Below are 115,343 nucleotides of genomic sequence, written 5' to 3' on the forward strand. Positions count from 1 at the left end.
ACTTATGGAAATAGGTGGTCTTTAAATGTTTTTATAACTAAATTAGTATATACTGTATTACTAACAGTTTCGTACTACATAAAAATTAAGTTCTCTTATAGAAAAACTGATTTTATATTATCTTAAAATATAATAAAACGTTCAAATCATATTTTGGGTATGTATCTTAATTGTGAATGATGTGTAATTTTTTTTGAAGTATAAATATCCAATAAATAAAATAGGTAGTAGGTGCAGAAGTATTAATACTATATTATTCAATTCTTGTTATGAGTACATTAGTGATTGGTAATATTATATTTTTATTATCAACTTTAGTTATTGGAATTAATTTGCATAGAAAATATGTAGGATTAGAAAAAATATACTTTATTGTATATTTTTTTTGTTTAGTTGGATTTACGGTCTCTTTAAACTATTATGTTAATAAAATTAAAAAACTTAATTCTTAATACCCTTATGGTTAAAGCTATCTATAAAATGAAAATATAACTAAATAATAGTTTGTTATGATTTGTGGATTTGGTTTTTTATCCGAATTTTCTGATTCAAATATTTCAACTTTATGAATATAGTAGGTGAAATATTTGTGTGATAGTATTTGAGATAGAAAAAAGCCAACTTTAAAAAGGATGTGAATTGAATGTGTAAACGACTGTAAAGGGTTATATTAAGGCAACGTTTAGCTGTTATTAGTGTAAGGTAAAGATATATTTTGTAACAGTTGATATAAAAATGAAGGAATAGGTACGCTTTCGTTTGTCTGACTATTTTAAATATACGAAAAATAATAACGGTTTGAGTTTTGACGAAGTTAAATTCTAGGTGAGATGTCAATAATGATTAATTAGGTTTAATAAAGAGGTACCTTATACGCAAAAGCGTTTATATTAGTAACCTAAGGAGCTTGCTTTTATGAAAACTACTGATTCAAAAGGCCTATTAGGAAATAGGGTTTATTTACAAGTTTTCTCTGCCTATTCATTGCTTATGCTTGGTGTTTTTATTGATATGTTAGCGATTATGACTATAGTTGGGTTTGAATGGGAAGTAGATCCTACTATGATTGGATTGATTCCTGTTGCATATGCACTTCCTGGAATTATTTTTGGCTCATGGGCAGGTGTTATTGCGGATCGTTTTAGAAAAATTCCAATTATGATGTTCTGTAATCTAATGGTTGGTCTAATAACAATTGCTCTTTTATTTGTACAAGATATCCACTGGCTCTTAGTGGCATTAATGATTCGTTCCATTTTTATTGTTTTCTATTATCCTGCACAGCAAACACTAACAAGACAGATTGTATCCCCGGACTTGCTTACTAAAGCAGTAAGTTTCAACGGAATAGTAGAGCAGGGTACAAAGATAGTAGGCCCACTTATAGGGGGCATGTTGCTGAGCTGGTTTCAACCAGAGTTCTGCCTCATTATAAGAGCTATAAGTTGTTTATTAGCTACCTTAGTTCTGATACCCACAATAAAATTTAAAGAAACTATATCGAAAGAATTTGTTGAAAAGCAAAAACAAAGTACTTGGACCGCTTGGGTACAAGGGTGGGGTTATGTGTTATCTAATCGGATAATATTATCAACCATGATTTTCGTTACAATAGCCATGGCAGTATTACAATTAGTAGACTCACAATTCCCAACTTTATTTAAGAGCTTATTCCCACATGATAAAAGTAAAATGGGATATATCATTTCTATTATTGGTCTTGGCGGAATACTTGGTGCATTACTAACTCAGAAATTAAAACAATTTCAATATGGCTGGGTAGTATGTGGAGGTATGGTTTTAATGGGAATTGGTTTTGGGGGGATTGGTTTGATAACGCCCGGTACGGTCTTCGTTTTAGCTTATTTAATTAGTTTTATCGCTGGTATCGGAAGTGGGCTGATGCTTGTATCTAATCAAGTCATTTTACAAATAGAATCCGATCAAGATCAAGTAGGAAGAGTATTTGGTATACAAAGCAGTTTAACAAACGCAGTTCTAATTATTTCTCCTGCTATGAGTGGTCCATTAGTGCATTTGTTTGGAGTAACTCAACTCTATGTTTATGGAGGGATTGGGCTTGTTATTATTGGAGTAATTGGAGTTTCACTGCAGAAATATTTATGGGCTAAACATAAACACGAACCTATAAGAGCAAATAATTTTTGAAGGGAAGATTTTTATGACCAATGAGGAATGCTATCCATTAAGCCATCCGCAGCGAAGAATATGGTATACAGAAGTCGTTCATTCTGATAAAGGAATATGTAATTTAAGATTTTTATTTAAACTTCATCGAAAAATGAATTATTCAAAATTAAACCAAGTTGTGAATCGCGTTATCAGTGAAAATGACGGTCTGTGCATTAGGTTAAAAGAAAATGGGCATCAGGAACCGAAACAATATTTTACTAAACATGAAGAACAAGAATTTGAGTTTTTTGATTTCAGTAATGTGGAGAATACAAATTTGCTTGAGGAATGGATTGAGCAGAAAACAAAAGAAACGTTTACATTATTTAATTCAAATTTATACTATTTCGCTTTAATAAAATTAAACGATAATGAATGTGCAGTCTTTGGAAATGTTCATCATATTATTATGGATGGTTTATCAATTCAAATATTTACTGAGCAGATTGCAAAATATTATTATGACATGCATAACGAGAATGAGGAAGGCGAAATTAAAAATTCATATGTTCAATTTCTGACCAACGAACAAACATACTTGAATAGTAGTCGCTTTCAAAAAGATCAAAAGTTTTGGTTAGAGGAATTTAAAACACTGCCATCTGTGACTGGATTGAAGCCTTATAATACGTACCAAGTTAGTACCAAAGCATCACGTGAGACGTTTATATTAACGGAACATTTGAAGAGAAAGATAGAAAAATTTTCTGAAGATTACAAAATTAGTTTATATACTCTTTTTGTTGCTGCTTTCTCGTTGTCCATGTATCGGTGGACCTCATCGCTTGATATTGGTTTAGGAATGGCTTACGGCAATCGTATGACTAAAATGGAACGAAAATTGATTGGAATGATGGTGAGTACAGTTCCTTTAAGGATGGATATTGATCCAGAAGAAGAAGTACTTTCATTTATTAGTAGGGTGTCCAGAAAACAAAGTAAATCATTGAGACACCAGAAATATCCATTTGATTTGTTATTAAAGCAGATTAATAAAGAGAATAACAGTAATGTGAGACTTTTCGGAACTACGATTGATTATAGGGATCGTGATGAAAGTGGTGACTCACTATGGATTCCAAACCGTGAAGAAGTACAAGATTTTGCAGTGCATATTGAAAATCTAATTGATATAGACTCTTTACATGTACATATTGATTATCGTGAGGAGCTATTTTCTAAGGAAGAGATAGAACGATTTTTTAACGTTATGCTAGTGATACTAGAAAATACTTTTGAAAACCCAAAGCAGAAGGTGGCTGAAATAGAAATCATTTCTGAGGAAGATAAAAGAAAAAGTTTAGTTGAGTTCAACAATCCTAAACTGGATGTCCCACCTCAAGTAACTATTCATGAAATGTTCGAACGGCAAGCGATGATTTATCCAAATGCTATTGCAGTTACGTATGAAAAAGAAAAAATTACTTATAAGGAGCTTAATGAACGTGCAAACCAGTTAGCTCATTATCTGCAGAAAAAGGGAGTAGGACCTGATACTTTAGTTGGACTGTGCGTTGAACGTTCCCTCGAAATGATTGTAGGTATTTTAGGGATTTTGAAGGCTGGTGGGGCTTATGTTCCACTTGATCCAACATATCCAGAGCAGCGACTTCAATATATTTTAGAAGATGCTAGCATTCAGTTATTCGTAACGCAAGAAAGTTTAAAAGAATTGAACTGGTTACCAGAAAATGTTGAGTCGATTTGCCTGGATCGTGATCAAGATGAGATTGGGAAAGAAAGTAAGACTTTGCCGGTTTCTAGTGTCGGTCCCCAAAATCTGGCATATGTAATCTATACTTCGGGATCAACGGGAAATCCAAAAGGCGTTATGATAGAGCATCACAATGTTATACGGTTATTTAAATCGACGGATTGTTTGTATCAGTTTAATGAAAAAGATACTTGGACGCTTTTTCATTCGTATGCATTTGATTTCTCAGTATGGGAAATTTGGGGAGCGTTATTATATGGTGGGAAGTTAGTTGTTGTTCCGTACTGGATTAGTCGATCACCTAAGGATTTTTATCAATTATTGGTGGAGGAAGAAGTCACAGTTCTAAATCAGACACCTTCCGCATTCCGCCAATTAATACGAGTGTGTGAACAAGAAGATAAGAATAAAAATTTGCAGCTGCGTTACGTGATATTTGGCGGAGAAGCGTTAGAACCTATTGGCTTGTTACCGTGGTTTCAAAGGTATGGGGAGAAAAAACCACAGTTAATTAATATGTATGGAATTACAGAAACTACAGTTCATGTTACATATTATCCAATTACTCAAGATGATGTGCAGCATGCTTCAAGAAGTAATATTGGAAAGCGGATTCCCGATTTAGAAGTGTATATACTAGACGCTTATCAACAACCTGTTCCTATAGGTGTTGATGGTGAACTTTATATTGGTGGAGCAGGATTGGCACGTGGATATTTAAATAGACCTGAATTAACAGCAGAACGTTTTATATCTCATCCATTTAGTAGTAATCCGAAAGAAAGATTATACCGGACAGGAGACTTAGCTAGGTATTTGCCAGATGGGAATCTAGATTATCGTGGAAGAATTGATCATCAGGTTAAAATACGTGGTTTCAGAATTGAGATTGGGGAAATTGAGTCTACTTTAAATACATATGCATCTGTAACAGAGGCAGTTGTAATTGTAAGAGAAGATCAGCCGGGCGATAAAAGATTAGTAGCATATGTTGTAGGAGATGGAAATGTAGATGCGTGGAGAGAGTATCTTAAAGCGAAACTACCAAGTTATATGGTTCCTTCGGGATTTGTGGCGATGGAAGCTATTCCACTTACAGCTAACGGTAAAGTTGATCGTGAGGCCTTACCTATGCCAGAGGAAAAGCAGATTAATAGTGAATGTGTTGGCCCTCGGAATAGTAACGAACAGATACTGACTACCATTTGGAAGCGAGTATTAGGTGTTAAAAAGGTGGGAATCTATGATAATTTCTTTGAAATTGGTGGCGACTCGATTCTCAGTATTCAAATCATATCTCAAGCAAGTCAAGTGGGGTTAAAACTTACTCCAAAGCAAATGTTTGAATGCCCAACTATCGCTGAGCTGGCACAAGTGGCTATAGAAACGCAGGGAGTACAAGCGGAGCAGGGAATTGTGATAGGTGATGTGGCTCTTACTCCAATTCAGTGCTGGTTCTTCGAGCAAGAACATCCACATACAGAGCATTGGAATCAATCAATGCTTTTAAGAGTAAAAGAAAGATTGAATGTGAAATTACTAGAGGGAGCGATATTAAATTTACTGAAACATCATGATGCTTTACGTTTCCGGTACGAACAGTTACCCAACGGAACGTGGAGGCAGAGAAATGAAGGGACTGATGAGCTGTCAGTACTCCATGTTGTAAAACGTAATCAAGTTAATGAAAAAGAGTGGAATAAAATAATACAAGAAGAGATGAACATTAATCAAGCTAGTTTCAATTTAGTTACTGGTCCGTTAATGAGAGTAGTGTACTTTGAAGATAACTTGAATGGAAATGATCGAATATTCTGGGTGATTCATCATTTAGTAGTAGATGGAGTGTCATGGAGGATTCTATTGGAAGATTTACAGGTGGTATATAACCAGATGAAACAAGGTCAAGAAGTTCGCTTACCTGCGAAAAGTACATCTTTTAAAGAGTGGTCTGAACGACTCCAGACATACAGTGATTCGGGTATTTCAAAAGAAGTACAAAATTATTGGAATGAACAAGTAGAAAAAGAAACGATGAAAATTCCAATGGACTATCCAATACAAGAAACAACAGAAGAATCGATTGATCAAGTGACGAGGACTCTAGGAATAGAAGAAACACAAACATTGTTATACGAAGTTCTAGTCACTCATAAGACAAGGATTGATGAGGTACTATTAACGGCATTAGGACAAGCTATCGTTGATTGTATAAATCAGCAAACCGTTTCTATTCATCTAGAAGGACACGGAAGAGAAGAGATGATTGAAGGTATTGATTTATCAAGGACAGTGGGCTGGTTCACGAGTATTTATCCCGTTCATCTCAATTTTCAAGGAACTCAGACACCTATTGAAGGGTTAAAGGCTGTCAAAGAACAATTACGTCGAATTCCAAATCGCGGAGTTGACTATGGTATTTTACGTTACTTGAATAAAGGATTACTTCCGTTTTATCAGCAAAAGCCTTCAATAAGCTTTAACTATTTGGGCCAATTTGATCAGGTGTTTTCAAGGGACTCTTTGTTTATGCAAGAGACAGGATTTACATTTTTAGATCATGCTCCAGATTCCAAACCGTCTCATCTAATTGATGTTATCGGAATGGTGAAAGATGAAAAGTTACATTTTATTTGGATGTATAGTAGGGAACAGTTTTCTAAATTAAAAATTCAAGTGATAGCAGATGGTATGTTAAGGCATCTCCGTCAACTTATAAATAAACCAACAACAGAGTCTGCTTTTACGGTATCAGATTTTGCTGATGCAGAGGATCTTACGGAAGAAAGCTTAAGCAAAGTATTACTTAAATTAACAAAAAAGAGGGTGTAAAAATGGGAGACGTTATTGATATATATGGTTTATCACCTTTGCAAAAAGGAATACTGTTTCATACTTTATACGATCAAGATGATGAACATTCTTTTTCCTATATTGTACAAGTAGGTTTCTTGCTCGGGGGGCAATTGGATGTTGCTACTTTTGAAAAAGCTTGGGAATATGTTATTCAACGACATGAGGTTCTGCGCTCAGTATTTGTTTGGGAAGAAGTAGAAAAACCTCTACAAGCAGTTTACGAACGTCTTCCTTTTACTATTCATCAAGAGGATTGGAGTACCTATTCGCATGAGGAGAAGGAGAAGAAATTACAACAGTTTTTGACTGCAGATCGTAGGAAAGGATTTTTATTGGATGAAGCACCATTGATGAGAGTCACTGCGATTAAAGAAGCAAAAGAGGAAACGAGAATTATCTGGACACATCATCATATTTTGCTAGATGGATGGAGTGTGTCATTGGTCTTTAGTGAAGTGATGGAAGTTTATCTCAAGATGATAAAGGGAGAATTGTTGAATCTTCCTAAATCTCTTCCTTATAAAAAATATATTCAATGGATAAATAAACAAGATCAAAGTCAAGCAGAGGAATTTTGGAAAGAAGAATTAAAAGGGTTCTATGCACCCACTCCATTAGCAATGGAAAGAAAGGATCAAGGACAAGAGAAGGGTTATGGAGAGTTTGCTTATCAAGTATCTGAGGAACTTACTGAGAGTTTACAAAAGTGGGTACGAAATAGTCGATTAACGTTGAATACGTTAGTACAAGGTGCATGGGCTTATTTGCTGAGTAGGTATAGCGGTGACAGTGACGTCGTATTTGGCGTAACTAGCGCTGGACGTCCTACTGATTTAATAGGAGCAGAGAATATGGTGGGGCTATTTATTAACACATTACCTACCAGAATTCGATTAACGGATAATGCATCAGTAGTAGATTGGCTTCGTAAAATACAAATGAAAGAAATGGAACGAAGACAGTATGAGTATAATTCGTTGATAGATATTCAAGGCTGGAGTGAGGTTCCGCGAAATTGCTCCTTATTTCATACCTTGTATGTGTTTGAAAATTATCCAATTCAAGGTGAGAGAAATGATGATTTAAGATTACTAGATGTTACAAGCACGGAACAAACAAATTATCCTTTAACACTCATTGTAATGCCCGGTAAGAAAATTACTTTAAAGTTGATGTATGATCGAAGCTATTTTAATGAAGAAACAATAAATCTGATTCAGAATCACTTATTGCAAATATTAATTCAGATGACGAAGAGCCTAGATTCAAAACTATTTGAAATTACTCATTTAACAGAAGAAGAACAGATACAGTTACTAGAGGAATGGAATCATACTCAATTTAATTATTCGGCTGAAGGCATGATTCATACGATGTTTGAGGAGCAAGTTAAAAAAACACCGGAAGCAATCGCGGCTAGTTACGAAAATGAACAAATTACCTATAAAGAGTTGGAGAAGCGTGCAAATCAGCTAGCTCATTATCTACAAAAGCATGGTGTAGGCCCAGAGTCTCTAGTTGGGGTATATATGGAACGTTCATTACAAATGATGATAGCGTTATTAGGTATTCTAAAATCAGGAGCAGCGTATGTTCCACTTGACCCTACTTATCCAGAGAGTCGACTTCGATATATATTAGAGGATGCTGGAATCGAAGTACTAGTGACGGAAGAAAATTCTAAAAATTTGTTTGTATCTGAAAAAACAGAAACGATTTGTATGAATAAAGATTATACTGCAATTGAAAAAGAAGAATCAACCCCATGCATAAGTGGTGTAACAGGAGAAAATTTAGCGTATGTTATGTATACTTCAGGATCTACAGGGAATCCAAAGGGAGTAATGATTGAGCATCATTCAGTAATTAATTATCTAGAATGGATGCAACATAAATATCCGCTTTCTGAAAAAGATGTGGTCTTGCAGAAAACGCCATTCTCATTTGATGTCTCTGTTTGGGAATTGTTTTGGGGCATTCATGTTGGTGCAAGTGTATCTTTCCTACCTCCAGGTGGAGAAAAAGATCCTTCTATTATAGCTGAAGTGATTAAACAACATCAGGTTACTATAGTTCAATTTGTACCTTCGATGTTATCTGTTTTCTTAGATTACTTCAATCATATTGAATTGAACATGAATTGTTCGTCCGTACGCCATGTATTTTCTGGTGGAGAAGAACTAAGTTCAGGGTTAGTTAGACGTTTTCAACAGAAATGGGATTATAGTGGACAAGTGAAATTAACCAACTTTTATGGGCCAACTGAAGCCACTATTTATGTCAATGCATTTGATATTCAGCCTAATCAAGAATTTGTTTCTATTGGGCGGCCAATACAGAACACGCAATTATATGTATTAGACCAAAATCAACGCTTGCAATCAATAGGAATTGAGGGTGAGTTATATATTGGTGGTGCTGGTTTAGCACGTGGATACTTAAATCGTCCGAATCTTACTGCTGAAAAATTCGTTTCGCACCCATTTCGATTGGGGGAACGACTATATCGAACAGGAGATTCAGTAAGATATCTAACTGATGGAAATATAGAATTTATAGGTAGAATGGATCATCAAGTCAAAATGCGTGGTTTTAGGATTGAATTAGGTGAAATTGAAGCCACTTTAGAAAAATGTTCGTTTATTAAAGAGGCTGTCGTATTAGTTAGAGAAGATCGTCCAGATGATCAACGATTGGTTGCATATGTAATAAGCGATGGAAATACCCAAGAGTGGAGAGAGTATTTACAAAACCAATTACCGAATCATATGATTCCAGCGCACTTTATAGAGTTAGAACATTTCCCGCTTACTCCAAATGGGAAAATTGACCGAAAGGCCTTGCCAGCACCTGATGAGCAAGCTATTGAAGATTTAAATGTGCTACCCCGGACGCCATCGGAAGAGCTTATTGCCTCGGTTTGGAGTCAAGTGTTAGGAACAGAAAATATTGGTATTCAGGATTCCTTCTTTGAACGTGGTGGGCACTCACTACTTGCTACTCAAATCGTCTCTAGATTGCAAGAACTGTTCCAAATTAAAATTCCATTACGTGAACTTTTCAAGCACGATACAGTGGAAGCATTGGCGAAACGAGTGAATCAGTTACGAAAAGAAGATAAAAAACGAGAGGTTGCTCCTCTTGTACCTATGAAACGAGAAGGAGTTATCCCACTTTCCTATGCGCAGAAACGTCTATGGTTTATTGATCAATTAATGCCAAATAGTGCTATGTACAATATTCATGCAGCGTGTCGCTTAACAGGTAAATGGTCAATTGAAGCATTGGAGGTCGGATGGAATCAATTGTTGGAGCGTCATGAATCATTAAGGACGACAATTCTAGAACAAGAGGGTGAACCTTTTCAACAGGTTCAATCTCATGTGTTCAGACATATTCCTCAAACGAATCTAACAGATCTTTCTTTGGAAGATAGGGAAAGAGAAATGAAACGCCTTATTCAAAACGAGGCGGAGGAACCATTTCATTTTGGACAAGGTCCTCTTATTCGAACACGAATATTGAAAGTGGACAGGGAAGAATGGGTTCTCATTTGTACGATGCATCATATTATTTCAGATGGATGGTCAATGGGAATCTTACTTGAAGAATGGATGGCTTTTTATGAAGGAGCACTAACCGGAAAACCAGTGGAATTGAAGGAGTTATCTATCCAATATGCAGATTTTGTCATGTGGCAGAAGGAATGGCAAAAAGAGGAGAATTTGAATCAGCACCTTCAATATTGGAAGGAAGAATTATCTGGGGAACTACCGGTTTTACAATTACCGATGGATCGTCCTCGACCTGCAGTTCAAACCCATTGTGGTGCAAGTCAGTCCTTAATAGTGGCGAATTCCCTACAGGAAAAGCTCAAAGATTTAAGTTTGCAAGAAGGATGCACTTTATTTATGACATTGATGGCAGCGTATCAAAGCTTCCTTTCTCGTTATACAGGACAGGACGACATTATAGTTGGAAGCCCAATCGCTAATCGAAATGTGAAAGAGATTGAGGGATTAATAGGATTCTTTGCAAACACGTTGGTTTATCGAGCTGATTTCAGTGGAAATCCGACGTTCCAAGAATTATTGTCGCAGGTAAGAAAAAAAGCGCTAAAAGCATACGAGTATCAGGACATCCCATTTGAGAAAGTGGTAGAATTCGTAAAACCTGAACGGAATACAAGTCATTCACCAATATTCCAAACTATGTTTACTTTACAGAATACGAAACAAGAATTTCTTCAGCTATCTGAAAGACAAATGGAACTCATGGAAAGCCATGCTTCTGTTGCCAAATTTGATTTGAGTTTATTTGCTTCTGAGACGGAAGAAGGATTATCACTAACCTTTGAATATAATACTGATTTGTTTAATGATACAACCATTGAACGTATGGCAAGTCATTTTAAACATTGGTTAAATCAAATTGTCTCTCATCCAAAATGTGTATTATCAGAACTGAATATGTTATCGAAAGTAGAATATAAGCAACTACTAGAGGGATGGAATAAATCGCGTTTTATAGATATGGAAGAAAGTACGATTCATACAATGTTTGAAGAACAGGTGAAAAAAACACCAGAAGCAATTGCAGTAGTGTGCGAAGATGAAGAACTAACATATCGAGAGTTGGACGAACGCTCGAATCAGTTGGCACATTATTTACAAAAAAATGGTGTAACATGCGAATCATTAGTTGGGATTTGCGTTACACGTTCATCTGAGATGATTGTCGGTCTCTTAGGAATTATGAAGGCGGGAGGAGCATATGTCCCAATTGATCCAGCGTATCCGGAAAGTCGACTGCAGTACATTTTAGAAGATGCTCAAATAAAGGTACTGGTGACACAGGAAAAGTTACAACAAAAAATGGTTATACCTAAATTCGTCAACGTGATTTGTATTGATCGTAATCGAGCAGAAATAGAACAAGAAGTAACTACAGTATGTACGAGTGAAGTGACGGGCGATAACTTAGCCTATATTATCTATACTTCAGGTTCCACTGGAAATCCAAAGGGAGTAATGATTGAGCACAGGAATACAGTAACAATGATTCATTGGGCGCATCACACGTATTCTCGAAAGGAATTAGCGGGAGTGTTAGCTTCAACTTCGCTATCTTTTGATTTATCTGTTTTTGAAGTGTTTGTTCCCTTAACGATGGGTGGTAAGGTGATTGTCACTGAAAATGCTCTACATCTAGAGAAGTTGTCTTCCAAAGGTGTAACTTTGGTTAATACTGTGCCATCGGCAGCAAAGGAACTGGTTCGAGCAAAAACAATCCCTTCTTCGGTAAAGGTGATGAATTTGGCTGGAGAACCATTGCCATATTCGCTAGTTCAAGATTTATACGAGAGAGATACGATTGAAAAGGTGTACAACCTATATGGACCGTCCGAAGATACTACGTATTCCACGTATATGGAATTAGAAAAGGGTGTCATGCATAGAGTTCCACCAATTGGTAAACCAATATTCAATACAGAAGTATATGTACTGAGTGCCGAACAAAAAATGGTTCCAATTGGTGTAGTTGGTGAGCTATACATTGGTGGATCAGGGTTAGCGCGTGGATATTTAAACCGCCCTGACTTAACGCAAGATCGTTTTATACCGCATCCGTTTAAAGAAGGAGAGCGAGTATACCGGACTGGAGATCTAGTAAGGTATTTACCAGATGGAAATTTGGAGTATGTTGGACGAATCGATCATCAAGTAAAAATTCGTGGGTTCCGAATTGAACTAGGAGAAATTGAAGCGTCATTACAAAGGCATACATTAGTTAACGAAGCTATTGTGATGGTGCGGGAAGATTATCCTGGCGATCTGCGTTTGATCGCCTATGTTGTAGGAGACGGGGATGCTCAAAAGTGGCGTGATTATCTCAAGGATCAACTACCAAATTATATGATTCCAGCCTATTTTGTTGGATTAAATGCATTTCCACTCACTCCTAATGGGAAAATTGATAGGAAGGCCTTACCAGCGCCAGAGAGACAGGAGATAGCAAGTGGTTATATTGCTCCTCGTACGTCTACGGAAAAAACAATCGTTTCGATATGGCATGAAGTTTTAGGCATGGAAAACATCGGAATTCAAGATTCGTTTTTTGAAATTGGTGGCCATTCACTACTCGCTACGCAAGCTGTTTCCAATCTTAAAGAGGCTTTTGAAATCGAGATACCATTGCATGATTTATTTATGTTTCATACGGTGCAGCAATTGGCAGAACAGATTGATCAATTGCTCTATAACAAAAATCAAGAAATGCAGAATGTAAGTCTTCAAGACTATATTCAAAAAGAAGCAGCAGTCAGTAATGATGAAGAATTACTAGAACTGCTTAAGCAATTAGAAGAGCTATCAGAGGAAGAAGCACATGGGATATTCGAGAGTAATTTGATTGAGGAAGGGGTAAAAAAATGAGAAGTGATTTACTTGCAAAGCTGAGTTCACTTTCTCCTGAGAAGAGAGCATGGCTTCAGAAGCAAATGCAAAAAAAGGAGAATAAAGAAGCACTCCCGTTGTCTTATGCGCAACAACGTTTGTGGTTTATGGACAGATTTAACCCAAACAGTTCTTTATATAATATTCCAACAGTATGGCATCTAAAAGGAAATTGGATACCTGAAGCATTAGAGAAGGGATTCAATCGACTCATTGAACGTCATGAATCATTACGAACTGTTTTTAAAGAAGTAGGAGAAGAGCCTGTGCAACAAATTCTCGAATTTCTTCCTAGAGCATTACCTGTAAGGGATTACTCTCAACTTCCTCTAAAAGTAAAAGAAAAAGAGGTAGATAGTTTAATTGCGAGAGAAGCGCAAGAACCATTTGATTTAATGAATGGTCCTTTAATTCGTAATCAGCTTGTTCAATTAGAGAAGGATGAATGGTTATTACTGTGTACGATGCATCATATTATTTCTGATGCTTGGTCCATTGGTATATTCATGAATGAATTACTTGCTTTCTATGAAGAAGAAATGGGTGGAAATCCTGCTAAATTAAGTTCATTATCCATTCAATATGCAGACTTTGCGAAGTGGCAAAAGGAGTGGTTGCAAGGTGATGTGCTAAATCGTCAGCTTACGTATTGGCAGGAAGAATTGTCTGGTGAGCTTCCTATCTTACAACTGCCAGTGGATCGACCTCGGCCGGTTAAGCAGACCTACTCTGGGGCTACGCATCATGTGATTTTTCCTTATAAATTGCTCAGTCAATTGAAGGATATAAGTCGACAAGAAGGATCTACTTTATTTATGACTTTAATGGCCGCATACCAGAGCTTTCTTGCTCGTTATACGGGACAAAAAGATATTCTAGTTGGTAGCCCGATTGCAAATCGGAACCATAAGGGAGTAGAAGGATTAATTGGTTTCTTTGTTAATACGTTGGTTTATCGATCAGATTTGAGTGGCACCCCTACTTTTCGGGAGATTTTGAACCAAACAAAGAAAAAGGCGTTAAAAGCATACGAATATCAAGATATCCCATTTGAAAAAGTGGTAGAAGCTGTGCAACCTGAACGAAGCATGAGTCATTCCCCTATATTTCAGACCATGTTTACGCTACAGAATATAAAACAAGAACGACTAGATTTTCCTGATAGAAGTATTGAAATGGTAGAAAGTAATATGTCTATTGCTAAATTTGATTTGAGCTTAACTGCCTATGAAGTGGAAGAAGGTCTATTCGTCTCATTTGAATACAACACGGATTTATTTGATAGTAGAACCATTGCGCGTATGGCAGTACATTTTGAGAACTGGCTAAATGAAATCACGTATCATCCAGATGAATCATATACAAAGCTGTCAATGTTATCGGATACTGAGCAAAAACAACTCCTAGAAGAATGGAATGATACCGACGTAGTTTATGGTCATGATCGTATGATTCATGAGCTATTTGAGCAACAAGTTGCACGGACACCTGATGCAGTGGCGGTAGTTTATGAGGGTGGAAAGCTAACGTATCAAGAACTGAATGAAAAATCGAATCAATTGGCACATTTTCTACAAAAACGAGGTATCGGACCTGAATCATTGGTTGGTATATGTATTGAACGTTCTCCTGATATGATTATTGGTCTCTTTGGGATTTTGAAGGCAGGTGGGGCTTATGTCCCACTGGACCCAAGTTATCCCGAAAACCGCCTAAGATATATTTTGGAGAATTCACAAATTCAAGTGCTGTTAACAAAAGAAACACTACAGGACTGGTTACCTAAAGATATTCAAGCAATTTGTTTAGACCGGGATCAAGTGATGATTTCTAAAGAGAGTAATTTAGCTCCGGTAAGTGGAGTAACAGCAAATAACTTAGCCTATATCATATACACTTCGGGTTCGACAGGAAATCCAAAGGGGGTAATGATTGAACATCATTCCGTTATCAATCGCCTACAGTGGATGCAGAAAAAATATCCATTGTCGGAGGAGGATACAATCCTACAAAAGACACCGTTTTCGTTCGATGTTTCTGTCTGGGAATTATTTTGGTGGTCATTTGTAGGAGCACGTGTTTGTTTACTTCCACCAGGAGGAGAGAAAGATCCTGCGGTGATTGAGGAGTATATTGAACGATACCGTGTATCCACCATGCACTTTGTTCCGTCGATGTTAACTACTTTCTTAGATTATATGGAACTATATAATTCGAAAAGGGATGTCTCGTCTTTAATTCAAGTTTTTACTAGTGGAGAAGCGTTAAACACTGAGCAGGTTCGCCGGTTTAAGGGGATCTTTTACAATGCTCAGCAAACAAAGTTAATTAACTTGTATGGTCCTACTGAAGCAACTGTGGATGTGACTTATTACGATTGTGATTTAGAAAAAGAACCAATGCTTATTCCGATTGGTCGTCCGATTAATAATACAGAGTTGTATGTGTTAGATCAATATCAACAAGTGGTCCCGATTGGTGTGGCAGGGGAACTTTACCTTGGAGGAGTAGGATTAGCACGTGGCTACTTCAATCGACCGGATTTAACTACTGAACGTTTTATTCCGCATCCCTTTAAGGACGGGGAACGATTATATCGAACGGGTGACTTGGTGAGATATATGAATGATCGTAACTTAGAATATATTGGAAGAATAGATAACCAAGTTAAAATTAGAGGATTCCGAATTGAATTGGGAGAAATTGAAGCAGCTTTACATGATCACTCATCTGTAAAAGAGGCAGTCGTGTTGGTGAAGGAAGATCGACCAGGAGATAAGCAGTTAATAGCTTATGTAGTGGGTGAAGGCGATACTGGGGAGTGGCGTGAATATCTCAAGAAGCAACTGCCACATTATATGGTTCCGGCATACTTTTTCAAAATTGAAGGTATGCCACTCACTCCAAATGGTAAGGTGAATCGGAAAGCCTTACTGGAATTAGAAGAACAGTTCATAAGTGAAGATATTACTTCATCACGAACACCAGTGGAGGAGCTTATCGTTTCCGTTTGGAGCCAAGTGTTAGGAATAAAAAATATTAATGTTCAGGATTCCTTTTTTGAAATCGGTGGTCATTCACTACTAGCTACTCAAGTAGTTTCACGTTTACAGGGAATTTTTCAAATCGAATTACCAGTACGTGAACTATTTGAATATACAACGGTGGAGTCACTGGCAAAGCGACTAGATCAGTTACGTAAAGGAGATAAAAAACGAGAGATTCCGCCGCTAATACCAATGAAACGAGGAGAAGCTATCCCACTATCTTATGCCCAACAACGCTTATGGTTCATTGATCAATTTACACCTAATAGTGCCCTTTACAATATGCCAATGGTATGCCGCCTTACAGGGAATTGGCTACTTGAAGCATTGGAAACGGGATGGAATCAACTAATAGAACGTCATGAATCACTGCGGACGGTCTTTCACGAAGTGAACGGTCAACCCGTACAGCAAATTGAACCGTATGCTTTTCAATCAATTCCGAAAACGGATTTAACTATGCTTTCTTCTGAAGATCAAGAAGAAGAAGTTAAACGTTTAATTCAACAAGAAACAGAAGTGCCATTTGATTTAACAGAAGGTCCATTAATCAGGACAAGTGTTTTGCATGTGGGAGAGGAAGAATGGATACTCCTTTGTACTCTACATCATATCATTTCAGATGGATGGTCAATGGGAATCCTACTTGAAGAATGGATGGCATTTTATGAGAAAGCAATGGATGGAAAGGTAGCGGAACTTGAACCATTACCGGTTCAATATGCTGACTTTGCTCAGTGGCAAAAAGGATGGCTAAAGGAGGAGGTGCTTGATCAACAACTCCAATATTGGAGGGAAGAATTGTCTGGGGAGCTTCCTGTACTCCAACTTCCTATGGATCGCCCGCGTCCCGCAATACAAACTCATCACGGGTCGACATACACTCTGGTTCTGCCAGGCACGCTACATGATAAATTGAATGAACTTAGTCGAAAAGAAGGGGCTACACTCTTCATGACGCTTTTAGCTGCATATCAAAGTTTTCTATCTCGTTATACGGGACAAGAAGATATCCTGGTCGGAAGCCCAATTGCGAATCGGAATTATAGAGAAATTGAAGGACTAATTGGTTTCTTCGTTAACACGCTGGTTTATCGAGCTAATTTAAGTGGTAGACCGACATTTCAAGATGTACTATATCAGGTTCGTCAAAAGGCATTGAAGGCGTATGAATATCAAGATATACCATTTGAAAAAATTGTAGAAGTTGTGCAACCGGAACGAAGTACAAGTCATTCGCCAATCTTCCAGACTATGTTCATCTTGCAAAATATGAAACAAGAGTTTCCGATGTTATCTAGTAGAAGTATTGAAATGATAGAAAGCCATAGTCCAATTGCAAAGTTTGATTTAAGTGTAATGGCAACTGAGACGGAAGAGGGATTACTTTTTACTTTTGAGTACAATAAGGATTTATTCAATGCTACTACTATTGAACGGATGGCAGGACACTTTGAGAAATGGCTACATGAAGTTTCTCATCGCCCACAAAATCCGTTGCATGACCTGAGCATGCTATCAGAACCCGAACGTACTTTGTTATTAGAAACATGGAATGACACTGTAATGGAAATGTCTCATCAGGGTCTTATTTGCGACAGATTTGAGGAGCAAGTAGCAAGGCGTCCGGATGCGATTGCGGTAGTTGATCAAACAAAACAGTGGACTTATGGTGAACTGGATACACAAGCAAATCAGTTGGCAAATGTTTTACGGCGAAAGGGAGTAGCCCCAGAGTCAGTGGTAGGAGTTTATCTTCCGAGGTCAGCTGAGCTAATGGCAAGTTTACTAGGCATTTTAAAAGCTGGTGGAGCTTATGTTGTTTTAGATCCGTTATATCCAAAATCAAGGTTAGAATACATGATTGAAGATGCAGGAATTCAATTTGTAGTGACGGCGGAAGGACAAGAAGGACATTTCGCACACATCGAAATGGTGAGGTTAGAAGAACTAACAGTGGAAAGCGTAATCGCACCTACACGTCAAATAAATCCAGAGAACTTAGCCTATATTGTTTATACCTCTGGTTCTACAGGAAAACCGAAGGGGGTCATGGTTGAAAATCGCTCATTAATGAATATGGTTTCTTGGCATCAAGAAGTTTATCATATTTCAGCAGAGGATCGTGCGACTCAGATTGCAGGGGTTGCTTTTGATTCGGCTGTCCAGGAGATTTGGCCGTATCTAACTGCTGGCGCAGCACTCTACTTGTCAACAGAGGAACTGAGAATTAATCCAGAAGCGCTAAGGGACTGGCTCATCGATTCACAAATAACAGTTAGTTTTGCACCTACGCCTATTCTGGAAAGACTATTGAAATTATCTTGGCCAGATAAAACGGAGCTTCGTTTTATCATTACTGGTGGGGATCAATTAACGCAGTATCCATCTAACGATATTCCTTTTGCGGTAATTAATCAGTATGGTCCATCGGAAAATACCGTTGTTACCACAGATTGTTACGTACCCGTAGGAGTGACAACAGGTACGCCATCGATTGGTCGACCGATTGCGAATACAGAAGTTTATGTGTTAGATTCTCATCTTCAGCTAGTACCAATTGGTGTAATTGGAGATCTCTATATTGGAGGGAAGAGCCTTGCACGTGGATATGCTAATCGTCCGGATCTTACAAAGGAAAAATTTATTCCACATCCTTTCAAGTCAGGAGAACGTCTCTATTATACAGGAGACAAAGCAAGTTATCTTTCTGATGGTAATCTCCAGTTCCATGGACGTATAGATGACCAAGTGAAAATTCGTGGTTTCCGGATTGAATTGGGAGAAATAGAAGCTGTTTTGCAGGCGCATTCTTCTGTGAAAGAAGCTGTTGTATTGGCGCGAGAGGATAATCAAGGTGATAAGAGATTAGTAGCTTATGTAGTTGGTGAAGGAAGTGTCCATGAATGGCGAGAACATCTACAAACACATTTACCTAATTACATGGTTCCAACAAACTTTATTGAGATGGAATTTTTACCACTTACACCGAATGGAAAGCTTGATTTGAAGGCATTGCCTATACTTAGTGAACAATCCGCTGAAAATACTGTATACCCAAGAACTCCGCTGGAAGAACTTATTGCTTCAGTGTGGAGTCAAGTGCTAGGAATAAGAGACATTGATGTTCAGGATTCTTTCTTTGAGCTCGGTGGTCACTCTCTACTTGCTACACAAGTGGTCTCACGCTTACAGGAAGTCTTTCAAATCAAATTGCCAGTACGTGAACTGTTCGAATATTCAACGGTCGAGGCATTATCGAAACGAATAGATCAGTTACGTAAGGGGAGCGAAAAACGAGAAATTCCACCATTGATGCCGATGGAACGAGGGGGAAATATTCCACTGTCTTATGCCCAACAGCGCTTATGGTTTATTGATCAATTTGCACCTAATAGTGCACTTTATAATATGCCAATGGCATGCCGTCTTACAGGGAATTGGTTACCTGAGGCATTGGAGTTGGGATGGAATCAGTTGATAGAGCGTCATGAATCTTTGCGGACTGTATTTTATGAAGAGGATGGCCATCCTATGCAGCGGATTCAACCGTACGTTTTCCATCCGCTTCTGCAAATGGACTTAACTAAGCTTTCATTAGAGGAGCGAGAAAGAAAGTTGGAGCAATGGATTCAAACTGAAGTCGAATCTCCATTTGATTTAGAAAAAGGGCCATTGTTCCGTGGGAAACTCATAAGAATTTCAGAAGAAGAATGGGTTCTTCTATGTAATATGCATCATATTATCTCAGATGGATGGTCGATGGAAATCTTGCTTCAAGAATGGATGGCATTTTATGAGAATGCGATTGGTGAAAAACAAGCAGAGCTGGAACCACTACCAGTTCAATATGCCGATTTTGCTCAGTGGCAAAGAGAATGGTTGAAAGATGAAGTACTATATCAACAACTTGCGTATTGGAAGGAAGAATTATCCGGTGAGTTACCAGTCTTAATGTTGCCAATGGATCGTCCGCGTCCGCCAGTGCAAACCCACCATGGATTAACTCATAATGTTTTGTTATCGCGCTCATTACTGGATAAATTAAACGAACTAAGTCGTCAAGAAGGGGCCACACTTTTCATGACCTTATTGGCATCGTATCAAAGTTTCCTTGCTCGTTATACGGGACAAACGGATATTATTGTTGGCAGCCCAATTGCAAATCGAAATTATCGAGAAATTGAAGGGCTGATTGGTTTCTTTGTCAATACATTGGTTTATCGAGCTGATTTAAGTAATGCACCGGCATTTCAAGAGTTGTTGTCTCAAGTGAGGATAAAAGCATTGAAGGCGTATGAGTATCAAGATGTTCCGTTTGAGAAAATTGTAGAGGTTATCCAACCTGAACGAAATACAAGCCATTCTCCGATTTTCCAAACCATGTTTACTTTGCAAAATACGGGACAGAAGCTACCAGAACTACATGGAAGAAATATAGAAGTAATAGAAAGTAATGCTCCTATCGCTAAGTTTGATTTAAGTTTAACTGCTGCAGAAGTGGAAGAGGGTTTATTACTTACTTTTGTTTATAGAACTGATTTATTTGACAGCTTAACTATTGAATCCATGGCTGAACATTTTGGGAACTGGTTGAATGTAATCGTGGAGAATCCTGATAAATCATTAGCTAAGTTGCCTATATTGTCAGGATTACAGCAAAAACAGTTGGAGGAGTGGAATAATGATGCTGTAGCATATCCACAGGAAAGTACGATTCATCAGCTGTTTAAAGAGCAAGTAAATCGTACACCTGATGCGGTAGCAGTGGTAGATGAAAAACAGAAGCTAACGTATCGAGAGTTGAATGAAAAAGCTAATCAATTGGCCCACTATCTTCAGCAATGCGGGATTGGGAATGAATCATTGGTTGGACTTTGCTTTGAGCGTTCAGTTGAGATGATTGTTAGTATTATGGGGATTTGGAAGGCTGGAGCAGCCTATGTTCCATTAGACCCATCATATCCAGAAAGTCGCCTACGATATATTTTGGAGGACACTGGAATTCAAGTATTAGTTACGAATGAGTCATTGGAAGACTGGATACCTAAAGAAATCAAGATAGTTTGTCTAGATAGGGATCAAGCAATGATTTCACAAGAAAGCATTCTTTCACCAAAATGTGAAGTAACAGGAGAAAACTTAGCGTATGTTATCTATACTTCAGGATCAACGGGGAATCCAAAGGGTGTCTTGATACAGCATCATTCTGTACTAAACTTGTCGCATGGTTTACAAAAAGAGGTTTTCGAACATGAGATACCATCTAACATGCATGTCGGTTTAAATGCGTCAATTGCCTTTGATGCATCTATCCAGCAATTACAAATGCTGCTTTATGGTTCAAGTTTGTATATTATTCCGAATGAAGTACGAAGTGATCCGGAGAAGTTTGTAGCTTATATTAGGGAGAACAAGTTAGAAATCTTTGATGTAACACCTTCATTGCTTCAATTACTTATAGATGCCGGATTGTTAGAAACGTGCGATGGCGTTCATGTTCCAAGTAAGGTACTGGTTGGTGGTGAAGCAATTATGCCGTCATTATGGGAACAGCTAGTAGAGACTGATAAAATACAGTTTTATAATGTATATGGTCCTACAGAATGTACGGTTGATGCAACATGCTATCATATCAAAAAAGATAGTAAGAGAGTAACAATTGGGCGTCCATTGCCTAACGTCCAAACTTATGTATTAGATAGTAATAGGTTGCCAGTTCCAGTTGGTGTGATGGGGGAACTTTATATCGGAGGAGTAGGTCTAGCAAAGGGGTACTTGAATCGTCCAGAGTTAACATCCGAACGATTTATTTCTCATCCATTCAAAGAAGGCGAGAGGTTATATAGAACAGGCGATCTTGTGAGATATCTTCCTGATGGTAATATAGACTACTTAGGAAGAATGGATAATCAAGTGAAGATTAGAGGATTTCGAATCGAACTTGGGGAGATTGAGTCGACTTTACAAGAGCATGACTTGGTAAAAGAGGTAGTTGTAATAGTTAGGGAAAATCAGTCGGGAGATAAGAGGTTAGTAGCTTATGTAGTGGGCGAAGGTAGTGTAGAAGAATGGCGAGAGTATCTTAAAACAAAACTGCCAATCCATATGATACCTTCCTACTTTGTCGAAATGAAAGAATTACCGCTAACCATAAATGGAAAGGTTGATCGGAAATCGTTACCTATACCAGATTATCAAGGAATACAAGAAGGCTACGTGGCCCCAAGAAATGAACGTGAACATAAGCTTTCTATCATTTGGGAACGTGTGCTAGGTTCAAAACGTATTGGTATTTATGATAACTTTTTTGAAATTGGTGGAGATTCAATTCTTAGCATTCAGATTGTCTCTCGCGCAAAGCAAGCTGGTTTACAGTTGACACCAAAACAACTATTTGAACACCAAACGATTGCTGAGTTAGCGCAAGTAGTCAAAGAAGAACAAGGTGTACAAGCTGAACAAGGAATTATAACTGGAGAGACGATACTTACACCTATTCAGCAAAGGTTTTTTGCACAAAATCATCCTAATCCACATCATTGGAATCAATCCATGTTCTTTAGAACGAAAGAAAAATTGGACATAGGATCACTGGAAAAGGCAGCGCGTAACCTTCTACTTCATCATGATGCCCTGCGTTTAAGATATGAACGTTTACCTAATGGGACTTGGGAACAGTGGAATGAAGGAATTGAAGAACAATTGATGCTGACTGTCATTTCATTAGACGAAGTGCCGGAAGCGGATTGGCATGAAGTTATTCAAAAAGAGATTAATGTTGCACAAGAAAGATTGAATTTACATGATGGTCCTTTAATGAGAATGGTGTATTTTGATGAAGGTGAGGAGACTGGTCGATTATTTTGGACAATTCATCACTTAGCCGTGGATGGTGTTTCTTGGCGAATTTTATTGGAAGATTTGCAAACAGCATATACGCAAGCGGTCCAAGGGCAAAAAATTCAATTACCTATGAAGAGTACATCTTTTAAAGAATGGTCGGAGAAATTACAACATTACGCTCAAACTGGAATATCAAAAGAAGTGCTACATTACTGGGAGCAGCAGGTTGAACAAGACGTAGTTATACTGCCAGTAGATGGTACTATAAGTAATCCAGTAAGCGCAGTAACTGAGGAAATTACTGTGGTGTTAAATGAGAATGAGACCCGTATGTTATTGCAAGAGACTTTAAGCACTCACCGTGTCCAAATCAATGAAGTATTATTAGCAGCATTGGTACAAGCTACAGCAGCATGTACGGGGCAGCCGATATTAAGCGTAGATTTAGAGGGACATGGTCGAGAAGAGATTATTGAAGATGTTGATTTATCGAGAACTGTGGGATGGTTTACAAGTATTTACCCAGTTCATTTAAATATTACTAGTGCTAATACGCCAATTGAAGCATTAAAAGCAGTTAAAGAACAAGTTCGCAAAATTCCTAATAAGGGTGTTGATTATGGGGTGTTGCGTTACATGAACGCAACAATGTGTGAGCCATTAAGCTCCCAATATACACCGTCTATTAGTTTTAACTATCTTGGACAATTTGACCAAATGTTTTCTAGCGATGCAATGTTTATTCCGGAGAACGAATTTAAGCGTTTAGATCATGCTGCCGGTTCCAAGCGATCGCATGTAATTGATGTAATTGGGGTCGTAACGGATGGAAAACTTCAGTTCACTTGGGTATACAATGTTGGACAATTTGCCAAATCAACGATTCAAAGTATTGCACAGAATATGCTATATCAACTGAGTAGATTGATTCAATCTTCAGATAGAGAATCTGCACTGACCATTTCGGATTTTGCAATGGCTAATCTTAGCCAAGAAGGTTTGACAAATGTACTAAATAAAATGCATCGTGGAAAGAAAAATCAGATTACTGATTTATATCCACTATCACCTTTGCAAGAAGGTATGATTTTCCACACATTGCATGACCAAGGGGATGAACATGTTGCACCGTATATAGTGCAATTGAGTTTTATGATTCGAGGAAAAATGAATATTCCTACATTTGAGCAGGCGTGGAAATCTGTAATTCAGCGGCATGAAATTTTTCGTACAGCATTTGTATGGGACGAAATTGAAGAACCTGTACAAGTGGTGTATGAAAATATCCCATTTAAAGTGAATAAAGAAGACTGGCGTACAATGACAAGTGAAGAGATAGAGGAAAAAAGAAAAGTCTTTTTGGCATTAGATCGAAAACAAGCCTTCCAATTTGATGAAGCACCATTGATGCGGGTAACAGTCATTCAAGAAGGTGAGGAAGAATATCGGATTGTTTGGACCCATCACCATATTTTACTGGATGGATGGAGTTTACCATTGGTATTTAATGAATTACTTACAGTCTATCAGAAGAGAATGAATGGAGAAGCTGTGAAGTTACCTAAGTCCTCACCATATAAGAAATATATCCAATGGTTAAGAGAGCAAGATAAGGAGCAGGCGGAACAATTCTGGAGAGAGAAGCTAAAAGGTTTTACTGCGCCAACTTTGCTGGGCTTAGAAAGTAAAGAGGAAGAAAAAGGTTACACAGAGAAGGTTACGTATTTATCAGAAGAGCAGACTCAAGCGTTACAAGGATGGGCGAAACGCAATAAACTTACTTTGAGTACAGTAATTCAAGGTGCATGGGCATATCTCATGAGCCGATATAGTGGAGAAAATGACATTGTTTTTGGTGTAACAAGCTCAGGGCGTTCTACGGAGATTATTGATGTTGAAAACATCGTAGGTCCTTTCATTACAACGTCACCGACGCGAATTCAATTGATGGATGATATAAAATTAATAGATTGGTTGCAGAAGATACAAGAGGAAGAGATAGAAAGAAGACAATATGAGTATGCTTCTTTGACAGAGATTCAGGGGTGGAGTGAAGTTCCTAGAGGAATACCGCTGTTCAATAGTTTATATGTGTTTGAAAATTATCCAGTGAAAGAGGAGTCTTCAGAAAATCTGGAAATTGGTGAATTGGAAGGGTTAGAACAAACCCACTACCCATTAGGGTTAGCTGTAGTTCCAGGAATCCAGTTATCGTTAAAGTTAATGTATGACCGTAGTAAGTTTAATAGAGTAACCATTGAACGAATGCTGGGTCATTTACACAAAGTGTTAATGCAAATGCTCAAAAACATTGATCAAAATCTATCGGAGCTAGTATATATTACGGAAGCTGAACAAAGAAAGCTATTGGAAGAATGGAATAATAATACTATATCCTATCCACGTGAGAATGCAATTCATCAACTATTCGAAGAGCAAGTAAATCGTACGCCTGACGCGGTGGCAGTGGTAGATGAAAAACAGCAACTAACGTATCGAGAGCTGAATGAAAGAGCTAATCAATTAGCCCATCATTTACAGAAATGTGGAATTGGGACAGAGTCATTAGTTGGCCTCTGCTTTGATCGATCAGTTGAGATGATTGTTGGTCTCATGGGAATTTGGAAGGCTGGAGCAGCCTATGTTCCATTGGATCCATCGAATCCAGAAAGCCGCCTGCAATATATTTTACAAGACACGGGAATTAAAGTGTTAGTTACAAATGAGGTATTACTAGGATGGATACCTAAAGACATCAAGACAGTTTGCCTAGATAGGGACCAAGCAATGCTTTCTCAAGAAAGCAAACTTTCACCAATATGTGAGGTAACAGGGGAAAACTTAGCGTATGTTATCTATACTTCTGGTTCGACAGGGAATCCAAAGGGGGCTTTAGTACAGCACCATTCTGTAATAAACCTATCCTATGGTTTACAAAAAGAAGTTTTCTCACATGACATACCTAGTAATATGCGCGTCGGTTTGAATGCGTCAATTGCCTTTGATGTATCTATTCAGCAATTACAAATGTTGCTTTATGGTTCAAGTATATATATTATCCCAAGTGAAGTTCGCACTAATCCGGAACAATTTGTGTCCTATATTAGGGAGAATAAATTGGAAATGTTTGATATGACACCTTCATTACTTCAATTACTTATAGATGGAGGATTGCTAGAAATAAGTGCTGATGTTCATGTACCAAGTAAGATATTAGTCGGTGGTGAAGCAATCATGCCGTCATTATGGGAACAGCTAGTAGAGACCGAAAAAATTGATTTTTATAACGTATACGGTCCTACAGAATGTACGGTTGATGCAACGTGTTATCATATCAAAAAAGATAGTAAGAGAGTAACAATTGGACGTCCGTTGCCGAACGTTCAAACTTATGTATTGGATAAAAATTTGTTACCTGTTCCAGTTGGTGTAACAGGTGAGCTATATATTGGGGGTGCAGGTATAGCGAGAGGATACTTGAATCGCCCAGAATTAACAGCAGAGCGATTTATCCGTCATCCATTTAATGAAGAAGAACGTTTATATCGTACGGGAGATTTGGTTCGTTATTTACCTGATGGTAATTTAGATTACTTGAGAAGAATTGATAATCAAGTGAAAATTAGGGGCTTTCGTATTGAACTTGAAGAGATTGAAGCGAGTATAGAGAGGCATCCATTGGTAAAAGAAGCAGTAGTTTTGGTAACAGAGGATAAATTAGGAGAGCAGAGATTGGTTGCTTATGTAGTTGGAGATGGTAGTATGCATGAGTGGCGTGAATATCTCAAGACACAAGTACCAAATTATATGGTTCCCGCTTACTTTATTAAGGTAGACGAGATTCCTCTTACAACAAATGGCAAAGTTGATCGAAAGGCATTGAACAATTTAACTATTCATAGAGAAAATAACTTCTCTACACCAATCATTCCAAGGGATGAAATTGAATATCAGTTGATTGAAATCTGGCAGGATGTGTTACAGATAGAAGATGTCTATGTAAATGATGATTTCTTTAATAGAGGAGGACACTCTCTCCTTGTAATTAAATTAGTTTCAAAAATTAAGGAGAAGTTTGGAAAAGAGATTAAGGTGTCTACATTGATTAAGAATCCAACAGTGGAAGGAATCGCATGCCTTATTCGTGATAAGCATGATATGACGAAATCAGTAGTAGCGCTAGTTCCACTACAAGAATCAGAGAAAAGACCTTTCTTCTGCGTTCATCCGTTTATGGGGAATGTATTCTGTTACATTCAACTAGCAAGATTGCTTAAGAACCATTGTTCATTTTATGGTTTACAGAATCCTCTTATAGAAAAGAAAGAAATTGACGAGTTAACTTTGCCGGAAGTAATTCAACTTTACATCGAAGAAATAAAAAGTGTTCAGCCAGAAGGTCCATATCGTCTTGGAGGATGGTCTTTAGGCGGTGCAATTGCTTATAAAACCGCAACTGTACTAAAGAATCAAGGTGAGGAAGTTGAGTTGTTGATACTAATGGATACTAAAGTACCTTCAGAGCAGGACTATAAAACAACGGAGGATATGCTCTCATATATATATGAGCATTTCATTCCTAGAGATTTTACTGAGCAGGGGGAAGGCCTCTTCCATGAAGAAGATATGCTTGTAGAGCGATTAATTATGGAGGGAGTACTCCCGCCTGATGCAGATCTTATGAATTTGAAGCAAGTTATCAATGCTCATAGGAAATGCCTGAACTTAATGGCAGAGCATGATTTAATACCATACTCTGGAGAAGTTCTCTACTTTAGTGCTGAGGAAGGAAAAGAGTTGTTTACAGATTGGGGACCTTTATTAAAAGGTAGAGTAAATAGGTATTCAGTCCCTGGATCACATGAGGAAATAGTAGATTCACCTGCAGTTGAAAAAATAGCTATGTATCTACTAAATGAATTTGAAGGAATAAAAGAGAAGTCCATTTTATTAACGGAAAAGTAGAGAGTATAAAAGATGCAAAGCAATGAACGCAAAGGGGAGACCAATACCTGCATATCAAGTGTAGGGAATAATGAATATATTAAGAGCATTACTTTTTAAGGGGATAATGTAAAAAGTAATTGGTAGAGACATAGAAATCTTTGTAATAGAAGCGAATGCCTGATGATATTACTGAGGGAAGGTGCATATTTTCATTGATATGTAAATATGCACCTTTTCTATTGTATATGCAATTTAATAAAGTTAATTTGAGTTTCTGTAACGTTCATATATGAAGCCATTCTTTAAAAAAGGACGTGATTTATCATACAAATTCACGCTGTGAAAATACCAAAGAATATTGAAAGTCATTTGTTTAAGAAACTTAGTAACTTGGTTTCAAATGGGAAGAAAGAGCGAATGAAGCGATTATTAAATTCATGCGACATTAATAGGACCCTGATAGGGGATTTACTAATCCGATCTCTAATCTGCCAAAAGTATAAAATTAATAATGAAGAAATTAGATTTATATATAATGAGTATGGAAAACCTTTTGTTGAAAACTTTTCTGACTTTCATTTTAATGTGTCTCATTCAGGAGAATGGGTGGTTTGTACTACTGCTAATTTTAATGTGGGTATTGATATAGAAAAAGTTTCAGAAATAGAGGCTTTTAAATTAGCAAAAGAATTTTTTTCAGCGGAAGAATTTTATGATATATCTAATATGAATTCTGATGAACAAATTAATTATTTTTATGATTTATGGACATTAAAAGAAAGCTATATAAAAACGATTGGAAAAGGGCTTTATACCCCATTAAATTCATTCTCTATAAAAAAAGAATCACGAACTTCAATTTCATACAAGCATATACCTAAAAACTTTTACTTTAAACAATATAACATTGATCCAAATTATAAGTTATCTGCTTGTGCAACAAGAGATGAATTTCCGCAAGAGATAATAATTAAAGACATTTATACAATTTGCCAAACTATATACAAATTTGAAAGTAAGGAGAAAATCAATGCAGAAGACTAAACTTTTTTGCTTTCCACATGCTGGGGGATCTGCGTTTAACTACGCAAAATGGAAAAATTACTTTAATCCATATATTGAAGTAGTCCCGATAGAATTAGCTGGCAGAGGATATAGAATTGAAGAAAGCTTGTACCAAGGTATGGAAGAGGCCGTAAATGATGCCTACACTAGTATAGTTAAGCAAATAGATGCTTCGCCGTACATTCTATTCGGGCATAGCATGGGGAGTTTGATTGCCTATGAAGTAGCCAGGAAAATACAGGATTCTAATAACGAATTACCTGAATTTCTTGTTTTGTCCGGTAGAAACCATCCAAATAGTAAAATAAAAAATATCCGATATAATCTTCCTAATGAACAATTTAAAAGAGAAGTTATTGCAATGGGAGGTACACCATCTGGGGTACTTCAATCAGAAGAATTAATGGAGATTTTTCTCCCTATTTTAAGAGCAGATTTTAAGATTGTCGAGACATACATTCATGATAATAATATACAACCATGTGATATTGATTTTCTTATATTTAATGGGAAAAATGATGAATTTACTACATATGATCAAGTAATAAAATGGAAGCAATATACAAGTAAAACGTGTACTTTTCATTCTTTTGAAGGTAGTCATTTCTTTCTAAATGAAAATATTGAAGAAATAGCAAAGAGTATTATAGGAAAGTTAAATTCTAAAAGATTATCAACTAGTTTTTAGAGGTTTTCTTTCATCATCAGACAGTCGTTGGATAACTGGTGAGTTAATTGATGCAATTTGTGGATCTTGCTTATAATGCTAATTGTAAGTATTATGTACTTTAAAACCAAAACTTTCTCAATTTAATGTTGAGAAAGTTTTGGTTTTTATTATTCTAGTAGTAATCACTTTTCAAAGTTATAGAAATTTAAAAATAAAGTATTGTATACTCTAAGAAAATAATCCGTATATATATGGATTATTTTTCCTTTAATTTACAAAAAATAAATTTCGAAATTGAAAAAAACTCTCAGATTCCTTTGTAATAAACTTTTTTAGTTGTATTAATGACATAGGTATCAAAAGATAATCAACCCGATACGAACGATGTATGGGCCCTTAAAAGAGTTTTGGTGTTATTTGCAATTTTAATTTCATAATACTTAAGCCGATATAATAAAATGTTTTATGTCTAAATTGATATAAAGTAATAATTATTAAGTGATATTTCTTTTTTATAGAATAAGTAAAAACTGATATTGTAGTAATTACTGTTTTGAGGTCAATTTACTGTGCACCTTAATTATTGAAGTTTTTTTGTTGATTAACAACTATTGTATTTGGAAATTAATAATAAGTTTATCCCGCTATTTGCCGGGCAGTAAGACCTCCACCTCAAAATTCAGCGGAAGCAAAGAAGTTAGGTGGGGGGCGGGCTGCCCGTAAAAGCCCGATTGGTGAGAGCTAATAATCAGTGGGGGATGAACAAAACCCCCACTGATTAAAGTTTCACTTTATGTGATGCGGTAATAAAACTATCTAGTTTGCTATTCTTAGTATTTGTAAAGTCTATATATTTTTCCTCTTTTGTGGAAAGTAAAACTATTGTTACGACCAGTAATATAGTGTCATGTTTTTGAATATTCCATTCGTTTTTTATTTTTAGTTGATGAAAAGACCTTTCTCTCAATTAAATATTTAATTGAGTACTTGAATTTCCTCCACCTTGTACTTTTCAAAGCATAGTGCTTCAAAAATAGCCGCATCGCTTTCATCTGTTTCCAATTTCACAACTTCTTTATTATTTTTTTCTAAAATTTGGAGCAAAATAGTTTTTCAGTTTCACATTTAAATTAGCAGTATTTATTTTTTGAATTCAATTTGTATAAATGATTGAATTGGAACTTTGATTGTTGTTTCTTGCGGTGGTACAGTATCTCCTGTTACTTTCGCTGCATTTTAAATCTTTTTCCAGCTTTGTCCTCGCATTGACTACCACTGTATTTTGAAGTACTTCACTGTTTTCTCAAGTTCAATAATTATATTTTGTAGAATTAAGAAAAGAACTTAGTGTATTTCCTTTACTTATCTACTCTGATATTTAGATGCTAACTACAATTAAATAATATATGATTTTTATAAAAAAGATATAGTAATATTTTGTTGTGAATTGTACTAATTTGATATTTTATAGTATTATTTGTCGTGAATTATATATAACAAAATATATTTTATGGATCTATAAAGGAGAATGTAATGAATACTTCTATCGATATACAACACTTGTGTGATCTTGCACATAAAGCATTTAATGCCCCTGTACATATTTTATCTGCAGACAGAAAAATTTTATATCATTCTACATCTGATAATGTTTGTAGTCCTTTTTATTCTTCAAAAGAAGAACATCTTAGTGATATTTATCAAGAAAACGATCCCTGTAACTTGCCACTTTTTCGAAGCAACAACTATCTTGAAAATTTTGTTCTAATTCATATAGAAAATCATGATGATATTAAAGGGACTATTATAATCGGTCCTACTATACATTCAAAAGATTCAGATGATATGATCATAAAATTTCAGAAAGAATTTAAATCAAATGATAACATTCAAGAAAGACTTGCCTATTATCAGTGTTTATCTGAGATTAAAAAAACTACATTAATTGATATGGGAATTTTATTACATTACATGATTTTCAATGAAAAATTAGATGTAGATATTGTCTTGGAAAAAAATAAAGTACTAGAGGAAACTCCTAATAAAAATGTGAAACCTGATTTATATATTTTAAAACGTCGACAAAACAAACCTAAAACGCACAATATGGCATTAGTAAATGATTTCTTTTCGACTATCAAAGAAGGAAATAAAAAAAAGTTAATACAGTATATGTATGCGGTTTCGCAAGAAGATGTTGAACTTATGCTAGTAGAGGATCCGCTCAGGAATCAAAAAAACCTTGGAATTATTGCGATTACCTTAGCCACTCGATATGCAATAGAAGGAAATCTGCCACCAGATATTGCTTTTGCCCATAGTATTTTATATATACAAACCCTAGAACAATTAGATAATGTAGAATCTGTAAAGCGATTATCAGGGGACGCTTTACGTACCTTTGCAGATCGTGTGAAAGAATACAATGCAAAAAAGTATTCTTACGCGGTTACTACATGTATAAAACATATTAATAAAAATGTTTACGATGGAATATCTCTGAATGAACTTGCTAATCATTTAGATATTACGCCTACTTATCTGTCTAAACTATTTAAAAAAGAAATGGGAATTACTTTAAGCGAATATATTCAAAGGGAACGAGTGGAAGAAGCAAAAAAATTATTAACACTCACTACTTATTCGTTATCAGATATCTGTGCGTGGCTTAACTTTAATGACCAAAGTTATTTTATAAGAGTTTTCAAAAAAATCACTAGCATGACTCCCAGGCAGTACCGTGAAAAATATACAGTAATATAAGCTTGTTATCTGCTGTCTCCAATGTAAAGACTTAAACATGGGTATAAGTATCCCAAAAAATGAAAATTCACTAACCATTATTTTGCTAAAGTAAACAAAAAGATAGAAGGCTGCAAAGTGCTCCAAGGAAACTTTGTAGCTTTTTTGTCATTTAAAACCTACGTTTATAACGAAGATAAGTTTATAGACTAATATCTTCATATTATATATTTTTTTATAATGATATTAGGATGTTTTTTGTAAAAAGATCAACAATATAACATATATTACTAAATATATCTACATTTTATGCAATTATACATAACTAAATAAAGGTAAAAAAGTATAAAAAGACCTATTATATTATTCTATAAGTATTTTTTCTAAAATAAAATTTTTTGGTTGAGCGAAAATAGTTATTTTTAACCGTATACACATTAATTTGTAATCATTACAATTACAGAAATGAAATTTATGAATAACTATATTTATATAATTTTTTCCGGGTCATATTTTTATTTAACAGTAAATTATCGAGCTTAATCGACAAAATTTTTCTATTTACGCATTAAAAATTTAATGTTTTAATGAACAACATAACTGGTATGACCAGATAGAAAGGAGAAGGTTACGCTAATAGGAATTATAGTGAAGTTGTAAGTAACATTATGTCGTTAATAATATTCTAAATAGTAAATTTATTCACAAGAGGTCAAGAATCAAATTTGTAATAAACGTGTTCTAAGTTTCTGCATAACAAAAGTGAAGTTATTCCGCAATAAAAGTATAAGCGATGTACAGTATAATTTTACCTTTTGTAGTCTAGTAAGGAGTTTGCTGATAAAACTAAGAGTAATATTATTAAATTTAAATTAAACAATGTTATGGCAAGATTAACTGTAAGCATTGGTTTATTGATTCTCGCGGTTCTGTAAGTTAAACCGCAATTCTAGGGAAGAATTACACATTTACTATTCATAGGGTGCTTGATTCAAATATAGTTAATAAATTTTTGTTATTTATATTTGAAAAAATAGAGTATCGAAGTGAGAGGTAAGTAAAATCCTTACATTCTATTAGAAGTAAAAAATAACGATATTATCCTATCTGAAAGATTTCTCCTTCTTAATCAGTTTACAACGAGAGAGGTCATACAAGTTATATGAATTAAGTTATAAAAACAATGGTAAAGGAGTGTACGGAATGAAAACTAAAATAATTACAGGATTATTAGTCACATCCATTGTAACTGGAGGAAATATTCCTATCAATACTCTCGCAACACCAATCGTTCAAGCGGAAACTCAACAGGAAGGCATGGATATTTCCTCTTCATTACGAAAATTAGGTGCGCAATCTAAATTAATCCAAACGTATATTGATCAATCTTTAATGAGTCCTAATGTACAGTTAGAGGAAGTCACAGCTTTAAATACAAATCAATTCCTAATCAAACAAGATATGAAGGAATGGTCATCGGAACTCTATCCACAGTTAATTCTATTAAATTCAAAAAGTAAAGGATTTGTAACAAAATTTAATAGCTATTACCCGACATTAAAATTGTTTGTAGACAATAAAGAAGATAGAGAAGGGTTTTCGGATAGACTTGAAGTACTTCAAGAAATGGCTATGACGAATCAAGAAAATACGCAACGGCAAATCAATGAATTAACAGATCTTAAATTACAGCTTGATAAAAAATTAAAAGATTTTGATACCAATGTGGCAACTGCTCAAGGCATACTAAGTACAGATGGAACAGGAAAAATAGACCAGTTAAAAAATGAAATATTAAATACCAAAAAAGCAATTCAAAATGATTTACAGCAAATTGCCTTAATACCAGGGGCTTTAAATGAACAGGGATTTGCTATATTCAAAGAAGTTTATAGTCTTTCAAAAGAAATTATTGAACCAGCTGCTCAAGCAGGGGTGGCAGCGTATAACAAAGGAAAAGAAATTAACAACTCTATTCTAGAAGCAGAGAAAAAAGCAGTGCAAGAAGCAACAGAGCAAGGTAAAACTGCTCTAGAGATTGAATCAGCAAAAAAAGCAGCTCGTGAAGCAATTGAGAAAAGCAAACAAGGTGAAATAGCAGCCGCAGCCGCAGCAAAAACACAAGAGTATGACCTGATGAAGGTCATTGATACCGAAAAGATTAAGAAAACATTTGGCGTTTTTGCTGAAGTAAATAAATTAACAGCAGAACAGCGAGCATATTTAGATGATTTAGAGAAACAAAATCAAAAAATATATGATTTAACAACGAAACTATCAATAGCTGATTTACAAAAATCAATGCTTCTTCTTACACAAAATGATTTGCATACGTTTGCAAATCAAGTAGATGTAGAACTTGATCTACTAAAGCGCTATAAAGAAGATTTAAATCTAATAAAAAATAGCATTACAAAATTATCTACTAATGTTGATACAACTAGCGAGCAGTCTCAAAAAGATACATTAAGACAATTAAAAAATGTAATAAGTTACCTTGAAGAACAAGTATATAAATTTTAATATTGCGTTTTTTCGGAATTCATAAAGATTATAAGCATTTAGCGAAAGAAGGAGAATAGTCATGAAAAAATTTCCATTCAAAGTACTAACTTTAGCTACATTAGCAACTGTTATAACTGCTACTACCGGTAACACTATTCATGCATTTGCACAAGAAACGACCGCTCAAGAACAAAAAGTAGGCAATTATGCATTAGGCCCCGAAGGACTGAAGAAAGCATTAGCTGAAACAGGGTCTCATATTCTAGTAATGGATTTATACGCAAAAACAATGATTAAGCAACCAAATGTAAATTTATCTAATATTGATTTAGGCTCAGAGGGGGGAGAGTTGCTCAAAAATATTCACCTTAATCAAGAGCTATCACGAATCAATGCGAATTACTGGTTAGATACAGCGAAGCCACAGATTCAAAAAACTGCTCGTAATATTGTAAATTACGATGAACAATTTCAAAATTATTACGACACATTAGTAGAAACTGTACAAAAGAAAGATAAGGCAGGTCTAAAAGAGGGTATAAATGATTTAATTACTACAATCAATACAAATTCAAAAGAAGTTACAGATGTGATTAAGATGCTACAAGACTTCAAAGGGAAACTATATCAAAATTCTACAGATTTTAAAAATAATGTTGGTGGTCCAGATGGGAGAGGTGGATTAACTGCAATATTAGCAGGTCAACAGGCAACGATCCCACAACTTCAAGCTGAAATTGAGCAACTTCGTTCTACTCAGAAAAAACATTTTGATGATGTATTAGCATGGTCAATTGGTGGTGGATTGGGAGCAGCTATTTTAGTTATTGCAGCTATTGGAGGAGCGGTAGTTATTGTTGTAACTGGCGGTACAGCAACACCGGCTGTTGTTGGTGGACTCTCGGCTCTTGGCGCAGCTGGTATCGGTCTAGGAACTGCGGCTGGTGTCACAGCATCTAAGCATATGGACTCCTATAATGAAATTTCTAATAAAATCGGAGAATTAAGTATGAAAGCAGATCGTGCTAATCAAGCAGTTCTTTCGCTTACTAACGCGAAAGAAACATTGGCATATTTATATCAGACTGTAGATCAAGCGATATTGTCTCTAACAAATATTCAAAAGCAATGGAATACAATGGGCGCAAATTATACAGATTTACTGGATAATATCGATTCTATGCAAGACCACAAATTCTCTTTAATACCAGATGATTTAAAAGCCGCTAAAGAAAGTTGGAATGATATTCATAAAGATGCAGAATTCATTTCAAAAGATATTGCTTTTAAACAGGAGTAGAACTGAAATTTAAAACCTAAATTGGAGGAAAATGAAATGATAAAAAAAATCCCTTATAAATTACTAGCTGTATCGACGCTATTAACTATTACAACCGCTAATGTAGTTTCACCAGTAACAACTTTTGCAAGTGAAATTGAACAAACGAACAATGGAGATACGGCTCTTTCTGCAAATGAAGCAAGAATGAAAGAGACCTTGCAAAAGGCTGGATTATTTGCAAAATCTATGAATGCCTATTCTTATATGTTAATTAAGAATCCTGATGTGAATTTTGAGGGAATTACCATTAATGGATATGTAGATTTACCTGGTAGAATCGTACAAGATCAAAAGAATGCAAGGGCACATGCTGTTACTTGGGATACGAAAGTAAAAAAACAGCTTTTAGATACATTGAATGGTATTGTTGAATACGATACAACATTTGACAATTATTATGAAACAATGATTGAGGCGATTAATACAGGGGATGGAGAAACTTTAAAAGAAGGGATTACAGATTTGCGAGGTGAAATTCAACAAAATCAAAAGTATGCACAACAACTAATAGAAGAATTAACTAAATTAAGAGACTCTATTGGACATGATGTTAGAGCTTTTGGAAGTAATAAAGAGCTCTTGCAGTCAATTTTAAAAAATCAAGGTGCAGATGTTGATGCCGATCAAAAGCGTCTAGAAGAAGTATTAGGATCAGTAAACTATTATAAACAATTAGAATCTGATGGGTTTAATGTAATGAAGGGTGCTATTTTGGGTCTACCAATAATTGGCGGTATTATAGTGGGAGTAGCAAGGGATAATTTAGGTAAGTTAGAGCCTTTATTAGCAGAATTACGTCAGACCGTGGATTATAAAGTAACCTTAAATCGTGTAGTTGGAGTTGCTTACAGTAATATTAATGAAATGCACAAGGCGCTTGATGATGCTATTAACGCTCTTACTTATATGTCCACGCAGTGGCATGATTTAGATTCTCAATATTCGGGCGTTCTAGGGCATATTGAGAATGCAGCTCAAAAAGCCGATCAAAATAAATTTAAATTCTTAAAACCTAATTTAAATGCAGCGAAAGACAGTTGGAAAACATTACGAACAGATGCTGTTACATTAAAAGAAGGAATAAAGGAATTAAAAGTGGAAACTGTTACTCCACAAAAATAGGGAAATATTAATTCTGTTGTAAAGTGAACTAAAACATAGAAAGTCTATGATTACACTGTTAAACAGAAAAGTAATAATTAATAAATCCTTATATACCAGAAAGGCGGAGTCTCATTAAAGACTTCGCCTTTCAATTATATATAAGTATGATTCGAATAAAAAATAACCTTGTAGTTTAATTGCTTTTTTAAAATTTGCAACAGAATCGGTTAATTTGAAGCAGATTATATACATTTTCTTTAATACTTAATGATTTGAAGGCTGCTAAAGAAAGTTCAAACGATACTGATAAAAGATGTAGAACTCATTTTGAAAGACATCGCTTTTTAATAAGATTAGAACTTGAAACCATACCTTATATAGGAGGAATACGAAATGATGAAAAAAATCCCTAATAAACTACTCGCTGTATCAGCGTTTTTAACTATAACAACTACTTATGCAGTCATACCACTAGAAACTTTTGCGATTGAAATTGAACAAACGAACAATGAAAATATATCTCTTTCAGCAAATGAAGAACAGATGAAAAAAGCTTTGCAAGATGCTGGTTTATTTGCAAAAGCTATGAATGAATATTCTTATTTGCTAATTAATAATCCAGATGTGAATTTTGAAGGAATAACTATTAATGGAAATGCAGATTTACCTAGTAAAATTGTACAAGATCAAAAGAATGCAAGAGCACATGCTGTTACATGGAATGCACAAGTAAAAAAACAGCTTTTTGATACATTGACAGGCATTATAGAATACGATACAAAATTTGAAAATTATTATGAAACATTAGTAGAGGCGATTAATAATGGAAATGGAGATACTTTAAAAAAAGGGATTACAGATTTACAGGGGGGAATTCAACAAAATCAAAAGTCTGCAAAAGCATTAATAGAAGAATTAATTCAATTAAAAAATGCTATTGGAGAAGATGTTAGAACATTTGGAAGTCATAAAGAGACATTGCAATCGATTTTAAAAAACCAAGGTGCTGATGTGGAGGCTGACCAAAAGCGTCTAGAGGACCTTTTAGGACAAGTAAAATATCAGAAAGACATAGAATCTAAGGGATTAGACATGGTGAAAATCCCCTTTATTCCAACCTTGATTGCTGGTGGCATCATGATAGGTGATGCAAGAGGTAAGTTAGGTTGGCTAGAACCTGAATTAGCAAAATTGCGTCAGACTGTAGATTATAAAATAACATTGAATCGTGTAGTTGGAGTTGCATTTCATAATATTAGTGATATGCATAGTATGCTTGATAGTGTTATCACTGCTCTTACTTATATGTCTACGCAATGGGAGGATTTAGATTCTCAATATTCGGGTGTACTGGGACATATTGATAAAGCTGATCAAAAAGCTGATCAAAATAAATATAAATTCTTAACCCCTAGCTTGAATGCAGCGAAAAACAGTTGGGAAACATTAAAAACAGATGTTGTCACTTTGCAAGAAGGGATAAAAATTGCAGAGAAAAAAGAACAGGATTTTTTGAATCAGCTTCGTCCATCAAACGTTTTCTACTTTTATAAAAAAATTCATAACGCATACACTTTTGAAATAAAGACTGGAACAAATGCGCCAAATGCGTCTTATAAAGTTATGAATTTAACTAAAAACACTGTTCATAATATGTGGAATGGAGGGGCTAATACTAACATGTGGGCTGATTGGCTTTCATTCAATCCAAATGATGAATTTGCGGTAGTAGCAGTAGTGGATGGTAAAGAATATGTTGTGTATAAAGACAAAGTACAAAATATAATGAACTGAATCTGAAAAGTAACGAAGTAATTAAAGCTGGACAATAAACTAGACACCAAGTTAATTGAAAAATCTCCTTATATCCTAGAATATTTTGCTCAAGAAAAAGAATTTGTTCAGCGAAAAAGTAAATATTGAACCAAGGAGTTAGTTGTATTATGTGTATGGTTTTACCGAAAGGTTTCAAGTACATTACTCATACAATTATGTAGTTATCCTGAAGCATCTACAGGTGTTCTTATCGACCTTGAAGAACTACTTAGCTTCCTAAGTGGAGTGACTTTATGCAAAATTAAGTGAACGTTTTTGTACATAGATTAGTTGACATTTATATAGATTTTTTTCATTTTCAAAGATAGTTTTGTTTTTTATATTATTTTTCAAAAATTACTGTTGAAGTTTCTATATTCATGACTCAGCATATAATCATTGTTTGATGAAATGACATACCACGTCCCTTAGAGTTTCATACGTATTACGATAACTTAAAGAAAAAAGATAATAGTAGTCAACGGTTACTATTATCTTTTTTGAACTATTTTTCATTAAAATATCTCATCTGCTGTGCTCCTTATTTACTTTTCCAGATTTTATCCTAGTTTAAAATTTATGCATTTGAACTGTTTATACAATTTGTAGGATTTTTAGCTTTTTTGTCGAATACACTTAATGCAAGGAGGGACATTACATGATTATTAAAGATTATTTCATCAACCTTTCTATTTTTTCTTTATTAGTTAGCGCAGCAATATTTATTCAAGTGTTTACAATTAATTCTAGTCGATATTTCGAAAAGCTCTATGGAGGGATTATTGCAGTTACGTTAATGTTCTTTTCTTTTCCATACATGGGATTTTCCTACGATCTTCGAATTGTTCCTCTTATTCTATCTTTTATTTACTTTGGCCGTATTGCTGGTTGGATTACGTTAATTAGCATAATTTTAATGCGTATCTTTTACATTGGAGGGTATTGGGAACCTCCTGTGATTGCTTATTTATGTATGGGAATTCTATTTTCTAATTTTAAAACTTATTTTAAAAAACTACATCCTTTTAAAAGTGCATCTTTATATTTTTCTGTTTTTATTGGAATAAAGTGGTTAGTTGGCGTATTATTTAATATTACATTACTTTACACAGGAGGCTTATTATATATAGCGTTAGGACTTTTAATTGGGCTATTTCTTATGGAAGCCTACCAGAGATTGTATTATTTAACACGGGACTTATCTAAAATGAATCGAGAATTAAAAAAATCGAAGCAAGAACTTACAGATACCGTACATGAGCTTCAAGGAGGAATTTTTAAATTTAAAAAAGTGGGTAAGCACTTTATACACACTTTATGTGATGGACAGTTTTATTATCAAAACGGATTTTATTCTGAACAGGTGGTAGGAAAAAGCTTACGTACTATTGATGCTTCTATTGTTCCTCCACATTTAGTTCCACAATTGATGAAGTACTATCTTAAGGCATGGGAAGGAAAAGAAATTATATTTGAATTACCTTGGCCAAATGATAAAACTATTATTCTTATTGCGCTTAGGCCGATTAAAAGAAATGGACAAGTTATTGAAGTTGTTGGTTCTACAGTTGATATAACCGAAAGGAAAAAGGTAGAATCAGAATTAAGCGCTACCAAAGAATTATTAGAATCATTTATAAAGCACAATCTAGATGCTATTACCATTTCTGATCGAGAAGGGCATATTTTACAAGCCAATAAAGCTTATGAAAAGATATTTGGGTGGTCATCACAAGAAATCATAGGTAAGAGATTACCTTGTGTACCAGATTTTTTAATGGAAGAATCGCTCGAAAATATTCAGAAAATTCTAACAGGAGAATCGGTGGTTACTAGATTAGAAACTGTTAGACAACGGAGTGATGGGAGTCTTCTTGATATCAGTCTGACAGTTTCTCCTATACTAGATGTAAGAGGAAATGTGATAGCTTTATCAGCAATATGTAGAGACATCTCTGAAAGAAAACAAGCAGAAAGAGAACGGCATCGATTACACCAGCAATTAAGAGATAGTGAAATGAAGTACCGTGCACTAATCGAACAAGCAACTGATGCGGTATATGTAGTAGAGCTGAATGAAGATAATGCTCCAAGTCGATTTATTGAGGTAAACCCTGTTGGGTGTAGAAGATTTGGATATAGTAGAGAAGAGTTGCTCTCATTATCATTTTCAAATATAGTACCACAAGATTCTCAAATAATCGTAAGGTTATTAGAAAAAATTAAAAAAGGACAAACTTTCTTCACTTTGCAAGATGAATATGTTTTTCCAACAGGAAAAGTAATAACAACTGAGTTTAGTGTTCGTGTTTTTAACTTAAATGGTAAAAAAGTTTTTCTAAGTATTTCTCGTGATATCACTGAACGGCTAAAAACAGAAGAATTATTACGAAAATCTGAAAAACTTGCTGTTGTAGGACAATTAGCGACTGTAATGGCTCATGAGATTAATAATCCATTAACTGCAATGAAAGGGTTCATGCAATTACTAAAATCAACGGAAAATGAGAATAATCAGGGTTATATTAATATAGTATCATCAGAGATTGAGCGTATAGAGAGCATAACAACTGAATTTATGGCGGTAGCCAAACCACAGGTAGTAAAAATGCAACCTAATAACATTAGTGTGCTAATGGATCAAGTTTTAATGCTACTACAACCTCAAGCAATGATGCATAATATAAAATTTAGAATCGATCTTAACCCTGGTATTCCATTGATTTCATGTGAAGGAAATCAATTAAAACAAGTATTTGTTAATATATTAAAAAATGCAATTGAATCTATGCCGATGGGAGGGGAAATTCTGATTCAAATAAATATACTTGATTATAATCAAGTAAGCATTCGTTTTATCGATCAAGGGTGTGGGATTCCAAAAGAACGTATACCATACCTCGGAGAACCTTTTTATAGTATTAAAGAAGAGGGGATTGGCTTAGGATTAATGATCTGTTATAAAATCATTGAAACACATCAGGGAAAGATATTTATTAAGAGTGAAATGAATAAGGGGACTACAGTTGAAGTCACTCTCCCTATTTGTACACTTCAAAATTAAGATATTCTCTTACTGAAATTTTTTAAGAAACCATACAGAATGTAATGCCAATGTTACTTAATGAAATAATAAAGAGAAGAACACTGGTAAATGTACCCTATAGAATAGACACTTGAAAAAGCCTGTTATAAAAACATCCTTTCTTTAGAACCAAAAGAAAGGATGTATTTAATATTGTAATTTTTCTTGGAGACATTTCAAATTTTTACTTGTAATACATTTTTCAACTAATTTTGGTTAAGTTAGTTAAAAAGGCATTATTTTTAATGAGCATATTGACATATAAATATCCCTCATTTTTAAAATAGAAATTTCTAAAAACTATATATAGGTTCTTTTTGAAAGGAAGGGTATTATCAATTGAAACCACATCAAAAAGTACCTGTTCACTCTATAAAATCTTTGCAGGAATTAATGCAATTACTAAAAAAATCTAAAGATTTTATAACGTTGGAAATTGCTTCTAATAATTCCGCTATAGTCATTTCATATTTTAGAACATTAATTGATGTAAATATATTTCATGAAGAGGTTTTGACTTATATAAAAGAGAAGAGCTTCGATTCGTTACAAGATATTCAGTCTGTATTACCCTTTGAGAATTCAAAAATAACAAATCAAATGGAAGATATTCAGGATAGTATTTTAAATGGCTATATACTTATTCAGTTCGATACAGATAAATTAAATTGTTTGTTAGTAAATGTGTCAAAGAAAAAAGAGATATTACAAAAGCTGAAATTGAATACAATATTGTGGGTCCGCAAATCGCATTTGTCCAAGATTTAGATGTAAATTTAAATTTAGTACGTAGAAAGCTTTCAACAACTTATTTACAAATGAAGGAATTGAAAGTAGGATCTCTCTCTAACACAACTGTTGCGATTGTATACGTAACGCGAATTTCATGAATCATTATTTGTAGTCGAACTGGTCCTTAGGGCAATTTAGAGTAGACTTGAAACAGCATAGATTCTCTTAAACTGAATATCTTATTGTAGAGGCAATCTTTATTACATGGGGGAGTCTGCATGGGATACTTAATACCTGTTGAATCTGATGTAAGAATTTTTGTAGAAGATATAAATCCGAAAGGTAAGAAAACAATACTTTTTATACATGGTTGGCCATTAAACCATAAGCAATTCGAATATCAGTACAATGTACTTCCAGCAATGGGATATCGATGTATAGGCATTGATTGGAGGGGGTACGGCAATTCAGACAAACCATACAGTGGATACAATTTTGATAGATTGGCAGATGATATAGCAGTAGTAATTAAAGCGTTACAGCTTAAAGATGTCACACTAGCAGGACACTCCACAGGTGGTGCAATTTCAATTCGTTATATGGCTCGTTATCAAGGATTTGGAGTATCCAAATTAGTCCTAATTGGTGCTGCATCTCCAACTAGTGTGGAAAAAGGGATTGCGAATAAGTTCATTACAGACACACTGAACGATCGCCCTAATATGTTGCAGGGTGTAACAGATCAATTTTTCTTTCAGAAAATCACTGGACCATTTTTCGAATGGTTTCTACAGTTAGGATTGGAAGCGGCTAGTTGGTCGACAGCTGCGATTATGAGAACATTGAGAGATGACAATGTGTATAGCGATCTTGGTAAAATAAATGTACAGACGCTAATTATTCACGGTATTCACGATAAAATTGTTCCATTTACTAAGGGAGAAGAGACGCAAAAATTATTGGGAAATGCACAACTTGTACCTTTTCAATTCAGTGGTCACGGCACATTCTGGGAAGAGCGGGAAAAGTTTAACCAGGTTTTAATCCAATTTATTGGATAAAAAAATACACTATGTAATATGTACGTAGGCTAAATAGTAAGTAATAAAAGGAACGCACTTGATTAAAAACTTTATTCTAAGAGTTCCTTTTATTTTCAGCTATTCACTTCATCCAAAGTTGTATGAGAAGGCGATAAGCCTTACCGATACACAATTACTAAAGGTATAAAGGAACAATAAAGGATAAGTATGGCATATTGTTCTGCTTTATCCACGAATGGCTCTAGTTTTGAACCAAATAGCGAGGCGTTAAGATGATGGAATTGATTATATTATTTTGATATATTGAAGAACAGACACGTAAAGAATTAGCAGGTACAATGGCGTACGAAAAAATTGAGTATGAACTATCCAAAAAGTATCAGCGGTTTACTAATGATTATGAACAGTATAGATTACAAAACCCCTGTATTAAGGGGATTTTGTTTTTTTACATGACGAAATGCTTAAAAACATAGTATAAAATAAACATGTTTGATTTTCATTCATGTTTATTTTTTATAAACATCCATTACTTTAAACGTTTGACAAACGAGCATTAAGTCTGGAGTAAAAGTAAGTCCATACCGACTTAATTCCCAAGTGAAAAATTTAACGTGCTCACTATACCAATAATCATAGCTTAAATCGCCTTCACCCTCAGATCTTGCAAAATTACTTGTTACTTCAGTCATTTTTAGTAAATCGATCTTTGTATATTTTATAATTGCTAATGGATTATTGTCTCCATCCAATACAATATCGTACTGACCAACTTTTTGAATTTCTTCCCCTTCAAGCTCATAAACACAATGTGCAGCGCATGTTCCTGTTTTGATTCCTTTAACTACTAAACTTCCTAATTCATCTCCCATTTCTTTGGAACCATCTCCAAACATCCATGCATCTGGAACACTCATGTTTAACTCATTTTCTTTAGCGTACATATACCAATATTCTTCTATCTTATTAACTGACATCTGTCACTCATCTCCTTAATATTTAAATATTTTGAATTTAACACACGACATATTATCTGTCAATATTTTAGAAGAACTTGCAATACAACTACATCGATAAATTTTTTTGTAAAATAAAACTCTTCATAATCATATTTCACATTCTGTAAACTCATGCAAATAAAGAAAACTTGTACTGTTATTATGCTGAATTTGTAATGGGAAAGTAAAATGATTGAAAAGTACACGTTATAAATGGATTTATTTACTAATAATATTTTCTTTGTTTCGTAGCATATTAAACGTACAGGAGGTGATATGTGATGGCAAACAATCGTAACAACTCTTTAGTAGTTGCAGGTGCAGAAAGCGCACTGGATCAAATGAAATATGAAATTGCACAAGAATTCGGCGTACAATTAGGTGCGGATTCAACTGCAAGAGCGAACGGCTCTGTAGGTGGAGAAATCACAAAACGTCTCGTTGCTATGGCAGAACAGCAACTTGGTGGATATAACAAATAATGCTAGGTATAAAGTCGAAAAAGGAGAGATTATTTCTCTCCTTTTTTGTTTTGTATTCGATTATAAATAGTATATTTGTTATCTTTCTTGTCTCTCATTATTTGTTTCTTCCAGCCACTTAGAAACGGATTCTTGCATACGAGATTCTAATGATTGTATTATTTTATTTGATATAGCAAGTGCTTGATCCGCATACTTATTCGGGAACATGTTGCGCAAAGTAGGTTCATTTTCAGCACCATCTCCTGGTTCACGGTAATCTTCAATGATGTAATCATCCCCATTTTTTGTGACTGTCACACGGACTGGAAGTAAATGTCCTGCTTGAGGAACTGTCTGTGTTTCGCGGTTATATCCTTGCATGAGGGAATGGAGGTAGACATACATTTTTTCATCCTTCATCTCAGTTCCATAGATTACATGCGTCTCAAATTGTTTTTCTGTATGATTTAATTTGTCTTGATTCCAGGCAATGATACTTTCTGAAATAAGGGAATCTAGTTTGCTGTTAAGCGGAATATCCGTTACATCCTTTGCCTCATTTTGGACAGAATCACACCCTGTTGCAATGAAAACGAGTATGACAATACTTACGGTAATTATTATCTTTCTCAAAACCTTATTTTCATATGTTAATGCAAAACGTCTGCTCATCAATTCACTCCATTTCTCTTCGTGCTAATCATCCACTGACATAAACATTTTATATAACAATAGTTAAATCGTCTTCAAACTAGAAACTTATTCTATCCAAGGAAATATATTGCATTATATAATACATACTATACCATTCTTACACATAACGGGAGAGACTCTATGAGAAAAGTTATAATGTATTGTGGGATCTTTATTATGATTCTTTTAAGCGGTTGTATCCGATTCGGACAAGACACTACAGATACTATTTATCTCATTCCAGAAGCATACGAAGGAGACCTATTGGTACTATATAATGTTCCAGGAGCTGAGTTATTGCCAGAAGAAGATGGATTTCGTGTCGTCACTTTTTCTGCAGACGGGACCGCAGTTACATCTACAGCCGATATGAAATATGGGGAAGTCAATGACACGTATTACACGGTTAACAAGGAAGGTAAGCGCACCAAACTTGATGAAAGCTGTATACGCGTTGGTTCAAATGGAAGCACTACTGAAAACATTGGTAAAGAAAATGAGCATACATTCTCATACGCGAAATTGGAAGTTACAACTAGTGCTTGCTCACAAAGCTTTTCATCATACGGGAGAGAAGTATCTGAAAATCAAGAACATCCTGTAGAGAAGAAATTGAGGGAATTATTGGTGCTCGTAAAAGAGCAGTATATGAAAGTGAAATACTAAATTTTCAAAAGGATGAATGGATGATGTTAGGGATAGGGTTGATTGTAGTAGGCGTTTTACTTGTCAGCGTTGTATCTTACCGAGAAATAAAGAAAGCAGGGGGCGTAACCTGGATTGAAATTCTAGTATATCCCTTTTTATTATTAATAGGCGCGTTACTCGAACATTTTGATTTGCCAGAGTTTTTAATATTTTTAGGTTTGGTATGTATTGTTTTTGGTAGCTGTATGGTCATGGGCATCAATATTCTATAACATTAAGAGCAAAGCATCTAGTTCAGATGCTTTTTTATTTTATTTTGTAATTTTTATTTTTAATGTCTATCACACTAGTTACCCAGACATACAGGGTTCCAAGTGCTGGTAAAAAACTTAGCAAGTTGAATGTATTCTCTATAATATAGAATGAAATAAAAATGGAGGAAAAATAAATAGACAATGGAAGAAAAATGTATACGTCACGTTTTAAAGATTTTAAACTTTGCACTTTATTCACCTCAGATTTTCTGGCATTATGTTTTAAATAAGAACCCGTAAATTTGCAGATTCTCCTGGTGATGATTTTAAAATATGTAACTTAGTTTTAATCATAGAATGTATTGAATCACTATAAAAATCAAATATTAATTTTCTAAAGAATCCTATACAAACCTTATTGCGTTAGAAATACAGACCTAATTATAACCGTTGTAAATGGATCCAATTAGATTTCGGCCATCCCAGTATCCGCATCATAACTAGTAACACATCCTGTCATCCCTTTTAAAATACCAACATGGATTGTTGCATCCGCATTAACTGTTACAATTTTCATCACATTCAGCTCCGTTTCGATAATATGCTTTGACTTCCCGCGTGATCATTTATTCGTTAGATAACAAAAACGCACCGTAACCCAGTGCGTTTCAGACAAATATACCTATATGTTTTACTTTGTAATTTGGAAGGAGCCACCATAATAATATGAATTGTCTACTTTTAGTACTGCCACATATGTACCTGGTGTGTAAACCGTTGTAATTGGTGTTTTGAACCTAGAATAGTAGTGGTGTCCAGCCTCACCTGCAGAAATGGTTTTGTAGCGTTGCAATTTACCTTCTCCGTTCAATCGATAAATCTTTACAACACCTACATCTTTTCCGCCTATATATACCGTCGTATCAAACGTATCACCTTGTTTTAACGTACCAGGGGCTAATTCTTGTAGATAGTCCACGTTGTGATGCAATAAGAAATACGTCTGCCATGGCCAATCATCCACAACAGCTGAAGCTTGCTTAATCGTATTTACTTCAGCGCGCGCTTTATCAGGTAGCGTACTGTCTAAAACGATAAAACCCGAAAAGGTTAAGGCACCGATTAAAGCAAATGAACATAATTTTTTCATATTAAATTCCTCCCGTTTATCTGACATTGTCATAGTCCAATTACAGGTATTAGGTTGTCATCCATTAATTGGATTATTATTCTAAAATCAATATATCATTTTCTTTTAATTTAATCAAATTAGAATTTTCTAACAAGTTATGAGGATAGATAAAATTCCATCTTTCTCCGTTTTTTCTATCATACAAAAGAAAGAACAGAGGCGATAAAGAAATTTTATTCCGCTCTCTTTTCAAATTAACAACATTTCCCGTTTGTACGGTACGAGACTATATTAAACATAAAATAGACACGAAAGGGGATTGGAATTAGCGAATATTTACATGGAATCTAGGAGATGCAAGCTCAACATTTCATAACGGATCGATGGTTCCATTTCAACAGACTCCGAATCCGATAGTAATTTTGTTCTGTTTATTCATGAGGTAACGGAAGAGAATTTAGAAAAACTTGCTACAATTGCTCATCAGTATATAGAGGAGACCATCCATTGTTACAATTACGGCATTGTAGAAGAAATAGGTTAAAAGAATAAAACATACTGTTCCAAATTAATATTCCGTGTGTTTTTTGAACATATATCCTTTGTTTTATGTATATATTGAATATATAAATATATTGTGTTATGATATGAATTAGAAACTCGCGTGTTTCAAATACAACATTTTTATCTTCTTGATGACCTCTTATCTTTCCGTAAGAGGTCTTTTTTATCCCTTCGTATTGCATAGCCGTTAAAATACTATGAAAAAATACTTGAGACTACTACACTGTGATATTCTCTAGTATTTTTTCTTTATCCATATTATCTATTGTTGAGTAAATGATTAATTATTAATTTTTGTATAATCTTTATAAAATAATAAAGGGGTATATATGGATAGGTATGTCCTTTTTATGTAATGATAATGCGAATTGAAGCGTAATACTGAAACGGTAAACGAGAAGAATCAGGGCCGAAACAGATAGTAAGGAAAGTAAAACAGTAACAGCAGACAATACTTATAATGAAAACGTTCATAATGGACTGTCTATGGATGGAGAAAAAATACGAAAAGATAAAAGGGGCAAATGAATATGAACAGAGCCTTTAAAGGTACCGTATTAGCAGGGATAAGTGTGGGTTTCTTGCTAGCTGGTTGTACAATAGAAACATATGTCCTAACGCAGTCCAGAATATAAGCATGTAGATAAAGTATTCTAAGCTGATAAAATGGTAGAAGACAAGAAGACTATAGCGATGAAGAAATTGAAAGAGAACTAAGAGGTTTAGCATCCTGACTTTCTAAATAACATGAGTGTTTTTATAGAATGAATCCTTAGGAGGGCTATTGTGGAACCTTTAATCAATGGTATTTTATACTTTGTATTTTTTTGGGAGCACTGTTTCTTATACTGGGTACTGCATTGGTTTTATTTATCGTAGCTGCATTACCAATAACCTGGAAGGAGAATCTATCATTTCTAATGATTAGTTTAGGTATAAATATACTTGTCATTCCATTGTCTTTTTTTATTGGCGGGATGGCAACAGATTCCCCTGATAGTACGATGCACGATTTCTGGAAAGTATTTTTCTTTATTCAGGTAATTCCGTTCCCTCTAGTACTGCTATCTTTAGTTTGGTGGCTTATTCGTCGAAAAAAAGCAAACGTTCATGTGTAGCGTTTTTAATGCAAATAAGCTGTCCGTTTGGGCAACTTATTATATTTATTACTAAGCGTGATTATTTCCAAAATGAATGCAATACCACTATACAGTTAAATTGAAGGTGAACCATATTGAAATCTTATCAAACTTTAGCCCACTTGTATGCATTAGGACTAGGCTGCGGACTTTGGAATAGAGAGGAGGTTATTTCATGGTGCGATAGGTTGATTGAAGCAAATGATCACCCGCCATATGAAATTATGGAGATATCTTTAATGTCTAAAGCAAAGCTGATATATATAGAATCGGCTTTACTGTCATATAGCCGCATAGTTGATGAAAAATACTCGGTAAATATCCTTCTTTCTGTCTTAAATGAAAAGTTAGTAGCTCAGAAATGTAATGTGAAACAAGCTCTTACTTGCTCCACTCGTTTACTAGTAAACAGAGGCGTATATTGGGAAGAGGAATATTTTGATTTATACAGCCTTGATGATAGCTATGATATACCGCAGGAAGGGATTCATTTTAATAAGGAAGATGTGATTTCTGCTTATATCGATACATTAGGTGTTTTTCGCGTCCATTTTAACGAGTTTGAAGATCTATATTTGCAAGTCATGAAACAGAAGTGGCAAGGGTAGAAGGCAGGAAAAAGAATCATTGAATCGTAAGAGTTACTTCCTGTATTTATCACCAAATTTATCTAGCCAAGACAAATCTGTCTTCATGTTGATGAATTTTTGTCTCTTAATAACTTAATGCTATCATCTTTAATTTTTCCGACAGCAAGCAAAACTAGCATTTTTAATGCATAATCAGACGCTTGTAAAGGAGCATCACTATTTAAATTTTTACCAGAGAGTAATGTATTTAATTAGTAGAAAAAGGAAGGGACCTATTTGGCTCCTTCCTTTTTCTCATACATACATAACGCTTTGTTGACAACTTATGAAATAATAGCATTCATCGCTATTAAAATATAGCACTAAAAGCGATTTAATGGATATGCAATTATACATATCCGTTTAATTGCATGAATGGGAACAAAATGATTTAACTCTTCCAGTATGGAAACAAATAGATTCAGGTATATTTAGGGTAAGAAGACCTGATCATTGATTGCTGGTTAAACCATATTTCTACGTATCTGAAACAAATTATTTCACTGGATTGTATGTTATAGATGGTGAGGGATTTATGAAATGTAGATTGTTTCTTGGTTTTTTGCTCGTGATTTTACTTTGAGGATACATCGGAAAAGAAGTTACGTTATATACGATTCAAAAAGGGGTATTAGTCAGTGCATCCAAAGACACGCTCCGTTTCCTGTTCCCTATCCTACTAAATTACCATTCCAAGCAAATTCCTTCTCTTTCAAACAATTCATTCATTGAATAAAGATAATTCGGCCATACGTATCGGAGGACATGAAGCTTTCTTAATACCATTTGGAATATATTTCAATATACTTCCGATACTATAACAGATCGAAAATTTCTTTATTGGAGGTATATAATGGCATATCCATTTCGTAACTTAGTATTTGAAGGTGGCGGGGTAAAGGGAAGCGCTTATATAGGTGCCATCCGTGCACTAAATGAAGAAGGGATTTTATCAGAAATACAACGATTTGGGGGGACGTCAGCTGGAGCGATTACTGCATTACTTTTAGGTCTTTCCATTCCATTCGCAGATCTTGTAAAAATCCACAAAGACATGAATTTCAAAGCATTTAAAGATGATGATTTTTCGATTGTACAAGATAACATTCGTTTATTTTTTGATGGTTTTGGTATCTATAAAGGGGATTTCTTCACTGAGTGGGTAGGGAAAATCGTTGAAAAGTGGACAGGGAGTAAGGACACAACTTTTCAGCAGTTGTATGACAAAACAGGAAAAGACGTGTTTTTCCAAGGAACGAACGTTTCTACACACCAGCTTCGTACGTTTTCTCGCGAAACGACACCTGATGTTCCGTTAGTAGTTGCTGTGCGAATTTCGATGTCCATCCCATTCTTTTTTAAATCTGTGGAATGGGATAAAGATTATTATGTAGACGGAGGTGTACTCGATAACTACCCAATTCGTTTATTTGATCGGAAAAGTTTTGTGAATAAGGAAGAACACTTCACGACCACAGATACGATTGACGAGGTTAATAAACTGATAAGCAATATGGAGGATCATTCTACACTAAGAAGCTTACACACGAAATACAATGCATCTTTCTTTGATCCTACAGATGAAATTGTCTACAACAAAGAAACACTAGGTTTCCGTTTAGAATCTCAGGCCGAGGTTGCCATGTTAAAACATATCGCAACTTCAACAGAACATCATATTGGCCATTCTCTTATTCATTTTGCATGGAATTTGTCTCAAACCATGATCAAAGGTCATGAGAGTGGAAAAACAACCAAAGAAGATGCTGCCCGCACTGTATTTATCAATACATTCTTTACGCCGTCATTTAATTTCGATATCACAGAAGAAGAAAAGAAAACACTCATGAATTCAGGCTATACTTCTACTAAAGACTATCTACATCAGTTTAATACGTCGGAAGTAAAAATGTTTAATCGACCATAAAGCCGAGTAATGCACTTGGCTTTTTTTAATCGTCCTGTAATTTTTTTTAGTAGCTAATAAAAATTCAAATAGACTATGCATAGAACAAGAGAGAGGAGATAACAGAAAGTAATAAATATAAGTTTTGATGACCTCTTATTTTGTAAAACTAGGGTGTAGAAAGGGTGAAACAGGTGGAGGAAAAACGAATTATGATTTATAAAATTTTTCGGCTAACACAGTACAAAAGAGAACCCTAAAACCGTGGATGGGAATGTATCAAAAAATGAATAGAGTAAAAAGGCGGATTTCTTGTGAAAGTAGGGATTTACTTTTTCTTTCTACTGATAATAAAGCGTTATGTAGACTGGAAATGTATAAGGTATTCATTGCTATTCCTCCAAAATGCTGATGTTACATCATATTAAAATAACCTCTAATTTAAGTATTGAAATTCTCTAAATCTCGATGTATTATATTCTTGTATTTTCTCACTTTGCAAATCCGAGAAAACATCATCACTTCTGAAAGAACCCGAACTCCAGCGGGTTCTTTGGATTTACTTGAACTTATTTTTGAATCATTGTATTATATTTTCGAGTTTTACTTATATAAATCATTATCAGGAGAATCTGCAAATTTGCAGGTTCTTTTTTTATTTTATTGAAAGTAAAATTTTAGCCAGTCGTTTATTTTCATATTGTTGGTTTTTATACGTGTTTGGTAAAAATCAATGAGTTGCAAAAAAATACTATGCTGAAATCTAGTTCGGTATAGCAATGTGCATATAAAAGATCCCACTTTGCTATATCCCCTAAAAAGAGTCATAAAAATCTATATTTTTTTAATTCAGTTGCATACTACAAAACTTCTTTTAAAAGAAATGTATGTACATACACATTATATTTTGTTCCATAACTCTCTAACTTTTGTTCACGATAGTCTGTTAAGTACAGGATTATTGGCGGGTGGTGCAATAGGTGCAGAAGATGTGAAAACAAATGAAAAAGTACAAGTTGCTGTTGCAGGTAAAGAGGGAAATATAACGTATAAAGAAATTGATAAAGCAGAATCTCCATTGTTATTTGGAATGTATCCTTTATGTTAAGATCCTAATAAGAAGTTAGTTTTTTTTGATAATTAATATTTATAAAAAATGTATAATTAATATACTAAAACGTTTTTAAATTTTATTAATGTATTCCTTTTCATATGAATGAATTATTTATTGCAACAGGTTTCCCGTTCAAAATAAGATGTTCAAACAAAAGACAATATAAGTATCTTTATAATGATTTTTCAATATAATCAATGTGTTTATGAAAGGAACTCTGTGTTATTTTTGCTTTTTTACTAACTAATACAGCTTCAAACAAAGGACACAATTGCTACATACTAAGTGTAATTTATTACCCATTCAAAATTCTGTCTATTCAATCTTTCTAAAAATAAAAAAAGATTAAACTTATAAATATACAAGTTATAATGAGGGCGTCGAGACACAATTTATTACCTCTAGAGAAAATATCAAACCTCGTTTTGGATTAAAAATTCTAAAGAACTTGCCAGTAATTTTTTAAAATTGGACATACTGATATGATTACTATACGGAGGATAGCGGATTAGAAGGGAAGTTTATTCAACTCAATAAAGAAAGCGTTATCAAACAAAACTTGTTTTGAATCGATCATTCTAATAACTTAGATTCAACTACAGCTAAAAATAATAAATTATGGGGGTGCTTATATGAACATGAATGTAGCATCTATTAAAGAAAAAAAGATTGTTAAATACAAAAGTTGTTTTGATGTGATTGGGCCCATAATGATAGGCCCTTCAAGTTCACATACTGCAGGTGCTTTGGCTATTGGAACAGTTGCTAATAAATTATTTCAAGGTCTTCCCAAAAAAGTTGTGGTAAAGTATTATGAATCATTTGCTGAAACCCATAAAGGTCACGGAACTGATTTTGCAATTATTGCTGGTATATTAGGCTTAGCTGCTGATGACAGCAAAGTGCCAGATGCTATTAAAATAGCAGAGTCTAAGGGAATTGACATTACCTTTATTGAACAATTGGGTAATAGTCCTGCTGGTCATCCAAATACGGCAGATGTATATGCAGAGGATGAAAGTCGAAGTATTAGAGTAATGGGTATTTCGGTCGGTGGTGGGTTGATTGAAGTCAAAAATGTTGAAATTGATGGATTTAGCTTAAATCTGCAGGGGCCATTGCCAGTTGTTATTGCGATTTCAGAAAGAGCTGACTTTGAATTTGTTTTACGCAGGATCTTTAAACAATATGATGTGGAAATTAACAACTTTCATAGTTTGGAAGATAAAACAAAATATTTATATGCATTCGCTTTGGATTCGATATTGCCAGGTAATGCTCAGAAGGAATTAGGAGATTTAAGCAATATAGCTAATCTTATTATTCTTTAGTCACATTAAGGAGTGAAAAATATGTATATGGCTATAAAAGAAATTGTGGATGCAGCTAATAAAAGCCAAAAGCAAATTTATGAATTAGCAATCGAACAGGAAATCAAACAAACTAAAACTTCTTATGAAGAAGTATGGAGTAAAATGGAACGAAATTTAGCGACTATGCAACATGCAATAAATAAAAGTATCGAGGGCGACGGTGTATTTTCTCCAACAGGTTTGACCGGAGGGGATGCTGTAAAAATTAAAAACTATCGAGAAAATAGGAAAACTCTTTCTGGAGATTTAATGGTGTTAGGGATTCAAAGTGCTATCGGTGTTAATGAAGTAAATGCTGCATTAGGAGCTATTTGTGCAACTCCAACAGCAGGTGCGAGTGGGACGATTCCGGGAGTCCTATTTAGTATTAAAGATACGTTGCAGTTAAGTCATGAAGATATGATTCATTTTCTATTCACTTCAGCGTTATTTGGAACGATAGTCGCAAACAACGCTTGTATTTCAGGAGCGTATGGAGGATGTCAAGCTGAAGTAGGAAGTGCCTCAGCGATGGCGGCTGCAGCTGCGGTAGAAGCTGCGGGTGGAACGCCACAGCAATCTTCTGAAGCTTTTTCGATTGCATTACAAAATTTACTCGGTTTAGTTTGTGATCCGGTCGCTGGTTTGGTAGAAATTCCTTGTGTAAAGAGAAACGCCATTGGAACGGCAAATGCTTTAGCAGCAGCGGACATCGCATTAGCCGGCGTAAACAATCTCATCAATGCTGACGAAGTGATTGAAGCCATGTATAGAGTTGGAAGACAGATGCCTCGCGAATTAAGAGAGACAGGTTTAGGTGGTATTGCAGCTACACCTACAGGAATTGCCATTAAAAATAAAATCTTTGGGGAGAAACAATCAAATCAATAAGTTATCGAATATATTGTGAAAATTTTAACAATCTTTACTCTATTGTTCGCCTAAGGATGTCTGTATATTGGGGGAGTTATCAATAAAATATACTACTATATAATTAAAATATTTTATAAGTGGTAACAAACCCTTCAGGTTGATGCTTCGCTAATTTTTTGATTTTTATTAACCTAGAAGGGGGATATTCGTTGTGGGGCACTATATAAGCTATTCATTTTTCAAGAACGGTCTATATTCCTATATCTTAAAAAGAGAATTAAGAATAGGACACAAGGAGGAATTATTATATGGATGGGAATACTGCAAAAAACATAGAATTTCAAGCTGATAACACGGCAGTAAAAAATGAGAAATATCTAGACCCTAAAAAGTGGCATAAACAGGATACTACCTGGGCATTGAGCCTTTTTGGAACAGCAATTGGAGCAGGAGTACTCTTTTTACCGATTAATGCAGGTTCAGGTGGTTTATTATCTTTACTACTAATTACATTACTTGCATATCCTGTTATGTATTATTCACATAGGGCGCTTGCTAAAATGATTTACGCTTCGAACTCTGCCGATGAGGGGATTACAGGTACAATAAGAGAGTATTTTGGAAATAAGGCAAGTATCATTTTTAATATTGTATATTTTGTCTCCATTTATACGATCGTGCTGATGTACTCGGTCGCACTTACAAATACCGCTAGTAGCTTTATCGTGCATCAATTGCACATGTCGGAGCCTCCAAGGTCCATTTTATCGCTTGTTTTAGTACTCGGTCTTATCGCTATACTAAATTTTGGTCAAGATATAACTGTAAAGATCATGAGCATGCTAGTGTATCCTTTTATAGCTTCTCTACTTTTTATCGCAATATCTTTGATTCCACAGTGGAATACGTCAATGCTTAGTTTTTCAAGTGTTTCTACTGCTTCAACAGGAACAGGATATTTAGGAACGATATGGATGATACTTCCAATCATAGTATTCTCGTTTAATCATTCGCCTATGATTTCGTCATTTGTTATGAAACAGAGAGCTACGTATGGAATAGATGCTACTGATGCTAAATGTGCTCAAATACAAAAAGTTTGTTATATTATGACATTCGCAGTTGTTATGTTCTTCGTTTGGAGCAGTACCTTAAGTTTGACTCCAAATGATCTTAAGGTGGCAAAAGAACAGAACTTGTCAATCCTATCATATCTTGCTAATGAGCTTAATTCGCCAGTAATCACTATTGCAGCTCCTATCATTGCATTTGTGGCTATTACAAAGTCTTTCCTTGGTCATTATATAGGAGCGTATGAGGTAATGCGTGACATGATTATCAAGTCCAGTAAAAAACGTGGGAAAGATATAGGAGAAAAAACAGTTAAGACAATGATTCTTACTTTTGTCGTATTAACATGCTGGTATGTTGCTTATACAAATCCAAGTATTCTTGGAATCATTGATGCCCTTAGCGGTCCGCTAGTTGCTGCTATCTTATGTATACTACCAATGTATGCAATCCATAAAGTATCAGTACTTGCTAAATACAAAGGGAAATCTAGCAATGTATTTGTCATTATTATAGGTATTCTTACTGTCCTAGCAAGTATTAAGTCATTATTCTAATCCACTATTGTTAGTATCGATGCAAAAACCGTGGGATATGGAAAAAAGAAAGATTCTTATCGGAACTGAATTCTATATTGTTAAACTAAAGAAATCATGGTTTTGGACAAACTCCTCACATTGGAGAGTTTGTCTTTTTTTATCATTTTAGCCAAGAAGACCCCTTCCTCAAGGAACGCAAAATAAGTAGGTGGGAGATGAATTGGCTAAAATGATAAACTGGTGACCCCGTATGTAGAAGTAAAAAAGGGGGAAACTATTGTATAATTATCGATAATTTAGGGGGCGCCAAATGAAACATAATAAAGAAGTAACACTTGGGGATTACGTTCAATTTTCATATCGTAAAAATCATAATTTGAAATTAATGGGATTTGCGGTGAATGTTTTACAAAATACAATTGTTGTAGATATTGCGGAAAGAATGGATATCGAGGTAGATGATTTTAGGCAAGTTGTAAAGCATGGTTATTATAATAAAGTGGTTCATAAGCAAATAAAGAATAGTGTTTCATAAAAAGTGCTCCTATATATATAAATTTAGGAGCACTTTTTATGGAGAGAATTTTCGCAAAGATTTTTTTGTCTGAGGTATAAAATTTTCATATAAAAATACGTTTTGAAGATATTTTCTTATTTGTTAATTAATAATTTTTTCAATCTTTATAGCTGTTATGGATTTAAAATATTATTCATAAGAATTTCACATAATTTTATTAAAAAGAAAAATACTAATACTTGTTTTAATACTTTACTTCGAGTCATTAAAACAAATTTACTAACTACGAAACAAGGAGGCATCACTGTGGACATTCGTGAAGGATTAATTCCAACAGCTTTAGGTACAGCAGTGACAGCAGCAGGTTATGCTCTTAAACAAACTCGTGGAACTAATAAAATGATTGCAAATACAGTATTTGGTTTTGGTTTAGCACACGTCGTTTTAGGTGTAATCGATCTTGTTGAACATCGTCGTTAGAACGAAAGGCAAGCATTGATATATGCTTGCCTTTTTGGGAGTACATTTATTATTCATTTTTCAAAATATGTTTGTATGGCGTAATCATTATCAATGTAATTAAATAGTTACACTACAAGGAAATTAGAAAGTAAAACTGTGAGCATTGAATTTTATGAAATGAGATGGTGATGGAATGGAATTTTCTTCTGAAAGTAATACGTATCATGCTGGTGACATTGTTTATATTTTTTACCGAAATCTCATACTCAAGACGTAGCTAACATACAAGCTGCAGCAGTTGTAAATAATCCTGAAAGACCTAATGAATTAGCACTATTTCTTTACGAAACGTATTATCCACTAACAAATGAGATGGCTATATATGCTACCGAAGATGAGGCAAACCAAGCTTACACTTACTATTATGGTGATATTTCAGAGGGGATGTTTGAATGAATAAGCCATTTATGCCTAAGCTCGTATATTTTGAACCGAAAGCATTAGATTATCCTTTGGGGAAAGAGCTGTTTGAGAAGTTTTCAAAGATGGATGTTGAAATTCGACATACTACTTCCCATAATCAAGTAAGAGATTTGCCAGGGGATAACGATTTTCAAAAGTATCGAGTAGCAAAATCCACGCTGGTTGTTGGTGTTAGAAAAACACTGAAATTTGATACTTCCAAGCCTTCAGCAGAGTATGCAATTCCTTTTGCAACGGGATGTATGGGGCATTGTCATTATTGTTATTTACAAACAACGATGGGAAGTAAGCCTTATATACGAACGTATGTAAATGTTGAAGAAATTTTAGATGCTGCTGATAAATACATGAAAGAGCGTGCACCTGAAGTAACAAGATTTGAAGCGTCGTGTACTTCAGATATTGTAGGAATCGATTATTTAACGCATACCCTTAAACGGGCCATTGAGCATTTTGGAGAATCTGAATATGGGAAATTGAGATTTGTTACGAAATTCCACCATGTAGATCATTTACTTGATGCTAAACATAATGGAAAAACAAGATTTCGCTTTAGTGTAAACGCTGATTATGTGATTAAAAACTTTGAATCAGGAACTTCTCCCTTAGCTAAACGAATTGAGGCAGCAGGAAAAGTAGCTAGAGCTGGATATCCTCTTGGTTTCATTGTAGCTCCTATTTACCTGCATGAAGGCTGGAAGGAAGGATACTATCATATGTTTGAACGCCTAAATGCTGAATTACCTCTTGATGCACGGGATGATATTACATTTGAATTTATTCAACATCGTTTTACAAAGCCAGCTAAGAGAGTAATTGAAAAAAACTACCCGATGACAAAACTAGAATTAGATGAAGAGAAAAGAAGGTATAAATGGGGGAAATATGGAATCGGAAAATACATTTATCAAAAAGAAGAAGAAGAGGATATAAAAAACTATCTGTATTCCTATATGAAACAGTTCTTTCCTAATGCAAAACTAGAATATTTTACATAAAAGAAACGAACAAAATTCATTACATCATCAATCTAAAAAATTACTCACTCAAAAAAGTGATATTAGTCAACAATTCGCTAATAAATCATTTGAAAAATTTATATACGAAAGTCTTTTATGTAAAAATATGTTTCATTATGAACTGAATCCCAACAGTTAAACAGAAAAGTACAGCGGTTGTATGAATATAAGTCCGGTATTGTACCGGGCTCATTCTTTTTAACGTTGCATCAATTCTTTTGTGAACATATTAATTTGAACATGTTTAAAAACGAACCATCTTTTGACAATGGTATTAGCGCTTTAGAAAGAGCTTTCATAAAAAATGGTACTAATAATCCCTCCAAGTATTACTCCCATAGTAGAACCTAATAACAAAAATCTAATTGTTTAATTAGTAATTCTAATCTACCATTTTTTGCTGTACTATCAACTAAAGAAACAGTAAATGGTTGTTGAAACATATTAGAAAATCGAGCAATTAAAGACATAATATTATATTTAGCAAAAGCCGATGCAACTAAAGCTAATTTCGCTCCAACAAGTTGAACTCCATATCCTAAAACTTCTATAGAAGTCATAAGCATTAAAAATAAAAAGATACAAATTACTTTAAAAGTAATAAACTCCATAATCATACCCCTTAAGTTTCTATAAATACATAACTCAATAATTATATTAAAAATATTCAATATTTTCATTAAAATATAAATCAATTTCTATTTTATAATCAAAAACTATACTCCTTTATTTTGAATGATGGCATCACCTTTTATTAGAATTGTCCCTTGGTTTAGCAAATGTTTTTTTGTAAATAATATATTTGTTAAACCATTAATTAAGGGGGACTAGTATGCCGCAGGATCGAAAAGAAGAAGTGCAAAACAATACATATGAAGGAAAAGAGGTTATGCCAGATAATCCACAATATCTACCGCGTCACGTGCAAATGGAGCTGCCTCCCGAATTTTCTATAAATCCTCTTTTTGCCCGCAAAGGAGAATCAGTCATTCCGCGCTTTCACATGCCTGATGAAGGAATGTTACCAGAAACAGCGTATCAAATCGTCCATGATGAAATGACTCTTGATGGCAATGCACGCTTGAATCTTGCAACATTCGTTAGTACATGGATGGAACCTACCGCAGAGCACTTATATGCTAAATCATTTGATAAGAACATGATTGATAAGGACGAATATCCACAGACAGCTGAAATTGAGGAGCGGTGTGTCCGCATTTTAGCCAACCTCTGGCATTCCCCCAGCCCCCTTACAACTATGGGCGTTTCAACAACTGGATCGTCGGAAGCCTGTATGCTCGGGGGGCTTGCGTTAAAGAGACGCTGGCAAAATGCACGAAAAAGAGAGGGGAAGCCGGTGGATCGGCCTAATATTGTGTTTAGTTCTGCTGTTCAAGTCGTTTGGGAAAAATTTGCGAACTATTGGGAGGTTGAACCACGCTATGTGAAGGTTAGCCCTGAGCATCCCCGATTAGATCCTCAAGGGGTCCTTGCAGCCGTGGATGAAAATACGATTGGTGTGGTACCGATTCTCGGTGAGACTTATACCGGACTTTACGAACCGGTTGCCGCCATTGCAAAAGCGTTGGACGATTTACAGGAGAGGACGGGACTCGACATTCCTATGCATGTAGATGCGGCTTCGGGCGGATTTATAGCACCGTTTCTTCAACCAGATTTAGTCTGGGATTTTCAGTTGCCGAGGGTGAAGTCCATCAATGTATCGGGACATAAATATGGATTAGTCTATCCTGGCTTGGGTTGGATAATTTGGCGGGAAGCTGATGATCTCCCCGATGATTTAATCTTCCGCGTCTCCTATTTGGGCGGAAACATGCCGACTTTTGCCCTGAATTTTTCACGTCCTGGCGCACAAGTGCTCCTACAATATTACAATTACCTGCGTTTGGGGAAAAGTGGGTACTATGATGTCCAAAGGGCTTCTCAGAAGGTCGCTCTTTTTCTTAGCAAGGCAATTCAGGAGATGGAACCGTTCGAACTTTTGTCCGATGGTTCGGATATTCCGGTTTTCGCTTGGCAACTGAAAAAAGGTTACACATTAAACTGGAACCTTTATGATTTATCTCGACAATTGCGTGTGTTCGGCTGGCAAGTACCCGCATATCCATTGCCTCCAGACCTAGAAGCAGTGACGATTATGCGCATTGTGGTTCGAAACGGATTTTCTATGGATCTCGCGCATTTATTTTTGAGGAACCTCAAACAGGCCGTTGCCTTTCTGGATTCCTTGGATGGACCTATGCCACATGATACGAAATGTGATAATGGGTTTCATCACTAATTGGGGAGCAGCTCTCGTCGTCGTTAAGTTGAGCTCAACACTCATAACTTTTCGAGCTATCGACTGGGAAGAGGTACAGAAAAGCTGATGGTTTCAACCAAGGGATACATGATGATAGGTGATGAACAAATTGATGCCTGAGGGCTTTACAATATCAAATCATACGCCCAGTTTTCAGAAATCTATTGGCTTTTCTTCTGGTTTCGAAAGACACAATTCAAATCTGTTGAAGAGTTAAAGAAATTTGTAGCTAGTATTTCCTTTTGGGAGGTGCCATTACCTGCTTTAGGAGTTACTCCACCATTACATTAGATTTTATCGGATAAATGGGGTGAATCTATTGTATTAGAATCGACAAGGAGTAGTGACTAATAGTCCTGAGTTTAATTGGCATTTACAAAATTTAAGACAATATATAGGTCTTAAATCGCAGCCATGCGAGGGGGATATACCATTAAGTGCTTTTGGACAAGGTTCAGGTTCAATGGGACTTAATGGAGATTTCACCCCACCATCAAGGTTGATACGAGCAGCGTATGGTAAATAAAATATTCAGGGTATAGATAACGAAGAAGAGGGTATATCGGTCATTTTTCGTATTTTGTAAAATTGTGAGGTTCCAAAAGGAGGAGTAATAACGGAAGAAGATACATTAGATAATACTATTTATACAAGCGCAACGTGCATGGAGTCTGGTACATATTATTATCATATCTATGATTGTAGATAAATTATTGCCCTTCGATATTAGAAACAGGATAGCTGCTTAACGATAAAAATGAATTTGCCAATTTTCTTGCAAAATGTAACGGGTGCTCTACCGATTGGATATGAATATACATAATTAAGGGATTCATGTATAACCAGTGATTATGTAAAGCACTGACAATAATTCCTTGTTGTACAATTGATTTCATAAATGCAGGGATCTCTTCTTGTAGAACCGCGATTTCTCCTAAATTTAATGCATTGCCATTTTGATCCAACGATTCAAAACTTACTCCGACGGGAACTACATAGGCACTTGGTTTTCCTTGAACCAGGACCTTAAAATTGCGGTGAAAAGACACCGAACAACCACCTTGATTTATTTTACTCTTTCCTTTAAGAATTGCAGCAAATTGATCAGAAATGAAATTTAAATTAGACATAAGTTCAATTCCTTTCCCGTGCTAAATTTATCCATTTAGAAATTTAATTTAAAAAATGTAGTTCCTTCTTTTAAAGAAAAGAACTACTTATAAACAACTTTTCTCTAAAATAAACAGGCTGATATGTGTAATTTGTACCCTGTTTATTTTAGAAGAAATATAAATGTTATTTCCCAACAAACATAACTTAATGAATCCTTTCTATATATCATTATAAAAAATTCATAAAGTAGGCAATTGTACATCTTTATTTTATGTAGGTTAGATAAATATGTGCCTTAATAAGTCTGTGCTTTCTTTATGAAATTCTTATTGGTAATTAATACAACAATAAATTAATATATTTTAATGATTATATAGGGTAAAACTTAAGTTGTTTTTTCATTTTCTCTTTTACAATTGCTTGTGGTCCTTTGTTAAAATTGTAGTAATATATTGAACTGTATATAAAGATAGATATTTTAAATTTTTCATCCTAAAATAACTTACTACATCTAGCTAAAAATGTTGTTTTTTCAATGAAGAAGTAAATTTTGGGTGTATGGTTTATTGGTTATATTAAGTGTTTTGTTAATGTTAAACATAACTCTTATTGCACATACATTTTTTTAGATCGAAAAGAAGAATTTATTCGTCTGTCAAATTCTATGTTAACTGGTAAAACGGACTAATTTTAGATGAAAGATTCTATAATAAATCTGGAGAAACAAAAATAATTGAAAACATTTGGGCATGGAGATAAAAAACGCTTAACGAAGGATATTTCAAAAGAGATGGAGCAAAGGATTCAAAAATCAATAAAGCTTGTTCAAAAAAATATAAGGTGGATGTATTAGCATTAGGAGAAGTATATAAGCGGAATAATTATAAAGAATGGAAGAAAATAAGAAAATAAGTAAGAATTGGGATCAAGGTGAAAATTATTTTAGTAATGCTGACATTAATGTTTATGTTCATCCAGTAATTGAACATTCAGGCTCAGCTTTACCGAAGAGAGTGAAATAAGGTGATTTAAGTCATTAGCGGATTAGGAATACGCTAAACGATATTAATGCTGGTTCTGCATTTTCAATCAGTGCAGACTTATGTACTTTAAACGTGATTAATAAATTATATTTGGCTTATTATGATCCTTTGGTTAGCACTAGTTAGAGTTATAGTAAAAATATTAAGCAGAAACGACTTATTTTTAATAATAAGAGGAAATATGTTACTGAAAAGTAAGGAGACAAATTATTACTTTTTTAAAGAGTAATTAGGTCCGTACAATGATGCATTAAAGTGATTCATAAGGGATTCTGAATGCTAAGAGAGTGAGAATGAATTACAAAAGAAAGGTGCATAGGCGCCTTTCTTTTTTTGAAGGGATTTTTTGTTACGAGTTAGTACAAAATTGGGTTCAGGGGGTACTATAAAATTTTAGCTTGATGGCGATGGGGTAGCATCCACGTCTATCAACATCACTACACCTATATTTAATACTGCGTTACGTGCCTTTAATCGAGTGAAAAACAAGACCCATTTTGTAAAAACTGAAACCAACGTTTTCTAAACTGAACTTGAGCCATATCTGCATGAACATGGGCCTCCATTTTTAAAGCTTCTGGTATAGGTCTAGGATGTTGACTTTCTACAATAATTTGATCCTCTTTTAGTACTCTTAAACTAAATTTAGCTAAAATTTGGTCTAGTAAAGGGAAGTACTTTAAAAATGTCCTTCCGGTATATCCCATAATTAATGTCTCTTCTTCATCAATTGGTGTAAACGTAATGTACTGAATAAATGACTCATTCTCCTGTTTGCCACTGTGAAGCATCCACTGATGTGGGAATTTGTATTCAAGGTAAGCATTACCATTTGAGAATATAAACTGATCCAGTGTTCCCTCCAGCTTATAATTGGTTGATTCGGCTTTTGTTTTTCTACCAATCGTTTTTTTATGTACATAAGCAAGATGAGCAATATCCAGCACAGATTCGATTGATCGAGTAAGGTGTGCATTCCAAGTTGCGTGGAAGAAAGAGAGTTTAAAAGGAGTGTTCTCCATTACATGAAAAGTTTTCCATTCAGGTGGAGTTTCCTCACTATCAGGGTATATCCAAATCAACCCAATCTTTTCTTTTACAGGGTATGAGAAGGTATGAGCAAATTTCGGGATAGGTTTATTGGGTTGGGATGGAATTCTTACACAAGTACCACAACTATCGAACTCCCAACCATGGTAGGGACAGACTAGTTTACCATTTACTACTTGTCCCAGTGATAAGTCAGCGCCACGATGAGGGCAGTAAGGTGATAGAGCCTGAACTTCGCCTTTTTCATCCCGATATAATACAAAATCTTTGCCAGTAACTCTTTTTTTTACTGGAATCTTTTTTATATCTTTTGCATAACTCACAGCATACCAATTACGTGGGAATACTCTATTTATATTTAGAGTCATTTATTTTCTCCTTCTTTTTTATTCACCTAGTAGATATTAGTGGTGTCTACTGTATACTGTCTATTCTATGCTATAAAATATTTTAAATGTTCGTCTAAAATTAATAAATCTACAGTTTAATCAAATCATTATGAAAGCCTGTATAATCTCTCTAAATGTAACAAAAATGACTATAGTACAATAGATTTTAAAAAGGAGAAAGTCTTATTTTATTGAAAATTGAGATATTAAGCAATATTCCTATTGCTATTAAATTGACCATTAAAGAACTTCCACCAAAACTTACAAATGGAAATGGAGTACCTGTAAGAGGAAATAGTCCCGTAATACCACCTAAATTTACAACTGATTGCATACCAATCATACATCCTATACCAATTGCTATAAAACTGCCGAATGGATCTGCACATAATTGTGCAATTTTTAAGGAGCGAAGTACCATAGTCAAAACTCCAACCAATAGAATAAATACACCAATAAATCCTAGTTCTTCAGAAACTATTGCCATTATAAAATCAGTGTGTGGTTCTGGAAGATAACCTGTTTTTTGTATGCTATTTCCAAATCCACGACCAGTGCTTCCTCCAGAGCCAATGGCAATAAAAGAGTTTACAAGCTGGTATCCATTTCCTTGCGCATCAAGAAAGGGATTGAAAATCGTAGTAATACGTGTCTTTTGAACTGCTGATAAACTATATTGAATCAAATAATATAAAATAGGTAACCATAAAATAGAACCGATGGTAGTTCTTTTGATTAGTAGATTTATATTTATTCCTGAACAAAGAAATATGCTAAAACCTATACCTAATATTAAAAGTGCAGATCCTAAATTTGGTTGTTTAAAGATAAGAAAAAAAATTGTAGCTAAAAAAAATAAAAGTTTTCCGATACCACGCCAGTTATTTTTAGCTTGTTCTTGTCGCAATGCAAAAAAACGGGCTGTTACAAGGATTGTTCCTAATTTAAGAAATTCAGCTGGCTGTATTCCAAAGATCCATGATTGAGCATTATTTACCACTTTTCCTTTCCATAAAACCATAATTAATAAAAAAATCCCCCCAACCATAATACAGATTGAGACTATTCGTTTTTTCCATATTTCATATGGGAGTAAAGCACAAATTATTAATCCTATTGTTCCTAAAAGTAGCTTTGTTAATTGAGAATCAACAAAATGCCTACTGTTATAACCGTAATGTTGGACAGCGACAATGGAGCTTGCACTATACATCATGATAATACCTAAAGTACATGTTATGAATAGAGGAAGGAGCAATAGATAATCGAGTTTTAATATTTTTTTCATTTTAATATCCTCCTGATTTAAAACAAAACATAATATTACATTACATTTGCTAATGAATAGAATCTTGTTCTCGTCAATTACTAAATATGACTTTTGTTTAGAAAGATTCTATCACTTATTCCCTGTTTTTTACGCAAAAATCCCCCTAGTATGTAACTAGAGGGATTCAAAATGGCATGACTAAATAAGGCTTTTCTCCCCCTAGTAGAGCTTTGGCACTATACAACGTAAAGTAATGAAAATTCATTACTTAGCTATCTTAAGAAGAGCCTTAATCCGACAATTCCTGTTCTACCCATTGGCGTCTTTCGACATTTTTGGGCAATAGCCTGTGTTTGCATAGGAGCCTCACCTAACAGGTTAAGCAACATAAATTTTATGTATTTGTTTCGTGTAGCAAGCATAAATATATTTTTTTTGCTTGTCAAGCAACCGTATTTCTAATTTTATCTGTTTTATTGCTTTATAGTCCTTTGAGAAATGATATGAGAAAATGTATGTAATCATTCTGTATAAGTACATATTTTTGACTTTAGTGTATAGTTTGATTGAGTAGTTTAACCATATAAATTTGATAAACCGTAAAGAAGATTTTAATCATAAAAGAAGATTTGTTAAGAATATTCTTTTAATATACAGAATGACTAATTATTCATCCTCTGTTATAAAGTTGGAATTTGATTGAAAACAATAAGTTTCATATGTTTCATAACGTTTCTTCGAATTAAATCTATTTAAATTCTATGTTTTTTAAGGAGAATTTTAAATTTATAATAAAATATAATTTCATTTTCTATAAAAGATTTTTTATGAATGGATTTGAAAGTCAGTTGACAAATATTAAATTCTGGTTTAAATTTTGAAGTAATTCAATAAACTTTGTTAGGTGAGGCTCCTGTATAGAGAAACGCTGCTGCCCAAAAATGTCGAGAGACGCCAATGGGTCAACAGGAACGGTCGGATTAAGGCCCTTCTTAATGTAGCTGGTTATAAAAACCTATGCTATACAGTGCTAAAACTCAACGAGGGAGTGGTATACGATTTGATAGAAAGGCACCTCTGAGATTTTGGCAGAGCTGTCTTAATAATCATTTATTTGTATTGTAAAAAACCTTTACTCCTTTTTGAGTAAAGGTTTTTCTGTTTAATGTTATTTGTTTTATCTTGTCTATATTCAAAAAGGAGGTAATTCTAAATAATGGATTGATTGCAATGTAACTATTATTGCTCTAATAAAAAATTTAAGACAGATAAAATAAAACAAAACCACTCATGAAACTCTAGAGTCTCCCTTAGCAATATGAGGAGGAGTTAACATGAAGAAATTATTAAAAGAATTACTTGTAACCAAAAATAATTTGGATGCAGAGAAAGTTTTACGTCTTCCGTCGTATGATGTTGCGCAAGAAGTAAAAAGATTTTCAATTGAAGATCAAATCATATTGCTAAATACGATTCCCGTATTAAAAAGCTCTAAAATTCTTCAATATATGAGTGCAGAAGAAAAATATAATATCTTAATTCACTTATCTGAAAACAAAGCTAAAAAGTTACTAAATTTACAACCGATTGATGAATTAGTAGATTTACTTCTAGCGGTTCATCCTGAAAAACAAGCTAAATTAATGGCGTATCTAGACAAAATTACAAAACATAACGTAAAAAAATTGATGAATTTCAAACCTGAAACGGCAGGAAGTCTTATCACAAGTGATTTTGTTGCAGTTAGAGGAAATTGGTCAGTAAAAATGACATTGAAGTACATTAGGGAACATTCTGAAAATGTAGAATCAATATCTTATAGTTATGTTCTAGATAGTCATGGTTATCTTGAGGGAATCGTTTCCATACATGAGTTATTACTAGCAGCAGATGAAGAGATATTATCTACTATTATGATTCAAGAGGTAATTTCAGTACAAGCTGAAGTTGACCAGCAAGAAGTTGTAAAAAAGCTACTGAATTATAATTTAGCAGCAATACCTGTGACAACAGCAAATAATAAAATGATTGGTATTATCACTTTTGATGACGTAATGAATGTTATGGAAGCAGAAGCTACAGAAGATATTCAAAAGTTAGGCGGAAGTGAGCCATTGAATCAATCTTACTTTGAAGCTAGCATTTGGAGCATCTTCTTAAAACGCCTACCATGGTTATTACTTCTTTTTGTTGCTGAGGCATATACAGGTACAGTATTAAAGTATTTTGAAGATGAAATTGAAACTGTAGTTGCCCTTGCTTTCTTTGTTCCGTTATTAGTAGGTACTGGTGGGAATACAGGAACACAGGTTGTAGCAACAATTACTCGTGCAATCGGTATTGGAGAGGTCAAATTTAAAGATATTTTCCGTGTAATGAAAAAGGAATTTGCAATAGGGATGCTTCTCGGACTTGCACTTGGAATAGCTGGCCTCACTCGTGCTTATATGTTAGGAGTTGGAACAGAAGTTGCACAAGTTGTAGCAATTACTTTATTATTTATTGTTATTTGGGCCTCTCTTGTAGCAGCTGTTTTACCTTTAATTCTAAGAAAATTAAAATTAGATCCTGCAGTTGTTTCAGGTCCATTTATTACAACATTTGTTGATGGAACAGGATTAGTAATTTATTTCATGGTTGCAAAAACGTTATTAAATTTATAAATATACACTAAAAAAACGAAAATCGGAATAAGTATTTTGCCTGAATTGCTAAAGTATATTGGGGAATTCAGACATGAGGAAATCAAACACTTTTGTATTTAGATAAATAATATTTTAATGGATTTATTGAATGTAATGAATGCTGGAGGATAAAACTATGAAACATCTCAGAAAAATCTTCAAACGAATTTTGCTTCTATTGTCTATTTTCATGCTTATTGGTATAGGCATATTATTTGGTACTAGCTATGGCCGAGAGCTTCGCATAACAATGGCTGGGAGTATACTAACTTCTCAGCATCCGCAATATGCGAAATATACATTCCTATCCCAAAAGGAACTAGATAAATTGCAAGATAGAATTAATCATCCGAAATGGTCAAATAGTGATGAGCATATTTATAAAAAAATAGCAGGAAAAAGATTAGAAGAATTTAAAAATCAGCCATTAGAAATTGATGTAGAAACGATTAAAAGTCACAAAGATAGTCGCTTTCTTTTTGAAGGAAATTTAGTTACTATTAGCAATCCCTTCAATGTTAAACTTGTTAGCCATCAAGGAACACAGGGCGCTAACAGAGGAGAAAAAATTAGCGTAATGGCAAAGCGTAATCATGCACTTGTTGCTGTGAATGCAAGTGGATTTGCAGATGAAACAGGAAGGGGTGGAGGAAATGTTGCTACTGGAATTGTAATAGAAAATGGGAAAGTTATTGATACGAATATGGATAGAAATACCCCTACAATTATTACAGGCTTAACAAAGTTTGGACAAATGATAACAGGAAATTATTCTACACAACAACTTTTGGATAAACAAGTCGTTTCAGCAGCAGGATTTATGCCACAGTTAATTGTAAATGGAGAAAAAATGATTACAGAAGGAGACGGTGGTTGGGGTTCTGCTCCGCGAAGTATTATGGCCCAAAAAGAAGATGGTACAATTATGTTTCTAGTCATTGACGGTAGACAGACGCATAGTATAGGGGCTACGTTAAAAGAGTGTCAAGATATTCTATATGAAAAAGGTGCTATAAATGCAATGGCTATGGATGGTGGTTCTTCTGCTACTCTATATTTAGGAGGAAAGGTTATAAATTCACCTTCTACATTATCACATGAAGATCGTTATTTACCTAATGCTTGGGTGGTAACAGCAAACCAAAAACAAAAAATAAAGATGACAATTGATGGGAGAAAAATAGATACCAAAACATCAGATGAATTTGATGCGAACATTTCAACGAATTTATGAATTATTAAAAATAGAACAAATACATGATTTTTATCTCGTTAGTTGGAAAATTGAAATTATTTTTTGAAATTAGAAATTATTATTTCATATTCATGATTTGCACAATATCAAATGAGAGTGATGAGGATTCCAAATTTACGGAATTCTTATCACTCTTTTTTAGTTTTTTGTAAATATGGAACAATATCCTTACTTTCACTGTCTATTAAGCGTTAAAACATTTTTTATTAAATAAATTACGAAAGGAATCATCATTTTTAACTAAGGGAGAAGATTGAATTGAAAAAATTATGGATGCTGCTTTTCGTTTGTTTCGCAGTTTTGTTGGTAGGATGTAATAAAAACGAACCACCAAAACAAGCATTTGAAGAATATATCAATTTATGGAATGATAGAAAATTTGCAAATATGTATGATCATTTATCAGACCATGCCAAAAAATCGATTTCTAAAAAAGAATTCACAGAAAAATATCAAAAAATCTATGAGGGGATTGGAGCTAATAATTTAAAAGTTAAAATGAAAGGAGAGAATACGAAAGATAAAGAGCTTTTTCTTTTTGAAGTTAAGATGGATACGGATGTAGGACCAGTTTCATTCATCCATGAAGCAAAACTTGTGAAAGATAAAGAGTCTTGGGAAATAGATTGGACACCAGACTTCATCTTCCCAGGTATGAAAAAAGATTACAAAGTACGTATGCAAATAGAGCAAGGAAAACGCGGAGAAATATATGATCGCAATGGAAAAGGGCTTGCAACGAATGGTAAAGCGACTGAGGTTGGAATTATTCCAGAGAAACTAGGCGAAACAGCAGCGCAAACGAAAGAAATAGTAGCACAATTACTTGATATGTCTATAGAAGAGGTCGAACAAAAGCTCACAGCGAAATGGATAAAACCAGACTCCTTTGTACCAATTGGCATTTTAAAAGAGGGAACCAGACAGAATGATTATATTGAATTAGAAGGAGTTTCATCTCACCCAGTAAATATTCGTACGTATCCATTAGGTGAAGCAGCGGCACACTTAACTGGATATATAGGAAAGGTGAATGCGGAGGAGTTAAAATCACTTCAAAAACAAGGTTATCAAGCAGATGATTTAGTAGGTAAGACTGGTTTAGAGAAAGTGTTAGAAAATAAATTGCGTGGTGAAAAGGGTGGACGCGTATTTATAGAAGATGAGAAGGGGAAAGAGATTAAAAACGTAGCAAAAAAAGAAGCAAAAGAAGGAGAAAATGTTACGTTAACAATTGATGCTGCAATTCAAGAAAAAATCTTTAATGAGATGAAAACTGAAGCAGGGTCTAGTGCAGCGGTCAATCCTAAAACAGGTGAAACAATCGCACTTGTAAGTAGCCCTGCTTATAATCCAAATATAATAGTTAGAGGAGCATCGAAAGCCCAACGAGAAGCATGGAGTAACGACTCGAAACTACCAATGACGAATCGCTTTACACAAGCATTTGTACCAGGTTCCGTATTTAAAACGATCACAGGTGCAATTGGTTTGGAAACAAACACAATAAATCCGAAGGAAGAATTTAAAATTCAAGGATTGAAGTGGACAAAAGATTCATCTTGGGGAAATTACTATGTAACGCGTGTAAAGGATGCAAGTCCAATTGATTTTGATAAGGCAATGAAGTACTCTGATAATATTTATTTTGCTCAACAAGCTTTGAAAATGGGAAAAGATCAGTATGTAAAGGAATTTAAAAAGTACGGATTTTATGAAAAATTACCAATCGAATACGAATTTCCTATTTCAATCATTGCAAAAGATGGGATAAAAAACGATATTCAACTAGCAGACACGGGCTATGGACAAGGACAAGTATTAATGACGCCACTTCATTTAGCATTAACATATGCACCGATTGTGAATGAAGGGAATATTCCGTCGCCACATCTTTTAAAAGAAGCAAAAGTAGCAGGAAATTGGAAAGAAAATGTGGTTTCTAAAAAGAATCAAGAAATATTAAAGAGTGCATTAATCAAAGTCATTAATGACCCTGATGGTGCAGGGAGAATTGCAAAGGTTGATGGTGTAACGCTTGCTGGTAAAACTGGTACAGCAGAACTGAAAGAGTCGAAAGAAGCAGACGGAAAAGAACTGGGATGGTTCGCAGCTTTCGATGCAAATGCGCCAGACATGATTGTTACAATGATGATTGAAGATGTAAAAGGAAGAGGGGGAAGTAACGTTCCAGGTGAAAAAGTAAAACATGTATTTCAGAAATAATACTTAATTATAAGGTGAATTTTTTGACTACATTTATTACATGTTTGCTTAACTCAAAGATATAAATTGGTGAAAATATAGAGCAATGAAATTTCAAAAAAGCATTCTTTCTAATCGAGAATGCTTTTTTGCTGCGACTCTAGAAAGTTAATACCTTATCTTAATTTTCATTTCTGAAAAGTTGGCATTGCTAATGGTAAATAGAAGAGTATAGCAAATTGAAATGGACAAGTGGAGTGTTACGTTAAATTCAAAAGACAGATTTTCATGAGTAGAATTTTATCATTGTATGCTTTACTTGTTTTTTAGTAGTATTATTCTGCTTGAAAAAAGATAAACAATGGAACAAATGAAACTTGTATCTTGTCTATATATTGAAACCATAATAAAAGTGAGGGCAGTTTTTATGTTTATTCAAATAAGTTTGAGGTGTGGAAATGGAACAGACGTTTATTGAAAAGTGTAATCATGATGAGCTGGATTATGTTATAAAAGACTATTGGCAAGATGTATGGAATTATTCATTTATTATTACGAAAGATCCACACTTATCAGATGATATCACACAAGATGTATTTATAAAGGTGTTTAAAAATTGGAATTCATTTCGAAAGGAGTCATCTGTTAAAACGTGGATATTAAAAATCACAAGAAATACGGCAATAAACTATTTGAAATCCTCCTATTTTAAAAGGATATCTTTAATAGGATTTTTTAGTGACGATAAGCAATCCCTGTCAGCAGAACAAGAATTTTTTAACCAAGAAGAGATGAATGAGGTGTGGAAGGTTGTATTAAAACTACCTAAAAAGCACCGTGAAATAATTATATTGGACGCAAAATATGAATTATCATATGAAGAAATGGCTGAAACATTAGGAGTATCCATTGGAACTGTAAAATCGAGATTAAGTAGAGCGAGAAGTAAGGTTTCAAAACTAATAGGGGAGGGTAGTAGTGATGAACAATAAACAAAATCCTGACTGGTATAGTAAATTGAAAAAAGGCCCAATGAAGCATCGGAAAGATGAAGAAGAATTTATTTATAAAATAAAGCAATCGGTATATCAAAATAGTGAAGTGGATTCTGTAACAAATAAGAGACCATTTCGTAAAAAAGTATTGCCTGTTGTAGTTGTGTTGATTTGTACAATGTTATTTTTTATTGTTCAACAACCTTGGCCTGATGATAATAAATCACCAGTACAAAGTAGTACTCAAATTAAGCCTAAAACAAAAGATGAGTCTGCTCAAGATCCATCACTAAAACAATTTATGAATGAACTATATCAAAGTACGAACTCAAAAAATGAAAATGACTTGTACAAAGCGTTAAATGATGAAGTTCTATTTAAAGGGAAGAGTTATAAGAAGGATGAATTGAAGCTTGATGAAGATATTTTTCATGAGTTGCAAGTCGCCCTTGCAATGGGGGGAGAATTTGTAAATGATAAGAAGAAAGTTTACAAAGTGCCAAGTGGAATGACAGAAAGTAATCAATTAAAGCAAGAACACTTTATATATGCAACTGTTACTGGAAACAAAACGAAAATTTTAGCTGAACCAAACCGAGAATCAAAAGTTTTATATGAAGTATCTAATGAAATGGTAAAAGCTTGGATCCCGGAAAAAGTGCAGAATGATGGATATATAAAAATATCGACTATTAACGGTGATACTACTGGATATGTACAAAAAAAGTATATTTTAACTGATATTAAATATTCTTTCATGTTCGAAAAGAATCATGAAGGTATATGGGAAATAACGAATATAGAATCTATATGGTAAAAGAGGAAGGTTCACTTTAATGAACCTTCCTCTTTATCTTTATCCTTCTTTTGAAGTATATTCCAAGACTTTAAAACTTCTGATGTAACGAGAGCAGCGATGTTTTTTTCTGAATTACTACCAGGAATAACGACAGAAACGGCAATTTGTGGATCTTCAGTAGGAGCATAAGCAATGAAAAGAGAATGATTTATCATTCTTTCTTGCTCATTTGGAAAACCTGTAATACCTGTTTTACCTGCGACGTCAAAGGGCAACTTTTTAATTTCCTCTATATTTTGACTCATTCCACCTTGCACGACACTCCAAAAGTTCATCGGGTAACGATTTGAACTTTCTAAAATGGGTTTAAACTTTTTTGTTTCCTTACCATCTTGACCAATAATGGCACTTACGATTTGAGGTTTATATTTATCACCTTTACTTGCCAATGTTGCTGCATATTGAGCGAGTTGAAGAGGAGTATGCACTTCATTTCCTCCCCAAGAGGCATTTAATAAAGCGGAAATCCCATTTTCAAATTTATTAGATGGATGGAATTCATATTGTCCGTCTTCTTCAAAGGGCAAATCAATCCCGGTTTTAGAACGTAGGCCGAATTGCATTAAATAATCTGTCCATATATGTGCTACTTTTTCTATATTTCCATTATTTTGGTTGAATAAGGGCAGAGCTACTTTTGCTGTCATAAATGTGTTAGATGAATTAATGATAGCCTGCCTCGGTGTAATCTCACCTGTTGGTGTTCCAGGTGCATTCGTAATGTTATTTTGACTATCATACTGAAAAGTACCTTTATCTAAATAAGTATCTTCGGGTTGAAAAAGTTTTTCGTTTAATCCAATTAAAATAGTGAGTGGTTTTATAGTAGAAGCCATATTTACATAAGATTCACCATACTTTAATTTTTGAATTGCTTTATTTTGCGAAAGAGAGTTAATGTTTTCTTTTCTAGAAGATACACGTGTATTTAATATATTTGGATCAAAAACTGCCGTGTTGGCCATAGTTAAAATTGCGCCAGTTTTTGCATCGCTTACTACAGCATAACCAGCTTTAGCATCAGGTGTTTTCTTAATTTGAGATCTTAATGCTTCTTCTGCCTTTTGCTGCAACTCAGAGTCTAAAGCTAGCCGTACATCTTTACCTTTTTGTACTTTTTGAATATTCCATAAGAATTTTTTATTATTCAATTTAAAAATAAGAGTTTTACCTGATTTTCCTTTTAAATCATTTTCATATTGCAGCTCAATCCCGCTTTTTCCAACAGCCTTATGCTTTGAATTAAGGTCATTTTCTACATACCCAATTACTTGTGAACCAATTTCGTGTTTAGGATAATATCGAATCCATTCATTTTTAATTATTACATTATTGGGTTTGTTTTTGTTTATGAATGCAAGTTCATTCTCAGTTATATCAGAGTATAACGGTATATCATTCATAGTCTGCTTTTTACAAGATTGTTGTAATTGAGATTTTAGGTTCTCTGTAGAAATATCATGTTGAAACTCGCTTGAAAATTGATTAAAAAAAGCTAATGTGTTTGATGTATCTTGTTTCGATAGCTTTTCGTCATTAGAAGTGCAATATAGAGACTTAACTTTCTTATTTGTAGCTAGTATTACACCATTTTGATCAAAAATCTTTCCTCTTTCAGCTGAAGAAGTTGCGATAGTAATTGAAATGAAGTTGATTTTTAATAAAATTAGTAAAATCAAACCTACGATAGAAAAAACCGCAAAAAATCTCCATCTTTTTATATGTAACATATAACCCTCCCTTATGTAGCCTATTTCATCTTATATTTAATTATTTTTTTTGTAAATGTGGAACAACTTTATTGTTTAGGTTGTCTATTAAGTATTACAGCATGAAGAAAGGAATAATTAGCATGAAAATTTACTAGCAAGTTTATATGTAAGTTTAATAAGAGTCATTATACAGTTTAGCACTTCTCATGCAAGTGGCAAAAAAATAGAGAGAAAACAGGAAGGGAGAGTTATTAATTCCGTAGCTAAACGAAAAGGAATGGTTGCTTACAAGGATGAAGCAAAAAATTGAGGCGATATTTATAACCGATTATCGGTATCTAATATATAAGGAATGCTTTTAGTATTTGTAGCAATTTCTGAAAGGATTAAATGGAGGATTTATGAAAGAACAAAAAGGCAAGAAGCAGAAGACATATATATCTATTCGATTAAATATAATGTTCCTTTGCATATTTGTACTATTCTCAGCTATTATTATGCAGCTAGGAAAGGTACAAATCGTTGAGGGAGAGGCTTATAAGAACCAAGTGGAAAGTAGTCAAAATGCAATAACTAGTATTCCAGTTCCACGTGGACAAATTTTAGATCGAGAAGGGAAAACAGTTGTTAATAATAAATCTCTTCGCACAATTACGTATACAAGGGTGAAGGGAATTACGAGTGAAGATATTTTAAAAACAGCAAAAGACTTGGCGAAAGTACTTGAAATGCCTGAACAAGATATAAATAAATTAACAGATATCGATAAAAAAGATTTTTGGATGCAGTTGAATTCGAAACGTGCGGAGACAAAGATTACTAAGAAAGATATAGAAAAGTTTAAAGAAAAGGGTATAGAGGGAAAAGAGTTAGATAAAAAAATAGAAGACTTAAGACGAGGTCGTGTTACAGAGGTAGAATTAGCAGAATTAACAGCACAAGATTTAAAGGTGTTAGCTATTAAAAGTAAAATGAGTTCAGGTTATCAACTAACACCACAAATCATTAAAAAAGATGTAACAGATGAAGAGTATGCGCGGATAAGCGAAAATCTTGCGAATTTTCCAGGAGTAGATGCAACTGTTGATTGGGAACGTAATTATGTAAACGGTAATTTATTTCGTTCTGTATTAGGAAATATTACGAGTAGTGAAGAAGGATTACCGAAAGAAAATTTAGATTCTTATTTAGTACGTGGATATAACCGTAATGATCGTGTTGGAAAAAGTTATATTGAACAACGATATGAAGATGTATTACACGGCACAAAAGAAGAAGTGAAAAATATTACTGATAAATCAGGAAACATTGTTAGCACAGAAATAATCTCTAAAGGAAAAAGTGGTAATAGTTTAACATTAACGATTGATATGGAATTACAAAAGAAAGTGGAAGAAAGTATAGAGAAAAACTTGAGAGCTTTTAAGAGTTCAGAGCCACTGCTCGATCGAGCTTTTGTTGTCATGACGAATCCAAATAACGGACAAATTTTATCAATGGCAGGCAAAAAGATTGTAGAAAAAGAAGGGAAAATAGAGGTTGAGGATTTGGCATTAGGAAACATGACAACTTCGTATGAGCTAGGGTCAGCTGTAAAAGGTGCTACTTTATTAACTGGATATGAGACAGGCGCAATACATCCAGGAGATCAATTTTATGACGCGCCGATGAAATTTAAAGGTACACAAGCTAAGAAATCGTGGAATGTATCCGGATTTGGTAATATTAATGATTTACGGGCTTTACAAGTATCTTCGAATGTATACATGTTCCAGACAGCTTTAAAAATTGCGGGAGTTAATTACGTACCAAATGGCTCATTGGATATTAAACAAGGAGCATTTGATACGATGCGCTATTATTTCAAGCAATTTGGTTTAGGTGTCCCAACAGGTATTGATTTACCGAATGAAATAATTGGACAAACGAGAAAAGTAGATAGTCAACCTGGATTTTTACTAGATTTTTCTATCGGTCAGTATGATACGTATACGCCGTTGCAATTAGCGCAATATATTTCAACGATTGCGAATGGTGGTTATAGAATGCAACCTCAAATTGTACAAGAAATACGAGAACAATCAATAAAAGAAGAGGTTGGCAAAGTTATACGTTCCATAGAGCCTGTCGTATTAAATCGAATTGATATGAAGAAAGAACATATTGATCGGATAAAAGAAGGGTTTAGATGGGTATTCCAAGAAGGTGATGGAACTGGCGTGAAATATTTCAAAAACGCGCCATATAAACCAGCAGGAAAGACAGGAACAGCCCAAACTGTATATGGTGGAGATGACCCGATTGGTAGAAATGCAAAAGGAGAACGTATGGAATGTTACAACTTAACGTTAGTTGGATATGCTCCATATGATAATCCAGAAGTAGCATTTTCCGTAGTAGTTCCATGGCTTCATGATGATAAAAATGGAATTAATTCTATAATCGGAAAGGAAGTATTAGATGTATACTTTGATTTAAAACAGCAACGTATACATGGTGAAGCTACTAGTACAGGTAGTTCTAAGCAAAATTAGAGTACTTTTCTCAGGGAAAGACCCTGTTCATATAAAGCCATTTATAAGTAAAAAAATGAAATATGAAATAGGAGATAGAGGCGTCGTAGCTACTATCTCTTATTTTGTTAATAACTCTCATACTAGCTATAATTTTTTTAGTTTATGGAACAAATTTGGTTCGGTGATTGTCTATTATGTGTACGTATAAAAAGGTGCTAAAAATTTGGAAGGAATGATGATTTTGAAAAATAAGAGGATGCTAAAAATAGGAATATGCGTTGGTATATTAGGTTTAAGTATTACAAGCCTAGAAGCTTTTACAGGGGGGGCACTGCAAGTTGAAGCGAAAGAAAAGACTGGACAAGTGAAACATAAAAATCAGGCGACGCATAAAGAGTTCTCTCAACTTGAGAAAAAATTTGATGCTCGGGTAGGTGTATATGCGATTGATACTGGTACAAATCAAACAATTTCTTATCGATCTAACGAAAGATTTGCCTTCGCATCAACCTACAAGGCTTTAGCAGCAGGAGTATTACTACAGCAAAACTCAATTGATACATTAAATGAAGTAATCACATTTACGAAAGAAGACTTAGTGGATTATTCACCTGTTACAGAGAAACATGTAGATACTGGAATGAAACTAGGAGAAATTGCTGAGGCTGCTGTTCGTTCAAGTGATAATACTGCAGGGAACATTTTATTTAATAAAATAGGCGGACCTAAAGGATATGAAAAAGCGCTTAGAAAGATGGGGGATCGGGTTACTATGTCTGATCGCTTTGAAACAGAATTAAACGAAGCTATTCCAGGAGACATTCGTGACACTAGTACAGCGAAAGCAATTGCTACGAATCTTAAAGCTTTTACGGTCGGAAATGCACTTCCAGCTGAAAAACGTAAAATTCTTACAGAGTGGATGAAAGGAAATGCTACAGGGGACAAACTTATTCGTGCAGGCGTACCAACTGACTGGGTAGTTGGAGATAAATCAGGTGCTGGCAGTTACGGGACAAGAAATGATATTGCTATCGTTTGGCCTCCAAATAGAGCACCAATTATCATCGCAATTTTATCTAGTAAAGATGAGAAAGAGGCTACCTATGATAATCAACTCATTGCAGAGGCAACGGAAGTTATAGTTAAGGCTCTTAAGTAAAAATCTTTCAATTCTTTATGTAATATAATTAAAAATAAGAACTTGGAAAGCGATTCTTTTTAATGTGAAAAGAATCGCTTTTTTTATAAGCATGTAAACTATTTATACCTATGTATTATAAAGGTATAATTAATGTAGAAAAGAGGGTGAATAGTTATGGAGAATGACAATCAAGTCTTTTGGAGAACAGATTGTCTTGTTTTGAGAAGGTTTAGTATGGATGACACTAACTACTTTCATTTTTATCGTTCTAATCCAGAAGTGGCTAAATTTCAGTCATGGGTTAATTATCAATATCATGAGGCTAAAACGTTTGTAAATGAACAAGTTAAAAATAATCCTAATCTACCAGGTACTTGGTTCCAGTTCGCAATTGCTTTGGCTGAAAATAACAAAATAATTGGAGATTGTGCACTTCACACACTTGTAAATGAACCTCGCATCGTAGAAATTGGATTTACTCTTTCTCCAGAATATCAGGGGAAAGGCTATGCAACTGAAGCTGTTTGTGCCTTACTGAATTACATATTTCATTCATTACGGAAACATAAAGTGATTGCATTTTCGGACGTTCGAAATAATAAGTCTATTTCTGTACTAGAACGAGTGGGGTTGAGGAGAGAAGGTCATTTATTACAGAATTACATGCTAAAAGGGCAGTGGATTGATGAATATCAATATTCAATATTGAAGTCTGAATGGAATGACGCTACATAATTTTAAAATTTAGAAACAATGAAGGAACTTATTCATGAAATTGATGAAAATGCCTTTGTCACTGTATATGATGTTGCGGAAGTACAAGGCGGAAACTTTAAAAAGCATGATATTCATTAAGGGTATTAACTAAGTTAAATGTTTTATACATAGTTGATTATTGAAAAAGATAAAAAACTCACCACATATAGAGAGACAACTGGTATGTACTAAGATGTACAACAGCAAGATACATAGAACTAAAACTAAGATATTCATACGAACTCAAAAAGCTGAAATTCCTTAACTTGGGAATTTCGGCTTTAATGTTATATGATAGAGTTACGATTAGAACAGAACCGGGCATGTTTACTTCAACAGAGTGATATAAGTTCTTCAGTTCCTAAAATTAGAAACTTGTACTTGATTATCGTAGTTAAATCGATTTCACTTTAAAAGAGAACCGTTAGATAAAAAGAATAATCTATTGAAATGTTTTTGAGAATTGTAGTATTGATGAAGATTTTAGGAGGGAATATGAGCAAGAAGATTAAAAGAAGTATATTACTTATTGCTACATTAGTAGGTTGTAGTATCTTTTTATATTTACAGAACAATTTAATAAGTATAACTGAGGTTAAAATAACCTCTAGTAAAATACCATCCTCTTTTAAAGGGTATAAAATTCTACAAATTTCAGACTTACACAATAAAAAATTTGGCGATAATCAAGATGTGTTAATTCAAAAAATAAAAAGTATAGACCCAGATATTATTGCGATTACGGGGGATTTAATTGACAGTAAATCATACGATGCAGAAGTTAGTATGCAATTAATACGAGAAATTGTAAAGAAATATCCTGTATATTTTGTGACAGGAAACCATGAACAATGGTCTGGAAAGTATAACAATTTAGAAAAAGAGTTGAAGAAATATGATGTCAATGTTTTAAGGAATGAACATGTAGGCATTCGAAAGGGTGAGCAAGAAATAAACTTGCTAGGTATTGATGATCCAGAGTTTGTTACTGGAAACCGTGATGAAGGAAATATTATAATAGATGAAATTAAAAAAGCGAAAATTGAAATGCAGCCAGATAAATATAATGTATTATTATCCCATCGGCCTGAATTTATAAAGGAATATACGAATGAGAGGTTGGATTTGGTTTTATCGGGACATGCTCATGGAGGGCAAGTTAGATTGCCATTTATCGGAGGATTAGTTGCGCCAAATCAAGGTGTTTTACCTAAATATACAGCGGGTTTATATGTAGAACAAAATACATCAATGGTAGTGAGTAGAGGATTAGGAAATAGTATCATTCCGCAAAGGATTTTGAATAGGCCAGAAATTGTAGTCGTGCAGCTAAATTAAGCTGTACGATTTTTTTTATACAAAAATGAGTAAAGGGGCTTTCTGTATTTTGCAGGAGTAAACATTACAATTTTGTTAAAAATTTTCTACGTTACATAAAGTAACAAAATTTGACCCTCAGTGTTTGTTATAGTGTAAATAATCAAAAAACTTAAAATTTGTCGAGTGAAAATTGTGATAAGTAATTCATATAAAAAACTTAAAGGGGTGTACACATGCATAAAGAATATGAAATTGAAGAATACACGGCGATTGAGGAACAAATCCATTATTATTGTAAATGTTTATTAGTAAGTCATCCTGATCAAATAATAAAGTATTTAGAAAAAAGGTTAGAAAAATATGCAGAAACATTACAATATGCACATTTATATCCTGACACAGTTATTTTACCGTTACAGCAATTAGTTATTGAATATTCTTTAGACGTTGCTAGAATTCGGAAGTATATGAATTTAAAAACGTAAAGTGAAATTTATAGTTTAAATGAAACAGAGTCGACTTTAGGAAATGAAATTCTAATGTCGACTCTGTTTCATTGTTTAATATCGGTGATTGAACATACATACTAATCAACGAAGTTTGACATATAATTAAGCAAGAGTAAAATAAAAGTGAGTACTCACTCATTTTTATTGGAAAAGGAGGATGAAACGTGCAACAACCTTCAATTATTTTACGGACTGTATCAAAAAGTTTTGGAAAAAAAGAAGTGTTACACAATCTTTCATTGCAAGTTGAAAAAGCAGAGATTTTTGGTTTTGTTGGACCTTCTGGATCGGGGAAAACAACGCTCATTAAAATGATTGCAGGTATTAATGAGGCAACGAAAGGTGAAGTGCTTGTTAATAATACTAATATGCCTAATTTAAATGAAATGAAACGAATTGGTTATATGGCCCAGGCGGATGCATTATATGAAGAATTGTCAGCATATGAAAATGCAGATTTTATAGCAACGATGTATGGACTAAAGGGAAAACGTAAAAAGACAAGAATTGCAGAGGTTTTTGAACTTGTACAATTGTCACAGTATATGAAAAAGCAAGTACAACAATTTTCAGGTGGAATGAAAAAACGCTTATCATTAGCAATAGCACTCCTCCATGAACCAGAAATATTAATTTTAGATGAGCCTACAGTGGGGATAGATCCGCTTCTTAGAAAAACGATTTGGGAAAAATTTTATGAACTTAAAAAGAAAGGTACAACGATTATAGTAACGACGCACATTATGGATGAAGCTGAATTTTGTGAGCGTCTAGGGTTAATTAGAGAAGGGAAACTAGTTGCGGTTGGAACAACTGAAGAATTAAAAAAACGCGTGTCATCTGGACGGATTGAAGATGTCTTTTTGTTGGAAGAGGTGGTGCCATCATGAGAGTTACTGGTGTAATCATTCGTATTATTCGCCAATTTTTTCGAGATAAGCGTTCGTTAGCGATGATGTTTGGGGCACCAATGTTATTACTTTGGCTATTATCGCTAGTGTTTACACAAAAAGACTATATACCGCAAATTGCTGTTGTTGATATGCCCGCTCAAATAGTAAAAGTGATGAAAAATCAAGAAGCGTCAATTTATGAATACAGTAAAGAAAACGCGATTTCTGAGTTAGAAAAACAAAAGGTAGATGCAATACTTCGAATAGAGAATGGAAAAATGAAACTTCTGTTGGAAGGTAGTGATTCGTCAAAAAATCGTGCTGTACTTCAAGTATTGCAAAAAAGCACAGAGAAGAATGATGTATTGATTATGAAACCTGAAGTAAATTATTTACATGGCTCTAAAGACTTTACGATGTTTGATGGGCTTGGTCCTGTATTAATTGGTTTCTTTACATTTTTCTTTGTATTTATATTATCAGGTGTATCCTTCGTAAGAGAACGTTTAAGTGGTACGCTAGAAAGGTTATTATCCACCCCAGTAAGAAGATGGGAAATAGTCGCAGGTTATATTATTGGTTTTGGAATCTTTGCCTTTATACAATCCATTATTATCGTAAGTTTTTCCGTTTATATTTTAGATTTATATGTAGCTGGCTCTATATGGCTAACGCTACTTATTACATGTATGCTCTCTTTAACTGCACTAACATTAGGTACGTTTTTATCGGCATACGCAAATAATGAATTTCAAATGATTCAATTTATACCGCTTGTTATTGTGCCACAAATCTTCTTTTCTGGATTGTTTCCAATGGAATCTATGAACAAGTGGCTACAAATGTTAGGGAAATTATTTCCGCTCACATACGGCGCTGACGCAATGAGACAAGTGATGATTCGGAATCAAGGGTTTACAGAGATTGCATTAGATCTTACTGTATTATTACTTTTTTCAATATTATTTGCAGTAGGAAATGTATTTGCTTTAAAGAAACATCGCAAAATATAATAATGACAAAAAGGAGCTTTATAAATGCAGAAGGATTGGCTGGAGGAATTAATAGCTGCAACTAATACGGATAAACGAAATGAACGTCAAATGCGAATATTAGAGGCGGCTGTTGATATGTTTGGAGAAAAAGGATACGCTTCAACTTCAACAAGTGAAATTGCAAAACGGGCTGGTGTAGCGGAAGGAACAATCTTCCGCTACTATAAGACGAAAAAAGATTTATTACTAGCGGTCGTAATGCCAACTTTAACTAAGTTCGCTGCACCATTTTTTGTACAAACCTTTGCAAAAGAAATATTTAAATCGGAGTATGAATCATACGAAGGACTTTTAAGGGTTGTAATTCATAATAGGTTTAAATTTGCTCAAAAACACTTTCCTATGATAAAAATATTAATTCAAGAGGTGCCATTCCAAACAGAACTAAAAAATGAAATACAGCAATTAGTAGAAACAGAACTGTTTTCACATTTCAAAAAGTTGATTGTGAAATTTCAAGAAGAAGGGGAAATTATTGAGATACCACCATCTTCCGTACTACGTCTTACTTTATCAGCTGTATTAGGTTTACTCTTAACAAGATTTTTATTATTGCCTGAAGAAAAATGGGATGATGAAATGGAAATTGAAAATACGATTCAATTTATATTGTATGGATTAACTCCACGAATTTAATCGTCGAAGTGTGAATTACATACATTACTTTTAAGTAAAAATAAATCGCCTTTAAAAAGGCGATTTATTTTCATTATATATTTTTGATAAATAAGTACTTGTTTACTAAAAATATTCTAAATCAGCGTGTTTCTTTGTCTCTTTTTCTAAGACCTAATAATCCTGCTAGTCCTAATAAACCAAGCCAAGCCCAATTATTATTTTTATCACGATTATCATTTAAATCATTTGTTGTATTTACATTTCGAGTTCTTACATCATTATTAACTCTGTCTAAGTTATTGTCATTTACTCGAGTTGAAATATCAGTGTTATTAACTCTATTCATATTATTTCCATCGTATTCAGCTTGCGTAGATGTACCTAAAAACATAATAGATAGTGCTAAAACACTTAAAATAGATGATAATTTCTTTTTCATAACAATCCCTCCTTTCTTAATCATTAATTTCTCCGAAGCATGTGTGTATTATTCATTTCACAATATCTAAACCCTCATTAATAGGGCGCACATTTATAGAAAATAGAGTTGAATGATTGTTAATATATCATTGGATATATATTTCTCATAAAAATAACTGAATCAAACTTTGCTTAAAATGTTAATATTAGTACAATTTATATTATACGGACTAGTAATAAGGAGGTAATAAGATGCGACAATTTGCAAAACCTACAATCGTCGTAAGTAAATGTTTAGAATTTGATGCTTGTCGTTATAATGGAGAGATGATTCCAGATGTAACAATACGAAATTTGCAGCCATTTGTTACATTTATACCTGTTTGTCCAGAAGTCGAGATTGGATTGGGGACTCCTCGTGAAACGATACGAATTGTAGAAGAAAATGGTGAGAATAGACTTGTGCAACCGTCGACACGAGAAGATGTAACTGAAAAAATGGAGCAGTTTTCAAATGACTTTTTACAAACGATATCGGATGTGGATGGTTTTATTTTAAAGAATCGTTCACCAAGTTGTGGTACGCGTGATGTGAAAATTTATTCTGGTTTTGAAAAAGCGCCAGCAAAGGGAAAAGGATCGGGCTTATTTGGCGGAGCAGTAGTAAAAAAATTTTCGCATCTTCCTATAGAAGAGGAAGGTAGATTGTCGAATTTTATTATTAGAGAGCATTTCTTTACAAGGCTATTTACAATCGCATATTACAAAATGATTAAACATAATAAAAATATAAAAGACCTTGTATCGTTTCAGTCGGACAATAAATATTTATTTATGGCATATAATCAGGTGAAACAAAAGGAATTAGGGCGTATAATTGCAAATCAAAAAAATGAAAAGATTGAAGTGGTATTTGAAAACTATGAGAAGACTTTATATGAATTATTTATGCGTACGCCCCGTTATACATCGAATGTAAATGTATGCGAGCACATTTTTGGATATTTTAAAACAAAGTTAAAAAAACAAGAAAAAGATCATTTTATAGAACTGTTACAAAAGTATGCAGAAAAGAAAATACCACTTAGTAGTTTACTTACAATTTTAAAATCATGGGCTATTCGATTTGATGAAAAGTATTTATTAAGACAAACATATTTCGAACCATACCCTGAAGCATTAGTAGAAATTTCTGATTCCGGAAAAGGTAGAGATTATTAAACAATAAATTACATAATTCGACACAAAACCTCCTATGTTGTTGTAGAACAATGTAGGAATTTTTTTGTGCATTAGTACAGAATCTGTTTTAAAATTAAGTTATGACAGAATTGTAGCAATTGTCTAACTAATATTCTTGTCTTTTAAGTTGTTATGTTTGTAGTAGAAACTCGCACGCTGTCGAAACTCAATATTCGATAAGGGGTGTGTAGCGGAATGGAATTTACTCTAACTCGCGAAAAACAAATGATTAAAGAAATGGTACGTGACTTTGCTGAAAAGGAAATCGCACCGAAAGCTGTATATTATGACAAAACTGCAGAGTTTCCATATGAAACATTTCAAAAAATGGGCGAACTAGGATTATTAGGCATCCCATTCCCAGAAGAGTATGGAGGTTCAGGTGGCGATACAGTATCGTATGCGTTAGCAGTTGAAGAAATTGGTCGCGCTTGTGGTGGCACCGGTTTAAGCTATGCTGCAACAATTTCATTAGGTGCTTCTCCAATTTATTATTTCGGTACAGAAGAACAAAAACAAAAGTATTTAGTTCCAATGGCGTCAGGTAAAACATTAGGTGCCTTCGGATTAACGGAGCCGAATGCTGGATCTGATGCAGGTGGCACTCAAACGAAAGCGGTATTAGATGGTGATGAGTATGTAATCAGTGGTGAGAAGTGTTGGATTACAAACGCAGAGTATGCAAATACAATTATTGTAACCGCTGTCAACGGTATTGAAGAGAATGGTAGAAAACGTATTTCTGCATTTATCGTGCCTACTACGAGTGAAGGATTAACGATTTCAAGTCCTTACGATAAGATGGGTGTTCGCGCTTCTAATACTTGTGAAATCGTACTTGATGGTGTTCGTGTACCGAAAGAAAATATTCTTGGTGATGTAAATAAAGGCTTTAAACAATTTTTATATACACTTGATGGAGGGCGTATTTCAATCGCTGCATTGGCAGTTGGCATTGCGCAATCAGCCTTTGAACGTGCATTACAATATGCGAAAGAACGTCAACAATTTGGAAAGTCAATCTCTAATTTCCAAGCGATTCAATTTAAATTAGCTGATATGGCGACTGAAGTAGAGCTAGCACGCAATTTAGTACATAAAGCAGCTTGGTTAAAAGATAACGATAAACCTTTCGGCAAAGAAGCGGCAATGGCAAAACTATTTGCATCGGAAGCAGCAAGCCGTATTGCGAATCAAGCAGTACAGATTCATGGTGGATATGGTTATATGCGTGAATATGAAGTTGAACGACATATTCGTGATGCGAAACTATTAGAAATTGGTGAAGGAACTTCTGAAATTCAACGTCTCGTAATTGCTAGACATTTAGGATGTAGATAAAAGGGAGGAATCACTATGTTTCAAAAAATATTAATTGCGAATCGCGGGGAAATTGCTGTTCGTATTATGAAAACTTGTCAAAAACTTGGCATACGCACTGTTGCTATTTATTCTGAAGCAGATGAAAATGCCCTTCATGTGAAGATGGCAAATGAAGCTTACTTAGTAGGTGGACCGCGTGTTCAAGAAAGTTATTTAAACCTTGAAAAAATTATTGAAATAGCTAAGAAGACAAATGCAGAAGCGATTCATCCGGGTTATGGTTTATTATCAGAGAATCCGTCTTTTCCGGTTCGTTGCAAAGAAGAAGGAATCGTATTTATCGGTCCTTCAGAAGAAATCATTACGAAGATGGGAAGTAAAATCGAATCACGTATCGCAATGCAAGCAGCAGATGTCCCAGTAGTCCCAGGTATTACTACAAATATTGAAACTGCTGAAGAAGCAATTGAAATTGCAAAACAAATTGGTTATCCCTTAATGCTTAAGGCATCCGCAGGCGGCGGAGGCATTGGTATGCAGTTGATGGAAACTGAGCAAACGCTCACCAAAGCGTTTGAAAGTAATAAAACAAGAGCGCAAAACTTCTTTGGTAACGGAGAAATGTATTTAGAGCGATATATAGCAGATGCGCATCATATTGAAATTCAGCTTTTAGCAGATACACATGGTAACACAGTGTATTTATGGGAGCGTGAATGTTCGGTACAGCGCCGAAATCAAAAAGTAATCGAAGAAGCACCTTCACCATTTTTAGATGAAGGTACACGAAAGGCGATGGGAGAAGTTGCTGTACAAGCTGCCAAAGCACTTGGCTATACAAATGCAGGTACAGTTGAGTTTCTTGTAGATAATCAGAAGAACTTCTATTTCTTAGAGATGAATACGAGATTACAAGTAGAGCATCCAGTGACAGAAGAAATTACGGGATTAGACCTTGTAGAACAGCAACTCCTTATCGCAAGTGGAGAGAAACTATCATTTACTCAGGATGATGTAAAACGTAGTGGTCATGCCATTGAAGCTCGTATTTATGCAGAGGATCCGAAAACATTCTTCCCATCACCTGGGAAAATTACAGATTTAACATTACCGTCAAATGTACGGATTGATCACTTCTTAGAAAATCATGTAACGATTACACCTTTCTATGATCCAATGATTGCGAAAGTCATTGCACATGGCGAGACTCGTGAAGAAGCAATTTCGAAATTACATGATGCTCTAGAAGAATTAAAAGTAGAAGGTATTAAAACGAACACGCCAATGCTACTGCAAGTTTTGGAAGACGAAGTGTTCAAAGAGGGTATTTATACAACGGGTTTTGTAACGAAACAACTCGTTAAAAAATAAGATTTAACAATATTAAGGGGGAAAAAATGATGACGAAAGTATACGCATCGATGGCAGGAAACGTTTGGAAGATTGTTGTAGGAGTAGGAGATACAGTAGAGGAAGAGCAGGATGTCGTCATTTTGGAATCTATGAAAATGGAAATTCCAATCATTTCAGAAGAAGCTGGCACAGTTATGAAAATTAATGTGCAAGAAGGCGATTTTGTAAATGAAGGAGATGTATTATTAGAAATTGAATAGGGAGATATAGGGGGAAGCGAATTGAAACTACCTAATTTTGCTGTTATTAAAGAAGTCGGGCCACGTGATGGCTTACAAAATGAAAAAAAGATTGTTGGCACAAAAGATAAAGTAAAATGGATTCAACTACTTACAGAAGCAGGATTGTCGTATGTTGAAGTTTCCTCATTCGTTCACCCAAAATGGGTCCCTGCATTAGCAGATGCAAATGATGTATTTTCTGAGCTGAAAAGGGATCCAAATGTTACATATGCTGCGCTTGTTCCGAATCAAAATGGTTTGGAACGAGCTTTTTTGCAAAATGTAGATGAGGTGAATGTTTTTTTATCAGCAAGTGAATCTCATAATAAAAGTAATATTAATAAATCGATTAAAGAAGCATTAGTTGTAATTGAAGATATAACAAAACAGGCATTATTCGAAGGGAAAAAGGTAAGAGGCTATGTTTCTACTGTATTTGGATGTCCTTATGAAGGGGATATAAGTGTTACAGCAGTTGACGAATTATGTAATCAACTATTTTCATACGGCATTTATGAAGTTTCTCTTGGGGATACAATCGGTGTAGCGAATCCATTACAAGTAGAACAAGTATTAGAATATCTATTAAAGAAGTATGATGCTTCGCAGTTTGCAATGCATTTTCATAATACGTATGGAATGGCTCTAGCGAATGTAGTTAAATCATTAGAATACGGTATTACAACGTTTGATAGTTCTTGTGGTGGACTCGGGGGCTGCCCTTATGCACCAGGAGCATCAGGTAATGTTGCTACTGATGACCTAGTACATATGCTCCATAAGTTAGGAGTCCAAACGAATATTGATGAAGAGAAGTTATTGAGAGCAAGTCAATTTATTCAAAGTAAATTAAATATCCAATTACCGAGTCATGTGTATAGAGCGCTTCAACATAAAACGATAAGTAGGTGAGAAGATGCTACAATTACAAAACATTTCAGTTGATTATGTAACACCTCACGTTGTAAAGATTTCGTTATATCGTGAAAGACAAGCAAACTCATTATCTTTAGCATTATTAGATGAATTACAAACTATATTAACTCAAATAAGTGAAGATTCAAACGTGCGTGTAGTTATTTTGACTGGTGCTGGTGAAAAAGCATTTTGTGCTGGTGCAGATTTAAAAGAGCGTGCCGATATGAATGAAGAACAAGTTCGCCATGCTGTTAGTATGATTCGCACTACTATGGAGATGGTTGAACAATTACCACAGCCAGTTATTGCTGCTATAAATGGAATCGCACTTGGTGGTGGTACGGAATTAAGTTTAGCTTGTGATTTTAGAATTGCTGCTGAATCTGCAAGTCTTGGTCTTACTGAAACGACACTTGCAATTATACCAGGAGCGGGTGGTACACAGCGCTTACCGAGATTAATTGGTGTTGGTAGAGCGAAAGAATTAATTTATACAGGTAGACGTATTTCAGCGCAAGAAGCAAAAGAATATGGTTTAGTAGAATTTGTTGTACCAGCTAATTTACTTGAAGAGAAAGCGATTGAAATAGCAGAGAAAATTGCTAGTAATGGACCTATTGCTGTTCGATTAGCAAAAGAAGCGATTTCAAACGGTATTCAAGTTGATTTACATACCGGATTACAAATGGAAAAACAAGCGTATGAAGGTGTAATCCATACGAAAGATAGATTAGAAGGATTACAAGCATTCAAGGAAAAACGCACACCAACGTATAAGGGGGAGTAAATATGTTAGATCAAAAACAACAATCGAATACATTTGAAGAACGAGTTGAAACGATTAAACAAGGCGGCGCACCAAAATATCATGAACAAAATAAAGCAAAAGGAAAATTATTTGTTCGAGATCGTTTAGCGCTTCTATTTGATAATGGCGAATATGTAGAAGATGCATTATTTGCTAACTGTGAACAAACAGGCTTACCTGCGGACGGCGTTGTAACGGCAACGGGTAAAATACATGGTCGTACTGCGTGTGTAATGGCCAATGATTCTACTGTAAAAGCTGGATCGTGGGGATCACGCACAGTTGAAAAGATTTTACGTATTCAAGAAACAGCTGAAAAACTACGTGTTCCGTTATTTTATTTAGTCGACTCTGCTGGAGCACGTATTACAGATCAAGTAGAAATGTTCCCAGGGCGCCGTGGTGCAGGGAGAATCTTCTATAATCAAGTGAAATTATCAGGTAAAGTTCCTCAAGTATGCTTATTATTTGGACCTTCTGCAGCTGGTGGTGCCTATATTCCAGCCTTTTGCGACGTTGTAATGATGGTAGAAGGAAATGCATCTATGTATTTAGGATCTCCTCGTATGGCTGAGATGGTTATCGGTGAGAAGGTAACTTTAGAAGAGATGGGCGGAGCTCGTATGCATTGCTCTGTATCAGGATGCGGAGATGTTTTATGTAAGACAGAAGAAGATGCGATTACACAAGCAAGACAATACATTTCATATTTTCCAAATAACTACTTAGAAAAGACTCCATTGGTTACACCTCAAGAACCGAAACAATTCGATAAAACGTTAGAACAAATCATTCCAGAAAATCAAAATGCTCCTTTCAATATGAAAGATCTCATTAATAGAGTTATTGATGAAGGTTCATTCTATGAAGTAAAAAAATTATTTGCTCAAGAGCTAATTACAGGCTTAGCACGTATTGATGGTAAGCCAGTTGGTATTATTGCAAATCAGCCGCGTATGAAGGGCGGCGTATTATTCCATGATTCAGCTGATAAAGCTGCTAAGTTTATTAATTTATGCGACGCATATCATATTCCATTATTATTCCTTGCGGATGTACCAGGATTTATGATCGGTACAAAAGTAGAGCGTGCTGGTATTATTCGCCACGGTGCAAAAATGATTTCTGCAATGAGTGAAGCAACTGTACCGAAGATTTCTATCGTTGTTCGTAAAGCATATGGTGCTGGTTTATATGCGATGGCAGGTCCAGCATTTGAACCAGATTGCTGCCTGGCATTACCGACAGCCTCTATTGCGGTAATGGGTCCAGAAGCTGCGGTCAATGCTGTATATGCAAATAAAATTGCAGCTTTACCAGAAGAAGAGCGTGCTAGCTTTATTGCTGAAAAACGTGAAGAGTATAAGAAAGATATTGATATATACCACTTAGCATCAGAGATGGTGATTGATGGTATTGTTCATCCAAACAATTTACGTGAAGAGTTAAAAGGACGTTTCGAAATGTATATGAGTAAATATCAAGTATTCACGGATCGTAAACATCCTGTATATCCAGTTTAAAAGCCCTATTTAGGGCTTTCTTGCTCAAAAAGTTAAGGAGGGGAAAATATTGAAACAAGCAGTTTGGTTTCCAACAGAAGAGTACAAGGAAAAAACACGTTTATATAGTTGGATGAAATCATTGGGATATGAAGACTATGAAACTTTTTATAATAAATCTATTGAGGAAACAGCTTGGCTTTGGGGAGAGGCAGAAAAAGCAGTTGGCTATCAATGGATGAAACCTTATACAGAAGTGTTAGATTTAGAAAATGGTACACCGTTTGCACAGTGGTATAATGGCGGAACATGTAACGTTGTAGAATCAGCTTTATCCCGCTGGCTTGCGGATGAAGAGACAAGAATACAGCCAGCACTTCAGTACGAAGGAGAAAATGGAACTTCAAAATCATTTACATATGAAGAGCTTGATAACTGGGTAAGCCGTGTTGCCAATGGTTTGAAACACGCGGGTATTGAAAAAGGTGACCGTGTAACAATTTATATGCCGATGATTCCAGAAACAGTTGTTGCGATGCTAGCTGTAATGAAAATTGGAGCAATTATTTCACCAATATTCTCAGGCTTTGCGTCTGATGCAGTTATGACACGTGTGCAAGCGGCGGGTTCAAAAATGATTATTACTGCAGATGGATTTTCACGCCGTGGTAAAATTGTTTCTTTAAAAGATGAAGTAGATAAAGCTTGTGAACATTGCCCAACTGTTGAAAAAGTTGTTATCGTTCGTCATGCAGGAAATGATTTTACACCACATAACTATGACTTTTCGTGGAGTACGCTAGAAAAAGAAAAACCATTCATACATGCCGAGGAAATGCAAAGTGATGATCCATTAATGCTCATTTATACATCAGGAACGACTGGTAAGCCGAAAGGAACAGTACACACGCATGCAGGATTTCCTTTGAAAGCAGCTTTTGATGCAGGATTTGGAATGAATATTAAACAAGGTGATCGTGTATTATGGGTAACTGATATGGGCTGGATGATGGGGCCGTTTCTATTATTCGGTTCACTCATTAATGGAGCAACGATGGTTATGTACGAAGGTGTTCCAGACTTCCCAGAAGCAGACCGGTTATGGGAGACAGTTGATAAATATGAAATTACTCATCTAGGTATTTCACCAACGTTAATCCGAGCATTAATGGCAAAAGGTGATGAGTATGTCAATAAACATTCTTTAAAGAGTTTGGAAGTATTCGCATCAACAGGAGAACCTTGGAATCCTGATCCATGGATGTGGCTGTTTGAAACAGTTGGAAAAGGAAATGTTCCAATCTGTAACTACTCAGGTGGAACTGAAATCTCTGGTGGGATTTTCGGTAATGTTCTTATTAAACCAATCGCACCAATTAGTTTTAACGCATCTTTACCAGGAATGGCAGCTGTCGTGCTGGATGATCAAGGTAAACCAATTCGAGATGAAGTCGGAGAATTATGCTTAGAGAAACCTTGGGTAGGTATGACGAAAAGCTTCTGGGAAGATGATGAACGTTACGTGAACACATATTGGTCGCGTTTTGAAAATAAATGGGTCCACGGTGACTGGGTTATTTACGATGGTGAACAATATATCATCACAGGGCGTTCAGACGATACGTTAAATATTGCAGGTAAACGTATTGGACCTGCTGAATATGAATCTATTCTTGTGAAACATAATGATGTAATCGAAGCTGCTGCAATTGGTGTACCTGACGAAGTAAAAGGTGAAGTTTGTCATTGTTTTGTAGTGTTAAGAGATTATGTAACATTCACAGGAGAATTAAAGAAAGAATTAATGAGTTTAGTAAACTCTCATATTGGAAAAGCGTTGTGTCCTAAAGACATCCACGTTGTAGAAGATTTACCGAAAACACGTAATTCTAAAGTGATGCGCCGTGTTATTAAAGCAGCTTACTTAGGAAAAGAATTAGGTGATTTATCATCGCTTGTAAATCCTGAAGTAGTTCCGTTTATTCAGGGGTTACAGTCTAGTAAATTATAAAGTTAGCAAGGAGTTCTATATAAATAGAGCTCCTTTTTTATGTTTATAAAAAGAGAAGAAGTGAAGTTGATGAAGAAGAAAAATTTTACTATTAGTGTTAGGTATGTCTGTTTTATAATTTTTATTAAAATACGATACTGTGGCATCTTTATTCATTAGAGTAATTAAATTTTGTTAAGGATGAAATTCAATAAAAGCGTTATTTTAATAGATTGTTACAAAATTTAATTTGAAAGGCACATCCAAATGATAAAAAAAGAGCACTATAAATTGAACTGCACCCCAATTGTTAGACACAGTCTAACAATTGGGGGTGCAGTTTTTCTATGGCTAAATTTACATCTGATGAAAAAATACAAATCGTTCTACGTTATTTGAACGGAAATGAAAGTTATCGAGAAATAGGTAGATCGCTCGGTATAAATGACACAATCATTTTGAATTGGGTAAACCAATATAAACAGAATGGTCTGGAAGCTTTTCTAAAACGATATGTCCTTATTTGAGACGGCAGCTATCTTTAATATTCCTGCCCCTTCAACGATTTCTGTTTGGGAAAAACAGCTTGAAACACAAGGAATTGATGCCCTTCAATCTAAGAAAAAGGGGCGTCCATCCATGAAAAAAGATTCAAATAAACAATTAAAACAACCTTTAGCTGAAGGGTCAGTCGAAGCACTTGAAGCACGCATTAAACAGCTTGAGATGGAAAATGAGTACTTAAAAAAGTTAAATGCCTTAGTTCAAAACAAGGAAAAATCACAAAACAAGACAAAGCGCAAGTAGTCTACGAATTAAGGCATAAATATTCGGTGAAGGCACTCGTGGAGCTAGCTACTATTCCTCGAAGCACGTATTATGATTTAGTAAAGAAAATGAATCGTCCAGATGTAGATGCCGATTTGAAAGCTGAGATTAAAGCGATTTATGAGGAAAATGAAGGTCGTTATGGTTACCGTCGCATTCGTGATGAATTAACGAATCGTGGCCAGAAAGTGAACCACAAGAAGGTTCAGCGCATTATGAAAGAGCTTGGGTTAAAGTGTGTTGTGCGTATGAAGAAATATAAATCCTATAAAGGAACAGTCGGTAGAATTGCACCTAATATTTTAGAGCGTAATTTTCATACAGATGCACCGAATCAAAAGTGGGTAACAGACATCACAGAGTTTAAATTGTTTGGAGAAAAACTGTATGTATCACCTGTATTAGATTTGTATAATGGTGAAATTATTACCTATACAATTGGTTCTAGACCGACGTATTCGCTTGTTTCAGGCATGTTAGAGAAAGCATTGGAACGTTTACCTGAAACCCACCAGCTACTGATACATTCGGATCAAGGATGGCATTATCAAATGAGACAGTACGTCCGTACACTTGAATCAAGAGCTATCGTCCAGAGTATGTCTCGAAAAGGCAACTGTTACGACAACGCAGTAATAGAAAATTTCTTTGGGATTATGAAGTCGGAGTTCCTCTACATAAAAGAATTTGAAAATGTAGAGCACTTTAAAATAGAATTAGAAAAATATATAGATTATTATAATACGAAACGGATTAAGGCAAAATTAAAAATGAGCCCGGTACAATACCGGACTCATTTTTATCAAGCTGCCTAATGAAATAACCGTGTCTAACTTTTAGGGGTCACTTCATACTCAGTCAGCTTTTTATATATTACATTCTAGTATTTATCCCGCTATTTGCCGGGCAGTAAGGCCCCCACCTCAAAATTCAACGAAAGTAAGGAAGTAGGTGTGGGATCAACTATCCGTAAAAGCCCGAGTGGTTCCAAAAGACATATTCTTTCCTTTCAGTTGACATCGAAAATATTACCAATTTTTCCTTTTACAATGGCAACAAATAAAGAAACAATTACAGCGACACTTATTTCGTTTAGAACACCAATCATCATCACGATGACACTTTTCTTTAGATTTCCACCAATCATCATCACGATGACACTTTTCTTTAGATTTCCACCAGTCATCATCACGATGACACTTTTCTTTAGATTTCCACCAATCATCACAACAATGCTTTTTCTGAGAACTCCAGCAATCATTTTTCCAAGACATTCATTTCTACCTCCTTTTAATAGTGTTCATATTATTCTATGTTTTAATAAAAAAATGGCTTGTTTATTAACCTACTATTTTCCTTTTATATGATAGAGTATTTTCTACTAGATATAGAGTTCATACAAACAATGCTAATTTTTAAGAGATAATAGACAGAACTACTAGTTATGGTATTTTTCCATGAACATTTGTTAAAGAAAACATTCTGATTATAAATAATATCTTATTTTGGAGTACACTTCTCTGAATGTATATTTCACAATAGCGAAGGAAAAACGGGTGCGTCTTTCGGGGGGAGGGGGGCCTATTAAAAGAAAAAAGATTTGTTTTAGAAAGTGGATCTAAACATTAAATACAGCAGAATCCACCTCTCCTCATTAAACAACATATTAATTATGAGAGGTCTGTTTTTATAATTAATAATGAAAAGAGTGTTTAGTACAAGTGTTTGTTTTTTTCTTTCTATGTTTTTGCCTCGTACCCTTTTAAGCAAGTGGACATACTTTATTAATAGAAAGGATTAGGGGGTGAGGTTTTGGGGTCTCGATTTAATAATTGTAAAAAGAAGTGTAGATGTAAACAGGATGATTGTTGGGATGCTTTCGAAGAGTGTAAAAAAGAACATGAAGAACAAAATAAAAAATGCGATTGTTGCTGTGTTCAAGGAATTAGAGACGAACTTAAAAAATTAGTACACAGTGCAGTGCGCATTACTACAACAGGAAATAATTTTGAAGGAACTGTTTCTTCAGTAACTTGTGATGTTGTAAGGCTTGCTAATAGTGCTGGCGTAGTTACGGTAATTATATCTGTATGTAAAATTGAAGCTATTGAACTATTGTTGACATAGGAAAAAAGCATAATTATGTTTTTTTATAAAGCCATTCACATGAATGGCTTTATTTTAATTTCATATAAAAGGAGAATATATTCTTTATATAGAAATAAGTTTGAGGCTATAAAGAGTGATGTACGAAAGGAGCATGGAAATGATCAAACTAGAAATCTTTAAAAAATCTGATTTTAAACAATTAATAAGCTGGATTAATTCCGAAGAATTTCTAATACAATGGTCAGGAAATGCCTTCACATTTCCTTTAGACGAACAGCAATTAGAGAAGTATATAGAAAGTGCAAATACACTCGCTTTCAAAGTGGTAGATGAAGAGACTTCAGACGTTATTGGTCATATTTCGCTTGGGCAAATAGATAATATTAATAAGTCCGCTAGAATTGGAAAAGTATTAGTTGGTAATACAAAGATGAGAGGACGTTCTATAGGAAAACATATGATGAAAGCAGTACTTCATATTGCTTTTGACGAATTAAAACTACATAGAGTAACTCTTGGTGTGTATGATTTTAATACATCGGCCATTTCATGTTACGAAAAAATAGGGTTTGTAAAAGAAGGCTTATTAAGAGAGTCAAAAAGAGTAGGAGAAACGTATTGGAATTTATGGGAAATGAGTATGTTAGAATATGAATGGAAAAATCAGTATTGGTAGTGTTTTATAATTATATTATGTTAATAAAAGGGGTTTGGTGGGAAGAATGGATAATAAAACAAAAATAATTTCAATTGCAGCCGTTTCAGGGGGCGGTAAAACTACAATTACAGAAAGATTAACGCATGAGTTGAAAAACTCGAAAGCCCTATATTTTGATAGTTATACATTTGATAACTGTCCCGCTGATATTTGTAAATGGATTGATGATGGGGCGAATTATGACGAGTGGGTATTAAGACCGTTAATTCATGATATTGAGCAACTTATACAAAATAATAGTTTAGACTATATTATTGTAGATTATCCTTTTGCATACTTAAATAGTGAGATGCGAAAATTCATTGATGTAACTATATTTATTGATACGCCTTTAGATATTGCGATGGCTAGAAGGATATTGCGAGATTTTAAGGAAGGTACAATAGATGAAATACATAATGACTTGGAACATTACATGACATATGCGAGAAAAGCTTATTTGGAGGCAATTCATACTGTTAAGCCGAATTCAGATATCGTATTGGAGGGTTCTTTATCTGTAAATGAAATAATTAATCACGCTGTAGAGGAACTTGGCCGAAGAGAAGTGATTGTCAATGGTTAAATGTATAGAGGAATATATACAAGTTACTGATTTTAAAATGTATACGAAAATACTCCAAGGAAAGAAGCAGCAGCCTGTTATTATATTGGAATCAGGCTATGGCGATTATTCGAAGGCATGGAATCAAATTGCTGAAGGACTGACGGAATATGGTACGGTACTTACATACGATCGGGCTGGATTAGGCAAAAGCGGGAAGAGTTCCAAGAAACGTATTAGTTCTGAAATGGTAAAAGATTTGAGAACATGCTTAAATCTTTTACAACTGAAGCCACCTTATATTTTTGTAGGACATTCTTTTGGTGGTATAAATGCACGTTTATTTACGGATTTTTATCCTGAAGATATGTTGGGAATGGTTTTGGTTGATTCTACACCAGTAAATTATAAAGAAGCATTTTTGCAAATCATGTCTCCAGAATTTCAAGAAGCTTACTATAAACAATTTGTACATGAAAGTTCTTATGAAGAGTTTATGTTTAGTCTGGGTGAAGCAGATAAATATTGTCAGTCAACGAGAAATATTCCACTCGTCGTGTTAGCAGCTGGTAAAAAAGCTTTTTATTCGCAAGATGCACAAATAAAATGGTTACAATTGCAAGAAGAATTATTACGATTATCAAACAAAAATAAACTAATAATTGCAGAACAAAGTGGTCATTATATTCAAAAAGATGAACCACATTATATAACAGATGCTGTTAGGTGGATAATTGGAGTAGGGGAGAGATAAATGTGTACACATTATTTCAATATAATTGGCAAGTAAGAGAAGATTGGTTTAAGTGGTGTGAACAACTTTCAGAGGAAGATTTACTTTGCAAACGTGTTGGTGGTGTTGGGGGTATTTTAGAAACATTATTTCATATTGTAGATGTAGAGTATAGTTGGATTAGTGCTCTTCAAGGAGAAGATGATAGAGAACCGCAATTTAAAGATTATCAATCGATTCAAAAAGTGAAAGCGTTATCTGATTTATATAAACGAGAATTAAAAGCTTTTTTGCAGTTGTGGTCATCTAGTCTAGAATGTAAGATGTTTAATGCTTCGTGGACAGATAAAACATATACATACGGTGAAGTTTTAAGACATGTAATCGTACATGAAATCCATCATATTGGTCAGCTATCTATATGGGCGAGGGAGTTAAACTTGCAACCAGTTTCAGCAAATTTGATTGGAAGAGGATTATAGAATTAGAAACCGACTTGCATCTTAAACGCAAGTCGGTTTTTATATATAAGAAGATTTCTTAATTGAAATCCTCGGATTTTTTCTGACGTATATGTAAAAACATTAAGGTGGTAATGATTAAGAAAATCATTATAGTTTGTATAATTAAGTTTTTAAACTGAAGCAATATTGTCCAAGATGTAAGGGTGTCTTTAAAAGCTTGGAGTGCAGAGTACGAGGAAGGATCAAAACCATACTGTAGCAACTTTTTTGTTTCAATAAATGAGATGTTTTCTTCATCTGCATCTAATATTACTGAAATTAGTCTAGTATCTCCTAGTTCTGCTGTACTGACAAAACTATAATTACCGTTAGTTGAAAAACTAGTTTGTAAGCCATCAACACCTTGAAGTTTAATGTTTTCATTAAGGGAATATATCATTTTATTCGTATTGAAAACCTGGGAATCTTTGAAGGTAAATTGGTAAGAGGTTAGTTTCGTAATATTCAATACATCTGGAAAATCTTTTACTAATCGTGCAGCTAGTTTAGCTGCGTCTATTGCTGTTGTAGTTGATTGTTTATTTGTATCATGATTAATTCCAGTAGAGTTTAGAAATGGAGATGGTTGTAATAACTGTAGTTCTTTTGCTTTTTTATTCATTAATATTGTAAAGTTATCTTCATTTCCAGCAATGTGTTCTGCTAGAGCGAGTGCAGAACGATTATTCCCTGCCAGTAGCAATGCATGAAGTAAATCACGAACCGTTGTTTTATCATTCGATGTTACTTGTATAGGGCTTGTCTCTACTCGGAAAACTTCGTTACTTATTTGTACGAAGTCATCTAACTGTATCTTTCTATCATTTAGTTGCTCCAATACGATATATTCTGTCATTAATTTAGATAAAGTAGCTGATTGTACTGGAGTTTCTTCATTTTTTTTATAAACAATTTCACCCGAATTAGCATTTATTAAAATAGCTGATTTAGCTTGAATAATCGGACCATTTACATAAAGGTAAAAATATAAAACGATAAGTGCAGTAATGAAAAAAGATAATAATAAAATAGCGAATTTTTTTAAGAATTGCATAAGCGATCCTCCTATTATGACATCAATAATAGTATTGTAAAAAGGAATGCTTAATTAGGAAGAAAGAAAAGGTAAAGAATTTCTAAAGAATTATAAAGGATTATTAAATTTAGGGAAATAATAGAAAAAGTTCAATTTCTTATATGATAAGAAATTGAACTTTTTATTTGTAATATTAACATTTGTATGGAAGTAGTTTTACGGTGAATGTTGTTTTTTCGTCATCACTATATACTTCAATTGTTCCTTTATGCAACTCGACTATACTTTTTGCAATTGCTAATCCAAGTCCAGATCCACCAGTGTTTGTAGAGCGTGATTTCTCAACGCGATAAAAACGTTCAAAAATATGAGGTAAATCCGTACTAGGAATAGGTTGTCCGTAATTTGTTATATCAATTGTAATCATATTATTGCTTTCATAAGCAGTAAGGTCAATATAGCGACCTTCGCGTCCATAAGCGATAGCGTTTATAATAAGATTTTCAAACACACGCACTAATTTGTCACCATCAGCTAATACCATGAGCTTTTGAGACGGGAAAGAAGGCCGACATTCTATATTAGCTTCTTGAACCTGTATGCGGAATTGAACAGTTAATTGTCCAAGTAACTCTACAATATCAATAGGGACAGAATACAAGCTTAATTCTTTATTTTGAACACGTGTATATTCGAACAAGTCATTCATTAATGCATTAAGACGAGTTACTTTATCGTAAATGACTTGAATATAGTATCGCAATTCCACTTCATCTCTATAATTATCATGATGGATTAAATTTACGTATCCAACTATAGAAGTAAGAGGAGTGCGTAAGTCATGTGATACATTTGTAATAAGTTCACTTTTTGCTTGTTCCGCTTGTCTTTCTTCATCAATTGAGACTTTTAATTGTTCAACAATTTCATTGACCCCAATTGCTAACTCTTCCAGATAGTTATGATTTACAATAGAAACTTTATGATTGAAGTTTCCATTTGCAATGTAACGAATTTCTTCTATCATTTTTTTAATACAAGTTTCATAGTAAAGTTTTCTCTCGTGACGATAAAAAATGTAAAGATAGGATGAAAAAATAGAAAATAAAAACAAATAAGAAACAATCATCATCCATAAAGACTCTTTAATCCCTTTATACTTTTCATAACCAAAAATTCGAATGAATTCTTTACCAAGTTCGGTTAGAGTAAGTGAACTCTCAATTACACTCGTAACGAGGCGATAAATAATTAATTCAGTAATAGGAGTGAGTGTGATAGCTAATAAGAGCCAAAAAATAAGTTTCCATTTAGGAATATCTTTTAATATATCAAATGCTTCATTTCTCAATTTTATAGCCAACTCCCCAAACAGTATGAATCAATTTTTCTCCATTCATTACTGTTTCAAGTTTATCCCGTAAGTTGCTAATATGGACCATTACCGTCTTATTTGAACCATAACCATCTTCATTCCAAACGCGTTCGAAAATTTCTTCTGAACTAAATACTCTTCCTGTATTACTCGCAAGTAAATATAAAATATCGAATTCAATAGAAGTGAGTTTAATATACTCTCCATTTACTTTAACAGTATGATTATGTTTGTGTATTTCAACAGAGCGAATACGAATAATACCATCTTCATTCTTTTGCGAAGTAGCATTTTGGAAAGAGGATCTTCGTAATAAAGCTTTTACTCTAGCTACTAATTCTAATGGATTGAATGGTTTGATCATATAATCATCGGCACCTGTCATAAGACCTAATATTTTATCCATATCTTCTGCTTTTGCACTAAGCATTAGAATTGGTACAGTATTATTTTCACGTACTTCCTGACAAACTTCTAATCCGTTTCGTTTTGGCATCATAATATCCAAAATCATAAGGTCAACTTCATATGTAGAAACCTTTTGCAATGCTTCATCGCCATCATAAGCTTTATAAATGTTATAGCCTTCATTTCGCAAATAAACAGCAAGTAATTCAACAATCTCTTTATCATCATCAATAATTAATATATTTTTATTCATTGTGTAGTTCCTTTCCTTACAAATCATCAACATTACTATAATATCAAACATTTATGTACTTGTAGCGATGATTCTGTATAAAATTTCATGTAACGTATTAAAAAGGAGTAAAAAGATTAATAACGAATATAAAATAACAAGGATATTTAGATTCCACATTATACTGAAAGTTAGTTATAAGGGGGATTTTCTATGCTATATAATGATATATATTCATTTACTCCAACTGGAAAAATAGAAAATGATATTAAAGATTTTCTACTAAAATATAATAAAGAGTTTACATATAAACATTCAATGCGTTTGGCAAATGAGGCAAAAAAGATTGCGGAAAAGTTTCACGTAGATAAAGAAAAAGCAGCAATTGCAGGATATTTACATGATATTAGTGGCATTTTTCCGAATGAGGAGCGGATTGCAGTTGCTGAAGAATTTGGGGTAGAAATAGTGGAAGCAGAAAGAAAATTTCCTATGATTATTCATCAAAAATTATCGAGAGTAATCGCAAAAGAAATATTTAAAGTAGAAGATGAAGAAATTTTAAATGCAATTTGTTGCCATACAACGTTGCGTAAACATGCAACGAAAATGGATTTAGTATTATTTGTTGCAGATAAAATAGAATGGGATCAAAAAGGGACACCACCATATTTAATAGAAATAAAAAAAGGATTGGAAAAATCTTTGGAAAAAGCAGCTTTTGTATATATTTCATATTTGTGGGAAAGGAAAGATACATTGAAAGTTATACACCCGTGGCTAGAAGAAGCATATTGGGATTTAAAAAGAATTGTACAGTAGAAAGGACAAGGAAATACAATTAAAAGAATATATGAATCAAGCATTTCCAGGAGTTACATTAGGACCCTACTTATTATCTCAGTGGGAAAATCATTTACATTTTGATTTCGGAAAAGATAAATATCAAATTGTAGAAGGAACCGACGATTTAAATATGGAATACTTTTCTCAACTATATACATATAATAAATTCTTATTTGAAGACATATTTTCAAAAGAAGATGTAGTGTTTGTAGTGACAAATGTTTATAGATTTAAAAAGGAAAACATAAAAACTCCACAGAAAATAAATGTATACAATAAATATATTAAGAAAAGAGATTTAAGATTTCATATAAGACAAGAAACGTTACCGTTTCTATTTGAAGATGAAGAAGCAGATTTATCCCGCATTAACGGGCAGTAAGACCCTCACCTCAAAATTCAGCGAAAGCAAAGAAGGTAGGTGGGAATCAACTGCCCCTAAAAGCCCGATTGGTTCAACTAATAATCAGTGGGGATGAACAAAACCCCCACTGATTAAAGTTTCACTTTATATTGTACATATCAATTTTCTTTAAAATGTCTCGTAGAAGATATTAAGTATGAATCGCTTATACAAGCTGCTAATCATGAGGATTTCTCTGCTCTGTATCCTCGATTTGGACGAAAAAAAGAAATTTCTTATCCAGATGTATTTCTCATAAATGTAACGAAAGATATTGTCATGTTTATGTATGATGATAGAGGATGTGAAGTAATTGCGAAGAATAAAGAAATAATACGAGATTTATATGAGAAATATAAAGAACGGATTCTAGATTATGAACGAGAAAGTATAGATAACATATTTAAATGACAATAGGGGAAGTGAAGCGTGTAATGAAACGTATTGCAATTGTATCTGCATGGGAACCAGAACTGGCGTATTTGCATCAACATTATCCGAGTGAACGTGTTGAAAAAAGAGCAGCTTGGGAATTTCATTTTCATACTATTAATGAGCTGGAAATTATATCAGTTGTTACTGGTGTCGGTAAAGTAAGCTGCGCTAGTTGTGTACAATTGTTAATTAGTGAGTTTCAGCCAGATGAGTTGTTTATGACAGGAATATGCGGAAGTTTATCAAACAAGGTGAAAAACGGTCATATTGTAGTGGCACTAAACGCAATACAACACGATGTTACTGCTGCTGGTTCAGGGGAAGATGTTTTTAATTTATATAACGGTAGAACAGCACCTATTGAAATAACAAAATCACTTGTAAGAAGAATAAAAAAAATACGATCGTATGATCCGATACATTTCGGCACATTTTTATCAGGAGATCAACGTATTCGTAGTTCGGAAATGAGATATTTACTCCATACCGTATATGGAGCATTGGCAGTTGATCAAGAAGTAGCAGCTTTCGCCTATGTGTGTCAAATAAATAAAAAACCATTTCTATGTTTAAAAGCTGCTTCAGATCAAGCGAATGATAAAACGAAAGAAGAACAAAAAATCTTTAAAATGCTAGCATGCGAAAGAGCATGTGAGCATTTAATTGCTTTTTTACGTGTTTATGAGATTAATGTAGTAAATAATAGATAGTTTGTTATAAAACAAATTAATAGTGGGTTATATGTAAGGCAATGTCCGTTCGTTTCAAATTAAGAGCTGAAATTTATAATAGATGGAATATATTATATGGGTACATGTTGAGGTTAATACAAGCAATTGGAGGGCAATTTTATATGATTCAATATAAAAGGTGTAGTGAAGTGAATATTGATTTAGTATATGAAGCTTTTAAAGATGGATTTTCCGATTATATTATTAAGATGGAGGTTTCAAAAGAGGATTTTATACAACGTTTTTTGGGACCAGAAGGTAATTTGCTAGAACATTCTTTTCTTGCTTTAGACGGTGACAAATCTGTTGGCGTAATACTAGGTGGTATAAAGGATTATGAAAGTATAAAGACTATGCGCTGCGGAACATTAGCGGTTCATCCTAATTATCGCGGTATTGGTGTGAGTCGAAAATTATTTGAACTGCATAAAGAAGAGGCGATTCAACATGGATGTAAGCAACTTTTTCTCGAAGTCATTGTAGGAAACGACCGAGCGATTCATTTTTATAATAAGTTGGGCTATGAAAAAGTGTACGATCTTTCTTATTATAATTTAAATGATTTGACTAAAATAATGAATAAAGATTGTAAGGATATTGAAGTAAAACAATTAGAATTTCCAACTTTTAAAGATGAAATTCAGAAATGGTTAAACTTCCATATAAATTGGCAAAATGATATTGATTATATCGAACAAACAAATAATATATTTTATGGTGCATATGTCGATAATGAGTTAAAAGGCTCTCTATGTGTAAATGAACAAGGTAAAATTAGTTTTATTTTCGTAGACAAAGATTATAGAAATATTGGTGTTGGGATGACATTATTACAAGTAGCAAGAGAAGAATTACATTTATCAAGTTTATCAATTGGGTTTCCTAACAATAATTTACTGGATGGTTTTTTAAAGAAATGTGGATTTGAAAAGAATTCTTTAGCACAATATGAAATGTATTTATTACTCTAAAAGCGGAAGAGATTTATTCTTTTCGCTTTTTATTTTTTCTGTTAAGTTGGTAAATTCTTCTCAAATATAATTTGTAATGAGAGGAATTTGTTTATCCTTAAGTTATCTTTTTAATTGTCAATTTTATGCTAATAATTTTCTTTGTATAATATTCTAATTTTATGTAGAATAGATACGATGGGAGGGGATGAAATGAATAATGGATTAAAGTTTAAGATTTTTGAATTGCATTGTCTCGTTCAAAAGACTTATTCTGATATTAAAATAGCGTGTGATATTGCTATTTATCAAGAAAACACTTCTAAATATTTAATTTCATTAGGATTTTTAAATAAATCATATATGACTTATATAGAAGCAAAAAGATTCTATCGCGAAAATGAAGAGCTTGTAAGTGTAGAATTTGATAATTTCTTTGATATGTATGATAAATTAGAAAACGAATTAAAACAAGTTATTTCAACTGAAGATAAAAATCCTTCATTGCTACATAGCAGACTTGATCAGTTTCAGCAGAAAGTTGAAAATATAAATGACCTAATAAAAGTATTGCAAAATGCTCGTTAATGAATGCTTTTTTCTTTTTTGTATAGAAATTATGTATTAAAAACATTTTAGGGATATTACATATTGAAGAGGTGGCTTTTGTAGATTACAAAAGTCATCTTTTTATGTTAGGAATAGATTGTATACATTTTAGCAGTTTCATATAAATAATAGAAATTTATACGAGGTAAATATCATGGGAAATAAAAAAGAAATAGCTATAGTTGCATTAACAACAGGATTCGTTTTAACAAGTGTAATACCATATGGAGTAGGTCATGCAGAGGAACCTGGTCAAATGCAAGTTGAAATTCAAGAGGATTCGTTCCGTACAGGGGATCTTACACAACCATCAAAAAAAACGCCAGAGAATGTAGTGAAAGATGCACTTAAGGAAAATACGGAGCATGCTTTGTCTCCAAAACAAGTTAGTGCAGAAACAGGAGTAGATTACAAGGTTCTTCAAAAACGTGGTTCTTATGATGGAACTACACTTGTGCGCATGCAACAAATATATGAAGGAAAAGAAGTGTATGGCCACCAGTTGACTGCTCACGTAGATAAAAAAGGTATTATTAAAAGCATTTCAGGAGCTAGCGCACAAAATTTAACACAAGAAGATTTAAAGAAACCTATTAATTTATCAAAAGAAGAAGCGAAACAATATATTTATAAAAAGTACGGAAACGACACTAAATTTATTTCTGAACCAGAAGTTAAGGCGGTTATTTTTGTTGATGAAAATCATGGGCAGGCTAGCAATGCATATCAAGTTACATTTGCTGCTACAACACCAAATTATATATCTGGAACTTATTTAGTGAATGCTCATAATGGCGATATGTTAAAAAATATGGTACAAGAATCAAGTTTGAAAATAAGTGAAGAGTATGTTGAATCCGTTAAGGAAAATAAAACTAGCAATTTCACATCATTAACTGGAACAGGAAAAGATGATTTAGGCGTAACTCGTACATTTGGTATTTCTAAACAGACCAGTGGGAATTATGCGCTTGCTGATTACACAAGAGGGCAAGGAATTGAGACATATGATGTAAATTATAGAGATATTACAAATGAAGAAAGTTATTATCCTGGTATACTAGCAACTAGCGCCTCAACAACATTTAATGATCCAAAGGCGGTAAGCGCTCATTTCTTAGCAACAAAGGTATACGATTTTTATAAAGAAAAATATAAGCGTAATAGTTTTGATAATAAAGGAAAAAAAGTAGTTTCAGTTGTACATGCATGGGATTCTGGAGGAACAAATGATCCTGAAAATTGGGAGAATGCATTTAGTACTAATATTAATAACATTAGCATGCTTTTATATGGAGATCCTATGGTAAAAGCATTCGATATAGCGGGTCATGAATTTACACATGCAGTTACATCAAGCGAATCTAACCTTGAATTTTCAGGAGAATCTGGGGCGATTAACGAGGCATTATCTGATATTATGGGAACGGCTATAGAGAAATACATAAATAATGGGGAATTTAACTGGACAATAGGAGAACAAACTGGATCGACTTTTCGTAATATGAAAAATCCAACTGCAATTAATTTTTCAGAAGGACTACCGTATCCTGATGATTATAGTAAATATAATGATTTAAATGGAGAGGATTATGGAGGCGTTCATTTTAACTCAAGTATTATTAATAAAGTTGCGTATTTAATTGCACAAGGTGGTACTCATAACGGTGTAAATGTAAATGGTATTGGTGAAGATAAAATGTTTGATATTTTCTATTATGCAAATACTGATGAATTAAACATGACTTCTGATTTCTCTGAATTGAGATTGGCATGCCTTACAGTTGCAACTAATAAATATGGAACGAACTCAATTGAAGTTCAAGCAATCCAAAATGCTTTTGATGCGGCAAAAATTACAGGAAAAGTGAAAGAAAACGAAAAAACAGTAGAAAACCAAGCTCCAGAGTTAACTGTACCGATTACCATTACACTACGTGTAGGAGATACGTTTGATCCAATGAGAAATGTAAAAGCTGTTGATAAGGAAGATGGTGATTTAACAAATAAAGTAAAGCATAAAGGCGATGTAGATACTTCAAAACCAGGTACATACATTGTGGAATACATGGTTGTTGATTCTCAAGGGGGGAATGCAACGGCAACACAGACTGTAATTGTAGAGAAAAATGGAGAAACATCAGATTTAGAACCTAAATTAACAGTGCCTGTTGGAGCGACAATTCATGTAGGAGATTCATTTGTTCCAATGGCAGAAGTATTAGCTATCGATAAAGAAGACGGTGATCTTACTTCTAAAATCAAAGTTGATGGTGAAGTAGATACAAATAAAGCCGGTACTTACGTATTAAAATACACAGTTACAGATTCAAAAGGCCATGAAGTAACGGCGAAGCAAACTGTAACGGTCAAAGTTAGAGAAGAAGTTAAAAATGATAAACCAATACTAAAAGTACCTGCTACAACTTCAATTACTGAGGATGATCAATTTGATCCGTTGGTAGGAGTATCAGCTACTGACAAAGAAGACGGTGACCTTACTTCTAAAGTAGCGTATGAAGGAACTATAGATATAACTAAAGCTGGTACTTATGAAATAATATATAGTGTAAGAGATTCCGTGGGTAATGAGGTAAATACAATACAAAAAGTATTAGTGAAAGATAAAGAAACTAGCAAACCTAATGGTCTTGCTAATAAGACAAACAACAGTAATACCGATAAAAAAGAATATACATATAAGGAGCTTCCAAAGACGGGTGTAAGTACAACTAACAGTGCAGCAATCGGCATATTGATGATTCTTACAGGTACAGTACTCACTTTGGTTCGCAAATTTAGAAAGATACAAAAATAATAGTAGGGATTATTCGTTTGAAGAAAAGAGTTCATTATCCAGAAGAAATAAAGTAGAAAGTAAGTAAAAAGAAATATGGATTTTTTACTTAATAAGATTTTAGTAGTTAAGCGGTACATTTGGCTTTTGTAAAAATTCACAGTTGGATGCCATTTTGTCTACAGAACTATATTACATATAAAACACGTTACTATTCTCATTAAAATAAAAGAATAGTAACGTGTTTTTTGATTTGAAAATAGCATAAATCCTATAGTTCATGAATATAGGAGTACTTCTAATTTGCCATTGATAAGTTACTGAAAATACTTTGTTTTAATGGAAGTGTCACTCTAAATGACCACATGAGATTTTCGGTATTTACCAGGTGTTTCGTTGGTGAATTTTTTAAAAATTTTAGTGAAATAGCTTTGATCGCTAAAATTAAGCGAAGCGCATATGTCTGATAAAGGATAGGTGGTGAAAGTTAATAATTTCTTTGCTTCCTCGATTCGTTCACGTTGAATGTACTCAATTAATGAAATACCGACTTCTTTTTTAAATAATATAGATAAATAATCTGAATTCACATTTGCAAATTTAGCAAGTTGTTTAACAGATATTGGATTGTAAATGTTTTTAAAAATGTAGTTTTTGCAAATAGCAATAGTCTGTGAATGTTGCTGTGTTTTTTGTGCCTTTACACGGTCTGCAAAGGTACAAAAAGCATTTTTTAATAAATCCCAAACAGATTCTTTGTCTTTTAAATCTTCTGTTCTTTGAATATGTAAATCATAAATTTTGTAAGCAATCCCAGATGGAAGTCCCCCTTTTATCGCATATCTAGTAGCGAGCGTGATGGATGAAATACAAATGTTTTTATGACGTCTTAATTGATGGAATGAAGATAAAGATGAAAGAGTCTCTTGTTGGAATTCGTAATAATATTTGAGTACGGTTTCTTTATCCCCGTTTTCTATAGAACCAAGTAGTTGCTGCTCTATATATAAATTATGATAAATGGATTCGTCTTTTTGCATTGAAATATATACATCTTCGTTTAAGATTCTGCCATGACTTATATGAAGTGAGTCACTGTTATTTGAAAATGTGCTTACATCTGAATTTTTTTTATAGAGAATGTTATAGAACAATATTGCTATATTTACAAAGAAATTTTGATCTTTGACTGACAATGAAAAATAATGGTCTCTTGTTCTTTTATAATTTGGAATAAAATTAAGTTTACTATCCGCTTTACTTGTAGAAAAATTTACATGTGCCAAGGGCCCAATAATAACAGTACCGTTCACCATATAATCGCTCTTTATGTGAATTAAAATAAAGTGCCCTAGATGTTCGTGAGTTCTGAAGATGGGGGAATTATATGTATCATTTCTCTGAAAAAGCACATGTAACTGTTCTATTTTTGATGTATACAACGAGTGTGAATCATTTTTTGATGTGAATTCTAAAAGAATATTTTTGTTACAATCTAAAAAACAAACTGGAATTTCAAAAGATTGGAAAAACATATTGCAAATGTACTCTATCTCAACTAGACTGAGCTTTTTAGTCATATTCTTCCTCCTTACAGTTATGCGTAATAGTTAAATAAACATATATTCCTTTTTTCATAAGTAGAAACGGAAAATTTTTATTAATAAAAAATATAAATAAAAGTTATAAACTTCTAAGAATAATACCATAATTTAACATGAATAGCACATATTATTTGAATATACAGGTAATAGTTTTGGACAGTAGCGTAAAATATGAATCGTCACACTTATTTGTTGGTTATTACTTATATGTATTAAAAAATGATTAAGATTGGATTTTAAATAGGGATAGGAAGTGAGAAATTAATAGATTGACAGTAAGTGACTAGTCAAAATTAGCAGTGAAAAGCTATTATGTAACAAATGTAATGATTCTTGAAATAGGGATATAAGTGTAATTTAGGGGAGAAAATTACATATATCATGTGGAGAGACAACGTAATAATAGAAGATAAGAAAAGTGAATAAGTGATTGTAAACAATGGATTGTTGGACGACTATGTTTTATGTTATTCGTTTAAATCTGATACTTGGCACACTATTGCTTTTAAGAAGGTAATAGTAATAAAGAGATTTTTAAAATGATAGAAGTAGTAAAGGGGATAAGAGAAATGAAAAAAATATTTAGTGTGCTTTTAGTGTTTTTCTTAACATTTTCTACATGGTCTAGTGTATTAGTAAAGGCGGATTCACCATCTAAAGGTACTTTAACGATTCATAAGTATGAACAAGAAAAAGATGGAGCGCAGGGACTAGAAGGTGACGGTTCTGCAAATCAAGAGGTGCCAAAAGATGCGAAACCATTAAAAGGTGTAACGTTTGAAGTAAAAAGGGTTGCTTCTTTTGAAAAAATTTCAAACGATGGGAAAATCGTAAAAGAAGACGTGAAACCTGTAATGGGAGCCACTCCAACGCAAGTAGTAACAGATGATAACGGACAAGCTGTATTAAAAGATCTTCCGCTAGGACGTTATGAGGTGAAAGAAGTGGCAGGACCTCCACATGTGAATCTAAATCCCAATACGTATACAGTGGATATCCCATTAACGAATAAAGAGGGTAAGGTGCTAAACTATGATGTTCACATGTATCCTAAAAATGAGGTTAAACGTGGTGCAGTTGATTTAATAAAAACTGGTGTAAATGAAAAAGCATTAGCAGGTGCAGTATTCTCTTTATTTAAAAAAGACGGTACAGAAGTGAAAAAAGAGTTAGTAACAGATGCTAATGGTCATATTCGCGTGCAAGGATTGGTGTATGGAGAATACTATTTCCAAGAAACAAAAGCTCCGAAAGGCTATGTAATAGATCCAACTAAACGTGAGTTTTTTGTTAAGAACTCCGGAACAATTAATGAAGATGGAACTATTACTTCTGGTACAGTAGTTAAATTAGAAGTGAAAAACTATGAAGAACCAACAATTGATAAAAAGATTAACGGAAAATTGGAAGCGTTACCAATCAATCCGTTAACTAATTATAATTATGATATTAAAACATTAATTCCAGAAGACATTAAGGAATACAAAAAATATGTGGTAACAGATACTTTGGATAATCGTTTAGTGATTCAAGGAAAGCCAATCGTGAAAATTGATGGAGCAGAAGTAAATGCAAGCATTGTAGAGGTAGCTATAGAAGGTCAAAAGGTAACAGCTACAGTAAAAGATTTCACAAAATTAGATGGTAAAAAAGAATTTCATTTGCAAATTAAATCTCAAGTAAAAGAAGGAGTACCATCTGGTTCGGAAATTTTAAATACAGCAAAAATTGATTTTACAAATAAAAATGATGTAATTGGAGAAAAGGAATCTAAACCTGTAGTTGTTGTTCCAACAACTGGAATAATTGAGTTAACAAAAATTGATGGTGCTAATAAGAATAAATTAAAAGGTGCAGAGTTTGTACTTAAAGATAAAAATGGAAAAATAGTTGTTGTAGCAGGAAAAGAAGTAACAGGTGTATCAGATGAAAATGGTGTTATTAAATGGTCTAACATTCCATATGGAGACTATCAAATTTTCGAAACGAAAGCTCCAACATATACAAAAGAAGATGGTACAAAAGCTTCTTATCAATTATTAAAAGATCCCATTGATGTAAAGATTAGCGAAAATAATCAAACGGTTAAATTAACGATTGAAAATAATAAAAGTGGATGGGTTCTTCCGGTAACGGGTGGCATAGGAACGACTCTTTTTACTGTAATAGGTCTTACGTTAATGGTTACAGCGGCATTTGTTTTCTTTAGAAAAAAGTCTGCTAATAATTAAGATTTTAGGAACATGTAACTATGGGAAAAGGGGAGAAGCAAAATGCTTCCCTCTTTTCGATATTTAAGCATATACAGAGGTGGAAATATGAAACGAAATCTTGTTTTGGGAGGTATTTTTTTATTTGGATTAGGTGTTTTTTTATATCCTACTATTAGTAATTGGTTGGCGACTCGTGCACATTATTCTGAGATTAGCTCTTACGATAAGAATATCAAAGCATTACAAAAGAAAGAAGTCGAACGTAGGGAAAAAGAAGCAGCCGAATATAATAAACAAGTTCACACTTCCACGAAAACATTTACTGATCCATTTTCTGAAAAAAAAAGTAATCATCGAGCATATGCTGATGCGTTAAATTTAGGAGATGTAATGGGGTATATTGAAATATCGAAAATCAATATAAAACTGCCAATCTATCAAGGGACATCTGAGGAAGTATTGAGCCGCGGGATAGGTCATTTAGATTTTTCTTCGCTCCCGATAGGTGGAGAAAGTACGCACACTATTTTAACAGGGCATCGTGGTTTACCATCAGCAAAATTATTTACAGATTTAGATAAGTTGAGTGAAGGAGATCTTTTTTATATTCATTCTTTAGACAAAGTTCTTGCTTATAAAGTAGATCAAATTAAAGTAGTGTTACCACACGAAACGGACGATCTACAAATTGTAGAAAATAAAGAT

Annotated in this window: 74 protein-coding genes, 12 pseudogenes and 2 riboswitches (1 of these 88 only partly in view); of the genes and pseudogenes, 71 read left to right on the forward strand and 15 right to left on the reverse strand. The window is 34.1% G+C overall.

Features of this window, described 5'->3' with window-relative positions:
* The first annotated feature begins 915 nt into the window (after positions 1–915).
* From ACUXVC_RS12450 to ACUXVC_RS12480, 7 genes and pseudogenes are all read left to right on the forward strand, one after another.
* Positions 916–2,169, forward strand: coding sequence for an MFS transporter (locus ACUXVC_RS12450; protein WP_446026105.1), 1,254 nt, complete (start codon positions 916–918; stop codon positions 2,167–2,169).
* 13 nt (positions 2,170–2,182) lie between these two features.
* Positions 2,183–6,739: a non-ribosomal peptide synthetase gene (locus ACUXVC_RS12455; protein WP_095690903.1), complete on the forward strand. Its 4,557-nt coding sequence runs from the start codon at positions 2,183–2,185 to the stop codon at positions 6,737–6,739.
* A 2-nt stretch (positions 6,740–6,741) separates the two neighbouring features.
* Entirely contained in the window at positions 6,742–13,197 is a 6,456-nt protein-coding gene (locus tag ACUXVC_RS12460) for a non-ribosomal peptide synthetase (RefSeq protein WP_095690902.1), read from the forward strand.
* Positions 13,194–28,076 (forward strand): non-ribosomal peptide synthase/polyketide synthase, encoded by a 14,883-nt coding sequence (locus ACUXVC_RS12465; protein WP_446026106.1) that lies wholly within the window; start codon positions 13,194–13,196, stop codon positions 28,074–28,076. The genes ACUXVC_RS12460 and ACUXVC_RS12465 overlap by 4 nt, the downstream gene beginning before the upstream one ends.
* A 321-nt stretch (positions 28,077–28,397) precedes the next feature.
* A complete protein-coding gene (locus ACUXVC_RS12470) occupies positions 28,398–29,102 on the forward strand; it encodes a 4'-phosphopantetheinyl transferase family protein (RefSeq protein ID WP_002042141.1) in 705 nt (234 codons plus the stop codon).
* Positions 29,089–29,811: a thioesterase II family protein gene (locus ACUXVC_RS12475; RefSeq protein WP_023521954.1), complete on the forward strand. Its 723-nt coding sequence runs from the start codon at positions 29,089–29,091 to the stop codon at positions 29,809–29,811. The genes ACUXVC_RS12470 and ACUXVC_RS12475 overlap by 14 nt, the downstream gene beginning before the upstream one ends.
* A 1-nt stretch (position 29,812) precedes the next feature.
* Positions 29,813–29,887 (forward strand): annotated as a pseudogene (locus ACUXVC_RS12480) (short-chain dehydrogenase); the annotation flags it as partial.
* Positions 29,888–30,768: 881 nt separating this feature from the next.
* On the opposite strand, the gene ACUXVC_RS12485 reads toward ACUXVC_RS12480, so the two are convergent.
* Positions 30,769–30,897, reverse strand: coding sequence for a peptidase (locus tag ACUXVC_RS12485; RefSeq protein WP_095690900.1), 129 nt, complete (start codon positions 30,895–30,897; stop codon positions 30,769–30,771).
* Positions 30,898–31,326: 429 nt separating this feature from the next.
* Here ACUXVC_RS12485 and ACUXVC_RS12490 point away from each other — a divergent pair, with 429 nt between their 5' ends.
* The 9 genes and pseudogenes from ACUXVC_RS12490 to ACUXVC_RS12530 all read left to right on the forward strand — a co-directional run bounded on the left by ACUXVC_RS12490 (position 31,327) and on the right by ACUXVC_RS12530 (position 44,179).
* Positions 31,327–32,556, forward strand: a complete 1,230-nt coding sequence (locus ACUXVC_RS12490; RefSeq protein ID WP_446026107.1) for a helix-turn-helix domain-containing protein — start codon at positions 31,327–31,329, stop codon at positions 32,554–32,556.
* 1,182 nt (positions 32,557–33,738) lie between these two features.
* A complete protein-coding gene (hblC, locus tag ACUXVC_RS12495) occupies positions 33,739–35,058 on the forward strand; it encodes a hemolytic enterotoxin HBL lytic component L2 (protein WP_446026108.1) in 1,320 nt (439 codons plus the stop codon).
* A 61-nt stretch (positions 35,059–35,119) separates the two neighbouring features.
* Positions 35,120–36,340, forward strand: a complete 1,221-nt coding sequence (hblD, locus tag ACUXVC_RS12500; RefSeq protein ID WP_446026109.1) for a hemolytic enterotoxin HBL lytic component L1 — start codon at positions 35,120–35,122, stop codon at positions 36,338–36,340.
* Positions 36,341–36,376: 36 nt separating this feature from the next.
* Positions 36,377–37,504 carry a hemolysin BL binding component B gene (gene hblA / locus ACUXVC_RS12505; RefSeq protein WP_000591969.1) on the forward strand — a complete coding sequence of 376 codons (1,128 nt, stop codon included), beginning with the start codon at positions 36,377–36,379 and terminating at the stop codon, positions 37,502–37,504.
* A 375-nt stretch (positions 37,505–37,879) separates the two neighbouring features.
* Entirely contained in the window at positions 37,880–39,280 is a 1,401-nt protein-coding gene (hblB, locus tag ACUXVC_RS12510) for a hemolysin BL regulatory component HblB (RefSeq protein ID WP_446026110.1), read from the forward strand.
* A 27-nt stretch (positions 39,281–39,307) separates the two neighbouring features.
* Positions 39,308–39,529 (forward strand): annotated as a pseudogene (locus tag ACUXVC_RS12515) (hypothetical protein); the annotation flags it as partial.
* A gap of 430 nt (positions 39,530–39,959) precedes the next feature.
* Entirely contained in the window at positions 39,960–42,365 is a 2,406-nt protein-coding gene (locus tag ACUXVC_RS12520; RefSeq protein ID WP_446026111.1) for a PAS domain S-box protein, read from the forward strand.
* A gap of 360 nt (positions 42,366–42,725) precedes the next feature.
* Positions 42,726–43,270, forward strand: a pseudogene (locus ACUXVC_RS12525) (spore germination protein); the annotation flags it as partial.
* Positions 43,271–43,396: 126 nt separating this feature from the next.
* Complete coding sequence (locus ACUXVC_RS12530; RefSeq protein ID WP_095690896.1) at positions 43,397–44,179, forward strand: alpha/beta fold hydrolase; 783 nt, start codon at positions 43,397–43,399, stop codon at positions 44,177–44,179.
* 491 nt (positions 44,180–44,670) lie between these two features.
* Here ACUXVC_RS12530 and ACUXVC_RS12535 read toward each other — a convergent pair whose 3' ends face one another.
* Positions 44,671–45,138 (reverse strand): ASCH domain-containing protein, encoded by a 468-nt coding sequence (locus tag ACUXVC_RS12535; protein ID WP_050843628.1) that lies wholly within the window; start codon positions 45,136–45,138, stop codon positions 44,671–44,673.
* A 302-nt stretch (positions 45,139–45,440) separates the two neighbouring features.
* On the opposite strand from ACUXVC_RS12535, the gene ACUXVC_RS12540 reads away from it, so the two are divergent.
* Positions 45,441–45,641, forward strand: a complete 201-nt coding sequence (locus ACUXVC_RS12540; protein ID WP_000002881.1) for an alpha/beta-type small acid-soluble spore protein — start codon at positions 45,441–45,443, stop codon at positions 45,639–45,641.
* A gap of 78 nt (positions 45,642–45,719) precedes the next feature.
* Here the strand turns inward: ACUXVC_RS12540 and ACUXVC_RS12545 are convergent, their stop codons facing one another.
* Positions 45,720–46,295: a peptidase M56 gene (locus tag ACUXVC_RS12545; protein WP_098127366.1), complete on the reverse strand. Its 576-nt coding sequence runs from the start codon at positions 46,293–46,295 to the stop codon at positions 45,720–45,722.
* Positions 46,296–46,457: 162 nt separating this feature from the next.
* Between ACUXVC_RS12545 and ACUXVC_RS12550 the strand changes: the two genes are divergently transcribed.
* Complete coding sequence (locus ACUXVC_RS12550) at positions 46,458–46,982, forward strand: DUF6843 domain-containing protein (protein ID WP_016081589.1); 525 nt, start codon at positions 46,458–46,460, stop codon at positions 46,980–46,982.
* A gap of 20 nt (positions 46,983–47,002) precedes the next feature.
* Entirely contained in the window at positions 47,003–47,236 is a 234-nt protein-coding gene (locus tag ACUXVC_RS12555; protein ID WP_095690893.1) for a hypothetical protein, read from the forward strand.
* A 673-nt stretch (positions 47,237–47,909) separates the two neighbouring features.
* Here ACUXVC_RS12555 and ACUXVC_RS12560 read toward each other — a convergent pair.
* Complete coding sequence (locus tag ACUXVC_RS12560; protein ID WP_023521971.1) at positions 47,910–48,368, reverse strand: DUF5065 family protein; 459 nt, start codon at positions 48,366–48,368, stop codon at positions 47,910–47,912.
* A 1,332-nt stretch (positions 48,369–49,700) separates the two neighbouring features.
* On the opposite strand from ACUXVC_RS12560, the pseudogene ACUXVC_RS12565 reads away from it, so the two are divergent.
* From ACUXVC_RS12565 to splB, 11 genes and pseudogenes are all read left to right on the forward strand, one after another.
* A pseudogene (locus ACUXVC_RS12565) lies at positions 49,701–50,032 on the forward strand (hypothetical protein).
* Positions 50,033–50,148: 116 nt separating this feature from the next.
* On the forward strand, positions 50,149–50,661 hold the full coding sequence (locus ACUXVC_RS12570; RefSeq protein WP_089171032.1) for a protein kinase: 513 nt from the start codon (positions 50,149–50,151) through the stop codon (positions 50,659–50,661).
* Between the two features lie 874 nt (positions 50,662–51,535).
* Entirely contained in the window at positions 51,536–52,609 is a 1,074-nt protein-coding gene (locus ACUXVC_RS12575) for a patatin-like phospholipase family protein (RefSeq protein ID WP_048656296.1), read from the forward strand.
* A gap of 832 nt (positions 52,610–53,441) precedes the next feature.
* Complete coding sequence (locus ACUXVC_RS12580; protein ID WP_000557537.1) at positions 53,442–53,696, forward strand: hypothetical protein; 255 nt, start codon at positions 53,442–53,444, stop codon at positions 53,694–53,696.
* A gap of 638 nt (positions 53,697–54,334) precedes the next feature.
* Complete coding sequence (locus tag ACUXVC_RS12585; protein ID WP_001056999.1) at positions 54,335–55,033, forward strand: serine dehydratase beta chain; 699 nt, start codon at positions 54,335–54,337, stop codon at positions 55,031–55,033.
* A gap of 21 nt (positions 55,034–55,054) precedes the next feature.
* Positions 55,055–55,945, forward strand: a complete 891-nt coding sequence (gene sdaAA, locus ACUXVC_RS12590) for an L-serine ammonia-lyase, iron-sulfur-dependent, subunit alpha (protein WP_000281777.1) — start codon at positions 55,055–55,057, stop codon at positions 55,943–55,945.
* Positions 55,946–56,235: 290 nt separating this feature from the next.
* Positions 56,236–57,555 carry an aromatic amino acid transport family protein gene (locus tag ACUXVC_RS12595; RefSeq protein ID WP_048656295.1) on the forward strand — a complete coding sequence of 440 codons (1,320 nt, stop codon included), beginning with the start codon at positions 56,236–56,238 and terminating at the stop codon, positions 57,553–57,555.
* 292 nt (positions 57,556–57,847) lie between these two features.
* Positions 57,848–58,072: a DUF2187 domain-containing protein gene (locus ACUXVC_RS12600; RefSeq protein ID WP_089171034.1), complete on the forward strand. Its 225-nt coding sequence runs from the start codon at positions 57,848–57,850 to the stop codon at positions 58,070–58,072.
* 288 nt (positions 58,073–58,360) lie between these two features.
* A complete protein-coding gene (locus tag ACUXVC_RS12605; protein ID WP_000354585.1) occupies positions 58,361–58,534 on the forward strand; it encodes a hypothetical protein in 174 nt (57 codons plus the stop codon).
* Between the two features lie 175 nt (positions 58,535–58,709).
* Positions 58,710–58,972 (forward strand): annotated as a pseudogene (locus tag ACUXVC_RS12610) (transcriptional regulator SplA domain-containing protein).
* Positions 58,969–59,997, forward strand: coding sequence for a spore photoproduct lyase (gene splB / locus ACUXVC_RS12615; protein WP_089171035.1), 1,029 nt, complete (start codon positions 58,969–58,971; stop codon positions 59,995–59,997). The pseudogene ACUXVC_RS12610 and the gene splB overlap by 4 nt, the downstream one beginning before the upstream one ends.
* Before the next feature lie 368 nt (positions 59,998–60,365).
* Here splB and ACUXVC_RS12620 read toward each other — a convergent pair whose 3' ends face one another.
* Complete coding sequence (locus tag ACUXVC_RS12620) at positions 60,366–60,629, reverse strand: lipid II flippase family protein (protein ID WP_000394421.1); 264 nt, start codon at positions 60,627–60,629, stop codon at positions 60,366–60,368.
* Positions 60,630–60,850: 221 nt separating this feature from the next.
* On the opposite strand from ACUXVC_RS12620, the gene ACUXVC_RS12625 reads away from it, so the two are divergent.
* Entirely contained in the window at positions 60,851–62,320 is a 1,470-nt protein-coding gene (locus ACUXVC_RS12625) for a glutamate decarboxylase (RefSeq protein WP_095690891.1), read from the forward strand.
* A gap of 210 nt (positions 62,321–62,530) precedes the next feature.
* Positions 62,531–63,047, forward strand: a pseudogene (locus ACUXVC_RS12630) (linear amide C-N hydrolase); the annotation flags it as partial.
* A gap of 4 nt (positions 63,048–63,051) precedes the next feature.
* Here the strand turns inward: ACUXVC_RS12630 and ACUXVC_RS12635 are convergent.
* A complete protein-coding gene (locus tag ACUXVC_RS12635; RefSeq protein WP_446026112.1) occupies positions 63,052–63,471 on the reverse strand; it encodes a DUF1259 domain-containing protein in 420 nt (139 codons plus the stop codon).
* A 737-nt stretch (positions 63,472–64,208) separates the two neighbouring features.
* Here ACUXVC_RS12635 and ACUXVC_RS12640 point away from each other — a divergent pair.
* Both ACUXVC_RS12640 and ACUXVC_RS12645 read left to right on the forward strand, forming a co-directional pair.
* Positions 64,209–64,476, forward strand: a pseudogene (locus tag ACUXVC_RS12640) (Ger(x)C family spore germination C-terminal domain-containing protein); the annotation flags it as partial.
* A gap of 181 nt (positions 64,477–64,657) precedes the next feature.
* Positions 64,658–64,726 (forward strand): annotated as a pseudogene (locus ACUXVC_RS12645) (HXXEE domain-containing protein); the annotation flags it as partial.
* A 241-nt stretch (positions 64,727–64,967) separates the two neighbouring features.
* Here the strand turns inward: ACUXVC_RS12645 and ACUXVC_RS12650 are convergent.
* Together ACUXVC_RS12650 and ACUXVC_RS12655 are read right to left on the reverse strand one after the other, a co-directional pair.
* Positions 64,968–65,915: an aromatic ring-hydroxylating oxygenase subunit alpha gene (locus ACUXVC_RS12650; RefSeq protein WP_095690890.1), complete on the reverse strand. Its 948-nt coding sequence runs from the start codon at positions 65,913–65,915 to the stop codon at positions 64,968–64,970.
* Positions 65,916–66,102: 187 nt separating this feature from the next.
* Positions 66,103–67,224, reverse strand: a complete 1,122-nt coding sequence (locus tag ACUXVC_RS12655; protein WP_095690889.1) for an FtsW/RodA/SpoVE family cell cycle protein — start codon at positions 67,222–67,224, stop codon at positions 66,103–66,105.
* A 190-nt stretch (positions 67,225–67,414) separates the two neighbouring features.
* A riboswitch (M-box (ykoK) riboswitch) is annotated at positions 67,415–67,591 on the reverse strand.
* Positions 67,592–68,095: 504 nt separating this feature from the next.
* Positions 68,096–68,261: riboswitch (M-box (ykoK) riboswitch) on the forward strand.
* 279 nt (positions 68,262–68,540) lie between these two features.
* Here ACUXVC_RS12655 and mgtE point away from each other — a divergent pair.
* From mgtE to ACUXVC_RS12680, 5 genes are all read left to right on the forward strand, one after another.
* Positions 68,541–69,869: a magnesium transporter gene (mgtE, locus tag ACUXVC_RS12660; protein ID WP_446026113.1), complete on the forward strand. Its 1,329-nt coding sequence runs from the start codon at positions 68,541–68,543 to the stop codon at positions 69,867–69,869.
* A 157-nt stretch (positions 69,870–70,026) separates the two neighbouring features.
* Positions 70,027–71,124 (forward strand): phosphodiester glycosidase family protein, encoded by a 1,098-nt coding sequence (locus ACUXVC_RS12665; protein ID WP_089171040.1) that lies wholly within the window; start codon positions 70,027–70,029, stop codon positions 71,122–71,124.
* Positions 71,125–71,403: 279 nt separating this feature from the next.
* Positions 71,404–73,371 (forward strand): penicillin-binding transpeptidase domain-containing protein, encoded by a 1,968-nt coding sequence (locus ACUXVC_RS12670; RefSeq protein WP_000737758.1) that lies wholly within the window; start codon positions 71,404–71,406, stop codon positions 73,369–73,371.
* A gap of 437 nt (positions 73,372–73,808) precedes the next feature.
* Entirely contained in the window at positions 73,809–74,342 is a 534-nt protein-coding gene (locus ACUXVC_RS12675) for an RNA polymerase sigma factor (protein ID WP_053564459.1), read from the forward strand.
* On the forward strand, positions 74,332–75,162 hold the full coding sequence (locus tag ACUXVC_RS12680; RefSeq protein WP_053564458.1) for a hypothetical protein: 831 nt from the start codon (positions 74,332–74,334) through the stop codon (positions 75,160–75,162). Before ACUXVC_RS12675 ends, ACUXVC_RS12680 begins: the two co-directional genes overlap by 11 nt.
* Before the next feature lie 11 nt (positions 75,163–75,173).
* Here the strand turns inward: ACUXVC_RS12680 and ACUXVC_RS12685 are convergent, their stop codons facing one another.
* The gene (locus tag ACUXVC_RS12685; RefSeq protein ID WP_098976585.1) at positions 75,174–76,934 is read right to left on the reverse strand and encodes a peptidoglycan D,D-transpeptidase FtsI family protein; all 1,761 of its coding nucleotides are present in this window, start codon (positions 76,932–76,934) and stop codon (positions 75,174–75,176) included.
* A 383-nt stretch (positions 76,935–77,317) separates the two neighbouring features.
* On the opposite strand from ACUXVC_RS12685, the gene ACUXVC_RS12690 reads away from it, so the two are divergent.
* The 9 genes and pseudogenes from ACUXVC_RS12690 (at position 77,318) to ACUXVC_RS12730 (ending at position 85,745) form a co-directional block, all read left to right on the forward strand.
* On the forward strand, positions 77,318–79,450 hold the full coding sequence (locus tag ACUXVC_RS12690; RefSeq protein ID WP_000662990.1) for a peptidoglycan D,D-transpeptidase FtsI family protein: 2,133 nt from the start codon (positions 77,318–77,320) through the stop codon (positions 79,448–79,450).
* Positions 79,451–79,667: 217 nt separating this feature from the next.
* Positions 79,668–80,594 carry a class A beta-lactamase Bla1 gene (bla, locus tag ACUXVC_RS12695; RefSeq protein WP_016512811.1) on the forward strand — a complete coding sequence of 309 codons (927 nt, stop codon included), beginning with the start codon at positions 79,668–79,670 and terminating at the stop codon, positions 80,592–80,594.
* 156 nt (positions 80,595–80,750) lie between these two features.
* Positions 80,751–81,311 carry a GNAT family N-acetyltransferase gene (locus ACUXVC_RS12700; protein WP_048656286.1) on the forward strand — a complete coding sequence of 187 codons (561 nt, stop codon included), beginning with the start codon at positions 80,751–80,753 and terminating at the stop codon, positions 81,309–81,311.
* Positions 81,312–81,329: 18 nt separating this feature from the next.
* Positions 81,330–81,431: pseudogene (locus ACUXVC_RS12705) on the forward strand (DUF2179 domain-containing protein); the annotation flags it as partial.
* A 396-nt stretch (positions 81,432–81,827) separates the two neighbouring features.
* Positions 81,828–82,670, forward strand: a complete 843-nt coding sequence (locus ACUXVC_RS12710) for a metallophosphoesterase (protein WP_053564455.1) — start codon at positions 81,828–81,830, stop codon at positions 82,668–82,670.
* A 215-nt stretch (positions 82,671–82,885) separates the two neighbouring features.
* Positions 82,886–83,137, forward strand: coding sequence for a hypothetical protein (locus ACUXVC_RS12715; protein WP_000548621.1), 252 nt, complete (start codon positions 82,886–82,888; stop codon positions 83,135–83,137).
* Between the two features lie 188 nt (positions 83,138–83,325).
* Complete coding sequence (locus ACUXVC_RS12720; RefSeq protein ID WP_088021971.1) at positions 83,326–84,051, forward strand: ABC transporter ATP-binding protein; 726 nt, start codon at positions 83,326–83,328, stop codon at positions 84,049–84,051.
* On the forward strand, positions 84,048–85,067 hold the full coding sequence (locus tag ACUXVC_RS12725) for an ABC transporter permease (RefSeq protein ID WP_095690886.1): 1,020 nt from the start codon (positions 84,048–84,050) through the stop codon (positions 85,065–85,067). Before ACUXVC_RS12720 ends, ACUXVC_RS12725 begins: the two co-directional genes overlap by 4 nt.
* A gap of 24 nt (positions 85,068–85,091) precedes the next feature.
* Complete coding sequence (locus ACUXVC_RS12730; protein WP_088021973.1) at positions 85,092–85,745, forward strand: TetR/AcrR family transcriptional regulator; 654 nt, start codon at positions 85,092–85,094, stop codon at positions 85,743–85,745.
* Positions 85,746–85,866: 121 nt separating this feature from the next.
* Here ACUXVC_RS12730 and ACUXVC_RS12735 read toward each other — a convergent pair whose 3' ends face one another.
* Positions 85,867–86,166, reverse strand: a complete 300-nt coding sequence (locus tag ACUXVC_RS12735) for a WGxxGxxG family protein (RefSeq protein ID WP_000728156.1) — start codon at positions 86,164–86,166, stop codon at positions 85,867–85,869.
* 233 nt (positions 86,167–86,399) lie between these two features.
* On the opposite strand from ACUXVC_RS12735, the gene ACUXVC_RS12740 reads away from it, so the two are divergent.
* From ACUXVC_RS12740 to ACUXVC_RS12780, 9 genes and pseudogenes are all read left to right on the forward strand, one after another.
* Positions 86,400–87,368 (forward strand): YbgA family protein, encoded by a 969-nt coding sequence (locus tag ACUXVC_RS12740; RefSeq protein ID WP_088021974.1) that lies wholly within the window; start codon positions 86,400–86,402, stop codon positions 87,366–87,368.
* A gap of 216 nt (positions 87,369–87,584) precedes the next feature.
* Positions 87,585–88,730, forward strand: a complete 1,146-nt coding sequence (locus ACUXVC_RS12745; RefSeq protein ID WP_000397279.1) for an acyl-CoA dehydrogenase — start codon at positions 87,585–87,587, stop codon at positions 88,728–88,730.
* 15 nt (positions 88,731–88,745) lie between these two features.
* Positions 88,746–90,083: an acetyl-CoA carboxylase biotin carboxylase subunit gene (locus ACUXVC_RS12750; RefSeq protein ID WP_048558513.1), complete on the forward strand. Its 1,338-nt coding sequence runs from the start codon at positions 88,746–88,748 to the stop codon at positions 90,081–90,083.
* A gap of 26 nt (positions 90,084–90,109) precedes the next feature.
* Positions 90,110–90,325, forward strand: a complete 216-nt coding sequence (locus ACUXVC_RS12755) for an acetyl-CoA carboxylase biotin carboxyl carrier protein subunit (protein WP_001987345.1) — start codon at positions 90,110–90,112, stop codon at positions 90,323–90,325.
* 21 nt (positions 90,326–90,346) lie between these two features.
* The gene (mvaB, locus tag ACUXVC_RS12760) at positions 90,347–91,258 is read left to right on the forward strand and encodes a hydroxymethylglutaryl-CoA lyase (protein ID WP_089171048.1); all 912 of its coding nucleotides are present in this window, start codon (positions 90,347–90,349) and stop codon (positions 91,256–91,258) included.
* A gap of 4 nt (positions 91,259–91,262) precedes the next feature.
* Complete coding sequence (locus ACUXVC_RS12765) at positions 91,263–92,051, forward strand: enoyl-CoA hydratase (protein ID WP_098587937.1); 789 nt, start codon at positions 91,263–91,265, stop codon at positions 92,049–92,051.
* Positions 92,052–92,053: 2 nt separating this feature from the next.
* The gene (locus tag ACUXVC_RS12770; RefSeq protein ID WP_000886755.1) at positions 92,054–93,595 is read left to right on the forward strand and encodes an acyl-CoA carboxylase subunit beta; all 1,542 of its coding nucleotides are present in this window, start codon (positions 92,054–92,056) and stop codon (positions 93,593–93,595) included.
* A 49-nt stretch (positions 93,596–93,644) separates the two neighbouring features.
* A complete protein-coding gene (locus tag ACUXVC_RS12775) occupies positions 93,645–95,585 on the forward strand; it encodes an AMP-binding protein (RefSeq protein ID WP_098127303.1) in 1,941 nt (646 codons plus the stop codon).
* A gap of 326 nt (positions 95,586–95,911) precedes the next feature.
* A pseudogene (locus ACUXVC_RS12780) lies at positions 95,912–97,207 on the forward strand (IS3 family transposase); the annotation flags it as partial.
* A 194-nt stretch (positions 97,208–97,401) separates the two neighbouring features.
* Here the strand turns inward: ACUXVC_RS12780 and ACUXVC_RS12785 are convergent.
* A complete protein-coding gene (locus ACUXVC_RS12785) occupies positions 97,402–97,653 on the reverse strand; it encodes a hypothetical protein (RefSeq protein ID WP_446026114.1) in 252 nt (83 codons plus the stop codon).
* Positions 97,654–98,204: 551 nt separating this feature from the next.
* Here ACUXVC_RS12785 and exsK point away from each other — a divergent pair.
* The 5 genes from exsK to ACUXVC_RS12810 all read left to right on the forward strand — a co-directional run bounded on the left by exsK (position 98,205) and on the right by ACUXVC_RS12810 (position 100,978).
* Positions 98,205–98,519, forward strand: a complete 315-nt coding sequence (gene exsK, locus ACUXVC_RS12790) for an exosporium protein ExsK (RefSeq protein ID WP_016081557.1) — start codon at positions 98,205–98,207, stop codon at positions 98,517–98,519.
* Positions 98,520–98,658: 139 nt separating this feature from the next.
* Positions 98,659–99,177: a GNAT family N-acetyltransferase gene (locus ACUXVC_RS12795; protein WP_446026115.1), complete on the forward strand. Its 519-nt coding sequence runs from the start codon at positions 98,659–98,661 to the stop codon at positions 99,175–99,177.
* Positions 99,178–99,223: 46 nt separating this feature from the next.
* Positions 99,224–99,784 (forward strand): AAA family ATPase, encoded by a 561-nt coding sequence (locus ACUXVC_RS12800; RefSeq protein WP_016081555.1) that lies wholly within the window; start codon positions 99,224–99,226, stop codon positions 99,782–99,784.
* Positions 99,777–100,517, forward strand: a complete 741-nt coding sequence (locus ACUXVC_RS12805) for an alpha/beta fold hydrolase (RefSeq protein WP_029442350.1) — start codon at positions 99,777–99,779, stop codon at positions 100,515–100,517. Before ACUXVC_RS12800 ends, ACUXVC_RS12805 begins: the two co-directional genes overlap by 8 nt.
* A 2-nt stretch (positions 100,518–100,519) precedes the next feature.
* Positions 100,520–100,978 carry a DinB family protein gene (locus ACUXVC_RS12810; RefSeq protein ID WP_016081554.1) on the forward strand — a complete coding sequence of 153 codons (459 nt, stop codon included), beginning with the start codon at positions 100,520–100,522 and terminating at the stop codon, positions 100,976–100,978.
* Between the two features lie 58 nt (positions 100,979–101,036).
* Here the strand turns inward: ACUXVC_RS12810 and ACUXVC_RS12815 are convergent, their stop codons facing one another.
* The 3 genes from ACUXVC_RS12815 to ACUXVC_RS12825 all read right to left on the reverse strand — a co-directional run bounded on the left by ACUXVC_RS12815 (position 101,037) and on the right by ACUXVC_RS12825 (position 104,071).
* Entirely contained in the window at positions 101,037–102,053 is a 1,017-nt protein-coding gene (locus tag ACUXVC_RS12815) for a D-alanyl-D-alanine carboxypeptidase family protein (RefSeq protein ID WP_029442352.1), read from the reverse strand.
* A 175-nt stretch (positions 102,054–102,228) separates the two neighbouring features.
* Positions 102,229–103,386 carry a sensor histidine kinase gene (locus ACUXVC_RS12820; RefSeq protein ID WP_095690877.1) on the reverse strand — a complete coding sequence of 386 codons (1,158 nt, stop codon included), beginning with the start codon at positions 103,384–103,386 and terminating at the stop codon, positions 102,229–102,231.
* A complete protein-coding gene (locus tag ACUXVC_RS12825) occupies positions 103,376–104,071 on the reverse strand; it encodes a response regulator transcription factor (RefSeq protein WP_001038809.1) in 696 nt (231 codons plus the stop codon). Before ACUXVC_RS12825 ends, ACUXVC_RS12820 begins: the two co-directional genes overlap by 11 nt.
* 192 nt (positions 104,072–104,263) lie before the next feature.
* Between ACUXVC_RS12825 and yqeK the strand changes: the two genes are divergently transcribed.
* The 7 genes and pseudogenes from yqeK to ACUXVC_RS12860 all read left to right on the forward strand — a co-directional run bounded on the left by yqeK (position 104,264) and on the right by ACUXVC_RS12860 (position 110,842).
* Entirely contained in the window at positions 104,264–104,872 is a 609-nt protein-coding gene (gene yqeK / locus ACUXVC_RS12830; RefSeq protein ID WP_029442354.1) for a bis(5'-nucleosyl)-tetraphosphatase (symmetrical) YqeK, read from the forward strand.
* Positions 104,873–104,885: 13 nt separating this feature from the next.
* Positions 104,886–105,254, forward strand: a pseudogene (locus ACUXVC_RS12835) (DUF3885 domain-containing protein); the annotation flags it as partial.
* Positions 105,255–105,404: 150 nt separating this feature from the next.
* Positions 105,405–105,710: pseudogene (locus tag ACUXVC_RS12840) on the forward strand (DUF3885 domain-containing protein); the annotation flags it as partial.
* Positions 105,707–106,444, forward strand: a complete 738-nt coding sequence (locus tag ACUXVC_RS12845; protein WP_141241057.1) for a phosphorylase family protein — start codon at positions 105,707–105,709, stop codon at positions 106,442–106,444. The pseudogene ACUXVC_RS12840 and the gene ACUXVC_RS12845, both read left to right, overlap by 4 nt.
* Positions 106,445–106,587: 143 nt before the next feature.
* Complete coding sequence (locus ACUXVC_RS12850) at positions 106,588–107,436, forward strand: GNAT family N-acetyltransferase (RefSeq protein ID WP_016081549.1); 849 nt, start codon at positions 106,588–106,590, stop codon at positions 107,434–107,436.
* Between the two features lie 192 nt (positions 107,437–107,628).
* On the forward strand, positions 107,629–108,003 hold the full coding sequence (locus ACUXVC_RS12855; RefSeq protein ID WP_001059022.1) for a hypothetical protein: 375 nt from the start codon (positions 107,629–107,631) through the stop codon (positions 108,001–108,003).
* A 175-nt stretch (positions 108,004–108,178) separates the two neighbouring features.
* Positions 108,179–110,842, forward strand: coding sequence for a M4 family metallopeptidase (locus ACUXVC_RS12860; protein ID WP_446026116.1), 2,664 nt, complete (start codon positions 108,179–108,181; stop codon positions 110,840–110,842).
* A 332-nt stretch (positions 110,843–111,174) separates the two neighbouring features.
* Here ACUXVC_RS12860 and ACUXVC_RS12865 read toward each other — a convergent pair whose 3' ends face one another.
* Complete coding sequence (locus ACUXVC_RS12865) at positions 111,175–112,401, reverse strand: helix-turn-helix transcriptional regulator (RefSeq protein WP_446026117.1); 1,227 nt, start codon at positions 112,399–112,401, stop codon at positions 111,175–111,177.
* A 593-nt stretch (positions 112,402–112,994) separates the two neighbouring features.
* Between ACUXVC_RS12865 and ACUXVC_RS12870 the strand changes: the two genes are divergently transcribed.
* Together ACUXVC_RS12870 and ACUXVC_RS12875 are read left to right on the forward strand one after the other, a co-directional pair.
* Positions 112,995–114,656: an LPXTG cell wall anchor domain-containing protein gene (locus ACUXVC_RS12870; RefSeq protein WP_197233163.1), complete on the forward strand. Its 1,662-nt coding sequence runs from the start codon at positions 112,995–112,997 to the stop codon at positions 114,654–114,656.
* A gap of 87 nt (positions 114,657–114,743) precedes the next feature.
* Positions 114,744–115,343, forward strand: the 5' portion of a protein-coding gene (locus tag ACUXVC_RS12875) for a class C sortase (protein ID WP_446026118.1). It continues 204 nt past the right edge of the window; the window shows 600 of its 804 coding nt (coding positions 1–600); the start codon lies at positions 114,744–114,746; its stop codon lies off the right edge, out of view.

The organism is Bacillus sp. N6, assembly GCF_052805735.1.

Bases quoted from the DNA above. Each gene is read 5' to 3' on its own strand.
- ACUXVC_RS12455 (WP_095690903.1), top strand. From the start codon at position 2,183: ATGACCAATGAGGAATGCTATCCATTAAGCCATCCGCAGCGAAGAATA.
- ACUXVC_RS12865 (WP_446026117.1), bottom strand. From the start codon at position 112,401: ATGACTAAAAAGCTCAGTCTAGTTGAGATAGAGTACATTTGCAATATG.
- ACUXVC_RS12750 (WP_048558513.1), top strand. From the start codon at position 88,746: ATGTTTCAAAAAATATTAATTGCGAATCGCGGGGAAATTGCTGTTCGT.
- ACUXVC_RS12815 (WP_029442352.1), bottom strand. From the start codon at position 102,053: ATGCAATTCTTAAAAAAATTCGCTATTTTATTATTATCTTTTTTCATT.
- ACUXVC_RS12755 (WP_001987345.1), top strand. From the start codon at position 90,110: ATGATGACGAAAGTATACGCATCGATGGCAGGAAACGTTTGGAAGATT.
- ACUXVC_RS12475 (WP_023521954.1), top strand. From the start codon at position 29,089: ATGCAGAAGACTAAACTTTTTTGCTTTCCACATGCTGGGGGATCTGCG.
- ACUXVC_RS12575 (WP_048656296.1), top strand. From the start codon at position 51,536: ATGGCATATCCATTTCGTAACTTAGTATTTGAAGGTGGCGGGGTAAAG.
- ACUXVC_RS12530 (WP_095690896.1), top strand. From the start codon at position 43,397: ATGGGATACTTAATACCTGTTGAATCTGATGTAAGAATTTTTGTAGAA.
- ACUXVC_RS12825 (WP_001038809.1), bottom strand. From the start codon at position 104,071: ATGAATAAAAATATATTAATTATTGATGATGATAAAGAGATTGTTGAA.
- ACUXVC_RS12870 (WP_197233163.1), top strand. From the start codon at position 112,995: ATGAAAAAAATATTTAGTGTGCTTTTAGTGTTTTTCTTAACATTTTCT.
- splB (WP_089171035.1), top strand. From the start codon at position 58,969: ATGAATAAGCCATTTATGCCTAAGCTCGTATATTTTGAACCGAAAGCA.
- ACUXVC_RS12450 (WP_446026105.1), top strand. From the start codon at position 916: ATGAAAACTACTGATTCAAAAGGCCTATTAGGAAATAGGGTTTATTTA.
- ACUXVC_RS12560 (WP_023521971.1), bottom strand. From the start codon at position 48,368: ATGAAAAAATTATGTTCATTTGCTTTAATCGGTGCCTTAACCTTTTCG.
- ACUXVC_RS12555 (WP_095690893.1), top strand. From the start codon at position 47,003: ATGATGTTAGGGATAGGGTTGATTGTAGTAGGCGTTTTACTTGTCAGC.
- ACUXVC_RS12845 (WP_141241057.1), top strand. From the start codon at position 105,707: ATGACAATAGGGGAAGTGAAGCGTGTAATGAAACGTATTGCAATTGTA.
- ACUXVC_RS12700 (WP_048656286.1), top strand. From the start codon at position 80,751: ATGGAGAATGACAATCAAGTCTTTTGGAGAACAGATTGTCTTGTTTTG.
- yqeK (WP_029442354.1), top strand. From the start codon at position 104,264: ATGCTATATAATGATATATATTCATTTACTCCAACTGGAAAAATAGAA.
- ACUXVC_RS12675 (WP_053564459.1), top strand. From the start codon at position 73,809: ATGGAACAGACGTTTATTGAAAAGTGTAATCATGATGAGCTGGATTAT.
- ACUXVC_RS12650 (WP_095690890.1), bottom strand. From the start codon at position 65,915: ATGACTCTAAATATAAATAGAGTATTCCCACGTAATTGGTATGCTGTG.
- ACUXVC_RS12625 (WP_095690891.1), top strand. From the start codon at position 60,851: ATGCCGCAGGATCGAAAAGAAGAAGTGCAAAACAATACATATGAAGGA.
- ACUXVC_RS12795 (WP_446026115.1), top strand. From the start codon at position 98,659: ATGATCAAACTAGAAATCTTTAAAAAATCTGATTTTAAACAATTAATA.
- ACUXVC_RS12850 (WP_016081549.1), top strand. From the start codon at position 106,588: ATGATTCAATATAAAAGGTGTAGTGAAGTGAATATTGATTTAGTATAT.
- bla (WP_016512811.1), top strand. From the start codon at position 79,668: ATGATTTTGAAAAATAAGAGGATGCTAAAAATAGGAATATGCGTTGGT.
- hblA (WP_000591969.1), top strand. From the start codon at position 36,377: ATGATAAAAAAAATCCCTTATAAATTACTAGCTGTATCGACGCTATTA.
- ACUXVC_RS12805 (WP_029442350.1), top strand. From the start codon at position 99,777: ATGGTTAAATGTATAGAGGAATATATACAAGTTACTGATTTTAAAATG.
- ACUXVC_RS12535 (WP_050843628.1), bottom strand. From the start codon at position 45,138: ATGTCAGTTAATAAGATAGAAGAATATTGGTATATGTACGCTAAAGAA.
- mgtE (WP_446026113.1), top strand. From the start codon at position 68,541: ATGAAGAAATTATTAAAAGAATTACTTGTAACCAAAAATAATTTGGAT.
- ACUXVC_RS12855 (WP_001059022.1), top strand. From the start codon at position 107,629: ATGAATAATGGATTAAAGTTTAAGATTTTTGAATTGCATTGTCTCGTT.
- ACUXVC_RS12585 (WP_001056999.1), top strand. From the start codon at position 54,335: ATGAACATGAATGTAGCATCTATTAAAGAAAAAAAGATTGTTAAATAC.
- ACUXVC_RS12550 (WP_016081589.1), top strand. From the start codon at position 46,458: ATGAGAAAAGTTATAATGTATTGTGGGATCTTTATTATGATTCTTTTA.
- ACUXVC_RS12655 (WP_095690889.1), bottom strand. From the start codon at position 67,224: ATGAAAAAAATATTAAAACTCGATTATCTATTGCTCCTTCCTCTATTC.
- hblB (WP_446026110.1), top strand. From the start codon at position 37,880: ATGATGAAAAAAATCCCTAATAAACTACTCGCTGTATCAGCGTTTTTA.
- ACUXVC_RS12785 (WP_446026114.1), bottom strand. From the start codon at position 97,653: ATGATTGCTGGAGTTCTCAGAAAAAGCATTGTTGTGATGATTGGTGGA.
- ACUXVC_RS12520 (WP_446026111.1), top strand. From the start codon at position 39,960: ATGATTATTAAAGATTATTTCATCAACCTTTCTATTTTTTCTTTATTA.
- ACUXVC_RS12715 (WP_000548621.1), top strand. From the start codon at position 82,886: ATGCATAAAGAATATGAAATTGAAGAATACACGGCGATTGAGGAACAA.
- ACUXVC_RS12690 (WP_000662990.1), top strand. From the start codon at position 77,318: ATGAAAGAACAAAAAGGCAAGAAGCAGAAGACATATATATCTATTCGA.
- ACUXVC_RS12685 (WP_098976585.1), bottom strand. From the start codon at position 76,934: ATGTTACATATAAAAAGATGGAGATTTTTTGCGGTTTTTTCTATCGTA.
- ACUXVC_RS12860 (WP_446026116.1), top strand. From the start codon at position 108,179: ATGGGAAATAAAAAAGAAATAGCTATAGTTGCATTAACAACAGGATTC.
- ACUXVC_RS12600 (WP_089171034.1), top strand. From the start codon at position 57,848: ATGAAACATAATAAAGAAGTAACACTTGGGGATTACGTTCAATTTTCA.
- ACUXVC_RS12460 (WP_095690902.1), top strand. From the start codon at position 6,742: ATGGGAGACGTTATTGATATATATGGTTTATCACCTTTGCAAAAAGGA.
- ACUXVC_RS12730 (WP_088021973.1), top strand. From the start codon at position 85,092: ATGCAGAAGGATTGGCTGGAGGAATTAATAGCTGCAACTAATACGGAT.
- ACUXVC_RS12735 (WP_000728156.1), bottom strand. From the start codon at position 86,166: ATGAAAAAGAAATTATCATCTATTTTAAGTGTTTTAGCACTATCTATT.
- ACUXVC_RS12770 (WP_000886755.1), top strand. From the start codon at position 92,054: ATGTTAGATCAAAAACAACAATCGAATACATTTGAAGAACGAGTTGAA.
- ACUXVC_RS12765 (WP_098587937.1), top strand. From the start codon at position 91,263: ATGCTACAATTACAAAACATTTCAGTTGATTATGTAACACCTCACGTT.
- ACUXVC_RS12800 (WP_016081555.1), top strand. From the start codon at position 99,224: ATGGATAATAAAACAAAAATAATTTCAATTGCAGCCGTTTCAGGGGGC.
- ACUXVC_RS12680 (WP_053564458.1), top strand. From the start codon at position 74,332: ATGAACAATAAACAAAATCCTGACTGGTATAGTAAATTGAAAAAAGGC.
- ACUXVC_RS12465 (WP_446026106.1), top strand. From the start codon at position 13,194: ATGAGAAGTGATTTACTTGCAAAGCTGAGTTCACTTTCTCCTGAGAAG.
- hblD (WP_446026109.1), top strand. From the start codon at position 35,120: ATGAAAAAATTTCCATTCAAAGTACTAACTTTAGCTACATTAGCAACT.
- ACUXVC_RS12595 (WP_048656295.1), top strand. From the start codon at position 56,236: ATGGATGGGAATACTGCAAAAAACATAGAATTTCAAGCTGATAACACG.
- ACUXVC_RS12540 (WP_000002881.1), top strand. From the start codon at position 45,441: ATGGCAAACAATCGTAACAACTCTTTAGTAGTTGCAGGTGCAGAAAGC.
- ACUXVC_RS12635 (WP_446026112.1), bottom strand. From the start codon at position 63,471: ATGTCTAATTTAAATTTCATTTCTGATCAATTTGCTGCAATTCTTAAA.
- hblC (WP_446026108.1), top strand. From the start codon at position 33,739: ATGAAAACTAAAATAATTACAGGATTATTAGTCACATCCATTGTAACT.
- ACUXVC_RS12490 (WP_446026107.1), top strand. From the start codon at position 31,327: ATGAATACTTCTATCGATATACAACACTTGTGTGATCTTGCACATAAA.
- ACUXVC_RS12745 (WP_000397279.1), top strand. From the start codon at position 87,585: ATGGAATTTACTCTAACTCGCGAAAAACAAATGATTAAAGAAATGGTA.
- ACUXVC_RS12545 (WP_098127366.1), bottom strand. From the start codon at position 46,295: ATGAGCAGACGTTTTGCATTAACATATGAAAATAAGGTTTTGAGAAAG.
- ACUXVC_RS12740 (WP_088021974.1), top strand. From the start codon at position 86,400: ATGCGACAATTTGCAAAACCTACAATCGTCGTAAGTAAATGTTTAGAA.
- ACUXVC_RS12620 (WP_000394421.1), bottom strand. From the start codon at position 60,629: ATGGAGTTTATTACTTTTAAAGTAATTTGTATCTTTTTATTTTTAATG.
- sdaAA (WP_000281777.1), top strand. From the start codon at position 55,055: ATGTATATGGCTATAAAAGAAATTGTGGATGCAGCTAATAAAAGCCAA.
- ACUXVC_RS12725 (WP_095690886.1), top strand. From the start codon at position 84,048: ATGAGAGTTACTGGTGTAATCATTCGTATTATTCGCCAATTTTTTCGA.
- ACUXVC_RS12710 (WP_053564455.1), top strand. From the start codon at position 81,828: ATGAGCAAGAAGATTAAAAGAAGTATATTACTTATTGCTACATTAGTA.
- ACUXVC_RS12665 (WP_089171040.1), top strand. From the start codon at position 70,027: ATGAAACATCTCAGAAAAATCTTCAAACGAATTTTGCTTCTATTGTCT.